Annotated in this window: 105 protein-coding genes and 6 pseudogenes; 30 read left to right on the top strand and 81 right to left on the bottom strand. The window is 40.7% G+C overall.

Translation table 11 applies throughout. From position 1 onward, the window contains the following. The first annotated feature begins 794 nt into the window (after positions 1-794). Positions 795-956 (top strand): hypothetical protein, encoded by a 162-nt coding sequence (locus tag VQ048_RS08735; protein WP_327611306.1) that lies wholly within the window; start codon positions 795-797, stop codon positions 954-956. Between the two features lie 55 nt (positions 957-1,011). On the opposite strand, the gene VQ048_RS08730 is transcribed toward VQ048_RS08735, so the two are convergent. From VQ048_RS08730 to VQ048_RS08720, 3 genes are all read right to left on the bottom strand, one after another. Beyond that, positions 1,012-1,866, bottom strand: a complete 855-nt coding sequence (locus tag VQ048_RS08730) for a tyrosine-type recombinase/integrase (protein ID WP_327611305.1) — start codon at positions 1,864-1,866, stop codon at positions 1,012-1,014. Beyond that, positions 1,863-2,756 (bottom strand): tyrosine-type recombinase/integrase, encoded by an 894-nt coding sequence (locus VQ048_RS08725; RefSeq protein ID WP_327611304.1) that lies wholly within the window; start codon positions 2,754-2,756, stop codon positions 1,863-1,865. Before VQ048_RS08725 ends, VQ048_RS08730 begins: the two co-directional genes overlap by 4 nt. 158 nt (positions 2,757-2,914) lie before the next feature. Beyond that, the gene (locus VQ048_RS08720; protein WP_327611303.1) at positions 2,915-5,272 is read right to left on the bottom strand and encodes an MTBMA_p00010-related P-loop-containing protein; all 2,358 of its coding nucleotides are present in this window, start codon (positions 5,270-5,272) and stop codon (positions 2,915-2,917) included. A 155-nt stretch (positions 5,273-5,427) separates the two neighbouring features. Here VQ048_RS08720 and VQ048_RS08715 point away from each other — a divergent pair, with 155 nt between their 5' ends. Together VQ048_RS08715 and VQ048_RS08710 are read left to right on the top strand one after the other, a co-directional pair. Next, positions 5,428-5,763, top strand: a complete 336-nt coding sequence (locus tag VQ048_RS08715) for a helix-turn-helix domain-containing protein (RefSeq protein WP_327611302.1) — start codon at positions 5,428-5,430, stop codon at positions 5,761-5,763. Further along, complete coding sequence (locus tag VQ048_RS08710) at positions 5,760-6,203, top strand: hypothetical protein (protein WP_327611301.1); 444 nt, start codon at positions 5,760-5,762, stop codon at positions 6,201-6,203. Before VQ048_RS08715 ends, VQ048_RS08710 begins: the two co-directional genes overlap by 4 nt. A 31-nt stretch (positions 6,204-6,234) precedes the next feature. Here VQ048_RS08710 and VQ048_RS08705 read toward each other — a convergent pair whose 3' ends face one another. From VQ048_RS08705 to VQ048_RS08660, 10 genes are all read right to left on the bottom strand, one after another. Next, entirely contained in the window at positions 6,235-6,648 is a 414-nt protein-coding gene (locus VQ048_RS08705; RefSeq protein WP_327611300.1) for a hypothetical protein, read from the bottom strand. Further along, positions 6,626-15,736 (bottom strand): toxin TcdB middle/N-terminal domain-containing protein, encoded by a 9,111-nt coding sequence (locus VQ048_RS08700; protein WP_327611299.1) that lies wholly within the window; start codon positions 15,734-15,736, stop codon positions 6,626-6,628. The genes VQ048_RS08705 and VQ048_RS08700 overlap by 23 nt, the downstream gene beginning before the upstream one ends. Then, positions 15,736-17,685 carry a T9SS type A sorting domain-containing protein gene (locus VQ048_RS08695; RefSeq protein ID WP_327611298.1) on the bottom strand — a complete coding sequence of 650 codons (1,950 nt, stop codon included), beginning with the start codon at positions 17,683-17,685 and terminating at the stop codon, positions 15,736-15,738. The genes VQ048_RS08700 and VQ048_RS08695 overlap by 1 nt, the downstream gene beginning before the upstream one ends. A 12-nt stretch (positions 17,686-17,697) precedes the next feature. Next, a complete protein-coding gene (locus VQ048_RS08690) occupies positions 17,698-18,432 on the bottom strand; it encodes an outer membrane beta-barrel protein (RefSeq protein ID WP_327611297.1) in 735 nt (244 codons plus the stop codon). Positions 18,433-18,456: 24 nt separating this feature from the next. After that, complete coding sequence (locus VQ048_RS08685) at positions 18,457-19,128, bottom strand: outer membrane beta-barrel protein (protein WP_327611294.1); 672 nt, start codon at positions 19,126-19,128, stop codon at positions 18,457-18,459. A 162-nt stretch (positions 19,129-19,290) separates the two neighbouring features. Then, the gene (locus VQ048_RS08680; RefSeq protein WP_327611293.1) at positions 19,291-20,358 is read right to left on the bottom strand and encodes a phytase; all 1,068 of its coding nucleotides are present in this window, start codon (positions 20,356-20,358) and stop codon (positions 19,291-19,293) included. A 79-nt stretch (positions 20,359-20,437) separates the two neighbouring features. Further along, on the bottom strand, positions 20,438-23,251 hold the full coding sequence (locus VQ048_RS08675) for a TonB-dependent receptor (RefSeq protein ID WP_327611292.1): 2,814 nt from the start codon (positions 23,249-23,251) through the stop codon (positions 20,438-20,440). 110 nt (positions 23,252-23,361) lie between these two features. Continuing rightward, complete coding sequence (locus tag VQ048_RS08670; protein WP_327611291.1) at positions 23,362-24,156, bottom strand: alpha/beta fold hydrolase; 795 nt, start codon at positions 24,154-24,156, stop codon at positions 23,362-23,364. A gap of 27 nt (positions 24,157-24,183) precedes the next feature. Beyond that, on the bottom strand, positions 24,184-24,903 hold the full coding sequence (locus tag VQ048_RS08665; protein ID WP_327611290.1) for a pyridoxine 5'-phosphate synthase: 720 nt from the start codon (positions 24,901-24,903) through the stop codon (positions 24,184-24,186). 46 nt (positions 24,904-24,949) lie between these two features. Then, positions 24,950-26,206: a mechanosensitive ion channel family protein gene (locus VQ048_RS08660; RefSeq protein WP_327611289.1), complete on the bottom strand. Its 1,257-nt coding sequence runs from the start codon at positions 26,204-26,206 to the stop codon at positions 24,950-24,952. Between the two features lie 77 nt (positions 26,207-26,283). On the opposite strand from VQ048_RS08660, the gene VQ048_RS08655 reads away from it, so the two are divergent. Further along, positions 26,284-26,784: a DUF456 domain-containing protein gene (locus tag VQ048_RS08655; RefSeq protein ID WP_327611288.1), complete on the top strand. Its 501-nt coding sequence runs from the start codon at positions 26,284-26,286 to the stop codon at positions 26,782-26,784. A gap of 33 nt (positions 26,785-26,817) precedes the next feature. Then, a complete protein-coding gene (locus VQ048_RS08650) occupies positions 26,818-27,354 on the top strand; it encodes a hypothetical protein (RefSeq protein ID WP_327611287.1) in 537 nt (178 codons plus the stop codon). On the opposite strand, the gene VQ048_RS08645 is transcribed toward VQ048_RS08650, so the two are convergent. From VQ048_RS08645 to hemB, 4 genes are all read right to left on the bottom strand, one after another. Next, entirely contained in the window at positions 27,308-27,964 is a 657-nt protein-coding gene (locus VQ048_RS08645; RefSeq protein WP_327611286.1) for a uracil-DNA glycosylase, read from the bottom strand. The two genes, VQ048_RS08650 and VQ048_RS08645, sit on opposite strands and share 47 nt — an antisense overlap. Positions 27,965-28,052: 88 nt before the next feature. After that, positions 28,053-28,802 (bottom strand): NYN domain-containing protein, encoded by a 750-nt coding sequence (locus VQ048_RS08640; RefSeq protein WP_327611285.1) that lies wholly within the window; start codon positions 28,800-28,802, stop codon positions 28,053-28,055. A gap of 89 nt (positions 28,803-28,891) precedes the next feature. Further along, positions 28,892-31,495 (bottom strand): alanine--tRNA ligase, encoded by a 2,604-nt coding sequence (alaS, locus tag VQ048_RS08635; protein ID WP_327611284.1) that lies wholly within the window; start codon positions 31,493-31,495, stop codon positions 28,892-28,894. Between the two features lie 68 nt (positions 31,496-31,563). Beyond that, complete coding sequence (hemB, locus tag VQ048_RS08630; RefSeq protein WP_327611283.1) at positions 31,564-32,556, bottom strand: porphobilinogen synthase; 993 nt, start codon at positions 32,554-32,556, stop codon at positions 31,564-31,566. 132 nt (positions 32,557-32,688) lie between these two features. On the opposite strand from hemB, the gene VQ048_RS08625 reads away from it, so the two are divergent. Continuing rightward, a complete protein-coding gene (locus VQ048_RS08625; RefSeq protein WP_327611282.1) occupies positions 32,689-33,039 on the top strand; it encodes a T9SS type A sorting domain-containing protein in 351 nt (116 codons plus the stop codon). A 48-nt stretch (positions 33,040-33,087) separates the two neighbouring features. On the opposite strand, the gene deoC is transcribed toward VQ048_RS08625, so the two are convergent. The 3 genes from deoC to VQ048_RS08610 all read right to left on the bottom strand — a co-directional run bounded on the left by deoC (position 33,088) and on the right by VQ048_RS08610 (position 35,308). After that, on the bottom strand, positions 33,088-33,831 hold the full coding sequence (gene deoC, locus VQ048_RS08620) for a deoxyribose-phosphate aldolase (protein ID WP_327611281.1): 744 nt from the start codon (positions 33,829-33,831) through the stop codon (positions 33,088-33,090). 82 nt (positions 33,832-33,913) lie between these two features. Next, on the bottom strand, positions 33,914-34,384 hold the full coding sequence (locus tag VQ048_RS08615; protein ID WP_327611280.1) for an Lrp/AsnC ligand binding domain-containing protein: 471 nt from the start codon (positions 34,382-34,384) through the stop codon (positions 33,914-33,916). A 9-nt stretch (positions 34,385-34,393) separates the two neighbouring features. After that, entirely contained in the window at positions 34,394-35,308 is a 915-nt protein-coding gene (locus tag VQ048_RS08610) for an endonuclease/exonuclease/phosphatase family protein (protein WP_327611279.1), read from the bottom strand. Between the two features lie 161 nt (positions 35,309-35,469). On the opposite strand from VQ048_RS08610, the gene VQ048_RS08605 reads away from it, so the two are divergent. Then, positions 35,470-37,641 carry a chitobiase/beta-hexosaminidase C-terminal domain-containing protein gene (locus tag VQ048_RS08605; protein WP_327611278.1) on the top strand — a complete coding sequence of 724 codons (2,172 nt, stop codon included), beginning with the start codon at positions 35,470-35,472 and terminating at the stop codon, positions 37,639-37,641. Between the two features lie 62 nt (positions 37,642-37,703). Here VQ048_RS08605 and trmD read toward each other — a convergent pair whose 3' ends face one another. Continuing rightward, positions 37,704-38,381, bottom strand: a complete 678-nt coding sequence (gene trmD / locus VQ048_RS08600) for a tRNA (guanosine(37)-N1)-methyltransferase TrmD (RefSeq protein ID WP_327611277.1) — start codon at positions 38,379-38,381, stop codon at positions 37,704-37,706. Next, entirely contained in the window at positions 38,378-39,640 is a 1,263-nt protein-coding gene (locus VQ048_RS08595; protein ID WP_327611276.1) for an NAD(P)/FAD-dependent oxidoreductase, read from the bottom strand. The genes trmD and VQ048_RS08595 overlap by 4 nt, the downstream gene beginning before the upstream one ends. 194 nt (positions 39,641-39,834) lie before the next feature. Between VQ048_RS08595 and rpmI the strand changes: the two genes are divergently transcribed. The 6 genes from rpmI to VQ048_RS08565 all read left to right on the top strand — a co-directional run bounded on the left by rpmI (position 39,835) and on the right by VQ048_RS08565 (position 45,478). Next, positions 39,835-40,032: a 50S ribosomal protein L35 gene (gene rpmI, locus VQ048_RS08590; protein ID WP_327611275.1), complete on the top strand. Its 198-nt coding sequence runs from the start codon at positions 39,835-39,837 to the stop codon at positions 40,030-40,032. A gap of 120 nt (positions 40,033-40,152) precedes the next feature. After that, complete coding sequence (gene rplT / locus VQ048_RS08585) at positions 40,153-40,497, top strand: 50S ribosomal protein L20 (RefSeq protein ID WP_327611274.1); 345 nt, start codon at positions 40,153-40,155, stop codon at positions 40,495-40,497. A 204-nt stretch (positions 40,498-40,701) separates the two neighbouring features. Beyond that, a complete protein-coding gene (locus VQ048_RS08580) occupies positions 40,702-41,073 on the top strand; it encodes a hypothetical protein (RefSeq protein ID WP_327611273.1) in 372 nt (123 codons plus the stop codon). A 202-nt stretch (positions 41,074-41,275) separates the two neighbouring features. Beyond that, positions 41,276-43,321, top strand: coding sequence for a TonB-dependent receptor (locus VQ048_RS08575; protein ID WP_327611272.1), 2,046 nt, complete (start codon positions 41,276-41,278; stop codon positions 43,319-43,321). Positions 43,322-43,340: 19 nt separating this feature from the next. Beyond that, a complete protein-coding gene (locus VQ048_RS08570) occupies positions 43,341-44,231 on the top strand; it encodes a hypothetical protein (RefSeq protein WP_327611271.1) in 891 nt (296 codons plus the stop codon). A gap of 605 nt (positions 44,232-44,836) precedes the next feature. Then, positions 44,837-45,478, top strand: coding sequence for a DNA-3-methyladenine glycosylase family protein (locus VQ048_RS08565; RefSeq protein ID WP_327611270.1), 642 nt, complete (start codon positions 44,837-44,839; stop codon positions 45,476-45,478). A gap of 406 nt (positions 45,479-45,884) precedes the next feature. Here VQ048_RS08565 and VQ048_RS08560 read toward each other — a convergent pair whose 3' ends face one another. The 12 genes from VQ048_RS08560 to VQ048_RS08505 all read right to left on the bottom strand — a co-directional run bounded on the left by VQ048_RS08560 (position 45,885) and on the right by VQ048_RS08505 (position 56,575). Then, a complete protein-coding gene (locus tag VQ048_RS08560) occupies positions 45,885-46,376 on the bottom strand; it encodes a hypothetical protein (RefSeq protein ID WP_153935224.1) in 492 nt (163 codons plus the stop codon). Positions 46,377-46,614: 238 nt separating this feature from the next. Then, positions 46,615-47,325: a hypothetical protein gene (locus VQ048_RS08555; protein ID WP_327611269.1), complete on the bottom strand. Its 711-nt coding sequence runs from the start codon at positions 47,323-47,325 to the stop codon at positions 46,615-46,617. Positions 47,326-47,405: 80 nt separating this feature from the next. After that, the gene (gene lysS, locus VQ048_RS08550) at positions 47,406-49,103 is read right to left on the bottom strand and encodes a lysine--tRNA ligase (RefSeq protein ID WP_327611268.1); all 1,698 of its coding nucleotides are present in this window, start codon (positions 49,101-49,103) and stop codon (positions 47,406-47,408) included. Positions 49,104-49,254: 151 nt separating this feature from the next. Further along, positions 49,255-49,563 carry an ATP-dependent Clp protease adaptor ClpS gene (locus VQ048_RS08545; protein ID WP_327611267.1) on the bottom strand — a complete coding sequence of 103 codons (309 nt, stop codon included), beginning with the start codon at positions 49,561-49,563 and terminating at the stop codon, positions 49,255-49,257. A 19-nt stretch (positions 49,564-49,582) separates the two neighbouring features. After that, the gene (locus VQ048_RS08540; protein ID WP_327611266.1) at positions 49,583-50,947 is read right to left on the bottom strand and encodes a hemolysin family protein; all 1,365 of its coding nucleotides are present in this window, start codon (positions 50,945-50,947) and stop codon (positions 49,583-49,585) included. Between the two features lie 188 nt (positions 50,948-51,135). Continuing rightward, complete coding sequence (atpG, locus tag VQ048_RS08535; RefSeq protein WP_327611265.1) at positions 51,136-51,999, bottom strand: ATP synthase F1 subunit gamma; 864 nt, start codon at positions 51,997-51,999, stop codon at positions 51,136-51,138. A gap of 82 nt (positions 52,000-52,081) precedes the next feature. Continuing rightward, a complete protein-coding gene (gene atpA, locus VQ048_RS08530; RefSeq protein ID WP_327611264.1) occupies positions 52,082-53,656 on the bottom strand; it encodes a F0F1 ATP synthase subunit alpha in 1,575 nt (524 codons plus the stop codon). Positions 53,657-53,676: 20 nt separating this feature from the next. Then, on the bottom strand, positions 53,677-54,216 hold the full coding sequence (atpH, locus tag VQ048_RS08525; protein WP_327611316.1) for an ATP synthase F1 subunit delta: 540 nt from the start codon (positions 54,214-54,216) through the stop codon (positions 53,677-53,679). A 2-nt stretch (positions 54,217-54,218) separates the two neighbouring features. Continuing rightward, a complete protein-coding gene (locus tag VQ048_RS08520; RefSeq protein ID WP_327611263.1) occupies positions 54,219-54,713 on the bottom strand; it encodes a F0F1 ATP synthase subunit B in 495 nt (164 codons plus the stop codon). 89 nt (positions 54,714-54,802) lie between these two features. Next, positions 54,803-55,012, bottom strand: coding sequence for an ATP synthase F0 subunit C (gene atpE / locus VQ048_RS08515; RefSeq protein WP_002664302.1), 210 nt, complete (start codon positions 55,010-55,012; stop codon positions 54,803-54,805). 60 nt (positions 55,013-55,072) lie between these two features. Next, positions 55,073-56,140: a F0F1 ATP synthase subunit A gene (gene atpB / locus VQ048_RS08510; RefSeq protein ID WP_327611262.1), complete on the bottom strand. Its 1,068-nt coding sequence runs from the start codon at positions 56,138-56,140 to the stop codon at positions 55,073-55,075. A gap of 60 nt (positions 56,141-56,200) precedes the next feature. After that, positions 56,201-56,575, bottom strand: coding sequence for a hypothetical protein (locus VQ048_RS08505; RefSeq protein ID WP_327611261.1), 375 nt, complete (start codon positions 56,573-56,575; stop codon positions 56,201-56,203). A 95-nt stretch (positions 56,576-56,670) separates the two neighbouring features. On the opposite strand from VQ048_RS08505, the gene ffh reads away from it, so the two are divergent. Next, a complete protein-coding gene (gene ffh, locus VQ048_RS08500) occupies positions 56,671-58,041 on the top strand; it encodes a signal recognition particle protein (RefSeq protein WP_327611260.1) in 1,371 nt (456 codons plus the stop codon). A 139-nt stretch (positions 58,042-58,180) separates the two neighbouring features. Continuing rightward, a complete protein-coding gene (locus tag VQ048_RS08495) occupies positions 58,181-59,950 on the top strand; it encodes an aminopeptidase P family protein (RefSeq protein WP_327611315.1) in 1,770 nt (589 codons plus the stop codon). A gap of 117 nt (positions 59,951-60,067) precedes the next feature. Here VQ048_RS08495 and rplS read toward each other — a convergent pair whose 3' ends face one another. The 6 genes from rplS to VQ048_RS08465 form a co-directional block, all read right to left on the bottom strand. After that, entirely contained in the window at positions 60,068-60,421 is a 354-nt protein-coding gene (gene rplS / locus VQ048_RS08490) for a 50S ribosomal protein L19 (RefSeq protein ID WP_327611259.1), read from the bottom strand. Between the two features lie 155 nt (positions 60,422-60,576). Next, a complete protein-coding gene (locus VQ048_RS08485) occupies positions 60,577-62,211 on the bottom strand; it encodes a GMC oxidoreductase (RefSeq protein ID WP_327611258.1) in 1,635 nt (544 codons plus the stop codon). Positions 62,212-62,345: 134 nt separating this feature from the next. Next, the gene (locus tag VQ048_RS08480; protein ID WP_327611257.1) at positions 62,346-62,999 is read right to left on the bottom strand and encodes a rhomboid family intramembrane serine protease; all 654 of its coding nucleotides are present in this window, start codon (positions 62,997-62,999) and stop codon (positions 62,346-62,348) included. Positions 63,000-63,041: 42 nt separating this feature from the next. Continuing rightward, the gene (locus VQ048_RS08475; protein ID WP_327611256.1) at positions 63,042-65,609 is read right to left on the bottom strand and encodes a DNA gyrase/topoisomerase IV subunit A; all 2,568 of its coding nucleotides are present in this window, start codon (positions 65,607-65,609) and stop codon (positions 63,042-63,044) included. Then, the gene (locus VQ048_RS08470; protein ID WP_327611255.1) at positions 65,609-66,100 is read right to left on the bottom strand and encodes a hypothetical protein; all 492 of its coding nucleotides are present in this window, start codon (positions 66,098-66,100) and stop codon (positions 65,609-65,611) included. The genes VQ048_RS08475 and VQ048_RS08470 overlap by 1 nt, the downstream gene beginning before the upstream one ends. Before the next feature lie 10 nt (positions 66,101-66,110). After that, on the bottom strand, positions 66,111-67,994 hold the full coding sequence (locus VQ048_RS08465; RefSeq protein WP_327611254.1) for a DNA topoisomerase IV subunit B: 1,884 nt from the start codon (positions 67,992-67,994) through the stop codon (positions 66,111-66,113). Positions 67,995-68,248: 254 nt separating this feature from the next. On the opposite strand from VQ048_RS08465, the gene pheA reads away from it, so the two are divergent. Continuing rightward, positions 68,249-69,094: a prephenate dehydratase gene (gene pheA / locus VQ048_RS08460; protein ID WP_327611314.1), complete on the top strand. Its 846-nt coding sequence runs from the start codon at positions 68,249-68,251 to the stop codon at positions 69,092-69,094. 39 nt (positions 69,095-69,133) lie between these two features. Here pheA and rpoN read toward each other — a convergent pair whose 3' ends face one another. From rpoN to VQ048_RS08445, 3 genes are all read right to left on the bottom strand, one after another. Beyond that, on the bottom strand, positions 69,134-70,615 hold the full coding sequence (gene rpoN / locus VQ048_RS08455) for an RNA polymerase factor sigma-54 (protein ID WP_327611253.1): 1,482 nt from the start codon (positions 70,613-70,615) through the stop codon (positions 69,134-69,136). 60 nt (positions 70,616-70,675) lie between these two features. After that, a complete protein-coding gene (gene asnS, locus VQ048_RS08450; protein ID WP_327611252.1) occupies positions 70,676-72,124 on the bottom strand; it encodes an asparagine--tRNA ligase in 1,449 nt (482 codons plus the stop codon). 68 nt (positions 72,125-72,192) lie between these two features. After that, positions 72,193-72,534, bottom strand: a complete 342-nt coding sequence (locus VQ048_RS08445; protein ID WP_327611313.1) for a hypothetical protein — start codon at positions 72,532-72,534, stop codon at positions 72,193-72,195. Positions 72,535-72,580: 46 nt separating this feature from the next. Here VQ048_RS08445 and VQ048_RS08440 point away from each other — a divergent pair. The 3 genes and pseudogenes from VQ048_RS08440 to VQ048_RS08430 form a co-directional block, all read left to right on the top strand. Next, positions 72,581-72,706: pseudogene (locus tag VQ048_RS08440) on the top strand (DUF5522 domain-containing protein); the annotation flags it as partial. 63 nt (positions 72,707-72,769) lie between these two features. Beyond that, positions 72,770-73,297 carry a DUF4136 domain-containing protein gene (locus VQ048_RS08435; protein ID WP_327611312.1) on the top strand — a complete coding sequence of 176 codons (528 nt, stop codon included), beginning with the start codon at positions 72,770-72,772 and terminating at the stop codon, positions 73,295-73,297. 142 nt (positions 73,298-73,439) lie between these two features. Continuing rightward, the gene (locus VQ048_RS08430; protein ID WP_327611251.1) at positions 73,440-73,754 is read left to right on the top strand and encodes an HPF/RaiA family ribosome-associated protein; all 315 of its coding nucleotides are present in this window, start codon (positions 73,440-73,442) and stop codon (positions 73,752-73,754) included. An 86-nt stretch (positions 73,755-73,840) separates the two neighbouring features. On the opposite strand, the gene pafA is transcribed toward VQ048_RS08430, so the two are convergent. The 3 genes from pafA to VQ048_RS08415 form a co-directional block, all read right to left on the bottom strand. Beyond that, a complete protein-coding gene (gene pafA, locus VQ048_RS08425) occupies positions 73,841-75,502 on the bottom strand; it encodes an alkaline phosphatase PafA (protein ID WP_327611250.1) in 1,662 nt (553 codons plus the stop codon). Positions 75,503-75,638: 136 nt separating this feature from the next. Then, complete coding sequence (locus tag VQ048_RS08420; protein WP_327611249.1) at positions 75,639-76,565, bottom strand: malate dehydrogenase; 927 nt, start codon at positions 76,563-76,565, stop codon at positions 75,639-75,641. 130 nt (positions 76,566-76,695) lie between these two features. Further along, the gene (locus VQ048_RS08415) at positions 76,696-77,712 is read right to left on the bottom strand and encodes a nucleoid-associated protein (RefSeq protein WP_327611248.1); all 1,017 of its coding nucleotides are present in this window, start codon (positions 77,710-77,712) and stop codon (positions 76,696-76,698) included. Between the two features lie 221 nt (positions 77,713-77,933). On the opposite strand from VQ048_RS08415, the gene pruA reads away from it, so the two are divergent. Together pruA and VQ048_RS08405 are read left to right on the top strand one after the other, a co-directional pair. Then, the gene (gene pruA / locus VQ048_RS08410; RefSeq protein WP_327611247.1) at positions 77,934-79,559 is read left to right on the top strand and encodes an L-glutamate gamma-semialdehyde dehydrogenase; all 1,626 of its coding nucleotides are present in this window, start codon (positions 77,934-77,936) and stop codon (positions 79,557-79,559) included. A 128-nt stretch (positions 79,560-79,687) separates the two neighbouring features. Beyond that, positions 79,688-80,515 carry a hypothetical protein gene (locus tag VQ048_RS08405; RefSeq protein ID WP_327611246.1) on the top strand — a complete coding sequence of 276 codons (828 nt, stop codon included), beginning with the start codon at positions 79,688-79,690 and terminating at the stop codon, positions 80,513-80,515. 94 nt (positions 80,516-80,609) lie between these two features. On the opposite strand, the gene VQ048_RS08400 is transcribed toward VQ048_RS08405, so the two are convergent. From VQ048_RS08400 to VQ048_RS08385, 4 genes are all read right to left on the bottom strand, one after another. Next, positions 80,610-81,023 carry a hypothetical protein gene (locus VQ048_RS08400; RefSeq protein WP_327611245.1) on the bottom strand — a complete coding sequence of 138 codons (414 nt, stop codon included), beginning with the start codon at positions 81,021-81,023 and terminating at the stop codon, positions 80,610-80,612. A gap of 222 nt (positions 81,024-81,245) precedes the next feature. After that, a complete protein-coding gene (locus VQ048_RS08395) occupies positions 81,246-82,154 on the bottom strand; it encodes a hypothetical protein (RefSeq protein ID WP_327611244.1) in 909 nt (302 codons plus the stop codon). A gap of 185 nt (positions 82,155-82,339) precedes the next feature. Then, a complete protein-coding gene (locus VQ048_RS08390) occupies positions 82,340-82,528 on the bottom strand; it encodes a hypothetical protein (RefSeq protein ID WP_327611243.1) in 189 nt (62 codons plus the stop codon). 38 nt (positions 82,529-82,566) lie between these two features. Next, the gene (locus VQ048_RS08385; RefSeq protein WP_327611242.1) at positions 82,567-83,034 is read right to left on the bottom strand and encodes an RDD family protein; all 468 of its coding nucleotides are present in this window, start codon (positions 83,032-83,034) and stop codon (positions 82,567-82,569) included. A 266-nt stretch (positions 83,035-83,300) separates the two neighbouring features. On the opposite strand from VQ048_RS08385, the gene VQ048_RS08380 reads away from it, so the two are divergent. The 7 genes and pseudogenes from VQ048_RS08380 (at position 83,301) to VQ048_RS08350 (ending at position 86,941) form a co-directional block, all read left to right on the top strand. Next, positions 83,301-83,561: a hypothetical protein gene (locus VQ048_RS08380; protein ID WP_327611241.1), complete on the top strand. Its 261-nt coding sequence runs from the start codon at positions 83,301-83,303 to the stop codon at positions 83,559-83,561. A 157-nt stretch (positions 83,562-83,718) separates the two neighbouring features. Next, positions 83,719-83,946, top strand: a complete 228-nt coding sequence (locus VQ048_RS08375; RefSeq protein ID WP_327611240.1) for a hypothetical protein — start codon at positions 83,719-83,721, stop codon at positions 83,944-83,946. A 50-nt stretch (positions 83,947-83,996) separates the two neighbouring features. Continuing rightward, positions 83,997-84,590, top strand: coding sequence for a hypothetical protein (locus tag VQ048_RS08370; protein ID WP_327611239.1), 594 nt, complete (start codon positions 83,997-83,999; stop codon positions 84,588-84,590). Positions 84,591-84,660: 70 nt separating this feature from the next. Further along, complete coding sequence (locus tag VQ048_RS08365) at positions 84,661-85,014, top strand: DUF1573 domain-containing protein (RefSeq protein ID WP_327611238.1); 354 nt, start codon at positions 84,661-84,663, stop codon at positions 85,012-85,014. After that, positions 84,959-85,306: a hypothetical protein gene (locus VQ048_RS08360; RefSeq protein WP_327611237.1), complete on the top strand. Its 348-nt coding sequence runs from the start codon at positions 84,959-84,961 to the stop codon at positions 85,304-85,306. The genes VQ048_RS08365 and VQ048_RS08360 overlap by 56 nt, the downstream gene beginning before the upstream one ends. A gap of 72 nt (positions 85,307-85,378) precedes the next feature. Further along, a pseudogene (locus VQ048_RS08355) lies at positions 85,379-86,185 on the top strand (GLPGLI family protein). Positions 86,186-86,383: 198 nt separating this feature from the next. Beyond that, a complete protein-coding gene (locus VQ048_RS08350) occupies positions 86,384-86,941 on the top strand; it encodes a GLPGLI family protein (protein ID WP_327611311.1) in 558 nt (185 codons plus the stop codon). 164 nt (positions 86,942-87,105) lie between these two features. Here VQ048_RS08350 and VQ048_RS08345 read toward each other — a convergent pair whose 3' ends face one another. The 11 genes and pseudogenes from VQ048_RS08345 to VQ048_RS08300 form a co-directional block, all read right to left on the bottom strand. Beyond that, positions 87,106-87,267, bottom strand: coding sequence for a hypothetical protein (locus VQ048_RS08345; RefSeq protein WP_327611236.1), 162 nt, complete (start codon positions 87,265-87,267; stop codon positions 87,106-87,108). 625 nt (positions 87,268-87,892) lie between these two features. Next, positions 87,893-88,462 carry a hypothetical protein gene (locus VQ048_RS08340; protein ID WP_327611235.1) on the bottom strand — a complete coding sequence of 190 codons (570 nt, stop codon included), beginning with the start codon at positions 88,460-88,462 and terminating at the stop codon, positions 87,893-87,895. A gap of 227 nt (positions 88,463-88,689) precedes the next feature. Next, positions 88,690-89,547, bottom strand: a complete 858-nt coding sequence (locus tag VQ048_RS08335; RefSeq protein ID WP_327611234.1) for a DUF4846 domain-containing protein — start codon at positions 89,545-89,547, stop codon at positions 88,690-88,692. 383 nt (positions 89,548-89,930) lie between these two features. Continuing rightward, positions 89,931-90,137, bottom strand: a complete 207-nt coding sequence (locus VQ048_RS08330) for a WG repeat-containing protein (protein ID WP_327611233.1) — start codon at positions 90,135-90,137, stop codon at positions 89,931-89,933. A gap of 14 nt (positions 90,138-90,151) precedes the next feature. Beyond that, positions 90,152-90,460, bottom strand: a complete 309-nt coding sequence (locus VQ048_RS08325; RefSeq protein WP_327611232.1) for a hypothetical protein — start codon at positions 90,458-90,460, stop codon at positions 90,152-90,154. Between the two features lie 255 nt (positions 90,461-90,715). After that, positions 90,716-91,159: a hypothetical protein gene (locus VQ048_RS08320; protein ID WP_327611231.1), complete on the bottom strand. Its 444-nt coding sequence runs from the start codon at positions 91,157-91,159 to the stop codon at positions 90,716-90,718. 174 nt (positions 91,160-91,333) lie between these two features. Beyond that, positions 91,334-92,209, bottom strand: coding sequence for a hypothetical protein (locus VQ048_RS08315; protein WP_327611230.1), 876 nt, complete (start codon positions 92,207-92,209; stop codon positions 91,334-91,336). A gap of 473 nt (positions 92,210-92,682) precedes the next feature. Further along, a complete protein-coding gene (locus VQ048_RS08310; RefSeq protein ID WP_013447233.1) occupies positions 92,683-93,558 on the bottom strand; it encodes an Abi family protein in 876 nt (291 codons plus the stop codon). Positions 93,559-93,710: 152 nt separating this feature from the next. Further along, positions 93,711-93,965 (bottom strand): hypothetical protein, encoded by a 255-nt coding sequence (locus VQ048_RS08305; RefSeq protein WP_327611228.1) that lies wholly within the window; start codon positions 93,963-93,965, stop codon positions 93,711-93,713. 21 nt (positions 93,966-93,986) lie between these two features. Next, positions 93,987-94,103, bottom strand: a pseudogene (locus VQ048_RS12950) (DUF3800 domain-containing protein); the annotation flags it as partial. 68 nt (positions 94,104-94,171) lie between these two features. Continuing rightward, on the bottom strand, positions 94,172-94,504 hold the full coding sequence (locus tag VQ048_RS08300; RefSeq protein WP_327611227.1) for a hypothetical protein: 333 nt from the start codon (positions 94,502-94,504) through the stop codon (positions 94,172-94,174). A gap of 143 nt (positions 94,505-94,647) precedes the next feature. Here VQ048_RS08300 and VQ048_RS08295 point away from each other — a divergent pair. Continuing rightward, positions 94,648-95,566 (top strand): annotated as a pseudogene (locus VQ048_RS08295) (IS1595 family transposase). Continuing rightward, a complete protein-coding gene (locus tag VQ048_RS08290) occupies positions 95,563-96,579 on the top strand; it encodes a P63C domain-containing protein (protein WP_327611226.1) in 1,017 nt (338 codons plus the stop codon). Before VQ048_RS08295 ends, VQ048_RS08290 begins: the two are co-directional and overlap by 4 nt. A gap of 204 nt (positions 96,580-96,783) precedes the next feature. Here VQ048_RS08290 and VQ048_RS08285 read toward each other — a convergent pair whose 3' ends face one another. The 20 genes and pseudogenes from VQ048_RS08285 to VQ048_RS08190 all read right to left on the bottom strand — a co-directional run. Further along, positions 96,784-97,452: a WG repeat-containing protein gene (locus VQ048_RS08285; protein WP_327611225.1), complete on the bottom strand. Its 669-nt coding sequence runs from the start codon at positions 97,450-97,452 to the stop codon at positions 96,784-96,786. An 86-nt stretch (positions 97,453-97,538) separates the two neighbouring features. Next, positions 97,539-97,763, bottom strand: a complete 225-nt coding sequence (locus VQ048_RS08280; protein WP_327611224.1) for a hypothetical protein — start codon at positions 97,761-97,763, stop codon at positions 97,539-97,541. A gap of 101 nt (positions 97,764-97,864) precedes the next feature. Beyond that, complete coding sequence (locus VQ048_RS08275; protein ID WP_327611223.1) at positions 97,865-98,338, bottom strand: hypothetical protein; 474 nt, start codon at positions 98,336-98,338, stop codon at positions 97,865-97,867. A gap of 113 nt (positions 98,339-98,451) precedes the next feature. After that, positions 98,452-98,850 (bottom strand): hypothetical protein, encoded by a 399-nt coding sequence (locus VQ048_RS08270; RefSeq protein WP_327611222.1) that lies wholly within the window; start codon positions 98,848-98,850, stop codon positions 98,452-98,454. Positions 98,851-98,944: 94 nt separating this feature from the next. Next, positions 98,945-99,295 carry a hypothetical protein gene (locus VQ048_RS08265; RefSeq protein WP_327611221.1) on the bottom strand — a complete coding sequence of 117 codons (351 nt, stop codon included), beginning with the start codon at positions 99,293-99,295 and terminating at the stop codon, positions 98,945-98,947. 11 nt (positions 99,296-99,306) lie between these two features. Next, positions 99,307-99,855, bottom strand: coding sequence for a hypothetical protein (locus VQ048_RS08260; protein ID WP_327611220.1), 549 nt, complete (start codon positions 99,853-99,855; stop codon positions 99,307-99,309). Between the two features lie 42 nt (positions 99,856-99,897). Continuing rightward, entirely contained in the window at positions 99,898-101,688 is a 1,791-nt protein-coding gene (locus VQ048_RS08255; RefSeq protein ID WP_327611219.1) for a hypothetical protein, read from the bottom strand. Positions 101,689-101,891: 203 nt separating this feature from the next. Further along, positions 101,892-103,001 (bottom strand): tetratricopeptide repeat protein, encoded by a 1,110-nt coding sequence (locus VQ048_RS08250; protein ID WP_327611218.1) that lies wholly within the window; start codon positions 102,999-103,001, stop codon positions 101,892-101,894. A gap of 271 nt (positions 103,002-103,272) precedes the next feature. Next, a complete protein-coding gene (locus VQ048_RS08245) occupies positions 103,273-103,737 on the bottom strand; it encodes a PEGA domain-containing protein (RefSeq protein ID WP_327611217.1) in 465 nt (154 codons plus the stop codon). A gap of 17 nt (positions 103,738-103,754) precedes the next feature. Continuing rightward, complete coding sequence (locus VQ048_RS08240) at positions 103,755-104,141, bottom strand: hypothetical protein (RefSeq protein WP_327611216.1); 387 nt, start codon at positions 104,139-104,141, stop codon at positions 103,755-103,757. A gap of 141 nt (positions 104,142-104,282) precedes the next feature. Then, complete coding sequence (locus VQ048_RS08235; protein ID WP_327611215.1) at positions 104,283-104,885, bottom strand: hypothetical protein; 603 nt, start codon at positions 104,883-104,885, stop codon at positions 104,283-104,285. Positions 104,886-105,132: 247 nt separating this feature from the next. Next, on the bottom strand, positions 105,133-105,729 hold the full coding sequence (locus VQ048_RS08230) for a hypothetical protein (RefSeq protein ID WP_327611214.1): 597 nt from the start codon (positions 105,727-105,729) through the stop codon (positions 105,133-105,135). A gap of 824 nt (positions 105,730-106,553) precedes the next feature. After that, complete coding sequence (locus tag VQ048_RS08225; protein WP_327611213.1) at positions 106,554-107,315, bottom strand: tetratricopeptide repeat protein; 762 nt, start codon at positions 107,313-107,315, stop codon at positions 106,554-106,556. 26 nt (positions 107,316-107,341) lie between these two features. Next, positions 107,342-108,246: pseudogene (locus VQ048_RS08220) on the bottom strand (IS1595 family transposase). A gap of 523 nt (positions 108,247-108,769) precedes the next feature. Further along, positions 108,770-110,749 (bottom strand): GmrSD restriction endonuclease domain-containing protein, encoded by a 1,980-nt coding sequence (locus VQ048_RS08215; protein WP_327611212.1) that lies wholly within the window; start codon positions 110,747-110,749, stop codon positions 108,770-108,772. Further along, on the bottom strand, positions 110,742-112,076 hold the full coding sequence (locus VQ048_RS08210) for a DUF262 domain-containing protein (protein ID WP_327611211.1): 1,335 nt from the start codon (positions 112,074-112,076) through the stop codon (positions 110,742-110,744). Before VQ048_RS08210 ends, VQ048_RS08215 begins: the two co-directional genes overlap by 8 nt. 194 nt (positions 112,077-112,270) lie before the next feature. Beyond that, positions 112,271-112,864, bottom strand: a complete 594-nt coding sequence (locus VQ048_RS08205) for a hypothetical protein (protein ID WP_327611210.1) — start codon at positions 112,862-112,864, stop codon at positions 112,271-112,273. 220 nt (positions 112,865-113,084) lie between these two features. After that, positions 113,085-113,519: a hypothetical protein gene (locus tag VQ048_RS08200; RefSeq protein WP_327611209.1), complete on the bottom strand. Its 435-nt coding sequence runs from the start codon at positions 113,517-113,519 to the stop codon at positions 113,085-113,087. A 237-nt stretch (positions 113,520-113,756) separates the two neighbouring features. Further along, the gene (locus VQ048_RS08195) at positions 113,757-114,374 is read right to left on the bottom strand and encodes a hypothetical protein (RefSeq protein ID WP_327611208.1); all 618 of its coding nucleotides are present in this window, start codon (positions 114,372-114,374) and stop codon (positions 113,757-113,759) included. A gap of 328 nt (positions 114,375-114,702) precedes the next feature. Further along, positions 114,703-114,806 (bottom strand): annotated as a pseudogene (locus VQ048_RS08190) (IS30 family transposase); the annotation flags it as partial.

Below are 114,806 nucleotides of genomic sequence, written 5' to 3'. Positions count from 1 at the left end.
GTCCATTGGTTTTCTTCCATCAGGATCAATAAATCTTATCGGATTATTATTAACATAAGTATAAGGCGAAGTAAACGGATATTTCTCTGCTAAAGGGTCTACATTCAACCACAACTACTCAACTTTTTCCTTGCGCGAGTTTGGACTATTTCAAAAAACTTCTGCTTTTCAGCCTCGCATCGGAACTTTTCCGAACTTGATTATCAAGGCTTTGTCAAAGATATTTTTTTTCTTTCAATTGAAAAAAATAAACTTCCGATTCCAAAAATCTGTTTTTAAAAACTGTCGTTGTCACTGTTGTTGTAAATGTTAAAATGTGGGTAAAATAGCGGTGGCAAAAGCTTCGGCTTTATCCACATTTTAATATTTTCGTGTTTCGATAACTAAATTTTCTACCGAAGAACGTTCAGAGCGATGGCGCATTTTTTCCTTTGAACGGGCGGGAAGCGTTGGCAAAAAAGTCTTTTTCTGTGGCTGGAAGATTCGGGGAAGCGATGGCTAAAAGCGGTGGATTGTGCGGGCTTTGCCCAAACAAAAGGAAAGCATTTTACATAATCCCAAATTATAGGCGAAGATGGTGCTGGTTTGTGCGGAACGGAACGAAGTGGAGCGGAGAACAACGGTTTGCGTGGGCAGTTTGCGTATAATTTTGATTATGTAACTTGCTGTGGCATTTAAAACTCGGCAAAGTTTCGGGAGAGCGTCGGGGAAAATGTCTTTTTTATTCGGAGGGCGGGACATTTAACCAAAATGCAGGCGTTGGAGTTTTTAGGTTTTTATCCTATATTTGCTTTATGGATTTTTGGGCAACCGTCGGTATCGTTTCTTCTGTTTTAGGCATTCTTTCTTTCCTAAAAATTGATGCGTTGTCTATAGTTGATTTTTTAAAAAATAAAATATCAGCCCTTATGTTTAAATATAAAAAAAATCTTTTTTTAAACATCCAAAACGTTTAAACGGTTTTTAAAGGGGTTTTAAACGCCATTTAAAAACCGTCTCTTAAATTTCTCGTCATTTTCTCGGGTGGAACTGGTTTACGGCGTTCTGCAAAATCTCTAAATCGGTTTGTTTGTATTCTTCTGTGCTGGAACTTCTTCGGTGTCCGATAAATATCTGAACCACCCTTAAATCGTTTCCGGATTTCAATAAATTTAAGGTTACGGATTGACGGATTTTTAATGGCTGGATTCTTTCTTCTTTTGGTTTGCCCTCGTTGATTAGTCGGCTTATTCCGTGGGGATTTAAAGGAGTTCCAAACTTGGACAACACAAAGTGTTCACTTTCTTTTTTCGTGTGATTTAAAAGGATTTTTCTTTCTTCTGAATAGTTTTGAAAAAGTAAAATCTGATTGGCTTTTAACGGCAATTTTCTTGCGTTGGTTTTTCCGCCTTTTGCAATGTAGATTTCTGCGGTTTCCAGATTGATGTCTTTCAATTTCAGCTCTGTAATTTCCTTCACTAAAAGTGCTTGATTTATCAGTAAACTAATGATAACTTGATTTCTTGTCTTTACTTTCTTGTCCTTCGGATTGTGGTTTTCCAAAAGGTCCTCCAGTTCCTGTTTGCTATAGAGTTTTTCCGTTGCGATACTTCTGTTTACCTTGTCCTTCAGATTTAATCTTAAACAGGGGTGGTCTTTTCTCTGGTCGGTTTCCTGTAAATATCTGTAGTAGATTTTGATTGCAAAAAGATTGTTTCGGAGTGTTTTCGGATTGAGATTTTGTTTCCGTAGATATTCAATATACTGCAAAATTTCCTTTGGCGTGGCGGTTTTCTCTTTTCCGTTCTGATAGTCTGTAAATCTTTTGATAAGTGTCTTTAATCCCTTGGTTTTATAGTTTTCTTGTAGATATTGTTCCAGTTTCATTGTCCATATTCCTTTAAATTTTTGAGTTGATTTTTATTGATGTGTGTATATATTTCTGTGGTTTCCAATTGGCTGTGTCCTAAAAAGTCTCTGACCTTTTCCAGTTCCATTCCGTTTTCTAAAAGGTGTGTTGCGATGGAGTGTCGTAAACTGTGGATTGATATTTTTTTAATCCGTTCATCAGAGAGTTTTATTTGTTTCAGTAATTTTTTTAATGTGCTGTTATATGTCCATTCCTGCATTCTGTCGCCTTTTGAGTTTGATATTACGTGATTTTCTTTTTTAATTGGATGCCGAACTTCGGCTTCAATTGAAAGAAAAAATTCTATTTCTTTTTTTACTTTTTCGGTAAATGGAATAATTCTTCTTTTGCTGTTTTTGCCTTTCGGGACAATCAATAAATTTTCCTTCAGATATAGATCTTCTTTGTTCACTGCCACCAGTTCCGCAACCCTTAATCCGCAACCATAGGCAAGATTTAATATTACTTTTTCTTTGAGTTCTGCGGTTTCGTAAAGTTGTTTTATCTCCGATTGTGTGAGGATTTCTCTTACAAAATCGTTTTCGTAATTCTTCGGATATGGGATATTGATTTGCAGAAGTTCGGGGAGTTTTCCCAGTTCGAAGAGCATTTCGTAAAAACATTCTATTGCTCTGATAAAATGTAGGATAGAGTTGGGTTTTAAGGTTCTTCCTTTCTTGATTTTGTTGGGTCTCCGCCTTAAAAATTCATAGTATTTTAAAACATCTCTTTCCTTAATCTCTTTATAATTCTTGCCTGCAAATTCTAAAAATTCTCTGACATCGTTATATCTCTTTCTTGCCGTTTCCCCTACATATCCCTTTATCAGCAGGTAATTGTAGTAATCCCTTAAAGTTTCTTCCATCATATTTTTTACTTGTATGATTGATTTGCTTTTGCAATATTTTAAATTTCGGGTCGCTAACTTTTTTATTATTGGCAAACTATTGATGATAAATGATTTAAGTAATCATAAACATATCTTCTAGCGAACCTTTGGCGGTTCAGTGGCGAACCAATGGTGGTTCATACCTTTTCATTTACCAATTCTACCAATGTTTTATTTCTCGGCTTTGACGGTGCGGATTGTGTAATTTTCAGTTCGTTGATTTGGTTCTGCAGAAAGTCCTTTATTTCCGCTCTTAACTTCTGATGATTGTCCCAAAAACCGATCTTATACTTTATTCCCTTGTTCGCGTAACCTCCTATCTGTTTGATGTATTCTAACTCTAAAAGAGAGTTGATGTATCTTTGCAGTTGCGTTTTGCTCAAGTTAAATTCCTGCCTGATTTCTCTCTGCAAAAATTCTTCCCTGTCATTTTTTACAAACTTTTTCAGCCGTTCAAAAAACTGCCTTAAACTTCCGTCTAATTCATCTACTTTCAAAACAATGCTTTCAAATAGGATTTCCGTTGCCTGTTCTATATCCTCAATTTCTGTAATTAACTGGTTGTCTTTTGTAAGTTTTCTTTGGTATTGGTTTAGGAATGTTACCTGCTTTATTACGGCTTGATACATTTCGTTTAACCGCCTTATTTTATGCACCTTTTCGGGAAGGTTTAACTTGGTTGCGTAAGGATTGATGACTTCGTAATATTTTAGGTTTCTGACTAATTTTTGGATAAAGTGGATTGCCTTTTGCTGTTCGTCGGGATTGATTTCTCCTGCATTTCTTTTGTTCTGATATTGGATAATTCTTTGGGTTTGTTCCTTGCTTTCATCTACTGCGATTAAAAAACTACGGCTCATATTGTCCTCGTAGGTTTCGCCCTTGGTGGTTGCCGATAAACTGGAGAACTGTCCTTTCACGATTTTGTGGGAGGATTTGTTGTTTCCCTTTTTGTCCTTGATGGTTACGGAACTCCTCAAAACTTGGTTGCTGATAAATTCACGGAGTGCATACAAAGCATCTTCCTTTAGTCCGTCCAGATCCTCGATGATGATGATCTTTTGGAATAAATCAAATTCTCCCCAATTATAAAGGGAACTCTCCGTTATTCTTGTAAATCTTAACACGTCTTCCTGTGGCATTAAATCCGCAATCCTGTTGATGATATGGGTTTTCCCACTTCCGCTTGAACCCTGTACGAGTGCGTGTAAAGGATTTTTATTGAGGTAACTGATTGTGATTAGAAAAAGCAGAAGCCTCGAGTTTTCCTCGCCGATGATTCCGGATTTCTCAATTAAGTAGTTTAGGGTTTTCAGCAGATTTTTCTGCCCTAAAAATTCTGTAATTCCTTTTGGTTCTGATTTTTCTTCTCTCGCAGGTTGTGCAGATTGTGCAGATTTTTCTTCGGTTACTGTAATTTTTTCTTTTTCATTTGAAAATAAAAAGTTCCGCTTCTCCAAAAGTTCCAAAAATATTTCTTCATCGTGCAATTGCAGCGTTTCATTCACATCATTATTGGGAAGTTCCACACTTGATATTTTGATGTTCGGTAATTCTTCCTGCAGAACTTTTCCGTATTTCAAAACGGCTTCCTTTCCCGCATCGTCATTGTCAAAACAAAATATGATTTCCTCCAGTTTTTCTAAACTTTTGATTGAGTTTAAAATCTCCTCATTCAATCCGTTCGTTCCAAAGCAACTGATTAAACTGTAATTTTCCTTTATTTTTGGTATTTGTAAAAGACTTGCACAATCAATTATCGCCTCCATTAAAATCAGTTTTTTAGTATTCTTATCAGGATAATTTGGGTAAATTCCTTTTCGGTCCTTTAAGTAAAAATGCTTGGCGTTTTCATCGTTGAGAGTGGAACGGAAGTATAGTCCTGCAACTTCATTTTCTCTATTTCTCAATGCAAAACAGATGCTCCATTTTCCAAAAACTCCATACGCTTTCTCTCCAGTTCTTCCGATAATTCCTTTGTCCAATAATAATCCATATTCCAAACATTGGTTGATAAGATTTTCGTCCTTCCTCGTTCCGTGGTGGAACTGTCCAGAGTTGTAGCCGACTTCTAATTTTGTAAAGTCCAAACTTCTTTTTTGCAGGTAATCCTTTGCGGGTTTTGAGTTGTTGATAGCATTTCTAAAATACTGGAACATATTCCCCAAAAACTGCTCCCTGCTTAAATCTTTTTGGTAGCGGTCTTTTTTATTGGGTTCTTGGTTTCCTAAAATCTCTACCGCCTTTTTTATCGCCTCGTGTTTTGTAGAGTTTTCCTTCAGCATTATAAAGTCTATCACGTCCATACTTTTGCCGTAGGTTCTACAGTTGGAACTAAAGCAATACGCCGTCTGTGTTTTGTAATAGATCTGCAAGCTCGGGGTTTTGTCCTCGTGGAACGGGCAGCAGATCCTGTTCGTCTTGTCCGTTTTTAGACCGTAGTAATGTAGAACTGTGGCGATGGTTAGGTTTTGTTTTATCTCCTGGATTTCCATAGACTATAATTTTTGAAAATATTTTATCTGACAAATACCTCACAAATCTAACTCATTTGACTTTTATATACAAGCGTTATTATATTTTTATCTAACCTATAAGTTGTTTATATTTGTCTATCCTTTAGTTTATAACTCATAAAAACGACTTATTTATGGCTTTTGCAGACAGATTGGCTTTTGCCAGAAAACAGAAAAAAATAAAGCAGAGCGACCTAGGCAAGACCATCGGAACCTCCGGCGATATCATCGGGAAGTATGAGAGAGGAGAAAATGTGCCGTCCATAGAGGTGGCCACAAAAATTGCGGATGCTCTTGGTGTTACCTTAGATTATCTCGTAAAAGATGGAGAATATGAACAGATTGACAATGACACATTGAAAAAACTAAAGGCGATACAGGAACTCGACAATGATACCAAAAACCATATCTTCGCCACCATAGACGCCTTTATTAAGGCCGCTAAACTTAAAAATATCGCTGCATTATGAAAAATATTTTAATTATTCTCTCGTTTTTGGCAAGCTCTCTTTCCTTTGCTCAAATTGCTCCGCCACCACCACAAGTCGAAATTTCCACAGATAAGAAAATTTTGGTGGATGAACTAATTAGGGTTACAAACTTTGAAAATTATGTGTATAACTATTGTAAAAGTATAATTATAGAGTATTCGAAGCAAAATAATTGGGACGATAAAAAGACCCAACAGATTTTAGAAAATAGCAATTTTAAATACTTCAACCAAATGCTTTATTATACTTTTAAAGATGATTCTAAAGAAGATATAAAAAGCCTCATTTCAACCTTTAAAAAAGTAAACCAGCGACGAGAGCCTGACCAATATATAATCCCGAACGACTTTCAAATCCAAAAGGATTTGGTTCAGTTTACCATTAGGGTAATGCAGGGACAGTTTCTTTTAGATAAATAACAAAACAGGCACTTTTAAAGTGCCTGTTTTGTTATTGCTTTTTAATCCAGCTAGGAATTTCAGTCCAGCCATTTGGTGGAATGGAAACGCTATCAGGAATAGGATAATTAATATAAAGCCGGTATGTTAAAAATAAATTATTTACAATTTGATTTTTGTTCATTGCAATAATATATTTCTTTCCTATTCGGTTTTTGTAAAAATCATAATTGTCATCTAAAATATAAACCCTTCCTTGCTTTTCCTTTCCACTTATGTAATACTTAAAAATTAACCAATCAGAACCACTTTTACCAATAATATCTATTCTGGTTAATTCACAAGATCTATAAATCGGATTTTTCAAAGTTTGTTGCCTGAAAAATTGACCTGTAAAGAAATATACAATAACTAATAAGCTAATAAGCATTAGTATAATCCACTCATTTTTTTTGCTTCTCGTCATATGCGTTATTTAATGCTTGTTCTACAATATTATAATTTGTTTCAATCATATAAGTAGCAGCATTTTTAGAAGCCTTATTTTCTATTGTGTTCAAAGCAGGCGAAAATCTATTTCCTAGTCCGCCAGAAAGTAAACTTGTAGCTGCATTAATTCCTATTTTACTGTAATCTTTAGAATGGTTTAAAAAATACTGATTATTCTCATTAGGAAAAAGAGTTAAATCAAAAGCTCCTCCTATTCCACCAGAAACCCCAGGAATAGTAAACATATCTGCTCCTAAATCTATAAAGTCTAAATTTTTATTAATGGCAAATTGTCCTGTCGTACTTACAGCTCCTTTTATTAAGAAACCCTCCATTGAAAACAAAACCGGTGCAGCTTCCAATAACATAGGAAAAGCAACAACCCCAGCCATAAATTTACCAAAATCATCAACTGGTTTCATATCCACATAATGATCAGGAGCTTTAAATACCTCTCCATTTACAGTATAATTTCCATTTTCACCTAAAACTACAGTCTGAGAAACACCTATATCTCTACCATTTCTTGATAATGTAGTGCTATAAGTACTTTTAGCATCTCCTCTGCCATTTGCATAATCAAAAAATCCTGCATCCATTGCTTGTTTTCTAGATTTTATATTACTATGATATTCCCAATTACTATGTATCCCTCTTCTAATCCAATCCATTGGTTTTCTTCCATCAGGATCAATAAATCTTATCGGATTATTATTAACATAAGTATAAGGCGAAGTAAACGGATATTTCTCTGCTAAAGGGTCTACATTCAACCACAAACTTACTCTCGGGTCATAGTACCTTGCTCCATAATAATATAACCCTGTCTCGCTATCCAACTCCTTACCGTTAAACAAATAAGGCATTCGTCGGCTTACCTTGTGTTCGTCAAACAATACCTCACCAAATGCCATATACTCCGTATGTTGATTGATGTTCCCGTCTTTGTCTGTAATGTAACTACTGCTACCTAAGTGGTCAGGGTGATAGAAATACAAGTTTTTCTCCTCCACACCGTTATCCTTAAATCCAAAACCACCCTCTACCGTTTCTGGTTTCACGGGGTCGCCATATTGCACTGGCGGACCCGGCACATCACCTGGCTCATTAAACTTCGGCGGGCGTGGCCAGCCCTCTGGCGGCTCTTGGTCTTGGGATATATCACTCCAGTCAATCGACGGATATTCTACACCTGTAAAGTCAGGTGTGCCGTATATGCCGTGTTGCGTTGGCGGACCTGGCGGAATGTTTAATCCTTTGATGTATTGGTCTATGGCTTCCTGCACTTTTGCGGATTGTTTCACATAATCAATTCCTCCTGCATTTATACCAGACGGTTGATGAAATGTTCCCTCTCCCAATTTTGACACAATACGGCTCGTGCCTTCAAAGTAATGCTTGGTAAACTTACCCTTATTAACCACAAAATAAGGGTTGATGTATGCCGTATAATTCTCCGCGTGAACGATGACGGCGGAACTCACCCCGTTAATCACCGTTTTTTGGCTCTCTGCACTACTTTTTACGGCTCTTTCGCCCGTATGGTCGTAAGTATATAAATGTAACTTACCGTTATCATTTAATCCCTGCAAACGGTTTTCTTCGTCCCATACCATTACCCTAAAGTCCTTAAAGCCCTCGTAAGAGATAGGATTGCCGTTGCCGTCGTATTCGTAAGCTCTTGGCTTTGGTGTCGTAGAATCTTTAAGTTCGCTTAGGGCGTGTGGGTGGGACTTATTACCATAAACATAATCCAGCACATAGCCTTTATCTTTACCATTTTGCTTGTGGATTAAAGATTTTTGAACAATACCGTTGAGCTTATTGTACTGCATTTGGAGCTGGTACTCCGCAGAAGTCGCCTCGCCTGTGTAAGTTCCTGTGGCACTTATCAGACGGTTAAGCTCGTCGTATTGGTATTGATAGCTACTTGCTCCACCCAAAGCGTAATTCACGATTGGGACTTGGTTCTCCACCTGCAAGATATTCCCCACTAAATCGTAAGTATAGCGGTTGTCTTGGAAGGTTCGTTTGGTGTTTTGGGTGTTGAGTGTTGCCAAACGCCTCATTGTAGGGTCGTAAGTGTAGCGGGTTTCAGTACCGTTGCCGTACTGGCGATACACTTTCTGCTCGAACTCGTCGTACCCTTGTTGTTTAAGGTAGGGGTATTCGTAGTTGCCCTTTTTCCCCGTGAGGGTGGTGAGTTGCCCTGCCCGATTGTAGCCAAAGTCCAAGACTTCGCCATCGGGGTAGGTCATCGTTTGGATACGGTTAAAGCTGTCGTACCCGTATTCGGTGATGTAGGTGTGCACCTCCGTCGGCGTGATGCGTAGCGAGCGGATTTCTTTTTCAACCTCGCCCATACTGCCGTAGAAATACTCGGTACCGCCGCTGGCGTCCTCCACCAACCACAAGCGTCCCCGACGGCGAGGGCTCTCGCTCTGCTTACCGTAATGGTAACGGACATTGTTCTCCGGGTGCTTAGGGTAGCGGATTTCCTGCAAGCGGTTGTGGTCGTAGTGGTATTCTATCGCCGCATCGGGCATCTGCTCCCGAATTTGGGCGGTCTGACGGCGTATGAGGTTGCCCGCCGCATCGTACGCCAATGTGGTGATGCCCGCATCGGGGTGCGTAAGTTGGGTGCGACGCCCCAAAAGGTCGTACTCGCTTAGGGTCTGGTGTCCCTCGGCATCGGTTACTTTTAGGAGTTCGCCTTGGGCGTTGTAGTGGTAGGTGGTTTCTATCCCCGTAGGCTGCACTTGTTTCAGCGTTCTACCCAAAACATCGGTGGCACTATGGGACACCCTGCCCAACGCATCGGTTACGGTGGTTTTAAGGATTTTGGTGCCTGCCGTTTCCGACACCTCGTAAGCCGTGGCTACCGTGCTGCCATCGGGCAGGGTCTGCAATACCGGGCGGTCTTTCTCGTCGTAAGTCGTAGTGGTAGGCGTTACCGTAGAAACTTGGGTGCTGAACGCTTCGCTTGGCGTTTCGGTGGTGGGATAATAGCTCTCTACCACCCGACCCAAAGCATCGTACACTTGTTTGCCCGATACAATGAGGCGCTCGGCATCAGCTTGGTTTTTCCCTTGGAACAGTGCCGCCGTTTTCTTGACTTGCAGCGTACGCCCTAAGCCATCGGTATAGGTATAAGTAATAATATCTTTGCCGTGCTCGGCATCGTAGTTTCTCGTTTTGGCGTAAGGCACTTTGGCTTCCGGATAATAGTCGTAAGCCACCGTATAAGGCACGCCCGCCGCTGCTTCTTTAGGCGCCAAAATATGCGTGGTACGCCCCTTAGCGTCTATGGTATAGTGCAGCTGCTCCCCGTTGCGGTCGGTAACTTCCAACGGAGCGTTAAAGCGATAATCGTACGCCGTGCGGGTTTCGTAGCCGAAATGGTCGGTAATTTTCGTCAGGTGGCTGTGCGTTTCCTCGTCGTATTCATAGCGAAGGCTGGAACGCTCCCCTTTATGGTTTTCCGCTCCTGTGATTTGGGCAAGGTTGCCGTACGCATCGTAAGACAAGTCGGTACGGGCGTAACGGTCTGCCGTAAAATAGTTGCGGATTTGGGTGGTTTCTGCCGTTTGCGGGTTAATGTCCGCCTCGCGTTTCCTTACCAAACCGTTGGCATCGTGCACCGTGATGCTCTTGGCAATGCCCCCAAAGTAAGGCGTTTCGCTCTCATAATAAGTAATTTCCGCTTTGAGTGCCGAGTCGGGATTGCCCGTGCCAAAGTCTTGGTAAGTGGTGATGTTCCCCTTAGCATCGTAGCTTTGGGCGATTTTGTGCTCCAAATACCCCGCTCCCTCGTATTGGCGTTCGGTGGTTTCCGTAGGGGCAATAAAGACCGAAATGGCATCGCTTTCAGGCAGTGCCAAACGATCCGCCTCCCAATCGGTATTGGTACGGGCGTTTTTAATCTGATACTGCACGGTGCTTTCGGTAAGTTTCCGCCCTTGGGCGTCTAAGGTATAGCTGTTTTTCGCCAACGATTTGCGGAAGTAGTCGCGGTTGTAGTAGTGTTGAACCGAGGTTCTCAATACTTTGCCGTCCTTAGGGTCCAGCTGTTCCTGCTTTACTTCGGCAAACCCATAAAACTCCCGCTCGCGGCGGTCGTAGTACGGGTCTTTATAGGTGAAACGGCTGATGGTGTAGTCCTCGCCATCGCCCTGATGTCCGTCAAAAGTGGTTACCTTGCTTAGCACCCACTTGCTGTTAGGGTTTTCGTAAGTAGGGGCAACCCACTCGTAATCTACCTCAAAGGTGCTGCCCGTAGCATTCTTAACGCTCTTAAGCCTATTGGTACGGCGTATATTAGAGGTCGCCACACGGAGGTCGTCCTCGCCATCGGATAAGATGTAGTCTAAGTTGCCATCGCCGTCCACATCCATAAACGCCGCCTCCATTCGGCTGGTACTCTTACCTGCAAAGCCCCCTGCCGTAAAGCCAAATTTGATGAACTTAAATTTGAAATACACCGAATACTTGGCACTGCCCCCGTAGCTAATCGCTCGGTTTACGGCAATAGGGTTGCCCGCTACTTTAGGAATAACCAAAGGCGTTGTGTCCCAAGTATTACCTAAATTCTGATACACCAGCGTATTGTTATCGCCATACACCACACGGTCTGCCAAGCCGTCGCCATTCATATCTAAAAACTGGGTGCGGCTCTGTGTAACGGAGTTGGTATAATTAAGCCCACCCGTAAACGAGCCCCCATAAGCGGAATAGCCCAAGCCTGCACTGAAGTCTTGCGAGTCACCCGTGAGCAATCCGCCAAAGCCTTTCCATTGTTCTTGCGGTAAAAAGCCATAGCCCGTGTTATAACTGATATAACCATCTTTAGTGACCCTATCCGCCAAGCCGTCGCCGTTGAGGTCGGTATAGGTATATTCGGAATAATCGTTTGATGAAGCTACGCTCCCACTTACCGAAACGCTGTTTTTCGCCTTGTCGGCATCGTCGGTAGAACGGGTAATGGTAAGCCTCTGCTGGTCGTTCCTCGTGATTTTAAAGGTCATAGAGGATTTAGGCTCGCCGTGGTGGAACGAGCCACTGAACGAGCCGCCATTAGTCTCCACCTTGGAACGGCTGAAACTACCGCCTAAGCCTATTGTTCGGGCTTCTAAGCCTCCTCTCGGCTCGGTAAACTGGACATGTCCTCCACGCACAAAGTCTGGGAAACGGTCGCCGTTAAAGTCGCTCATCGTCTGCATTACTTCTGAAACGCCTTCGGAGTATGAACCGCCCACAATAGCTGCTCCTCCCGAAAAGGCATTGCTTCGGGTTTCGCTCACCATAATGAGCGCCCCACCGCTCCCCCCAGAAAGCTGCGGCAACGAGGTGTCTAAGTGTTTCTCCAAATCGTTCTCCCCCAACCGCGACGGCGAGAAGTAACGCTCAGAAACATAAATATCTTCCTCTAACCCCTGATAGCGTTTCTGCGGATAGCTGACTAATCCTCTAAAAAAGTAGGCTTTAGAAACTTCCATTCCCGGCTCCTCCTGTTCCGGGTTTCTATTATCTGGGTTAGTATCTGGTACATGATCTTTGTCGTCCGAGTAGTTCCCCGTAAAGTCCACTAACCTCAACTCATCTATTTTCTCCCCCGCTAATGTTCCGTTAAGGATAAAACCGCCCCACCCTCTAAAGTTCTTTCCAAACAATACATTCTTATTGCCCTCGTGGTAAGGTGTATAGACCGTATAGGCATTATGTAGTTGTGTCGTCGTGATGATTTCATATTTCTCATCGGGTTGCCTTGGGTCATCCTCTGGAATTTTAATCGAGTCTTTGATTTGAAGCGTTACAGGCCTATTCTTATCCACCAAATTTCTGTATAGCTCTTTGTTAGAGACCTTAATCTCCACAAACAAAGGCTCGTCTTTGCTGATGCTATCCAACACCACCGGCTCCGTTACAGGAAGTGCCGAAGTTAAACGAGATACATTAAAACGACCCCTCGCCGCGACCTTACCCGACTGCTTCGCCGTGATTTCAAGAGTTCCTACTTCTGAAGAACTAAAATTAGCATCTAATAATAGTCTTAGTTTCCCCTTTTGTTGAGGCATTACGAGTTGAGGGGCATGGTGTACATCTAACTTCTCGTTGATTAGAAAGTCCACATTCAGCGGTTGGGTTTCTTCCTCATTTTGTTCATTAGTAAAGCGAACTTCCGGCGTAAAAGTGAGCTGTTTCCAGTTGATTTCCGTTGGCGATTCTACGGTAATGCTGATGCCCTCCTCGGCGTTGAAATTGCCCAAATTGATGGTGCTTAAATCTAAATCTACCGCTTCTGCCGCTTGGAATGTACGCTCGTACAATAACACTGGGCGAATATTGAATCCGTACTTATAAATCTTTACCTTGACTAAATCCGTTGTAACGCCCTTAGTCAATTTCCCTCCAAACTTCGGTTGGGCGGAGGTGCTGAAAATATACCCCTGTGCCGAAGGGTGCAAAGCGTCCGCCTCCGAACTGTAATACTTTAAGCTCAAACCGTTATAATCCTTCTCATTATCGCCTATGGTCTTATACTCAATATTCTGTGTCCAAAGGGTTTGGTCGAAGTTACCGTCGTATTTAGAGCTCACCCTAAAGTGAAGCAATTCGCCCTGCTTAACCTCCAACGTGTCCTCTCTGTGCTTTAGAGTGTAGTCCTCGGCATCAATGTCTTGTTTCCAATAAAGACTATCCCTATGCTGAAAGTAAAGCCTCACACCGTCGGCTTTCTCCGTGCCGTCGTTTTTCTTATAATTCAAACGGGCCTCGGAAAGGTCTTGCTGCAACTGGTAGGCGTGCTTTACCACTATATTCCCCGAATGCGGAGCCCGCCAAGTTCTAACGACATCGTGCAGAGGATTGTACCGCTCCAACTCCTCCTTGGTATGCCCCGTGCTGCCCTGTAAGTCCAATTTATTGTTGCTCGCCACTATGGGAGCTGGCGTTCCGCTACTGGTGGCGTAGAAGGTAGGTACCCCGTTCACCAATCGGTTGTAATACACCCGCCCACCATCGGCAAAATCGACCAAGCCATCGCCATTAAAATCCATAAAATAAGAGAAAGTCCTGCTGGTTGTACTCTGGCGGTCGTAGCCAATCGTTGCCCGAGAAACTTGCAAATCGGCTCCAAAACTAAACGATGAGGATTCACTAATCCCCATATGAGGGAGGTTAATCTCTTTCAGTTCGTCCGAAAACTTAGTTAAGCCTTGAGAGGATAAGTTTTTACGGTAATAAACTTTATCTTTTTTAGTGTAAACCTTATCCGGAAGATTGTCGCCGTCCAAATCCTGCAAAAAGACCCTGTTTTCCGTTTTACCAGAGCTGTAACCTCCACTTACCCCAACCGTATTGATTTTGTAAGCGCCCGCCGAAGGTCCTACTCCTATACGGAAACTTCCCCCCTTACTATTGGAGCTGGAAGTCCCCGCCAAAGTAGGGTGCCCCGAAAAGCCCTTAATCCCCAAGAAGGTGTAGTCTATCCCGTCTTTAGGAACTTCCCATTTCTTAAACTCGCCAAAAGGAACATACTTGCCCGAACTATCCCGAACATCATCGTAATAGTCCAACGTGTTGGTATAAAACAGTTTGCCCTCGGCATCGTACACCTTAATTTCACTAAGTAACGACTTTCTAAACGCCCCCTCTTTATACACCAACTCATAGGAACGAACCATCGCCGTCCCATACTTTACTTCTATTTTTCGGAGCAGTCGGTTGTATTCTTGCTTAAAGCCTAACCTTGCCGAAATCTGGAGGTCTTTGCGTTGAGGTTCGCCCAAGTCTTTATCCGTTATAAAGTGTACCGAATAAGCCCCCTTAGCGCCGTCTTTCCCTGTATAATAAATGGCTTTGGGGTAAAGTACGCCCTGTTCCTTGGTGTATTCGTAAGTTACGGTGTTCCCACGCAAATCCTTCTGCTCCCTTAATGCCCAATAGCCTACATTGCCTTGTGCGTCTGACAATCTACTGCCTTCACTATCTCCATAATAAAATGCAACGCCTCCTCTGGAACGCACTTCCCAAGTGTACTCGTTAGGTGACGCCCCCTTCCTATGTATTTTTTGGAATGCCCCCTCTCTCCTCGGATAGAAGATTTTATCCGCACTTCGGTTCTCCCATTCGGCTCTGTGGGCATTCGGTAGTAATTCTTCACCCGATAACAGATAGGTTTCGGTTTCCTTTTGGGCATCGTACCTCGGTGCTCCGAATTTGGTGTCCACCGTAAGCGAAGGCAAAGCTAAGTTCCACCCTGTTCCTAACCAAGAATTGCCCCCCTCATTAGAGTATTGCAACTGCAATGACGGTTGCATACCTGCCCTGCCTTTAGGCAATTCTATCCCAAACGAAGTGCTACCACTCCCGTCTGGACTTGGCGTAGGTACACTCAATGGTTGAATACCCACCATCGGCGAAGCGGCTTTGAGCCCACTAATGCTCGTAGGAGTAAAACCTGAAGTGTCCGGCGATTCCGGCAATTTTATAACCCCTGCTATAAAATCGGAGAGGTAGAAAGTCTTCGCCTTAACCGCCGAAGCACCTATCATCAAACTGTCTTTCGGCAATTTCTGCCACGCCGATTTTTTGGTATCAAAGTAAAATAAATCTATATCTTCCTCCGTATAACCCGACGGAAGTTTGGCTTTATCATAACTTATCTTGATTTCAACGGGTTTCTTTAGTTTGGTCTTCTTCGGCAACAAACGATAGCCTGCCGTCCCCCCCGTTACATTAACCAAATCGGAGCTTAAGCGTGGGAGATGGTTTTCACTCAACCCCAACACGGAAACCTTAACCTCACGCGAAACACTCCCCTCCGAAAAATAAGCCGAAAAGCCTTGATAATTCAGCTTTAACGATTTACTCGGCGATAACCTCGCTTCGGAAGTCGTCTCAGGAGAAAGGACAGCCGATTTCTCTTTAATAATAGGAGGAGAAGAAATTTCAGTTTTTAACCCCGAGGTTTCCCAAGACAAAAGCCCCGGAAATACCTTAACCATGGCTCCCCCCGAAATGCTTAGTAATACGAAATATAAGATGTATTTGTAAACTTGCTTCATTACTTGACCATTAATTTATGCGTGGTTTGCCCTAACGATGTTTTAACTTGTATGAGATAAACCCCAGAAGATAGAATAGTGCCACGGTATTCGTACTGGGATAGATTATAAAAGTGGTCAGCACCTACCAACTGCCCCGCCATAGTGTAAATTTCTAAACGACCGCTGGTCTGCTTCGGAAATGAAGCCAATACTTTAAAGGTGCCATCGGTACTCGGATTAGGAAACAGCACCACCTTGGTTTCCAAATCGCCTTGCTTAGAGGTTACCCTGAACTTGGAAGCCGAACGGCACCCCTGCGCATTTTGCAACCTCAACTCGTAATCCCCCGCTTTATTTACCAATAATGAAGGATTGGTAGCGATTAAAGCTCCATCTAAATACCATTCGTAACGGTAATCCCCTTTAGGCAAATCCTTCTCCGGAGACAATACCAAAGGCTTGCCCAACAGATATTCCTCATTGAGTTTAGGCATCGGCATATCCTCGTCCGAGAGGTAAAATTCTTGTTGGTACTGTCGGTTTTGGGCATCGGTTACTAAATATTGGTAAGTCCCCGATGACAAGTGTAATTTTCTACGGGTAGTGGCGTCTTGTTCCGTCCATTGCTCCTGCCAAGCATTAGCCTCTTTAGCTTTCAACTGAATGCGGTACGGTGCTTTACCGCCCACCATATTAAATTCCACTCCACCTGAATACGGCTGTCCACACTTGCCTAAAGCCAACCCCAAATGAGCAAACATCTCAGGGGCTTCCCATAAGGTATAAACCACCGACGGCTTTTCGTATTGCTCCCATTGGCTGAATACCACTTGCTGCGAATGATTAACCTCCCCCAACTTAACATAAGCCGAATGTTCTGGGTTAAAGTTTCCTTGCCCTTCTTTATCCACCACCAGCCAATAGTATTTAGGTTGAGATTGCTCTTTACTTTCGTCCTGCGTTTCCTTCTCCAAATTTTGCAGTGAAAGCTGGGTGTGCAACTTAGCTTCTTTGGTCGCCGTGTAATCTAATCGCCATTTTCTACCTATCCCATTAGGTTGCCCTTCCGCCTGTTTTTTAAATCGTAAACCGCCACCGTTATCACTCCAAAATACAAAATAATCGTTCGGGATTTCCGACGGTTCTAACGGTTGTAATGCCATTGCGACTAACTTCTCGCTATTGGAATTTTGGCTTTTCGGCTGTAACAAATTACCCTTATCGTCTCGCCCCAAAGCAGTGATGTTCTGATTAAAGTTTTTGTGCTCTTTATAATCCCAAATTACCTTGCCTTGGCTGTTATAGTAATTCTTATACTCCAACTGATTTAATGAAACGCCGTATTTTACCGCTAAATAAGAGGCTACCTGTTGCATTTCTACCAAAGAAAGCACCCTGTCATAAAAAATAACCTCCGCAATGGCTCCTGAAAACACCTCCGCTGGAAGCCCTGCTACCCCCTTACCCAAATCCCAATGGTACATTTGCCCCTCTTCTTCCAAAGGTTTGTAATGCTGATAATAATGGATTTTTACTTTCGCTTCAGCTTGGGACGATGGATAGGCTCTGTATTTTTTCAGTCCTAAATCGGCTAAGCGTTGATTGGTCGCCGTAATTTTGGGCGTTTGTTTTTCTGACAAGTGCCAAAGAAATTCCTCCGACTCGTTGCTTTTCTGATGATAAACAATGAATAACGAAACAGCTTCGGCTTGCTCCTTAGTTAAATCAAATCCCGATTGAACGAAACCCGAATAGGCACTCGACAAGTTCCAATTGATGTTCTCAGCTTGATGCTTAGATTGTTTCGCCCAAACTTTGCCTGTCTTCACCTCTTCCAACAAGAGTTCGTCTTGGGTCGTTTTAGTCTTTAGCCATAATAAAGGTTGTTCTACCCCAGCAGGGTAAACCTCCTGTCCAAAACTTAGACTAAAACAACCTAACCCCAAAGCCAGTAAAATAGATTTCATTAAATCTGGATTTTAGAAGTTGTTAAAACTATCAAAGTTAAATCGGTAACTGATTTGCAAGGAAATGGCGTTCACCCGATTGTTGGTATTTTTAAAACGATGTCCATTTTCTTGGGTTTCCAAAGCATCGGACAAACCTAACTGATACCTCACTCCTATGCCTAAACCATTTTCAAACTCATAGCCCAACGCAAAGGCAGTATGGAAATAGTCTTTTCCCTCAAACGATTGTTTCAATGTGGATTGTACCACCGCATCAGGTTCAAAGTAACCCCCCGTTTTAGTGGACATCTCACTGCCGTTAGAGGTGTAAACCAAGGCGTCTTTATCCAAATTTAAGGTAAGGTAAGGTCCTGCTCCTATATACAGCTTATCCGTAAGGTAATACTTAAACAAAAAACCTGCATTAAGGTTATTATAACCAAAAGCAATAGTGTAGTTCAGCCCCTTAACATCGGTATAAGTAAAGTCAGTTTTTTGTCTTGTGTAAAAGAGTTCTGGCTGAATACTGATGCGTTCCGTAGGGTATTTCCAATTTAAAAACAACCCTGCCATTAAGCTCGTACCTGCCTTTTCCTGCGTTTGATACCCCTGATAAATCCCCTCTGGAATAATGGCAGACTCTATATTTCCCATTTTAGAATAAATACCTCCTACAAATGCTCCGTAGGTGATTTCTCTCGCTAAGTTTTGTGCATTTGCAAACGCTATCCCCAAAAACAAAGCCACTAACCCTATTTTTTTCATCTTTTTTCTTGATTAAATTTAGTGTTACCAATTACTGAAGTTATACCCCAAAGAAAGCGTCATCACAGAGTTTCGGTTCGTATTCTCCAAAAACTGGAAAGAGGTACTTCGGTTAGAAATCATATCCCCAACACCTAAATAATACCTCGCTTCAAAATGAAAGGCTTGGCTCAACTCATACCCCACAGAAAAACTCAAATTAAAATCGTCTTTCCCTACAATACCGTCTCTGTAAAATTGTCTGTAATTGGTATCGTATCGCCCACCGTTTTCGTTAGAGGTATATTCTAAAGCTGATGGCGTTAGACTTTTGGCATAAAACCCACCTACTCCAAAATTTACCCCTTCATAAGGATATACTTTTAGCGAAGCACCAAATACCAAATAAGAATAATTGAAATCCAAGGTATATTCTTGCCCTGTCGTCTGATTACGATATACCACTCTATCGCCTGCCTTTCGGTATAAAAGTTCAGGCTGTATGGCTACCCTGGAATGGGGTAATTTGTAATTTACAAATAAACCTCCTTCAGCTCCGTAGGCTCCTTTGCTATCAATACTAAATAATGTTTTATTGTGGTCTCGCCCTACAATCATCTCTGGAAGATTGGTAATGGTAGAGTGTAACCCACCTACTTTGATACCGTAGGTAAGGTTATCCATATACTGGGACTGAAATAGGCCTGGTAGAGCCATAAAAATTGCAAAAAAATATTTCATAAATCAAAAAAAGTTCTTTCACAAATATAATATTTTATTCTTTTTAATAAAATTTAACTTTTTATTCCATAAAATCTCAGGTCTAATCTTTATTCACGATAACAAAAGCTGTCCCTTTGGACAGCTTTTTATTTTTTCTTATTCTGGTGATACGGTTTCGAGTTGTTTTTTTATTTCGGCTTCCAGCTTGCGCCAATCGTAATAGTGAAACACGCGTCCCTCACTCATGGCTACAAAAAAACCTTTCGGAAAACGGGTTCCAAAAGCACGATTGGAGACCTCCGATCCGTCACTGAATTTCGTCGAAAGCGGAAGTTCGGCGATACGACTGTGGCGATGAGGTTCGCCCCGATCGCCCTCACGACGGTAGACGTTAAATGTGTTTGCCTGTTGGTTACTGACCAAGATATACCCTTTACCCTCTTCGGATTTATAGATCGAAATTCCTTCCATATCCTCCCGGAAATCATTACTACCGAAAACCGCCAGTTCGGCATTTCCTTTTGCCGGATCGGCGTGGTACTTGCGAATGCCAAATTGCTCGTCGGAATAGTAAACATACCCCTGCTCGTTATCTACCGCAATGGCTTCGATTTCCTTTTTACCGCTGTACGCTCCAAATTGACGCACCAATTCGCCCACCAGACGTCCGTCTTTTTCCACCAACGCATACTGCCAAAGGTAAGTCCCCGAAGGACCGCTTTTTCGTCCCACTACCGCATAAACAATGCCGCTTTCTTGGGATGTATAGAGCGCAATGCCCATTGGTGAGCGCTCTTGTTCGCCTTCAAACACGGGAATCACTCCGATTTCTTCCATGGAAGGCATACGGTAAACCCGAAGTTGGTTTGCTTGGCGTTCGGTGGTTACCGCTATATCCACCCGTTTTCCTCCAAAAGGAATTCCGTAAGCCACATCCACGTTATTGGGACGTCGGAGCCCCTCGATGCGCTTAACGATTTTCCCCTCGAGGTCAAAGACAAAAAGTCCCCCATCGGTAGCCTTATCCGTCCCCACCACCAAAGAGCCAGAGGCCTGCGTCGGGTGATGCCAAATTGCAGGATCATCGGTATCGTGTTTTACTTTTTCGGTTATCACGTCAGGGACAATCCGCCGACCACGGTACGGGTCTTTATAATGTTCCACCACCGAGCAACTCGTAATCAAAGTGGCCAGCAAAGGCAATAATACCAAATTCTTTTTCATAATAGTCGTAGATTAAAAACCATCAAAAACATAACCGAAAATACACGGGTATCTTCGGTTATGCCAATCAAGCTGAATGTTAAAAGTCAAATTTTAAACCGAAGGAAAAACGCGCCCTATAATACTCCATCTGCATCGTTCTGGAAGCCTCCCCCTGATAATACCTCAAAGGTTGGTTGGTCAGGTTATTGGCTTCGACGAAAACCCTCATCCATTGTTTAATGGCATAAGAGGCATTGAAATCCACAAAGGTTTGCTTATCATAATAACGATCCTCAAAATCATTGCCACCCAACTCATCCAAATAAGCCGCCGCATGATTAAGGGAAAGACGAGTCAAGAACTTTTTGTTCTCCCAAGACAACGACGCGTTAAACATATGCGGCGCCGTCCCCGGAAGCATCAAGCCCATTCTTCTTTCGCCTTCATCGCTATAAATACCTTTGGCTTCCGATTTGGTAAAGGTGTAATTCAGATATATGCCGAAATTGCGGGCAAATCCCGGAAGGAAATCCAACTGACGCTGAAAAGCCGTCTCGAAACCATACACATCCACCGATTCCCCGTTACGTCCGGTAGTCAATGTATAAACTCCGGAAGGATCAAGCGTATTGACCGTATCGGGAAAATCCTGTGCAAACTTAGCATAGTTGTAATTGGCATCACGGTAGGTATAGATGAAATTGTTCAGCTTCTTGTAAAAACCGCCCAAGGAGAATAGCCCCACATTCTTGAAATAATACTCGCCCATCACATCGTAATTGTAGGCATAAGTGACTTTAAGATTAGGGTTTCCGGCCAAAATGGTATCATCCCCCGGAATTACGCTGATAAAAGGCGAAAGCCTGTAATAATTCGGTCTGGCCAAAGCCGTTGAAAAAGCTGCACGAAGCACCATATTGCTCACCGGCGTATACTTTAACGCAAAGCTCGGCAAAATATTAGTATAAGTATTCTTTACCGTCCGAGAGCCCTCATAGCTATCCTCGTCCTTAATGAGGTTTCCGGTGTATTCGGTTTGTGTATTCTCTATCCTTGCTCCCAAAATGAAAGACAATCGGTCGCTGAGGTTTTGATCGAACCGAACGAATCCCGCATAGATGTTTTCTTTCGCCTGATAATTCAAAGCCAAAAATTCCTCAGGAAGCTGGGTTTTGGTAAATAATGCAGCATTATTCAAATCCAAACCGCCCAAATAATCCTTGGAAGCATAGTGCCCTGGGATGTATTTGGAATCGGGATTCCACCCTTTACCACTCCAAAATACCGTTTGGGCATCCGCCATGGTTCCCATAACCCCCTGAGCTGCCGTAGGTTTGTAATCGTAATAATCGTTTTCGCGTTCTTTGGATTTTAGACGAACTTTCCCTCCCAATCTTATCCGTCCCTTCTGCCCGTCTACCAAAGAGAAAGGAAAACGCAAATTCACACGCCCCGTCATCTCGTCCTCCCAGGTTTTCCTCTGCTGCTCGACAATTTCCCTTAATGAATAATCGCTGAGAGATTCTTCCGCCAAAGGACTAATAAACGGTAATTCCGTATTGGAAAAGTCCCCGCCAAGCAGTACGCCTGCCCGACCTGCTCCACGGTTGCGGTAATCAATATAGCGTTCATTCGGACGCTGCTCTTCCGCTCTGGAGTAAGACATTCCCCAGTTCAAATCCACCTTGGTTCCCAAGATATGATCTCCTCCCAAAGAGTAGTTTTGAACAATTTGACGCTCCAACCGTCCTCCTTTGTTGAGCGGGTCGTTTACTCCCCCTTTGGTTTGACGGCGAATCTCGGAGCGGAACGTCCCATCGTCGTTGCGAGTAATCCCACGGTAACGCACCCTATAACGATTTTCCCAATCGTCCCGCCAATTATAAAGCGTATGAAGAGTCAGAGCATTTTTATCGTTGATCTTAAAATCGAAATTCGCACCGACACTCTTTCTTTCCCTTTTCACGTCGTATTTACGAATATCCATCTGCTTCATGTACAAGCCCTTATCGTCCTGAGCCCAAACGCCTTCCACATTATCAGAACCATAATCGTTGTTGTTATAAGATCCGTTAAGCACAACCCCGAGTTTCCCTCCCGCAAAGCGGTTACCGTACATAAAAGCATTGGTAAAAGCAAACCGATCCCTTATACCGTTGTACCCCGAGCCCGTCGTCAAGGAAAGTCTTTCTTTATTAGGCGCCGTACGGGTCTTTAGCTCCACAGAACCTCCAATGGCGTCCCCGTCCATATCGGAAGTAAGCGTTTTGTTGACCTCAATCATCTGAATCATATCCGCAGGAATAAGGTCCATCTGAACATTACGGTTATCCCCCTCGGCCGAAGGAATACGGTTACCGTTAAGCGTTACCGAATTCAGCTCGGGAGCCAAACCTCTGACAATAATATTTCTGGCCTCTCCCTGGTCGTTCTGCATCGTAATTCCCGGGATACGCTTCATGGCATCTCCAATATTGGAATCGGGAAATTTCCCCACCTGATCGGAGGAAACCACATTGGTAATATTCGGATTGTTTTTCTGCTGATTCAGTGCTCTGGCCTGACTCTGGCGACCAAACCCCACGACCGCTACCGTTTCGATAGTTTTCACTTTGGTATCAAAAACAACAGACTGGCTGGTAGAACGATTTTCAACAATGGTCACAGGGTATTGTCTCCGGCCGTAACCGATATAATCCACCGTCAATGTATACTTCCCCGAAGGAACGTTCAAAAATACAAAGTGGCCGTTTTCGTCTGCCGTCGTGTAAATATTCCCCGGCGAGAGGGTTAACTTCGCTCCAGGCATGGCAATTTTAGAATCATCGCTAATGCTTCCCGTCAACGTTCCCGTCTGGGCAAAAACAAACGCCGAAGCACAAAACAAAACCGTACATAAAACTCTTTTCATTGTCACTTAAAATTTATTCCGCCGCAAAAGTATCGGATACGGCACAAAAAAACTTTAAGTCAGCTTTAAGGCTTTGTTAAGAAAACATTAACCCTATCCCCTCTAAAGCCTCAGCCCAAGCGGGTTTCCAAAAGGAAATCCTGCACCGCTTTATTAAAAGCCGTAGGATTTTCTGCATGAACCCAATGCCCCGTCCCCGGAATCGTTACCAGCCTGTAATCCGGAAACTGCTGACGAATCAAAAACTCGTCCTGAGGCAAGATATAGTTCGACTTTTCCCCGGCTATAAAGAGGGTTTCCCCCGCAAACACCCCAAATTTAATGGCATTTCCCACAAACTCCGAATATTTGGAGCTCAGCACCTCCAAATTAAACCGCCAAGCCAATTTTTTAGCTTCCGTCCAATAAAGGTTTTTGGTGATAAACTGGATGGTCGGAAGATCCGGAATGTAACGCTTAAGCACCTCCTCAACCTCGCCCCGCCCCGAAACGCTCTCAAAATCCACACTTTGCAAAGCCTTAATAATCCCCTGATGGTGCGGCGGGTAGGCTTTAGGAGCAATATCAGCCACCACAAGCCGACCAACTTTCGCAGGGTATTTCACCGCAAACTGCATCACGGCCTTTCCGCCCAACGAATGCCCCAAAAGATTAACCCGCTCCAAGCCGTAATGCTCCATGTACCGAAGAATATCATCCGCCATCGCGTCATGACTCATCTCTTCGGAATGAAAACTCTTCCCATGATTGCGCAAATCAATAAGGTGGACGGGAAAATACTCGCCCAAGAGTTTACCAAAACTGCCCCAATTATCCAGCATACCAAAAAGCCCGTGAAAAACCAAAAGCGGCGTCCCCGGACAATCCTGCCCGTAAAACTTAGAATGTAATATCGAATGCATCATCGTCTTATAAAAAATTAATCCTATGATTTACCACCGAGCCAAACGCTTAAGGTAAGCCTGAATGGTATTCTCCAATCCCAAGTACAAAGCCTCCGAAATCAGCGCATGCCCGATGGAAACCTCTAAAAGGTTAGGGATATGATCCGAAAAATATTTCAGGTTATCCAAACTCAAATCATGCCCTGCATTAATCCCCAATCCACACCGCGTGGCCTCCAAAGCCGTAAGATAATACGCCTCCAAAGCCTTCTCCGGATTGGAAGGGTATTGCTTCGCATAGGCCTCCGTGTACAATTCGATGCGATCGGTGCCCGTTTCCGCCGCAAAAGCAACCATCTGCGGATCCGGATCCAAAAATACGGACGTACGAATCCCCGCCGCCTTGAACTCCGCGATAACCTCTTTCAAAAACGTCTGATGCCTGCGGCAGTCCCACCCCGCATTGGACGTAATGGCGTCATCCGCATCGGGCACTAACGTAACCTGCTCGGGTTTAACCTCAAGCACCATATCCACAAAAGGACGGTGAGGATTTCCCTCAATATTGAATTCCGTTTCCACCAAAGGCTTTAGGTCGTAAACGTCTTTTCGGGTGATATGCCTTTCGTCCGGTCTCGGGTGGATCGTAATGCCTTGCGCCCCAAAACGCTGGGCGTCCACCGCCACTTGGGTTACACTGGGAACATCGCCGCCACGCGCATTTCGCAACGTCGCAATCTTATTGATATTTACACTTAATTTTGTCATGATAAACCGAGAATCCCCTTCTCTTCGTCTAAATTATAAGGTTATTTTACACTTTATTAACTTGCATGATTTCCAAATCAAATTCCTTGGAAGCCACCAAAAGATGATCGAATATATCCGATTGGATTTGTTCGTAATTCGCCCAACTGGAATCGTTGGTAAAACAATAAACCTCCAAAGGCATCCCCTGAGGTGTATTCTCCAACTGACGCACCATCAATGCGCCGTCTTGATCCACGCGGCTGTTGTTTTTCAGATAATTCAGAGCATAAATCCTAAACACCCCTATATTGGTGAGCTGCGTCCCGTTAATCGTAAGATCGGAATTGACTATCTGCTCCCGCTCTTTTTGAATCACTTGTTTCTTTTCGTTCAGATAATCGTGGATGAGGTTGATTTTTTCCAACTTATCGAACAGTTCGGCGTCCAAAAACTTAAACGACTTAATATTAAAATAAATGGAGCGCTTAATCCGACGCGTATTGGACTCCGACATCACCTGAAGGTTTTTAATTTCGGTGGAAAGTAAATCGTAAGTCGGAATGGTCGAAATCGTTTTATCAAAATTCTGTATCTTCGTGGTAATCAAATTAATCTCAATAATCGTCCCTTCCAGGTTGTATTTGGAAATCCCAATCCAGTCGCCCACCTTCAAACTGCGGGAGGTAGCCACATGAATCCCCGTCATAAATCCCAAAATCGTATCCCTAAACACCAAAACCAAAACCGCCGTAATCGCTCCGAGGCTTCCCAAAATCGTCGTTCCGCTAATGCCAAAAATCACGCAAAGCACAATCACCGAAAAAATAAACACCCCAAACGTCCTTAGCGATTGAGAAACCGCATTGAGCGCCACTATACGGTAAAAATCCTGCTTATACTGGTAGTAGTTTTTAACCGCCGTCAGAAAACGAAGCGTTAAGCCCCCAAGCACAATCACAAACCCCAAATCAATAAGCCGTTCAAAGAAGCTAAACGTTTCCGGATGACGGTATTGAAAAAACGGACGGATGGCAAACGCTCCAAAAGCCAACGCCATAAAATGCGCTACAGAATGCGTAATCTTCGAAGTATGGACGGCTTTGGGAAAAGGATATTTCTGTTCATTGGAAAAGAAACGAAACACCAAACCTATCAAAAGTTTCAGAACCGTGTCCAAAGCCAAAAGAAGGGAAGCCAACAAAAAGAACTTCACCAATACCTGAACCAACCAGCCATCCGAAACATTCTGCAAAATAAACGAATGAATCTGATCGCTGATGCTCTTGAGAAAATCCTGAGTCTGCTGCAATTCTTCCTCCATAACCCGACAAAAATAAGAAAATCCACTTGGACCTATTGCAGAATTGTTTACTTTTAACCAATTTTTAATAATTGCCAATGGATTTTTCTCCGATGATTTCCCTAATCAGCCTGATCCTTTTAGTCATAGGCCTCGCAGGCACTTTTCTGCCCGCACTCCCCGGCCTTATTTTGAGCCTGAGCGGTCTCCTGCTCTACCAATTTGCCGGCGGAGGTTCGATTTCGCCACTATTGATAGGCCTATTCGTTATTTTAACCCTGATTTCCATGGCTCTCGGTTACCTCATCCCCGCCCGAACCAATAAAAAATACGGCGGAACAAAATGGGGAAGTTGGGGCTCGGTTATAGGAACCTTAGCCGGATTAATATTCATTCCCATCCCATTCGGCTTCCTTATCGGAATGTTTTTAGGCGTATTCCTTGGCGAACTCCTCCACGCTCCCAGCGACCACCGAAAAGCGCTCAATTCGGTAAAAGGCTCCTTCATCGGCTTCTTGTACAGTACAAGTTTCAGTTTTTTGATCGGTTTGGCAATGCTTTTGATCGTATTATCCGACGCTTGGAAATCTTTTTTTTAATCTTTTAAAATTCTTAAAATACCGTTTAGCATCATGGGTTCAAAACTAATCTTCCCCCTAATCTTTCTTGCCGCTTGGTCCTGCCAATCCCAGAAAAAAAAGGACGTTCTTTCTCAAAAACAGCTTACCACCTACACCGCCAGTACCGCCGTGAACCAGACCTACCCCCAAAGCCCGGCCGAAGCCGGCCTCATCCGCCTAAAAGAAGGCCAAACCCATTACGACGAAAAGACTCGAATGAATCTCACTTTCCTCAAAACCCTAAGCGACAACCGCTGCCCAATGAATGCCAGATGCATCCAAGCCGGCCAAGCCATCGTCGAAATCGAGGTAATGACCCCCACTTCCCGGCCAAGAATCCTGAAGCTAGCCACCTCCGATTCGGAAAAAGAGCAAGTCGCCCGTTCCGCATCCTTTGCAGGCCATCGCCTCACCCTTCATCAACTCTACCCGGCAAACTCCACCGATGTAGGCTACGAAAAATTAAAAGGCCGATACATCATCGATCTAAAAGTAGAAAAAATTACCAGCGAATCCCCGTCTTCCCCACCGACTCCAAATAGGCATTAATTTTGGAAAAAGGACGGCTTCCGAAAAAACCGCGATGAACCGAAAAAGGCGAAGGATGCGCCGACTGAAGCACCTGATGTTTGGTCGGATCGATCAAAACGGCCTTTTTCTGCGCATAAGCCCCCCAAAGCACAAAAACCAAATTCGTTTTCTGTTCGGATAACGAACGAATCACAAAATCCGTAAAACGCTCCCAACCCAAATGCTTATGCGAATTAGGCGAATGCGCCCTCACCGTAAGCGTCGCATTGAGTAAAAGCACCCCCTGCCTTGCCCACGCATCCAGCTCGTTGGTTATGGGTTTTACTCCCAAATCCTCCTCCAATTCCTTAAAAATATTTTTAAGAGAGGGCGGCGCCGGCACTCGGTCGGAAACCGAAAAACACAACCCGTTAGCCTGAAAATCCCCGTGGTAAGGATCCTGACCAATAATCACCACCTTAACCTCCTCAAACGGAGTAAGTTCCAAAGCTCTAAAAATCTGATCTTTCGGAGGAAAACATTTCCCCGAAGCGTATTCCTGCTTAACCCTCCCCCAAAGCGTCTTAAAATAATCGGACTGTTTAATCGGCGCTAAAACCTCCGCCCATGTCCGTTGTGTCTGTTCCATAACCGATGCATCTAAATTCCTTGATTTGCATTTCCCCAGTAAAAACCCTGACTCCAAACGGCTCTTCCCGTTAAAATGACTCTTTGACTCAGCCGTTTTCCTTTCGTTTCACCAAAGGATGGTTCAAACCGTTGACTTTGTTATTGACAATTTCATAACGGGACAAACTAGCGATCAACGCCGATAACGTTCTAAACCCGTACGTTCGCGTATCAAAACTGGGTTCAATCTTCCTAAGCGCATTCCCCATCGAAGAAACATGCGCATGATCCTCCTCATTGGCCGAAATATCGAAAGCCTTCTCAATCTTAGCCAACACCTTTTTATCAATCTTAGCCACCCTCGCCTCTTTCGGACGAGATTGCGGCTCCTTATCCTTCACCGGCTCTTCATCCTCAACGGACAAATTCTCGGTGAACGTAAAAATCTCACACGAATTCACAAAAGAAATTGGCGTCATTTTCTTCCCAATCCCCATCACAAACATCCCTTCTTCCCGTATCCTTTTGGCCAGCCCCGTAAAGTCGCTGTCGCTGGAAACAATGCAAAACCCATCCACCGTCTTTTGATGAAGAATATCCATTGCATCGATAATCAAGGCACTATCGGTAGAGTTTTTCCCCGAAGTGTACGAAAATTTCTGTATCGGATTCAACGAATTCTCGTTCAAAACCTCCTTCCAAGACCGCATCGTAGGCAGTGTCCAGTCTCCATAAATCCGACGGATAGTCGCCTTACCGTACTTGGAAACCTCCTCAATAATCTCTTTAACCAAAGAAGATTGGGCATTATCCCCGTCAATCAAGAGGGCAATATTAGATTTAGCATCGTTTATCATTTGTCTTTCTTTTTAATTAACCAAACCGCCTTAAAGGCACACTTGAAAAAAAGACCTCTGCTTTTCAGAGAGGCCTTAAATTTATATTTTTAGAGTAAGCGGGCTTTTTGAACCGCCGAATCAATGCCGTCCAAATTCTTACCTCCCGCCGTGGCAAATCCCGGATTTCCGCCGCCACCGCCTTGGATTTCCTTCGCCAAATCCTTCACAAGATTTCCCGCATGGTATTTCCCCTCCAAATCCTCGGAAACCCCAACCGTAATCATCGGTTTCCCGTTGGCATCGGAAACAATCACCGTTACGGAAGACGGAATCTCTTTCTTGAGTTGGAAAACCATATCCTTTACCGATCCGGCATCCAAAGAAGTCCGCTTCACCAAAAGACGTTTATCTCCGCTTTCGACAAAATCATTCTTCCATTCTTGAATTTCTCCCATGGCTTTTTCCTTCTTCAAAGCCTCCACTTCCGATCTCAGAGTCTGATTCTCCTCCAGCATTTTTTCCACGGCTTTAATCGGATCCTTCGCCTTCAAAAGAACAGACAGCTCGGCCATTTGCCTTTCGAGCGATTTAAAATACGCTTCCGCCTTATCTCTCGTAATCGCCTCAATCCTACGGATGCCCGCCGCCGTGGAACTCTCCGAAACAATTTTGAAATAGCCAATCTCTCCCGTATGCTTCACGTGCGTCCCCCCGCAGAGTTCCTTGGAAGAACCAAACTGAATCATCCGTACCGTATCGCCATATTTTTCACCGAAAAGAGCCATCGCCCCTTTAGCCATTGCTTCTTTTATCGGGAGGCTCCGATACTCTTCCAAAGGAAGATTAGCCTTAATTTTAAGATTTACTTTCTCCTCCACCCGAGCAATTTCCTCCTCGGTCATTTTAGAAAAATGAGAAAAATCGAAACGCAAATAATCCGCCCCCACATAAGACCCCTTCTGCTCAACATGAGTCCCCAAAACTTCACGCAAAGCCTCGTGCAACAAATGGGTTGCCGAATGGTTCGCCTGCGTGCAGAATCGTTCGTTTTTGTAAACCTCCGCCCTCAACGTTCCCTTAAGGTCTCCCGGCAACGACGAAGTCACATGAATAATCTGATTATTTTCCTTTTTCGTATCAATAACCGCCACGCTTGTCCCATCCGAAGAAAACAGTTCGCCCTTATCGCCAACCTGACCTCCTCCTTCCGCATAAAAAGGCGTAGAGTCAAGCACTAATTGATAAAACGTTCCGTCTTTTTGGCTTTCAACCTTTCTGTATTTCAATACATGAACCGGAGACTCCAACACGTCATACCCCACAAAGCCCGGTTCGGAATCTTCCCGAACGTTCACCCAGTCCCCCGCTTTCACTTGCGCAGCCGAACGCGAACGCTCCTTCTGTTTCCGAAGGTTTGCCTCAAACCCCTCTTCGTCCAAAGAAAAGCCTCTCTCCGCAGCAATGAGCGCCGTAAGATCAATCGGAAAACCATACGTATCATAAAGTTCAAAAGCCTTATCTCCTGAAAGACGCTTATCCGAAGCCCCATCCATCATCCCGTTAAGAATCTGAAGCCCCTGTTCTATCGTTCTGAGAAAAGAAATTTCTTCCTCCCGAATCACCTCGGTTACCAACTTCTCCTGCTTGACGATTTCCGGAAAGAATTCCCCCATCTGCGTCCTCAGCACCGAAACCAATTCAAAAAGAAAAGGCTCTTTCCGATCCAAAAACCGGTAAGCGTACGATATCCCACGTCTCAAAATACGACGGATGACATACCCCGCTCCACCATTCGACGGCAATTGGCCGTCCGCAATAGCAAACGAAACCGCACGGATATGATCCACCACCACGCGGATCGCAATGTCTTTTTCGTCATCCAACCTGCCCTCATACCGTTTTCCCGACAAAGCCTCCACCTTGGCAATCAAAGGCGTAAACACATCAGTGTCGTAATTTGATTTCTTCCCCTGAAGAGCCATGCAAAGACGTTCAAACCCCATCCCCGTATCCACATGTTTTGAAGGCAGCTTCTCCAAAGAACCGTCCGCCTTACGGTTGAACTCCATGAAAACGAGATTCCATATCTCCACCACCTGAGGATGATCGTTATTAACCAACTCAATACCGGGAACCTTTGCCTTTTCTTCCTCGCTACGCAAATCCACATGAATTTCCGAGCAAGGACCACAAGGACCACTCTCCCCCATCTCCCAAAAATTATCCTTTTTGTTCCCGTTGAGAATACGATCCTCGGCAATATGCGCTCTCCAAAACTCATAAGCTTCATTATCCCTCTGCAAATTCTCGGAAGCATCCCCCTCGAATATCGTCACATAAAGATTCTCCTTAGGAATCTTATAAACCTCCGTCAACAATTCCCACGCCCAAGCAATCGCTTCTTTCTTGAAATAGTCGCCAAAAGACCAATTCCCCAACATCTCGAACATCGTATGGTGATACGTATCCCGCCCCACATCGTCCAAATCGTTATGCTTGCCCGAAACCCGAAGACATTTCTGAGTATCGGCAATCCGACGGGATTTCGGCTCCTTATACCCGAGAAAATAATCCTTAAACTGAGTCATCCCCGAATTGGAAAACATCAGCGTAGGATCGTCCTTCAGTACAATAGGAGCGGAAGGAACAATAAGATGCTCTTTGCTCTTAAAAAAATCCAAAAACTGCTGGCGTATCTGTTGTGAAGTCATTTAATTGAATATTGTTTTGTAAAAACGCAAATTTAATAATTTTATCCTACCGATTAAAGCCGCCCCCACTATTCGTTAAGCAAGACCGCCGCTTCCTTGGCTGCATAAGTAAAAATAAGGTCCGCACCCGCCCGTTTTATACAGGTTAAACTTTCCAAAATAGCCTTATCGTTATCCAACCAACCGTTCTGAACCGCCGCCTTGAGCATCGCATACTCCCCACTCACGTTATAAACCGCTATAGGCTGCTCAATTTCGCGCCGAATCTTAGCCACGATATCCAAATAAGGCAATCCCGGCTTAATCATGATAATATCCGCGCCTTCGGCCACATCCTTATAAACCTCATCCAAAGCCTCCCTGGAATTGTGAAAATCCATCTGATACGTCTTCTTATCCTTAGGAACATCCATTGCATCCTTCGGGGCACTATCCAACGCACTCCGAAAAGGACCATAAAACGAACTCGCATACTTCGCCGCATAACTAAGAATCCCCACATTAACATGACCACTCTCCTCCAAAGCCTCCCGAATAGCCAATACTCGACCATCCATCATGTCGCTGGGAGCCACAATGTCCGCACCAGCATCAGCCAAAGACACCGCCATCATCGCCAAAGCCTCATTGGTCGCATCGTTATCAACCTCACCTTTGGTAATGATTCCGTCGTGCCCATAAATCGAATAGGGATCCAAAGCCACGTCCGGCATAAGAACCATTTCCGGCACCGCCGCCTTGATCTCGCGAATCGTACGCTGCATCAGCCCGTCCTTATTCCAAGCCTCTTTACCCGTATTATCTTTTAAATCATCCGGAACCTTCATATAAAGATTAACCGCCTTTACGCCCAAAGAATAAAGCGCCTTACACTCTTCCACCGCCAAATCCACACTCCTGCGGAAAATCCCCGGCATTGAAGCAATAGGCTGCTGCTCCCCCTTGCCCTCCATCACAAACATCGGCATAACCAAATCGTTCACGGTGAGAGTCGTCTCCTGAACCAAAGCCCGAACCCCCGCTTTCATACGGAGTCTTCTGTTTCTTGAATATAAAATCATCAGATATCTTTATTTTATCGTTAAACCAGTATGGTATTATTTTTGGAGGCAAATTTAATGAATAATGTATTGTGCATTACTTGTATTTATTATAAATTTGTAACATTCAGTCAATCTGATAATTCAACGCGAATGAGGAAATTTTTATTTTTTATTGTTCTGTCCGGTCTTATCGCAGCGTTATCCCCAAGCTACGCCCAGACCCTAAAAGACCCCAACACGCCCGCCCAAAAGGCCGACGACGGGCTCTTGGTGGTTTACCCCAATCCGGCAAAAGATTACCTCGCCGTACGTTCAAAAGACAACGCTTTGAAAATAAAAACCGTCACGTTCTACTCCATCTTAGGCGTTGAAGTGGCCACCTACAATCTCAACCAAAATTCCGCAGAATTACGCTTGGACCGACTAAAACCCGGAAAATACCTCATGCGCTCACTGATGAGTGATAATTCGCAAAAAATAACCCAAATCATAAAACAATAAATCCCGAAATTATCGGGATTTATTGTTTTTTCAAATATTCTAATAAAATTAATAAGACGAGTCCACCGCCGCAGTTCCTCCCAAAAGAGCCAACGCCGAAGAAGTCCCAATCCTAAGAACCCCCATCTCAATCATGCGACGAGCATCCTCAGGCGTACGAACGCCTCCAGCCGCCTTAACCGGAAGTTTTCCTGCATGCTCCAACATAATCGCAATCCCTTCAAACGTAGCACCGTTAGGCTTTCCGCCTTCGGTTTTATAGAATCCCGTCGAAGACTTTACAAAAACCTTCTCCTCCTGCCCCGAAAAAGACGATGAAACCCACAGGGCAATCTTAGCCGTCAAATCCGCTATCTGAGCGTCCGACAAGGCCGCAATCTCAATGATCCACTTGGCAATTTTGCCTTTTTCCAAACAAAGCCCCGTGCAAGCCTCCACTTCCGACTTAACCAAAGCCTCGTTCCCCTCCAAATAAGCCGGATAATTAATCACAAAATCCAATTCGTCCGCCCCGTCGGCTATCGCCTTCTGAGCCTCAGCCAATTTATCCTCCAGCGAAGCCGTCCCTCCATGAAACCCGATTACGGTGCCTACCTTAACCTCAGGCTGCTTATCCGACAAATACGACTTAATCTCTCCCACAAAATCAGGACGAATCATCACCGCAAAAATACCATGAGCCAATGCCTCGTCTGCAAGAGCATAAACCACCTCACGGGTTTGTTCCTGAGTCAAACCAGCTTGCTCGGGCGTTTTCAAATAAGTCGAATCCAAATAACGGTTTACTTCCATAACATATTTCTTAAAAATTTACTTTCAAAAACAAAGCCATTAACAAACAAAACACTGGTAATAAAAGATTTAAACTTAAAAATCAAACCCGCAATTGCCTGTTAATACTCTGCTCCAAAGATATGAAAGTTTCCGTTCTTGTCACCCCTTTTAATTTCTGTATTTTATTGAGAATTTTCATCAAGTGATCGTTATCCCTGCACAGCACCTTCAGAAAAATAGTATAATTCCCCGTCGTATAATGCGCCTCCACAACCTCATTCACCGCATCAAGAGCCTTAATAGCTTCCTGATAATGACTCGGCTGATCCAAAAACACCCCAATATACGAAACCACTTTATACCCTATTTTGCGGGGATTAAGAAAAGAAATCGAATTTTCGATCACTCCAGCCTGCTCCAACTTTTTGATACGCTGATGCACCGCCGTCGTCGAAATCCCCACATGCTTGGAAATATAAGCCAATGACGTCTTGGCATTATCCATCAGCATATAAATAATTTTTTTATCGATACTGTCCAATTGATAATCCGTTATCGTACTATTTTTCATATCGTTATTCTATTTCGTTTTCAAAAAACCAAAATCAACCCACACGGGAAAATGATCGCTGTAGCCTCCCAAATACCTCGTCCCTGCATAAGTACGGAACGGACGCCCTCGATATTCCCTGCCTCCGTCCGTCATTTCTACGCATTTAAAGACTCCAGATCTAATCTTTCCAAAACAAGAAGACCAAGCTCGAGAAAACAAAATCTGATCGTACAAAAGCCCTTTCTTCCCATGAAAAGTCGAAAAAAAATACTGCCCGTACAAAGCCTCAAAAGGATTGGATAAGCCTAGGTCGTTTTGAAACTCAGTTATTTTTTTCAATAAAGGCGAAGTCGGATTTTCATTAAAATCCCCCATCACAAGCACCGGCTCACCGTCTTTCACCAAAGCCGCCACACGCTGAGCTAAAACAGCCATAACCCGCTCTCGCTTAATCCGATTGATTTCCTCATCCCTCTTTGAAGGCAAGTGAATCACAAAAACATGCCAAAGTTTCTCTTCATACCTTATCTTTCCGTACAACAAATCCCGAGTCCCCGAAACTTCCCCATTTGGAAATGCCTCTCCAAACAAAACCCCAATACTCTCCGAAAAAACCACATCCACCTTCGTTTTATCGTAAAGCAGAGCCACATCCATACCCCGCTCATCGTTTCCCCGATAATGCACAAAGCCGTAACGCCCCTCCAGCGAAGGCATCGCCACCAAGTCCCGTAAAGGCACCTCTCCCTGAACCTCGCACAAGCCAACCAATAAAGGCCACTCTTTAAGATCGTGCCCAATGCGACCAATCACTTCCGCAATCTTTTCGAGCTTCGCATGGTAACGCTTCGGCGTCCACTTTCCAAACGCCGAAGGAAAATATAAATTTTCCACATTATAAAACATGACCACGCCCCGACTATACCCTGATTTCAATCTCATTTGCGTCCCTTTACATTCAAAAAAAACACCCCTCCCGAAAGCTTCCCGACAAAAGCCTGAAAAAACGGAAAAAATACACTGACAAAAAACACACTTTTCCGTTTAAAAACCAAGAGAATATGTTGTATATTTACTGGCTTTTTTAATAAAATTACAATCTTATGAAAAAATATTTCCTCCCCGTGATTGCCGTAGCTCTGTTTTCAGCCACGGCTTCCGCCCAAGAATATTTGGACGATATCATGTTCCAGTCTTTCGGATGGGACGAATATACACAACCCAGAGTAGTGACGGAAGAAGGCCTTTACGAATACTACAACACTCGTACAGGACTACTGAAAGCCAATGGTTTCGATATGATTTGGCTTCCTCCACCAAGTGCGTCCACCGGAGGCGTAGGGTACTTCCCGACCGAACTTTTCAACTTCAAATCCACCAGCTGGGGAACCGAAGCCCAATTGAAAAAAATGCTCGAACACATGAACGCCTTGGGCCTAAATCCCATTGCCGATGTCGTAGCCAACCACCGAAGCGGAACCACCGGTTGGACCGATTTCACCAACCCGACCTGGGGCTGTGATGCCATCGTCATCAATGATGAAGCAACCCAAGCCTACGATGCCGGCAATCCCGACGTCAGCTGCCGTCCAAGCGGAGCCCCTGACACCGGAGAATCCTTCGACGGTTCCAGAGACATTGACCACACCAACCCTAACGTAAGAAAAGATTACAAAGAATTCCTTTCCCGATTGAAAAACCTAGGATTTAAAGGCTGGCGATGGGATGTTGCCAAAGGATTTTCGCCTTCCTATTTCGGCGAGTACATCGGCGACAGCCAACCTTACTACTCCGTGGGAGAATACTGGAGCGGAAACCGTACCGAACTCAAAAACTGGATTGACCAAACCTACAATGGAGGCGCCAACGTTTCGGGAACTTTCGACTTTTCACTCTACTACACTCTTTCTGCCATCATTCAGGAAAATCCGACCAATAATTACAGCACGCTCAACGCTTCGGGCAACATGGCCGGACTCGCCGGGGAATACGGTTACGCCGATAAAGCAGTAACCTTTGTGGACAATCACGACACCTTTGTGCACAATTCCGGTTTCAGAAGAAACAACATCATGATGGCCTACGCCTACATCCTTACCCATCCGGGAATCCCTTGCGTATTCGCCCCTCACTATTACGGTGGCACCTATTCCAAAGACGGAGTTAGCGTAAATTACGGCGAAGGTTATGCCGAAGCCATCAATAAACTAACCGCCATCAGAAAGAAAACAGGCGTTAACGCTTTCAGCCAAGTCGTCATAGACCAAGCCCGTGCCGGCCTTTACGGCGCCTACATCAAAAAAAATTCAACCGATACCGATCCCGTGATAGCTGTAAAAATAGGCCCTTACAGTTGGACTCCTGCCGGATCAGGATGGACGATCGCCACCAGCGGAACCAACTATACAGTATGGACAAAAACACCGGTTAACACCCCGCCAAGCTTAAGCATCATCCCGGTAAAAAACAACTATTCCGTCTCGGAATCCGCTTCCGTGACATTGAACGCCACCGACGACAGCGGCCTAACCCCAACCATACGCTACACTTTGGACGGCACGGAACCTACTGAAAGCTCTCCCGTTTATTCGGCTCCGATAGCCATTCGTTCCAATGCCACTTTGAAAGCCGCCGCTTTCGACAACGAAGGCTTAAGCTCCGGGACATTGGTAAAAAACTTCAACTTCACCAATGCCATAAACATAAGATTTAACCCCACCGGAAGCGGATGGTCACAACCCTATATCCACTACTGGGGCGCCCAGCCAAGCGGAACAATCGCCGATGCCCAATGGAGTAACCCCGTAGCAATGACCCCCGACACGCAAAATCCCGGATGGTTCATCTATTCCTTCCCAGGAGCCTCTTCCATCAATTTCCTCTTCAGAAACGGAAGCAGCTCAGGCATCGTGGGCGAAACCCAAACCAAAGATCTCACCAACGTGACCCAAGACAGCTGGTACACCTGGGATGCTTCCAGCAGTTCTTTCGTCTCGCTTTCCACCCAAGATGTTGCCGCATCCGGAACCAATGCACTCACCCTGCGAGTCGTTCAGAATCCCGCAACCAACGGGGAAATCACTTTGAAATACACCAACGCCCAAAAGGGAAGCCTCTCCGTTTTCAATACCGCAGGCCAACGGGTAGGAATATTCCGTCTAAAGGCCGATTCCGGACAAGAAACCATCAAAACCCAAGGTTTGCCGGCAGGACTTTATATCCTGACCCTGCAATCCGAATCAGGAAGCGTTTCGACCAAGGTGATTCTAAAATAAATCCCAAAACAAAAAATCCATCCGATTACGGATGGATTTTTTTATTCTTCTTCTAAAAAAAATTATTCGCCCAACAAGTCCGGACGACGCTCCCGGGTAATACGAACAGCTTCCTCATGACGCCACTCCTCAATTTTGGCAAAGTTACCGCTGAGAAGAACCTCTGGCACCCTAAGCCCCTTGTATTCTTCAGGACGCGTATAAATGGGCGGCGAAAGCAAATCATCCTGAAAGCTGTCCGTCAGCGCACTCTGCTCGTCATTAAGCACCCCCGGCAAAAGCCGTATAATGGAATCCGCCAAAACACAAGCCGCCAATTCGCCCCCCGTAAGCACATAATCCCCAATGGAAATTTCTTTGGTCACATGAAGATCCCGCACCCGCTGATCAATCCCTTTATAATGCCCGCAAATAAAAATAAGGTTCTCCCTTATGGAAAGCATATTGGCAATTTTTTGGTTCAACGTCTCCCCATCGGGCGTCAAATAGATCACTTCGTCGTATACCCGTTGGGACTTCAACTCTGAAAGGCATTTATCCAAAGGCTCCACCATCATGACCATCCCTGCTCCTCCACCATAAATTTCATCATCCACCTGACGGTGTTTCCCCACGCTCCAATCCCGAAGCTGATGAAAATACACCTCGGCCAACCCCTTCTGCATCGCCCGCTTCAAAATAGACGTCCTGAACGGACTCTCCATTAACTCCGGTAATACACTGATAATATCTATTCTCATTGTTCGGTAATATTCTTTTTTGTTGGTAAAATAATTAGTCGCAACGAAGAATCCCTATTGAAATAACTCCACATCCAGTTGAAGAAAATTGCCAGCTTGTTGCGCACGCTCAAAATCAGCATCAAATGAAGAAACATCCAAAAATACCAGGCAAAAACCCCTTGAAACTTCCACTTAGGCAAATCCACAACCGCACGGTTTTTTCCAATGGTCGCCATGCTCCCCAAATCCTTATATTCGTATGGATGCCATTGCTCCTTCGTTTTTTTCAACAAATTCCGCCCTAAATTCTTCCCTTGGTTAATCGCAACGTTTGCCACCTGAGGATGCCCCTGAGGGTAACTCGGAGTTTCCATATAAGCAATATCTCCTATCGCATAAATATTGTCATACCCCTGAACCAAATTATAACGATCCGTCTTGTAACGGTTACGCACCATGATTTCCGGATTCAACCCCTCAATCACGTTGCCCGTTACACCAGCCGCCCAAATGACATTATTGGACGGAATCGCCTTGCCACTCGCCAAATGAACCACCCCGTCGCTGTAGTCCGTAACCCGCTCACCATTCATAAAACAGACCCCCAAATCCTTCAAATATTTTTCCGATTGGTTCTGAGCCTCCTCACTCATTACACTCAACGGCTTTTCCGTGGCACTGACCAAAATAATCTTTAAGGCATCAAAATTCATCCGGGGATAATCTCTGGGCAGAATATCCTTTTTCATCTCTGCAAAAGCCCCAGCCAACTCCACCCCCGTAGGCCCACTTCCCACAATGACAATATTCCAATTGCCATCGTCGGTTCTGGCTTTCTCAATAATCATCTTCTCAAAAGTCAGCAGGATATGATTCCGAATCGAAATTGCCTCCTGAGTGTTTTTCATCCCATAAGCCGACTGCTCCATTTTAACATTGCCAAAAAAATTGGTCTTACATCCCGTAGCAATAACCAGCTTATCGTAAGAAAACTCTCCATCCCTGGTAAGAACCTTATTCTGTTCTGGCAAAACACGCTCCACCTCTGTCATGCGAAACTGCGTATTGCGCGAACGCTGAAAGATTTTCCTGAAGGGAAACGAAATGTTAGATGGTTCGATCCTCCCGCACGCCACCTGATAAAACAGCGGCTGAAACATATGATGATTCATCCTATCAATGACTATCACCTTCTTATTCTTATTATTCAGCGTTTTGGCCAACTGCAGTCCCGCAAAACCACCCCCGATAATCACTATTTTTTCCCTTGGTTTCATAAGACGCAAAAGTACGGATTTTTTAAATTCCCGATCCCTCCGTCGCCCTCATCGCTCAAGAAGCCTTACCTCCCCTATTTTTAAGTATTTTTTTAGAAATTGTTTAATTTTTTTTCGTAGATTTGCAGCCCGGTTGTGCGGCATAGACCAAACAAGCGGAAATTATTGATAACAAAAACAAAAAAAGCAAAACAATGCCAAAGTTAAAAACGAAATCAGGTGCTAAGAAGCGTTTTGCTCTTACCGGAACCGGAAAGATCAAAAGAAAAAATGCTTATAAAAGCCACATTCTGACCAAGAAAGAAACGAAACAGAAAAGAAACCTTACTCAGACTTCTTACGTTTCTAAGGCTGACGAAAAAAGCGTTCTTCGCCAATTAGCGTTAAAGTAGTTTTTATAAATCATTCGGTTTATAAGAATTAACCCAATTCAAAACAAGTTTAACCCTGAAACGGTGCCCCAAAGTGCAATCTCGTATTGCCGCCCTTTTCAAAAAAACAACATTTAAATTATGCCAAGATCAGTAAATGCGGTGGCTTCCAGAGCACGCAGAAAAAAAGTAATGAAGCAGGCTAAAGGTTTTTTCGGTAGAAGAAAAAACGTTTGGACGGTAGCTAAAAACGCGGTAGAAAAAGCAATGCTTTACGCTTACCGTGGTAGAAAAGAGAAGAAAAGAAATTTCAGAGCTCTTTGGATTACCAGAATCAATGCCGGAGCCAGAGAACACGGAATGTCCTACTCTCAGTTCATGGGAGCTCTTAAGAAAAACAACATCGAGCTAAACAGAAAAGTTCTTGCAGACCTTGCAATGAACCATCCTGAGGCTTTCAAAGCTGTTGTCGATCAAGTAAAATAAATTAACTTTTTTGTTATCAATAATCAAAATCCCGAAATTATTCGGGATTTTGTCATATGGATATTTCCGATTGACTCGGCTCGCCCCTCTCCGTACCCAAACCTAATTACCTCCCCCCCCCGAAAAAAATCGAAGCCACAAACACTCCCTTTCACGATAAACAAAAACCGATAAAAACAAATTATCAGATAAAATTTCTTACCTTTGCCCAACGGGATGCTCGGACAACATTTTTTCATAAAGCTGACTTTTGTCTTTGTATTATCTTTCAAGATTTTATTCTTGGGGGGGGCCACTTCTGCGGAAGTAATTCTTCACGGTATAGAAAAACAATCAACAGAAAGTCAGGAACGTGAGGACTGCCGGAAAGGAATATGCAAACATGGCGCACACTTCGGAAGCCAGAAGCAACATCAGTCTTTTTTTTCTGCTTCTTTTTTCCTTCTGCCGGAACTGTCCCGTTGGATTTCCTTTGGTCGGGTTTCCATGGAGAATCCTCATGCAGGAAACACCAACACCAAAGCAAATAGATTATCCCCTTCCCTTTCCGATAGAGCCCCTCCCCGTTTGTCCTAATGCCACTTGCTTGTCTCTATCCATCAATAAGTTCCCCCGAGGAATTCTTTAAGTTATAGATTAAAGTTTTTTGCTATTTCCGTAAAAAAACAGCAGTTCTGTGGCATTTCCCCTCATTCTCGCAGCCGGCAATAGAAGAATATACGGACGCAGACAAGATTGACGGAATCTTTTAAACCTCTTTATCACAGAACTTTCAAAAATGAACTTTGCAAGAATACAAGGTGGCATTCTGCTTGGGATTTTCCCCATATGGAACTATGCCCAAAATATCGGAGAAAAAACAATTGATACCGTTGCCATCATCTCTTCGACATCAAAACCAACTCTCATTCAAAGAGAATTAATCCATGAATATTCGGGAAGCAATCTCGATATCCTTAAAAACATTCCGGGAGTAAACCTCATCCAATCCGGAGCAAACACCTCCAAACCCGTCATAGACGGACTTTCCGGAACCCGAATTCTAACACTCCACCACGGGCTGCCTCTAATCAACCAAAACTGGGCCGACCACCATGCCCCCGAACTCGATGCCACAGTCTATCCGCACATTGAAATAATTAAAGGGGCCCGAAGCGTACGTTATGGTGCAGGAGCCTTGGGAGGCGTTGTCCTTTTAAACTCCAAACCCCTTGACTTCAACGGAAAACTGAACGGTTCTGCTAACCTATCCGGACACTCCAACGATGGAAAATCCATCACGGGAATCACGCTTAGAAGCGCCATGAAAAACAAATGGGCCTGGCAAGTCCAACAAACCTACCACCAAGCCGGCGATTACAAAACCGGCAATTACTACGTTAACAATACCGGTTACCGGCAATTAAATTCCCTGATTCTGCTGGGCTACAAAAACAAACGATTTTCAGGGGATCTAACCCTCAACCGTTTTTTTTCGCAAACGGGCGTTTTCTTCGGTTCACTCACCGGAAACATCGAAGAATTTCAAGAAAGAACTAATATAGACCGTCCCGAAAGGACTACCGTATTTTCGTACGACGTAAGCCCTCCCAAGCAAGAAGCAAGCCATCTCACAGGAAAATTCCATGCGAAGTACAACTTCCATGAAAATAACTCGCTTTCCTTTGACTACGGCTACCAGCAGAACCACCGCAAAGAGTTTGACGTCCGCCGGCTGGACCGAAGCCGCATTCCCACCCAACATACCCATCTCTCCTCCCACTTCCTTGAAGCCCTATGGGACAAAAAATACACAAAAAAATTCAACGGCAGTATCGGATTCCAATACCAACAGCAAGAAAACCGGAATATTCCCGGAACCGGAGTGGTGCCTACCATTCCGAATTACACCCTCCTAAACCAGGCCTTTTTCATGACTTCGGAGTACAAATCCAACCAATGGAAAGCGGAAATCGGGGTACGGTATGACCTTCGAAGCACAAACGCCATAGGGTATAACTTCTTAGGGAATCGCTACGGAGGAAAAAGAAAATACTCCAACTTATCCTACAACGCGTTGCTCGAAAAACAAATAGCACCAAAATGGAAGTACACAATAGACGCAGGATGGGCCTGGAGACCCCCCGAACCCTATGAAATATACGTAAACGGTAAACAGCACGGCATTCCTATTTTTTATGTTGGAGAGGAAAATCTTCAACCTGAACGGGCATTGAAAATTGTTCAGAAAATCAACTATTCAAAGGAAAAATTTAAACTCCGTTTGTCTGCTTTTGTACAGCCTATTAAAGGCTACATCTACAGTGTTCCCAACGGAAACTACAAATACCTCTTTTCCGGTCCTGCCGTCATTTTTCAAATGGTGCAAACCGATGCCTTTTTTGCCGGCGGCGACTTGGCCCTCAACTATAAAATCACGCCTTCGCTGGCGTACAGCTCGGACCTTGCTTGGATTGACGCCAGGGATTCAAAGAGCAACGGCTACCTTCCGATGATTCCTCCCCTAACCTTTCACCAAAAATGGAAATGGAAATTTTTTTCCCAACACGCTCTCCCCGTCTACTTCACGGCAGAACACCGATACACCTCAAAACAAAAAAAATACAACCCTGAACAGGATCTTGCCCCTCCTCCCGAAAGCTACCATTTATTTGATTTGGGAATTGCTTCGGAGTTTCATTATTCCAAAGCAAAAACCTGTTTGGTAACTATAGCCGTCCATAACCTGTTCAACAAAGAATACAAAAATTACACGGATCATTTCAGGTATTTTGTTCATGCCAAAGGAATGGACATTCAATTGAAAACAATCATTAATTTCTAACCATTTAATTTTTTATGTCATGAAAAAAAATTTTTCATTACGTTACGCGCTCATGGCGCTGGTACTACTCACAGGATTTTGGAGTCTGCAGTCCTGCAACCGGGACAGCGATCTCCCGGCTCCTCCCGTCAACGAAACAACGGACAAAGGCCACGAAGAGTGGGCTAAAGTTACGTTCAAGTTTACCAAGGGCCACCTTCACGGCAGTAGCTTTCACGGAGATCCGATAAATCCGAAAACCAAATACTTCACTTCCGTGCAAGAAATTTCCTACCAAATTGATGACAAGGGCAATGTGGTTGCCGACACCGACCAACCCATCCGTTTCATCCAAGGAATGGAATACGGCTTGGAAATCACCTACTACAACAAAAAAGGGGAGATCGTAAATCAGGAATTCGTTTCGGAAGCCATGGCGCCTCTGCACCAGCATTTCTTTTTGGTTAAAAACGCAAAGTCGCTGGATGCAAAGCCGGTAACAAAAACCACCACCGATATACTGGACTACACTTACAGGGACACCGTGCCTTGGGATAAGATGATCCGTTATGGCGGCGAATTGAGAGATCCCAAAGATCCGATAGGGCTTAAAGGGTATTTTTCCGTAAAAGAAAAATATGTCACTTTTGATCTCAATGTAATTTTGGTTCACGTCATTAAAGGAACCAAATTGGACGACAGCGGAAACCCTTACCCGTTCCACAATCCGAGCAGGAGAATTTTGGGAGTACAGGATCTCAATCTGAACATTCCCGTAAAAGTTTATGCCGCCCATCCCGAAGGAGACTATGGCATAGACGACCTGATTAAAGACATAGCCAAAGAATTCGGCATCAGCTACGAGGAAGCCGAAAAAGATTGGGATGAATCTTTTGAGGCGCCCCACGACAGCAGCAAATATTGGCTGTAACCGGCGGAAAGTCCGTTGAGTTCATTGTCTAAAAAACACCCCTGTTTTACCAACAGGGGTGTTTTGCCATTAAAACCGATGTTTTCAGGAAGCTCTTTGGCGAGCGAAAAATCACATTCTTTCTAAATTCGGAATGGGGATAGGGAAAGCAAAGCGATGACTTAAATCGGCTTCCCAAGGTTGAACGAATTGGAAGCAAGAGGGGTAAAATCCGTTCCTCCGATTTTATTGAGGCCTAAAATATAGGATTAGGCGTTTTTTCATTATTATTTCCGTATAATTACAAAATCATCACTGCCTTTACTCGATAATCAGGGCTAATGTCGACCGATCCCGTCAGATTGACAAAGCCGGCAGGGACATCATAAATAAAAGTACTCTTTTCATATCTTATATCTGAATTAAAAATCGTAGCGATAAAGATACCCAAAAAAACTCCACAATCTCATTCTAACCTTTCAGAAGACCTTTTTGATGCTTTGGCGGGTCGTTTTGATGTTCGGGAAGATAAAAATAGGTGAAGATTTTAACCCCAATTAAATAGGGTAAAGCGATGGATTCTACGGATTTTTTTGTTTCTTTTGTACAATAAAACAATCCCTATTATGCTCGTCTTTCAATACGGAACTCAAGAAATCAATTACCTTAAATCAAAAGATAAAAAATTAGCCGAAGCCATAGAACGCATTGGGATGATTGAACGCCCTATAATCCCCGATTTATTCAAAGCCTTGATGAAAAAGATAGTGGGGCAACAAATCTCTACCAAAACCCAAGAAAGTATTTGGCAAAAGATGAAAGACTTGCTCACCACCGTAGATGCCCCTACCATAGCCGCTTTTCCAGCCGAAGAATTGCAAAGAGTGGGACTGTCTTTTCGGAAAGTGTCCTATATGCAGGGAATTGCCCAAAAGGTGGCTTGTAAAGAACTGATTTTGGAAGAACTACACACGATGAGCGATGCCCAAGTCTGCCAAAAACTTTGCGAACTGAAAGGCATTGGCGTTTGGACTGCCGAAATGCTGATGATTTTCTCTATGCAACGCCCCGATGTTCTAAGCTATGGCGACCTTGCCATTCATCGTGGACTCAGAATGCTGCACCGTCACCGAGAAATCACCCCAAAACTCTTTGAAAAATACCGCCGAAGATATAGCCCGTATGGCTCAGTGGCGAGTTTGTATTTGTGGGAAATTGCAGGAGGCGCTATTCCAGAAATGATGGATTATGCCATAAAGAAATCATAAAAAACCACACCTCTTCCGTTGATACAAGCATTGGGACGACTATTTTAACCCTTTGGAACCTTATTTTAATCATCCGATGAATGATTTTAACGCTCGGGAATATCATTTTAAAGGTTCGGAAGACCTTTTTGATGCTCCGGAGGACCTTTTTGATATGGTTTTTGACCTTCGGGGTAGTATTTTAGACCTTTGAGGAGCTATTTTGAACCTCCGAGGTGGGATTTTGGACCCGAGGGGTGGGATTTTGATTTAAAAAGGTCTTCCGACGCCTCTTAGAAGTCCTATTTTTTAAGATTTTAAGTCTATTTTTCTGTTTTAAGAAGAATTGGGACGGATTTTTAGAATCCCCCAACCCCTTAACGCCACTGTAAAGAAGCACTAAGGGGTTTCCGGGGGAAGATTGGGATTATTCGCCCTCTTTAGGGGGCTCTACTGTCGTGTTTCTGTTCCGGCGTTTGAAGAATTGTTTTAATTCCTTATGCTTATCCTCGAAGCCCACCGCTTTAGACCCCACACGGAACGAGGTGTAAGCGTAATCCGCCAAAGCGTCCTGATAGTTATCGTAATCGTGAAGCGTCTTGGCGTTGTTGGCACGGGTAGAAAGGCTGTTCAGCCGGTTGATAATGCCTTCCAAAAAGTTCCGGCTCTTAAAGTCTTTGGCAAACTCGTCCCAATCCACATCCTGCGAACGCAAGGCTGGTTCGGACAGGGCGTATTCATTCACTTTCCCCACAAAGAGTTTGTTTTGCTCATTCACCCGCCCATAGCGGTTTCTCTCCTCCGGGGTCAGGTTCACTTGAAGGCTTGCCATTGCCGTTTCCAAAGCCGTTAGTGCCTGTTTTATGGCTTCCATTTGTGGCTCTGTCAGATGCGTGTTGTTTAAATCCGTAATGCTCATACCATTAAAATTGAAGGGGTTAGCCCTCCGAAGATACAAAAAAAATCTGTTTAAAGTTTTTTTAAACAGATTTGATTTAATAAAGGTTATCGCTACGCACATCATCTCGGGGCTTTGCGTTCGCGTTCGGGCGGGAAATTGAGTCACAAAAGTTGATATTATTACTAATGGTCAATTGAAAAACCGCCGTTGAATTTTTCACTTCAGCCGCTTGACGCAAAACCCATGTTAGCAGAAGTTATAATTTTTTTAACTGATAATCTCCTGTTTTGGACTTAAATAACAAAAAACCGTCTTTTTCTTCTACATCAAACCTATATATGTCCGTAATCATCAATTCTAAACCGAGAATTGGATTGTATTGTTTTACTCTTGAAAATTCTAAAATTTTCTCATTCGGAAAATACTTCCAGTTAGAAATTTCATTTGTCATTAATTTATTATTAATTGTTTCTAAAGTTGATTCAACAAACAGAGAATTAATCTCCGTATTTCTTTTTTCTCCATTAACTGTAAATTCATATTTTCCTTCAAATTTTTTATTTTCAGGTAAAGAAAACGGCTCTTTCCGGATTCCACATTCAAAACGTTTAATCACATCATTTTCTATATTGATATCAGAAGTCCTGTCATTAAAATGCTTTAAAATTCCTTTCAAATCATACCTGTGAACACAATTTTCTTTTCTGTCAGGTGTATCATAATTCCACAAAGAATTTGAAAAAAACAGATATTTACTTTTTTTGTGTTTTTTTAAATCAAGCTCCAACTTATATTTGTATTTATTGAGCGTGATAAAATTTTCTTTCGAAAATTCCATTTTATCAATACTATAATAGATTGTGTCGGAAGTAAAATCGGAATCTACATAGCCACTAAATATTAGTTTTTGAGAAAATGAAGCGTTAAAAAGTAGAATTAGAAATAGAATTAGAAATTTTATTTTCATAATATATTTTGAATTTGATTTTAAGTATATTTTCTACTAACTCAAAGACAAAACCACAGTTTCGCCTTGTGCAACGGCAGTTAGAGTTTTTTCATCCACAGTTCATCATTGATTTTTTCCACCTTAACGCATTGGTTTTTAGAAAGGCTTTTGGTGGCCTTATCCCATTTTTTACCGGAGAGTCCGGACTGGTCTTTCACGGTTGCCAAAGGCACTTCATCGTGATATTGGCTGAGAATGGAAAGTATTTTCTGCTCGTCCTCGGTCAGTTCCACTTTAGGCTGAGCCTTTTCCGGACGCATTTGAGGGAAGAACAGCACCTCCTGAATAGACGCATTATTCGTCAAGAACATCACCAACCTGTCCATACCGATACCCAAACCAGCCGTAGGCGGCATACCGTATTCTAAGGCTCTTAGGAAATCTTGGTCAATAAACATCGCCTCGTCATCGCCCTTTTCTGAAAGTTTAAGCTGCTCCTCAAAACGTTCTCTTTGGTCGATAGGGTCGTTAAGCTCAGAGTAAGCATTGGCAATTTCTTTTCCGCAAACCATCAACTCAAATCTTTCGGTTAAGCCCTCTTTGCTTCGGTGTTTTTTGGTTAGCGGCGACATTTCGATAGGGTAATCGGTAATGAAAGTCGGCTGAATGAAGTTACCTTCACACTTCTCTCCGAAAATTTCATCAATGAGTTTCCCTTTCCCCATCGTGTCATCTACTTCAATACCGATGGATTTAGCAAAGGTCCTAAGCTCCTCTTCGGTTTTTCCTGTAATATCAAACCCTGTAAATTTCTGAATGGCTTCCGTCATGGAAATTCTTGGGTAAGGGGCTTTCCAGTTGATGGTATGTTCGCCAAACTGAGATTCAGGCTTCCCATTCACCGCAGTAGCACAATGCTCCAACAGTCTTTCGGTGAAATCCATCATCCAGTTGTAATCCTTGTACGCCACATAAATCTCCATGGCTGTAAACTCAGGGTTGTGGGTTCGGTCCATTCCTTCGTTACGGAAGTTTTTGGAGAATTCATACACGCCATCAAACCCACCAACGATAAGCCTTTTAAGATAAAGCTCATTGGCAATCCTCATATAAAGCGGAATATCCAAAGCATTATGATGCGTAATGAACGGCCTTGCCGAAGCTCCCCCCGGAATGGCTTGTAAAATAGGTGTTTCCACCTCAAAATAGCCTGCGTCATTAAAGAACCCCCGCATTGCGTTGAACAATTTGGTTCTCTTCACAAAAATTTCCTTCACCTGCGGATTTACCGTAAGGTCTACATAACGCTGTCTGTAACGCAATTCAGGGTCGTTAAAGGCATCGTGTACCACGCCGTTTTCATCGGTTTTAGCCTGAGGCAAAGGACGAAGCGTTTTGGTTAAAAGGGTAAAGTTTTTAACCATCACCGTCATTTCGCCCACTTGAGTTTTGAATAATTCGCCTTCCACGCCTATAATATCGCCAATATCAAGCAAATGTTTATAGACTTCGTTATAAAGCGTTTTGTCTTCGTCAGGACAAATTTCATCTCTATTAAAATACACTTGGATTCGGCCCTCGCTATCTTGCAATTCGGCAAAAGAAGCTTTCCCCTGGATTCTTCTGGACATTAGTCTGCCGGCGATTTTTACCTTGCCTCCTTCCTGAAAATTTTCTTTTATAGATTGTGTGGTATGGGTAATGGGATACTCCTCCGCCGGGAAGGCATTGATCCCCATAGCGGTGAGTTTATTCAGCTTTTCGCGACGAATGATTTCCTGTTCCGATAAAGACATTGTTTCAATTTTTAGGTTGCAAAAATAAGGAATTTATGTTAATTCCGCGAGAACCCCTTCCGGCTTTATCCCCAAGCCGAAAATAAAAAACAGCCCCTCTCTATCCGAAAAAGACTGCTCTATTAAATTTTAATGGCTTTCTTTTAGCCTTTTATTGAATTTCGCTGGTCAATCCTCTCGAAATCAACCGTTCATGCATAGGTTTCAAAACCTCCATCGCCCCCGTTTTCACCGTACATTTTCCTTTGTAATGCACTAAAATGGTACACTGTTCGGCCTGTTCCAAGGTGTGTCCACAAATTTCCATCAAGGATGCTATCACAAAATCAAACGTATTAACATCATCGTTCCAAAGCACCAATTTGTTGGACGCATCGGTCTCCTCCAAAAGCAACACCTCCTGATCGTACTCCCGCTGAGGCGAATCATATCCCAATATCCTGAATTTATCTCGTTCCATAATCCTGTCCTTTCGCTAATCAGTTTCCTGTGAATTCATCCGCTAACTCGCTAATAACATCGTTAGGTTTCACGTACTCCAGCTCCACCACTTCCACACTTTTATTGTTCATCTTAAGAATCTTAAAATGATAGCCATTGAGATCAAACTCCTGATTTTCCTCCGGAATATCCTCCAATTCGTGTAAAACAAAACCGGCAAGGGTATTGTACTCCCCTTCCTCCGACAACGCAAAAGGCTTAGGCAAAAATTTATTAATCTCGTCCAACGGCTGGGTGGCCTGAACCCAATAGACGTTTTCGCCCACTTTGTCGACAATGTTATCCTCGTCGTCTTCCTCATCCTGAATTTCTCCCACGAGCTCCTCCAAAATATCCTCCAAGGTAATGATTCCTTCCGTTCCCCCGAATTCGTCAATAACAATCGCCAAATGCTGTTTCTTAAGCTGAAACACCTTCATCAAATCCGAAATTTTCTTACTTCCCACCACAAAGAATGCTTCCCGCATCAATCCGCGCAAATCGTCATGGCTCAAATCCCCTTTCCGACGAATGTATTCGCGAATAATTTCCTTGGTGTAAAAAATTCCAATTACATTATCAATCGAATCTTCATAAACCGGTATACGGGAATAACCGCTGTCCATAATTTGATTGATAATCTCCTCCACAGGTTCCTCGATATCAATGGAAAGAATATTTTGGCGAGGCACCATAATCTGCTTGGCCGAATGGTCGGTGAAGTCGAAGGCATTTTTTATAATCTCATAATTTTCCTCCTGAATTTCCCCCGAATCCGCAGACTGCTTTACCAATAACTGAAGTTCCTCCGTCGAGTGAATTTCATGATCCGAAGCCGGATGAATCTTAATTAACCGCAAAAATGCATTAGACAAAGAATTCATCAACCAAATGAAAGGACGAAACACATTATAAAAAAGCCGAAGCGGCGTGGCGATAACCAAAGTGGTCGCTTCCGATTTTCGGATGGCAATCGACTTGGGAACCAACTCGCCAAACACAATATGCATAATGGTAATAAGCAAGAAACTAAAAACCAAAGCAATCGTGGTAATGGTCGCTTCCGCAACAGGCCAATTGAAATAATGGAAAATTGATGCTATCCCATGGTGAAGCGCACTTTCGCCCACCCAGCCCAAGGCCAGCGAAGCCAAGGTAATCCCCAACTGGGTTGCCGAAAGATAAGCATCTAAGTTTTTAATGATATGCTCCGCCTGCTTGGCCATGGCGTGCCCTTCCGCAGCCTTAAGCTGAATTTGAGAATAACGAACTTTAACGATAGAAAACTCTGCGGCCACGAAAAAGCCATTGAGCAAAACAAGAAATAAAGCAATTAAAAGTTTGACTAAACTGTCGGGATCCATTTATTTTTTTATAATCAATCTCCTGCAAAGATAGGGATTTTTTTTTGACACACCCCGAAGCTTTTTTAATAGCCTCACAGCGTCTTAAACATGGTATTCATCCGCGTCCTCCTTTTCCACTCTAAACCCTCGGGAAAAATAAAATCCCTCCAACAAAGGAGGGATCGTATTTTTATTTAAACAATTTTTTAACTGCTCTTCAAAGCCTCGGCTCCGGAAACAATCTCAAGGATTTCGTTGGTAATGGCCGCCTGACGAGCTTTGTTATAGTAAATAACCAATTCGTTCTTCAAAGCCTGCGCATTATCGGTTGCTTTATGCATCGCCGTCATCCTCGCTCCATGCTCGGAAGCTACGGAATCTAAAATCGCCTTGTAAAGCTGCGTTTTAATGGATTTCGGGATAAGATTATCCAAAATCACATGGCGATTCGGCTCGAAAATATAATCGGTCTCGCCCTGCACTTGCTCCGCTTCAGGCATGGCAATCGGCAGAAGTCTCTCGGTTTGCACCTTTTGGGTTGCCGCATTGATGAATTTATTATAGACCAAATAAACTTCATCGAAAGTGCCCTTTCTAAACTCCTCCATTACCGCTTCCGCAATATTAGACACCGCTTCAAAATTCAAACGATCCAATACGGGACTCTGATTATCATAAACCCTACGGTTCCTTTTGACCGCATCGAAGACTTTTTTCCCGATGGTTAAAACCTCGGCCTCTTTACCGTTCAACTTCTCGAACTGGTGATTCAGTTCCTTAACGATAGATGAGTTGAATGCACCGGCCAAACCCTTATTGGAAGTAATCGGAATGAAAAGAATCCTCTTCCCTTCCCGCTGCTGCGCATACACCGAAACCTGATCAGGATCCGAACTGGAACTCACGTTCTCAATAATCTCCTGCAACTTCTCGGAATAAGGTCTTAGCATGACAATGGCATCCTGTGCTTTTTTAAGTTTCGAAGCCGAAACCATTTTCATCGCACTGGTAATCTGCATTGTAGAAGAAATGGACGAGATTCTTCCTCTAATTTCTTTTAAGTTAGCCATTCGTTATATGGTTCAAATTATGTTTTTAAAGGCTAAGGTTCAGCCCTTTTCAGAGTGAACCCTGCCCGCTTTTTTCTCTTAATTAGTATTTTGAAGCAATGTCTTCCGCCGCTTGTTTCAATACGCCAGTAATCTCACCGTCGATTTTACCCGCTTTAATTGCAGCCATTGTATCCGGATGCTTGCTCTTCAAGAAATCCACATACTCGGTCATAAACGCCTTTACTTTTGCCACCGGAACATCCTTCAACAAATTCTCAGTTCCAGCGTAAATCATCGCCACCTGGCTTTCCACCGGAAGTGGAGAGTTCACCGGTTGCTTAAGCACTTCCACGTTTTTCTCCCCTTTGGAAATTACCGCCTGAGTCGCCGCATCAAGATCCGAACCGAATTTAGCAAACGCTTCCAATTCCTTATATTGAGCCTGATCCAACTTAAGGGTTCCGGAAACCTTCTTCATAGATTTAATCTGAGCGTTACCACCTACCCGCGATACGGAAATCCCCACGTTAATCGCCGGACGAACCCCAGAGTTAAACAAATCAGACTCCAAGAAAATCTGTCCGTCGGTAATGGAAATCACGTTGGTCGGAATATATGCCGAAACGTCTCCCGCCTGAGTCTCGATAATTGGAAGAGCCGTTAATGATCCGCCTCCTTTTACCATTGGTTTCAAGGACTCTGGCAAATCATTCATCTGTTTTGCAATTTCATCGTCTTTAATGACTTTGGCCGCTCTTTCCAACAATCTGGAGTGAAGATAGAATACGTCCCCAGGGTAAGCCTCACGTCCCGGTGGTCTTCTAAGAAGAAGCGAAAGCTCACGGTAAGCAACCGCCTGCTTAGACAAATCATCGTAAATAATCAGCGCAGGACGTCCTGTATCTCTGAAGTACTCTCCAATCGCCGCTCCAGCCATCGGTGCATACACCTGCATTGGCGAAGGATCGGAGGCATTAGCCGCTACCACGACGGTATAAGCCATCGCCCCGCGGTCTTCCAAAGTCTTCACAATCTGAGCCACCGTAGAACCTTTCTGCCCTACAGCAACATAAATACAGAACACGGGTTCTCCGGCATCATAAAATTCTTTTTGGTTGATAATCGTATCAATCGCTACCGTCGTCTTACCGGTCTGACGGTCTCCGATAATCAACTCCCTCTGCCCTCTTCCGATAGGAATCATGGAATCAATCGCTACAATCCCCGTCTGAAGCGGCTCATTCACCGGCTGTCTGAAGATTACCCCCGGCGCTTTTCTTTCCAAAGGCATTTCGTAAAGATCCCCCGAAATAGGTCCCTTTCCATCAATCGGATTTCCAAGAGTATCGACAACACGCCCTAACATCCCTTCCCCTACACGGATGGAAGAAATACGATTGGTTCGCTTTACTGTATCTCCTTCTTTAACCAACTTAGACTCTCCAAGTAAGGCAACCCCTACGTTATCTTCTTCAAGGTTAAGTACGATGCCCTCTACTCCTGACTCAAACTTCACAAGCTCCCCGTATTGTACATTCTCTAAACCGTATACACGGGCAATACCATCCCCTATTTGAAGTACAGTTCCTACTTCCTCAACGTTGGACTGGGTATCAAAATTCGCTAATTGTTGTTTCAAAATTGCTGAAACTTCAGCCGGATTTATTTCTGCCATTTTATGGTTGTTTTAATTCTTTAATTTAACTGAAATTCTTTCTTTATTTGGTTCAGTTTGGATTTCACTGAAGCGTCAATCTGCTGGTCACCCACTCTGAGAATGTATCCGCCCAAAATATCCGGATTAATCCGTGTCGTCAAATCAAACTTCGCTCCCGAAGCCAAAAGACCGGAAGTCTTCAGGATTTGATCGATATTGCTTTGGGACAATGCCACCGCCGAAGTAAGCGTTACGCGTTTCACTCCGCTCAAGTCGTCCACTTTATTGATAAACTCCTGCGCAATCCCTCTCAAATGCCCTTCTCTCCCCTGACGGATCACTAAACGAATCATATTGAGCGTAGAAGGAGAAAAAGCCTTAAAAATCTCTCCTGCCACCGTCATTTTTTTCTTGGAATCAATCACCGGGGTTTCAAAAAAACGATTAAGCTCTCTGGATTCATCCATGATTTTCACCACTTCTTTCATCTCGGCAAAAACCGTGGAAGTCTGTCCCGATTCCTGGGCAAAATCAAGAAAGCCCTGCGCATATCTTTTAGCTACCTTTGACGTACGCATCATTAGTTAAGGTTTTGTTTGTTCAGATAGTTTTCAACCAAAGTGTTTTGAGCCTCGCTGTTATCCAACTTTTGCTTCAAAATATTTTCAGCAATATTCACAGAAAGCAAACCAATTTGGGATTTGATGTCGTTCATCGCAGCCGTCTTCTCGGCCTCAATGGATACTCTAGCCGCCTCAATAATTTTATCTCCCTCGGCTTTTGCCACCTCCTTAGCTTCTCCAACGATACGATCCTTAATCTCTCTGGCCTCTTTAAGTATAGCATCCCTTTCTGCTTTTGCTTCACGAATGATTTTCTCGTTATCCGCTTTCAATTCTTCCATCTCTTTTCTAGCCAACTTAGCCTGATTAAGCGCATCCACTATGGAATTCTCTCGCTCGCTTACCGCAGACAAAATAGGCTTCCAAGCAAATTTAGAAAGAAACAACAAAAGAATAACGAAAACAACAGCCGTCCAAGCTATATTTCCTATTGAAGGAGTTAATAAATCCATGTTATAGTAGGTATTTAATTTTTTTAATTACTGACTTTTAAAGAAAATGAATTCCGCAGACCAACCGTCTGCAGAATTCAAAAACTTTCTTATCCGTTACCTAGTAGAGCTACTACGATACCGAATAGACCTGCACCCTCGATAAGGGCAGCGGCGATAATCATTGCAGTCTGGATTTTACCGGATTGCTCTGGTTGCCTTGCAATACCATCCATTGCAGAACCACCAATTTTACCGATTCCCAATCCTACGCCTAGAACTGCTAGACCAGCTCCGATTGCTGCGATACTACCTGTCATAATATAAAAATTTAAAAAAGTTGTTTTATTAATAAAAATGATTTCGTTCTATTTCTAAAATTAGTGATCATGATGAGGCTCTTCCACAGCCGAACCAATGAATAAAGCCGTGAGCATCGTAAAAATATAAGCCTGCAATGCCGCCACCAAAACTTCCAAAACATAGATGAACAAAGACAATCCCAAGGAAACAGGCGTAATCATATAAGTTTTCATAATGAAAATAAGGGAAATCAATGCCATGATAATGATGTGCCCCGCGGTCATATTGGCAAAAAGACGAATCATCAAGGCAAAAGGCTTAGTGATAATCCCTAGCAATTCCACAGGAACCAAAATCAAATAAACCAAAATCTTCCCTCCCCATGGCATATTGTTTCCTAGCGGATCAAACATATGGCTCCAGTAAGTCTTACGTCCGCTGAAGTTCACCACAATCATGGTAAACAAAGCCAAAACGAAAGTAAAAGCAATATTTCCGGTCGTATTAGCTGCTCCCGGGAAAAGTCCCAAAATATTAAGCACCCAAATAAACAAGAACAAAGTCACTAAATAAGGTACGTATTTCTTATATCTCAAAGAGCCAATATTCTGAAGGGCAATATCATCCCGTACAAAAACCACAATAGGCTCAATAAATTTCGCCACACCGGAAGGCACATTGGACTTTTTGTAAGAGGCCGCCGTCGCAAATCCCAAAACCAACAAAATCAAAGCCGCCAAAATCATTTGGGCTACCACTTTGGTAATGGAAAAATCCAAAGGCGCTTCATTGGTTGGATGACCGTCATGTTCATGAATCGTTCCACTCGCATCCGTCTTGTACACTTTATTATGGAATAGCTTATAGTAATTACCATCCACTTCTGCTACTTCATTCTCGTCGTGCCCAAACTTTGAAGAACTAAACACCTTAAGTCCTCCGTCCCAAAGAATAACAGGAAGCGAAAACCCCACGGAATGATGCCCTTCTCCCCAAAGATGCCAACTGTGGGAATCCTGGATGTGATGCATGATAAACGGTACCGGATTGTATTTTTCTCCCGCCTCCGCAGGCGCCGTATTGGCAGCAAAAGCAAAACCGCCAATAAAAACCCATAGAATGAAAAACAGTTTACGTAAAGCCATCTTTAACTTCGTTAATCTTAATTTTTGCAAAAGTAATAAATTTTTCCTTTCCCGTAAACGTTATTTATCTTTCTTTACATGATATTTATCTTGTCTTCGGATACAGGCCACAATATAAGAGGCTTCCAAAATTAAATACCCCCAAAAAATGACAAAAAACAACACTAAATCTCGTTTAAGCTCCGCTTCAAAAACCGCCAAATAACCAATACCAAACATCTTGAAAAGCACCGTCCCCAAAAAAAAGAAACCAATTATCCCGCCTTTTCCCAAATAACGCAGCAAAAAAACCGTCCCCACCACTACTGCACTCATAATCGCAACCAATGCATTGACTCGTTGGGAACTCCCTAGCGCATAAACCACAACCACCGAAGAAAGTACCATCAAAAAAAACACCCCTGTGTAAACGAAATCCACTTTGTATTTACCCATCCTATTACGTTAAAAAAGTGCCACAAAGATGAATAAATTTCAATTATAATAAAAATCCCCTATTTTTGCACCTCGAATACATTATAATTGTTACCATGTTCAACAGTTTACAGGATAAATTAGACAAAGCGTTACACAACCTCCAAGGGCGCGGAAAAATCACCGAAATCAACGTAGCCGAAACGGTGAAAGAAATTCGTCGAGCCTTAGTGGATGCCGACGTTAACTACAAAGTAGCCAAGGATTTAACCAAACGAGTACAAGACAAAGCCTTGGGGCAAAACGTGCTCACCAGCCTTACTCCGGGGCAATTGATGACCAAAATCGTCCATGACGAACTCGTAGAGCTCATGGGAGGCACGCAGGAAGGCATCAACCTCTCCGGCAAACCCAGCATCATTCTTATTGCTGGATTGCAAGGGTCTGGAAAAACCACCTTTTCGGGAAAACTCGCCAACTATCTTAAGCAAAAGCGAAACAAAAAACCTCTACTGGTGGCCTGCGACGTCTACCGCCCTGCAGCAATCGATCAATTAAAAGTGCTCGGAAGCCAAATCGGAGTGGAAGTCTATACGGAAGAGGGCGCTCTGAATCCTTCATCCATTGCTGAAAATGCGGTAAAATATGCCCAACAAAATCACTACGACGTGGTCATCGTGGATACCGCCGGACGTTTGGCCATTGACGAGCAAATGATGAACGAAATAAAATCCGTTCATTACTTCATCAAACCACAGGAGACTCTTTTCGTTGTGGATTCCATGACGGGACAGGATGCTGTGAACACCGCCAAAGCCTTTAATGAAGCTCTTAATTTTGACGGGGTAGTTCTCACCAAATTGGACGGGGACACCCGGGGTGGAGCCGCCTTAACCATCCGATCCGTGGTGGAAAAACCAATTAAATTTATCTCAACGGGCGAAAAAATGGAGGCTCTGGATTTATTCTATCCCGAGAGAATGGCCGACCGAATCTTGGGAATGGGAGACGTGGTTTCCTTAGTAGAAAGAGCCCAAGAACAATTCGATGAAGAAGAAGCAAAAAAACTTCATAAAAAAATCGCCAAAAACGAATTTGGTTTCGACGATTTTCTAAAACAAATCCACCAAATCAAAAAAATGGGGAACATGAAGGACCTTATGGGGATGATTCCGGGAGTGGGAAAAGCCATCAAAGACGTAGATATTTCCGATGATGCCTTCAAGCATATCGAAGCCATTATCTACTCCATGACCCCGGAGGAACGACGCAAACCCTCGATTATTGACATGAGCCGTAAAAAACGGATTGCCCGTGGCTCAGGAAGAAAATTGGAGGAAGTCAACCAGCTGATGAAGCAATTCGACCAGATGGGAAAAATGATGAAAATGATGCAAGGCCCCCAAGGAAAGCAACTCATGCAGATGATGAGCAAGATGGGGGGCGGCGGTCTTCCCGGTATGGGCGGCGGACTTTTCAGCCGTTAATCCTCTTCGCTAAAAAGACCAAGAAAACTCCCGATAAGGCATCGGGAGTTTTTTCTTTTTCAATGAAAAAAGGAATGTTCCGATTCCGCATTTGGCTTTTTTTCGTAAATTTAACACTCTAAAAATCGAAATTTGTATGATGACATCAAAAGAGAAAGTGGCTGCCCTAAGGGAAGAAATGAGAGCTAATCATATCGACGCCTTCGTGGTTTTTTCCGCCGATCCGCACATGAGCGAATACCTGCCCTCCGAATGGAAAGAAAGAAGTTGGCTAACCGGTTTTACGGGATCGGCCGGTTTTGCTGTAGTCACCTTGGAACAAGCCGGACTTTGGACGGACGGACGTTATTTTATTCAGGCACCAAAAGAATTAAAAGGCTCCGATTTCGAACTGATGAAAATGGGCGTAGACGGTGTCCCCGACTATATTTCTTGGATGCTTTCTCAAATCCAGCCCGGAGGAACCGTTGCCGTCAATGCCATTGCAACCGCCAACAGCAACTGGGAAGAAATGCGCATCCGCCTGAGCGAGAAAAACATCAAACTGGTCGATTTACCTCTACTTAAAAACCTTTGGACTGAACGAGGAAAATCCGAAGTCAAAAATCCGATCTTCGTACATCCTCTCGAAAGAGCAGGCCAGTCCGTACAAGACAAACTAAAAGCCATTCGCGAAAAAATGGCCGCACAACAAGCCTCCCTTCATGTGATTTCCAGCCTTGATGACGTGGCTTGGACCCTAAACCTACGAGGCAGTGACGTCGAATGCAACCCTGTATTCTTAGGCTATATTGTGATTTCTACCGAAGAAGCCGTCCTTTTCGTCGATCAGGAAAAATTGAATGCCGAAGCGCAGCAACACCTAAAAGAAGCCGGCGTATTAGTAAAAGATTACGATACCTTTTTCGATTACCTAAAAGCCCAAAAGAACGAACGGGTTCTTCTGTCTCCTAACAGCAACCAGTCCGTCTTTTTTGCCTTAGAAGACAACACCATCCTCCACGGCGCCGTTCCAGGAAACCTGATGAAAGCCGTTAAAAACGAAACCGAACTCGAAGGTTTTCGCAAAGTAATGGTTCGCGACGGAGTGGCAATGGTAAAATTTCTATACTGGCTGAAACACAATGTCGGAAAAATCCCAATGACGGAATATTCGATCGGTCTCGAACTTGAAAAATTCCGAAGAGAGGGCGAAAACTTCGTAGGCGTAAGCTTTGGAAGCATCGTAGGCTACAACGGCAACGATGCCATCCCGCACTACTCGGCGGACAAAGAGAACAGCGAACCTGTAACCAATAAAGGCAGCATCCTTGTCGATTCCGGAGGGCAATACTTAGAAGGCACCACCGACATTACCCGTACCTTCCCCGTAGGAGAAGTCTCCGAACAATACCGTCACGACTCCACCAAAGTGCTTCAGGGGATGATTCGGTTGTCGATGGTAAAATTCCCCAAAGGCACCAAAGGCGTTCATCTTGACGCCATCGCTCGCCTCCCTCTATGGATGGAAGGCAAAGAATTCAACCATGGAGTCGGGCATGGGGTAGGCAGTTTTATGAACGTCCACGAAGGGCCTCAAAACATCCGAAAAGACCTAAACCCGCAAGATTTGATTCCGGGAATGGTGCTTTCCAACGAGCCCGGCCTCTATCTCGAAAATCAATACGGCATCCGACACGAAAACCTCGTAGCCGTCAAACCTTATAAAACCACCGATTTCGCAGAGTTTTACGAATTTGAAACTTTAACGATTTGCCCGTTTTTCAGGGAAGCCATCGTAAAAGAAATCCTCTCCGAAGAAGAAATCCAATGGCTCAATCAATACCACCAATGGGTAAAAGAAAAACTTGAACCACACTTGGAAGGGGAAGTTAAAGAATGGTTCCTGCAGTTGGTGCAGCCTCTCTAATCTCAAAAAAGGAAGGATTAATCCTTCCTTTTTTTCATCTTTTGCTTTAGCGTTTTTAAGCCTACAAAAAAAAGCATCCAAAATAATTCGGATGCTTTTTTATTTTGAAATCTTATCTTACTTCTTGAAAGGAGCATCTTTGATTCTCGCTTTCTTACCTCTAAGATCTCTGAAGTAGTAGATTCTTGCTCTTCTTACTTTACCTCTTCTATCCACCTCAATCTTCTGAAGCGCAGGCATATTGATTGGGAAAACCCTCTCAACCCCTACATCACCGCTCATTTTTCTGATGGTAAACGTCTTGGTTGCCCCTGTTCCTCTCAACTGAATCACGGTTCCTTTGAAGAACTGCGTTCTAGTTTTGTTACCTTCCTTAATTTCGTAGTACACAGTAATTGTGTCTCCGGCTTTGAATTCAGGGAATTCTTTTTTTGCAATGTACTTGTCTTGTACGTACTTTACTAAATCCATTAGTTAAAAAATAAAAAACATTAAAGCTAAACAACATTCACGGCTCTCGTCAGAGGTTGATTAACAGGCCGCAAAAATAAAACTTTTTTTCATTCGGACAAAACACCAACGCAAAAAATAAACTTTATTTTCTGATTTTTTTATCGTTCGGTACCCTATCCCTGAACGTAATCGTTTGCTAGAATATGATCAAGACAATACTCCGCCAAAGCCGTAATCGTAACGTAAGGATTAACCCCCAAACTCCCCGGAATCAGAGAGCCATCCGTCACATACAAATGCCGGTAGCCGCAAACCCTACCATAAAGATCCGTCGCCTTGCCCAAAACACAACCGCCCAACGGATGGTAGCAAATCGTCTCGTCCACCCCTCCTTTGGGCAACAAAACCGTATTATTGACATATTTATTATTAAACCATCCGGTCGAACCGTAAAGATTCATCTTCGATAAAAAATATTTCGCATTCGCCCGCATAGACAACGTATGCGACGTCCCCCACTCCAAACCGATGGCATCGTTCTTTACATCATACAACACCTGCCCCAACTTCTCCACCTTACTGACCACCAAATACAACGCCGTATAAGACCCCAAAACCGGCATCGGCGCAATCTCCGCAAAAAAAGGATACTCGGTGTCCGTAAAATTATCCAACCCGCGAACCGGCATCGTCGCCTGATGATTCCCCCGACTCTGATGACCAAGCACAAAAGCCGTATAGCGACTAGCCATCGTATTGCCATTATTCCCCCAATACTTGCCAACCTCTTCATTCAGATTCGAAAGCCCTCCCAACGCCTTGGAACGCAACAAAAGCTCCGTAGTCCCCAAACTACCCGCTCCCAAATAAAGATTTTCGCAAGTAAAACGCTTCTGAGCCACCGTTCTATTAAGCGTATCAATCTGCTTGACCGAAAGAGAAAAACCTCCGTCCTTCAAAGAAGTAATCTGCTCCACTTTATGTTGGGGAATAATAGTCACATTCCCCGTAGCCAAAGCCCGCTTCAGATAAGTTTTAGTTAAATCCCTCTTTCCGTGGTTATTCCCATAAATCACCTCCACATTGGTGGCCGAACGCGGAGCCCGCCCCGCAATTTCTTCCCTCATGTAATCGAAATCGTACAAATTAGGCACTTCCACCGGCGTAAAGCCTGCCGCCACCCCTTCTTCCACACCCAATCGGGCAAAAGTATACCACTCGCTCTGGTACACATCCTCGGGCACCATCCCCCGTCCCAAAGCAGCATTCGCCAAAGGAAAATAGTTAACATAAAGTTCTTCCAACGGAATATCAACCCCCACTTTCCGAAAAACCTCTTTCAGATACCCTTTGCGAGGCGTTACCGTCATTCCGCCATTAACCAAGGAACCTCCTCCCACGCCCTTGCCCAAGTAAACCTTGAGGTGTTCAAAATCCCGCCGTTCCAAAATCCCAGTAAAACGACTGAAATGATTAAGATTTCCTAACCCAATCGGCGCCTGGGAGGAATGATTCATCCAGGTGGATTCTTTCCCGGGCGAAGTCATTTTATAAAAACTAAAATCCGGATTCGCCAACTTATAACCTTCCCAATCCAACCCCATTTCAATCATAAGAACCCGATGCCCCGCCTTTGCCAAACGCTCCGCCGCCACCGCATTACCATACCCCGTCCCAACCAATATATTAGGAAAATGCCCTCCGTCCTTATAAACCGGAGCCAGCAGCTGTTGCCCGATCACAGAGCGTCCCAGCACAAGGCCAAACGTCGTGAGACCAAGCTTCGTCAAAAAAGTTCTTCTATCCATGAGTTTATTTTATTGAGGTATCCTTACTCCTTAAAGTCGGAAAGAATTCGCAAAAAAGAAAGAAAAAACCGTGCCTAAACCCACAAAAAAAAGCATTTTTCCACATTCTCAGCCCCCAAAACAGAACCAAGTGCTTACAACCGCTTCCTCACAAAAATTTCATACCCAAGATAAAACAAAGGCAAAGCCATAATCAGCAAATAAGCAGCATTACCATACACCACCAAAGGCAGCAGCCCCACAGCATACAACAATCCAAACAACGCTCCACCAAGGTGAGCCGCATGACCAATATGGTCATAGGGTTTAGGGTTAAGCATCATGTACACCGAATAACCGAAATACAACGCACCAAAAATATACCCCTTAATCGGAATGGGAATAAAAAACAAAAACAACTCCAAATGAGGAAAAACGGCAATTGCCGCAAACAAAACTCCAGAAACCCCACCGCTGGCACCAATTGCCGAATACCAGCCTTGATGCTTGTACAAATACAAAGAAAACAAATTACCCGCCACAATAGATCCAAAATACACCAAAAAAAAGCCCACAGCCCCAAATGCCCGAACCACAATAGGCCCGAAATAAAAAAGTGTAAGCATATTAAAAATCAGGTGCATCCAGTCGGCATGAAGAAACCCCGAAGAAATCAACCGCACATACTCCTTCTTATGCAAAATAGCATTGACGTTAAATTTATATCGCTCAAACAGGCTTCCATTCTGAAACCCCATAAAACTAGCAACCGCCGTCGCTGCAATAATCACGAGTAAAACCAAATCCATAAAATTCCTTTAGTAATCAATAATTCGCTTTTTCCTAAAAAACTATTCATCGCCAAAAAGCGATCCAATCGTTCCCCCATCTTCCTCTTCCGACAAGTCGTCCTCCGAAGAAAAAACTTCTTCTTCCTCTTCTTCCGGCTCCGGTAAAGTCAAATTAATCGTTTTAATTTTATTTTTAGTCAACTGGTTTCCTAACGCCTTAATCCCCTTCACAGCAATAAATTCATCCACATCCACCACTTCCGGCTCCCTCTCCTTGCCACTTTCTTTGGCAAAAACCAATTCTGCCGTAGATCCAGACGCCGTAGTCACCAACTCAATAAACGATTTAGGATGTTCCGAAGGCATGAACGTCTGAACATTACCCGTGGAATCGAACAAGAATCGCTTAATGTAATAAATCTGTTTCTCCCCATCGTAATAAATACAAGCCGCAGGCTGATCCGGCTTCCATTTTTCCAAAATCAAGTACTCGTCATCAAAACGATTGCTCAAATCAAAACCAACCAATCGGGCTTCCCCATTTTTGTTCACGGTAAGAATCTTATCGTCCCCCTTGAAGCTCCCCAAAAAAGTACCTCGGGCATCCACATTCAGGCGGCGAACCGTTTCATCAAACCATATTTTGCGGGGAGCCAACGTCGAAACCCCTTCCTCCTTCAAATCAATCTTTTTAACGGCATATTTCGTTACCAAATTCCCGCGGGAATTACGCCCCTTTATCGCCAGTTCGGAGAAATCTATCTCGATTTTGTTTTTGCGTATCCGTGCATTAGGCTTCAACAAAACGGTAACCGTCTCGGCCTCCCCATTAGGATTCGCCGAAAAATAAAGCACTTCCGAACCCTTTTTGTCGGACGCCAAAGGGTAATCCGTATTCCGCGTAATGGCCGTTACCGGAAAGCGCTTCATGTAATATGGCCCATCCTTCCCTTCCCGATAAATCATATTGTAAACCGTACGGGCATCCCCTTTCTTCCAAATACCAACATGAAGAATATTTTTGCCGATAAACGTCTTGGGTTCCACCTTGACCACCTTCATCGTCCCGTCTTTCTGGAACGTAATGATATCGTCAATATCCGAACAATCAAAAAGGTATTCGTCCTTCTTCATCGAAGTCCCAATGAAGCCCTCTTCTCTATTGACATAAAACTTCTCGTTTGCCACCGCCACTTTCGTCGCATCAATGGTGTCAAAAACCCGAATTTCGGTCTTCCGCTCTTTCCCCTTCCCGTATTTTTTCTGAATCGTGGAAAAATAATCGACCGCATAATCAATCAAATGCTCCAAATGGTGCTTGCAAGCCGCTATTTTCCCTTCCAAAGCCAAAATCGTCTCCTTAAATTTATCCAAATCGAAACGCGAAATTCGCTTAATCCGAATCTCCGTCAAACGAACAATGTCCTCCTCCGTCACTTCCCGCAAAAGATGCCCCGTATGAGGCTTCAGCCCCTCCCTAATGGTCACCAAAACCTCTTCCCAGGTTTTAACCTCCTCAATAGCGTGGTAAATTCTATTCTCAATGAAGATCCGTTCCAAAGAAGCAAAGTGCCAGTTCTCCTGCAATTCGTGCAACTCAATCTCCAACTCTTTCTTCAGTAAAGCCACCGTGTGATCGGTATTCATCTTCAAAATTTCCGACACCGAAAGAAACATCGGCTTATCCCCCACAATCACACAGGCATTGGGCGAAATGGAAACCTGACAATCCGTAAACGCATACAATGCATCAATCGTCTTATCCGGCGAAACATCATTATGCAAGTGAATAAGAATTTCCACCTGATCCGAAGTATTGTCCTCAATTTTCTTGATCTTTATCTTGCCCTTTTCGTTCGCCTTGATAATCGAATCTATCAAGTCCCCCGTCGTCTTAGAATAAGGCAGTTCGGTAATGCAAAGCTGGTGTTTATCCTTCTGAATAATCCGCGCCCTAGCCCGAACCTTTCCTCCGCGCTCCCCGTCGTTATATTCCGAAACGTCCAGCATCCCCGCCGTAAGAAAATCCGGAAATACCTGAAAAGACTTCCCTCTCAAATACTGAATCGAAGCCTGAATGAGTTCATTAAAATTGTGCGGAAGAATCTTCGTAGACAATCCCACCCCGATACCTTCCACCCCTTGCGCCAAAAGCAAAGGAAATTTAACCGGTAAATCAATCGGTTCGTTATTTCGCCCGTCATAAGACTTTGCCCATTCCGTCGTCTTAGGATTAAAAACCACTTCCAAGGCAAAAGGCGTCAACCGAGCCTCTATATACCTCGCCGCCGCCGCCGAGTCGCCGGTATAGATATTCCCCCAGTTCCCCTGCGTATCAATCAAAAGCTCCTTCTGACCAATCTGAACCATCGCATCGGTAATCGAAGCATCCCCATGAGGATGGTACTTCATCGTATTCCCCACAATGTTGGCCACCTTATTATAACGTCCGTCTTCCAACTCCCGCATGGAGTGCATGATCCTCCGCTGAACAGGCTTGAAACCGTCATAAACCGACGGAATAGCCCGATCCAGGATCACATAAGACGCATAATCCAAAAACCAATCGCGGTACAATCCGGATACTTTCTTTAAACTCTCTCCTCCGTTATGATATTCTTCTGTCATTAGGCTTGGTCCGTAGACGTATTTTGTTCTCTATTTTCTTTTACTATTTTGCTAAGCGAATATTTCAAATCGCCCAATTCCTTGACGGAAAGGTAAGATACATCGTATTTCAGTCGCACCCCATGAGCCTTTCGGCTAGAAAGCACAACATACAAGTGCCGAAAAAACACCCCGTCCACAACGGTATAATCCGCCAGTTTATACTTCGGAAATTCATCGCTGAGAGGACGCCACAAAGAAGGCCGAACGCTCCTGTTCTTAAAATTAAGAGCCTCTCCATCGCTGTCGTATTCAAAAATTTGACGACCGCGAAAATAAAAAATACTCCAAAGCAAAAACGGCACCGCAAGCAGCAGGTAACGACTCCATCCCGAAATCACCTCCCGAAACTCATTCAGCACAAACAAAGCCACCCCTGACGCCAAAACCATCAAAAGGACGGTATTGATAAAACCGTACGTTCCCGATTTACTGCGATTACTTAACCTCATCCCAAAAGACCTATGATTCTACCGATTCCAAACGTTCTTTTTTGTCGATTTCAGGATCTTCCACCACCAAATTCTCCAAAATAAAACTCTGACGATCCGGCGTATTTTTCCCCATATAAAATTCCAAAAGCTGATCAATCGTCTGATCCTTGCCAATCACCACCGGCTCCAAACGAATATCCTTACCGATAAAATGTTTGAATTCGTCCGGCGAAATCTCCCCAAGCCCTTTAAATCGGGTAATTTCAGGATTTTTCCCCAGTTCATTTAAGGCTTTTATCCTTTCGGCATCCGTATAGCAATAACGCGTCTCTTTCTTATTCCGAACTCTAAACAAAGGCGTCTGAAGAATATAAAGATGCCCATGCTTAATAAGATCCGGAAAAAACTGCAAAAAGAAAGTAATCATCAAAAGACGGATATGCATCCCATCCACATCGGCATCCGTAGCAATAATCACCTGGTTATAACGCAAATCCTCCAAAGAATCTTCGATATTGAGCGCCGCCTGAAGAAGGTTAAACTCCTCATTCTCATACACCACCCGCTTAGTCAAACCATAAGAGTTGAGCGGTTTCCCCCGCAAAGAAAATACCGCCTGGGTCTCCACATCCCTCGATTTGGTAATCGACCCCGAAGCCGAATCCCCCTCCGTGATGAAAATTTGGGATTCTGCCTTGCGCTCCGCTTTCTGATCGTTGTAATGCTGGCGGCAATCCCGAAGTTTTTTATTATGCAAAGACACCTTCTTGGCCCTCTCCCGAGCTAGCTTTTGAATACCAGAAAGCTCCTTCCGTTCCCTTTCCGAAACCAGAATTTTTTTCTGTACCGCTTCGGCTGTTTCAGGATTCTTGTGAAGAAAATTATCCAGTTCCTTTTTCAAGAAATTGGTCATAAAAGTCCGGATGGTCTCCTTCCCCGGCTCCATTTCGTTCGATCCGAGCTTGGTCTTGGTCTGGGATTCAAAAACCGGCTCAATAACCTTTACCGAAACCGCTGCAATAATGGATTTCCGAATATCCGCTGCCTCGTAATTCTTATTAAGGAACTCCCGAATGGTTTTCACATATGCTTCCTTAAACGCGTTCAGGTGCGTCCCTCCCTGGGTGGTATTCTGACCATTGACAAACGAAAAATACGTTTCGGACTGAGATTTATCGGAATGCGTAATGGCCACCTCCACGTCCTCGTCCTTCAAATGAATAATCGGATATAAAATTTCCCCTTCAATTTCTTCCTGCAGAAGATCCTTAAGCCCGTTCTCCGAATAATACGTCTCGCCGTTAAAAGTAATTTTCAACCCCGGATTGAGATACACGTAATTGCGAAGCATCCGCGAAATATACTCCTTCCGGAATCTGAAATTAGGAAAAATCTCCACATCCGGAATAAACGTAATTTCCGTACCGTTACGCTCATCAGTTTCGGTTTCCTCATGGTTTTCGCTAATTAACCCCTTGGAAAATTCCGCCATTTTCACGCGACCTTCCCTAACCGATTTCACTTTAAAATAGCTGGAAAGGGCATTCACCGCTTTGGTTCCCACCCCATTAAGCCCCACCGTTTTTACGAAAGCCTTGGAGTCGTACTTCCCTCCGGTATTCATCTTGGAAACCGCATCCACCACCTTCCCCAAAGGAATCCCACGCCCGTAATCCCGAATCGCAACCTTCCCTTCGTCCAGCTTAATCTCGATGCGCTTTCCGGCCTTCATGGCAAACTCGTCAATAGAGTTATCTATAATCTCCTTCAGAAGAATATAAATCCCGTCATCCGCCGAAGAACCATCCCCCAACTTACCAATATACATCCCCGGCCGTTGGCGAATATGCTCCTGCCAATCAAGCGTCCGTATGTTATCCTCCGTGTATTGAACCGTTTTGTTTTCGCTCATATCAACCTTAAATTCGTCCCAAAAAGAGACAACTCACAAATATAAGCATTTGCCGTATTTTAAAGCTTATTTTGTGGAAAATTCGGTTCAAAAACCCAAAAGCCTCATCAAAAAATCACCGCTAAAACCCACCCCGCCCTCCTTAACGATTGAGGGATTTTTCATACTTTTGATAAAATTTACGCATGAAGCAAAACGAAATAAACCAACCATTCCGAGAGAGTTCCTCCACGAGTACTCCCGAAAATGCCCTGATGAAAATCGCCTACCTCGGCCCAGACGGATCCTTCACCTCCCTCGCCACCAAAGAAATCTTCCCCAATGAATGCTTACTCCCTTGCCGGACGATAAGCGAGTGCTTTACCGCCGTAAGCGAAGCCAAAGCCGAAAAAGCCGTCATTCCTTTGGAAAACTCCATCGAAGGCACCGTAACCATGACCTTGGACGAACTTTACAACCACGAAGACCTCTTCATCAAATGCGAACTCGTCATGCCCATCGCCCACCATCTTATGGTGCACCCCCAACACGATACCTTTGAAAAAATATATTCCCATCCCCAAGCATTAGCCCAGACCTTTCGCTTTCGGGAAAAACACTACCCCCTTGTTCCAACACAGGAATTCAGCTCCACATCCGCCTCCGCCCAAAGGGTCGCACAGCACCCCGACGAGCCTTGGGCTGCCATTGCCAACGCCCACGCCGCAAAACTTTACGGTCTGAAAATCCTGCACGAAAACATTCAGGATATGGAACAAAACCACACCAAATTCATCGTTATCGGAAAGAAAAAAAACCGACTGACCCTCCCGTTAAAAAACACCGGCGAAAAAACCTCCCTGCTCGTAACCCTTCCCGACGACCGCTCGGGAGGACTACACCAAGTGCTTTCCGTTTTTGCCTGGCGAAAAATGAATTTGTCGAAAATTGAAAGCCGAACCCTAAAAACAGGCCTCGGAAATTATTTTTTCTTCATCAACGTAGCCACCCCATGGCATCCCGTGCTTTCCGAAAACGCCCTGCAGGAACTAAGAGCCCTAGGAGCTTCCGTGAAGTTTCTAGGCCACTACGACGAATACCTCATCACCTCTCCCCTCTAAAAACAAAACCGGATTCCGTTAATCGGAATCCGGTCGTTTCTATAATTCCTTACGGAGCCTCGCCACAGGAATATTGAGCTGCTCCCGGTATTTCGCAATCGTTCGGCGCGCAATGTTATACCCTTTTTCCTTCAGAATCCCTACCAACGCATCATCGGTATAAGGTTTCTTTTTATTCTCCTTGCCAATGGCTTCCTGAAGATACGTTTTAATCTCGCGAGTAGAAACCTCCTCGCCATCGTCATTGGTAAGCGAATCCGAAAACAAGTCTTTCAAATAAACAATGCCATTAGGCGTATCGGCATACTTGCTTTTAACCACCCTCGAAATCGTGGAAATATCAAAACCCGTAATATCCGCCACATCCTTTAAAATCATAGGTTTCAACGACTTGTCATCTCCGGTAAGAAAATAATCCTTCTGCAACTTCACAATCGCCGTAATCGTCTGAAGCAAAGTGTTTTGCCGCTGGTTAATCGCATCAATATACCACTTGGCCGCATCGAGCTTCTGCTTAATGAAAAGCGCCGCCTGTTTATGCTCCTGAGAATTTTTGTCATGCGAATACGTAGAAAGAATTTCTTTATACTCCTCCGAAACACGAAGTGTAGGCGCATTTTTGCTGTTAAGCTGAGGAATAACATCGAATTTCCCTTTCTGAGTTTCCTTAACCGTAATAACAAAATCCGGAATAATCTCCTGATTAATCGTAATGGTCTGGGTATCAAAATTTCCTCCCACCCTAGGAGATAATTTGGCAACTTCATCCAAAGCCGCTTTAAGATCTTCTTCTTCCACATCGTACTTCTGCATGATCTTATTGTAATGCTTATTGGTAAGCGCATCAAACTGATTCCTAAGAATATCCGCCGCCAAACTAACAGCCTTATCCGCCGAAATCTTCTTTTCAATCTGAAGCAATAAACACTCCTGAAGATCGCGCGCCCCTACCCCGGCAGGATCCAACTTCTGAACGTAGTTCTCCAAAACCCCTTCCACTTTTTCCTTGGTGGTATAAATCCCTTGGGAAAAAGCCATATCGTCCACAATGGATTTGATCTCACGCCTCAAATAACCGTCCGTATCCAAATTACCAATAAGGTATTCTGCAATCTTCAGGTCTTCTTCCTCCATATTCACCATACGGATCTGCTCGATTAAATAATCGTAAAGCGTCTGCCCCTCCGTAAGCAAGCCCTCGTTATCGAACTCCTCATCGTCCGGCGAATAATTACTGCTTGCCGTTTTATAAGAAGGTTCATCATCGAAAAGGTACTCCTCCACATCAAAATCGGTCTCAATACTCTCCGAGCCTTCATCCTCGTATTCGTTTCCTAAATCTTCGTAGGACTCGTCCGCTTTAGAATCCTCCGAAACCCTCTCCAAAGCAGGATTTTCTTCCAATTCACGCTCCAACTCCTCCTCAAACTCCAATGTATGCAACTGGATGAGTTTCATCAACTGAATTTGCTGCGGAGCCAGTTTTTGACCAAGTTTGAGTTGTAAGTTTTGTTTCAACATATTTTTTTGAGGGTATTTAAGGGTATTAGTCGGCTGTTTTTTTAATTGCTCTCTCTTTTATTAAAACTCGGCATTTTTGGGGGTTCTCGGGAACGGAATCACATCGCGGATATTGGTCATCCCCGTTACAAAAAGAACCAAACGCTCCAACCCCAAACCAAAGCCCGCATGAGGCACAGAACCAAACTTACGGGTGTCAAGATACCACCACAACTCCTTTTGATCCACATGCATCTCGTCCATTTTTTGCTTCAAAACCTCCAAACGTTCTTCCCTTTGGGAACCGCCAATAATCTCCCCAATCCCTGGAAACAGCACATCCATAGCCGCCACAGTTTTCCCATCTTCATTCAAACGCATATAGAAAGCCTTGATTTCCTTAGGATAATCAAACAAAACCACCGGTGTTTCAAAGTGTTTTTCCACCAAGTAACGCTCGTGTTCGCTCTGCAAATCCGTTCCCCAATGCTCCACCGGAAACTGGAATTTCCCCTTTTTATTCTCCTTGGAGTTCATCAAAATCTCAATGGCTTCGCTGTAAGAAACCCGCTTGAAGCGCTTTTTAACGACATTCTCCAACTTCTCAATCAACCCTTCTTTAGCCCGGTCTTTTTCCGGTTTCTGCTTCTGTTCCTCCGCAAAACGCTTATCCAAAAAGGCCAAATCGTCCTTACAGTGATCCAAAACATACTGAATGACGTACTTAAGAAAATCTTCCGCCAAATCAATATTATCCTCCAGATTATTAAAAGCCACCTCCGGCTCCACCATCCAAAATTCCGCAAGATGCCGCGTCGTATTACTATTCTCCGCACGGAACGTCGGCCCGAACGTATAAACACGCCCTAACCCCATCGCTGCCGTCTCGGCTTCCAACTGCCCCGAAACCGTAAGGCTGGTTTTCTTTCCAAAAAAATCCTGAGAAAAATCTACCGCACCATCCTCGGTTCGAGGAACCGCCTGAAGATCAAAATTCGTCACACCAAACATTTCGCCCGCCCCCTCGGCATCCGCTCCTGTTATAATAGGCGTATTGATATAAAAAAATTGGTTTTGGTTAAAAAACTGATGAATCGCAAAACTCACCGCACTACGCACCCGAAAAACCGCCCCAAAAAGATTGGTCCGAAAACGCAAATGCGCCTGCTCCCTGAGTTTTTCAAGCGTGTGTTTTTTGGGTTGCAAAATGGTACTCTGCATCTCCTCGAAGAAATGATCGCCCAAAATCTCGATTTTCTTCGCCACAATTTCCACCGACTGCCCCGCCCCCTGACTCTCCACCACTTCCCCAACCACCTTGAGGGAAGAGGCCGTATGAATAGCTTTAACCAAAGCCTCATCAAACTTCTCAAAATCCACAACAACCTGCAAGTTATTAATCGTCGAACCGTCGTTAAGCGCAATAAACCGATTCGAACGAAAAGCCCGAACCCATCCCTGCACGGTAATATCATGATGAAGAATCTTCTTGTAATCTCCTAAAATGTCTTTTACTGTTCTCTTTTCCATTACTAAACATCTGTAAGGTGCAAATGTAAACAAAAATGGCGTAATTTTTGTTTCCTACACCATGGTTTTTAATCGTATTTCCGCCGAAGGTAATGCAAAAAGCGCCAAGATTTCCTGGTACGGAGGTAATCCATCGACGCTTCGTTAGCATAGGCCTCCCGCTCGAAACCAATCGAGAGATAGGCTTCATGCGTATTCCCCAAACGGAAATACCAATAACAAAATTCAATGACGTACCACAAATAAAAAAATACCAACAAAAGCTCCAACTGCTGACGCAAGTGGATTTTCTCATGGTTGAGAAGCACCCGATCCGAACGATCCGAAGCCTTCCCCAAAAGAATAAAAGGGAAAAGCGTAATTCCACGGATTTTCGTATTTTTGAGGAGCCTTCGGCACGTGATAATAATCATAAGGACAAAATTAAACATTATTCCTTAGCTGAAAATTTAACCTATGGAACATTCTGCCATCAAAATAAACGAAGACTTTTACTACAATGAAGCCGGGTATAAAGTCTTCACCGAAAAATACCATCTGAAACGCGGCTACTGCTGCAAAAGCGGATGCAAACACTGCCCCTATGGCTATGATAAAAAAACAGACCGATTCGTAAAACAACCTCAACAAAAAAATAGTAGCGTTATGAAAAAATACCTTTTTATCCTTCTTGCCGGCACTCTGGCTTTAGGCTCATGCAGCCCTTTCCAAGTGCGTTCCGACTATGCGCAAACCGCCAACTTCAACCAATACAAAACGTACAAGCTCCGCATTGACGATCTCAAACTCAACGACATCGACAAAGACCGCGTGCTTAACGAACTCTCCCGCCAACTGCAATCCAAAGGGTTAACCGTAGGAGAAAATCCGGACCTTATCGTCAACGTGAAGGCCAGTCATAAGAAAATCACCGACATCCAATCCACAAACCCTTACGGCGGCATGTGGGGATGGGGAGGCCCTTGGGGGTGGGGATTCGGCATGAACCGGACCTGGACCAACAACTACAATAGCGGTTCTTTAATCATCGATCTTATCGATGGTAAAACCCAAAAATTGGTTTGGCAAGGCATCGGAGACGGCATCTCTGTCGACTCGCCAAGAGCCAAACAAAAACAAATCCCCCAAATCGTTAGCGAAATCATGGCGAATTATCCGCCTCAAAGAAAATAACCGATTTCAACCCATCAACTTTTCCGCTCCCGATCCTTCCGGAGCGGATTTTTTTTAACCTTTTTTATGAGTCTTTTAAGATTTTTAAACAGAAGCATGGTCGGATTTTTGATGGATTATTACCAACCAAAAATCAATTACTATGGATATTATCATCAATACAGACAACCAAGTCGAATTCACTCAAAAAGACAAGGATTTTTACAGAGAAGAATTGCAAAACAACCTGAAAAGGTTCGAAGAATACCTAACCCGCTATGAAGTTTTCTTCTCTGACGAAAGCAGCAACAAAGATACGCCCGGAGATCAAAAATGCGTAATCGAAGCCCGAATAAAAGGCCGAAACCCCGAACGGGTATCGCATAACGCCTCCGAAAGAAAAGCCGCTTTTGACGGAGCCGTAAGCAAAATGAGAACCGTTCTAGACCGCGTGGTAGCACAAATGCGCCCTTACTAACTTTTAACCCATTTCACATCTATATATAAAAACCGACGGATGCATAAAGCATCCGTCGGTTTTTTTTCATCCGTTAAAAGCATCAATTAACGCTCCCCCTCCCGAGGCAAAACCTCTACAATCGGCTGCCCGATGTTTCCACTAGGGTTTTCTATTTTCAAAATCTGAGCCACCGTAGGAGCAATATCCGTCATATGGTAAGGCTTCGCACTCTCGCCCGACTTCACTCCTTTCCCCATAAATATCAAAGGAATATGAGCATCATAGGAATTCCAAACCCCGTGCGTCGTTCCCTTTTTAGCATAATCCGGAAGAAGCCCGTCGTGAGACACCACCTGAATATCACCACTACGCTGCCAATTATAGCCGTTAATAATTCTGGACTTAATCGGCTCGGGAATCGGTGCAGAACCTACATTTTTCAGATCCACCGCATAAAGCACCCGAGGATCCTTATTAAGATAGCCAATAAGATAATCCTTCACCGCCTTCTCGTCCAAACTATTCTCCCTGATAAGGTCGTAATTAAGATAAATCTGATAGTTATCAATCGCCAAAATCAACCGGTCATTATCAAATTTCGCTTTCAGTTCCGCCTCTAAGTTCTTCTGCAAACCATCGCCGAAAAAGCCCGTCACCATCTTATTCGCCTGCATATACCCTTCCGCATTAGCCGCCCCATGATCCGCCGTCAAAAACACCAAATAATTGCCTTTGCCCACCTGACGATCCAACTTAGCAAAAAAGCCCTCCAAATCCTTATCCAAACGAAGATAAGTATCCTGAATCTCCACAGAATTCGGACCAAAAGCATGCCCCACATAGTCGGTAGACGCAATATTAATCGCCAGAAAATCAGTATCGGTATTGCGCCCAAGGTTATATCCGTCAATTGCCGCCTCCGCCATCTTAAGCGTCAACGTATTCCCGAAAGGCGTCGTACGGATCAACCCCTTTTTAGCTTCATAATCCGCCGCTAAATTCTTGTAAGGAAACGTAGGCGTCTTGGCACTACCCAAAAGACTCTCCCAAGGCACGTCATCCGCCGTACTCTCCGTATATTCTTTAAGAGGTTTCAAAGTTTCCCATCCTTTAGCCACCAGCTTCTTCCCCCAATTTTCTTCATTAAACTTCTTCAACCACTGCGGCAACTCTTCCATATAATAAGTACTGGTTATAAAATGCCCCGAACCTTCATCAAACCAAAACGCCCCCGTAGGATTATGCCCCGCAGGCAGAATGGACGCCCGATCCTTAAGGGACACCCCAACCACTCGCGAACGAAAATTGGTCGCCATCCTCAACTGATCGGTAATCGTTGTACTCCAAAGGTTTCTCGGCGAGTGAGCCCCGATTTTCTCCGAAGTCGCCCCTACGCCTTTCACCGAAGTATCGGTCGTACAGTAAACGTCTTTCCCCGTCATGCGATCCGTCCAATTATTCCCCGCAATGCCATGAATCGAAGGCACCGATCCCGTATAAACCGCCGTATGCCCTAAAGCCGTCACCGTAGGCACATAATCAATCATGACGTTATTGAGGTTATACCCCTCGTTCAACAGACGTTTAAAACCACCCTGACCGTAATGATTCTCGTAACGGTAAAGAAAATCCCACCGCATCTGATCCACCACAATCCCCACAACCAAAGCCGGACGATCCGGATGAATATTCTTATGACGCTGCTGAGCCGAAACCGAAACCGAAGCCAACAAAGCCAAGCCTAAAAACTGAATTTTTCTAAACATTATTCTCTTTTTTTACAAATTTACTACAAATCCCCGTTCGTCCCCCCGAATGTAAACAATTATTAACCTAAAAAAGACTCCGGATACCTCCGAAGTCTTAGTCTATCATTCAAGCGTCAAGCTGAAAACAGCCAAATTAAAATTTCAAATCGCCGTTAACCTCCCTTACCGCATTAGCGGCCGCTTCAAATTTCGCTTTCTCTTCAGCCGTAAGTTCAATCTCAACGATTTTCTCCACCCCGTTTCTTCCGATGATCGCCGGAACCCCAAGGCAAATGTCCTTCTGCCCGTACTCTCCGTCAAGCATCAAAGAACAAGGAATCATCTTCTTCTGATCGCAAGCAATCGCCTGAACAATCACCGATACCGCAGCCCCTGGAGCATACCAAGCCGATGTCCCCAAAAGCTTAGTCAACGTCGCCCCGCCCACTTTGGTCTCTTCAATAACATAATTCTGCTTCTCCTCGCTTAGAAAAGCCGTTACCGGAACTCCATTTCTCGTCGCCTTGCTCAAGAGCGGAAGCATCCCCGTATCCGAGTGCGCCGCAATCACCATCCCATCCACATCGGAAATCGGAGCCTCCAAAGCCTCAGCCAAACGGTACTTAAAACGTGCGCTATCCAATGCGCCTCCCATTCCTATAATCCGGTTTTTAGGAAGCCCAGACGCCTTATGAACCAAATAAGCCATCGTATCCATCGGATTGGATACCACCACGATAATCACATTAGGGGAATGCTTCACCAAGTTTTCGGTCACTTCCTTCACAATACCCGCATTGATGCCGATTAACTCCTCCCGAGTCATCCCCGGTTTTCTCGGAATCCCCGAGGTAATCACCGCCACATCCGAACCAGCCGTCTTGCTGTAATCCCCCGTCGTCCCCGTAATTTTGGTATCGAAGCCGTTAAGGGAAGCCGTCTGCATCAAATCCATAGCCTTACCCTCGGCAAAGCCTTCCTTGATGTCAACCAAAACCACCTCCGAACAGAAGTTTTTCATTGCGATGTACTCCGCACAAGACGCCCCTACGGCTCCTGCACCTACCACTGTAACTTTCATATCGTTTTTTTTAATTGTTTAAATAAATCAAACCTAAATATCGGTCTCCAAATTTACTAATTATCCCTCTTTTTTCAAAGCAAATCCAAGAGAGATTCTTTTTTCCATAAAGCCCCCCCTCAAAAGCCCCCTACTTTTCTTCCTCAAAATAAAGACGGTAGTATTTCCCCTTCTCGTCCTGACCCGTTTCGATCATCCGACGGTCGCCATGCACGTAAATATGAAAATTTTTATCCAGCTTAATCACCGATTTAAAATGCCGCTGCTGCTTCTTGACCGCCGCCTCGTTAATCGGAAACTCCTCCGAAATCGAAACCTGCATATCTTGCTCGTAATCGGTCTTGAAGTTAAGAAAACTCTCTATCACACTCTGATCTTCCAACACCTCATTGGTGAATTCCTGAAAATCAAACTGCTCCTTTTCCTTGAAAAAATTAAGCGATCGGTTCAGAAAATCCGCCTGATCCGCCTTGGAAACCTCAAACTCCGTAGGAAGCTGCTTGGTGATGTAATCCTTATAGACCGCCAGCGTCTCCTGCGTGTGAAAGTAATCGTCATTGCGCTGCCGAACCTTCAAAAAATCTTCAAACCAATAGTACAAATCACCGTTCTTATTATTGTCCACCACAGAAAGCACATACCCGTCCTCCCGGCTGTTATTGTAGATAATCGCCCCCTTGTCCAACTTGCCCAATCCGATACCGTAATCTTTCTCCAGCTCGTAATCGTCGTCTTCCCGAGGGTGAATCTTCAAAAAAGATTCCCGACGTTCGGTCTTGAAAAGCCCAATCGAATCAATCTTACCGCCTTCCGTCTCTTCCCCTTCAAAATAAACCACAAACAACTCCCCGCCCTGAACCCTCGGATTTTCCGCCACCGAGTAAAGGTGTTTGGCAATATTCTCGCTCTCGAACACAAAACGATCCTTATCCTCGAAAATCTCCGTCACCGAACTGTACACAGGATTATTCACCAAATAAGAATCACTGTAAAACTGAAAATGCTCCTCCGACTTAAACGCCGAAAGAAAAAAAGACTCCAGCATCTCCTTCATTTCCTCTTCCAAACGAAGCTCGTGCTGGGAAAGAAAAAGATTCTCGTTGTGGACCTTATTGCCCACCTTGTGCACTATAATTTTTGAAAACATTTTATATTTTTTTCCGGGCGCTAAGATAGGCTTTTGACAAAATACCCCCCAAAACAAATCTCCGAATCCCGCTTTAAAAACCAGCCGCCAAACCACCTAACTTCCTAGTTTAAAACCTTATAAATTTCAGAAAACCCCTCCAGGCCCGGCCATTTTCTATTCTGCGAATAAAAACGTATTTTTGTGGGAGTTAGTTTTTACACAATAAAATTACAATATCTATGTCAAAAGCCATTTCGCAGGTTCCTTTCGCCGTAAACGAGCCTGTAAGATCTTACGAACCGGGATCGCCAGAGGTTAAATCCCTAATCGACACCTACAAGAAAATGTGGAAAGAGCAAGTTGAAATCCCAATGGTCATCGGAGGAAAAAACATCACCACCGATGAGAAGGTAAATCTTTACTCGCCACAGGATCATCAACACAACCTTGGTTTCTACCACAAAGGAACCATGCAGCACGTGGAAGACGCCATTAATGCCGCCCTGCAAGCCAAAGCCAAATGGAACGCTTTGGGATGGGAGCAAAGAGCCGCCATCTTCCTTAAAGCCGCCGACCTGATCGCAGGCCCGTACCGCGACAAACTAAATGCCGCCACGATGATCGCCCAGTCCAAAAACGTTCATCAAGCGGAAATTGATTCGGCTTGCGAATTCATCGATTTCTTGAGATTCAACGTCGAATTCATGACAGAAATGTACGCCGAACAACCCGTTTCCGACAACGGCATTTGGAACCGCTCCGAATACCGCCCATTGGAAGGTTTTTGTTTCGCCGTAACCCCGTTTAATTTTACCGCCATCTCCGGAAACCTTCCTTCCTGCATGGCCATGCTAGGGAACGTCGTGGTATGGAAACCTTCCGACAAGCAAATCTACTCCGCCCACGTCATCATGGAAGTCTTCAAAGAAGCCGGACTACCCGACGGAGTCATCAACATGGTATTCAGCGACGGTAAAGCCACCGCAGAAAAAATTCTCTCCCACCCTGATTTTGCAGGATTGCACTTCACCGGTTCTACCGCCGTTTTCCAAAATATGTGGAAAATGATCGGAGACAACATCCACAACTACAAATCCTACCCAAGAATCGTAGGCGAAACCGGAGGAAAAGATTTTGTAATGGTGCATCCGTCCGCCAACGCCCAAGCCGTAGCAACCGCCTTAGTGAGAGGAGCCTTTGAATACCAAGGGCAAAAATGTTCTGCCGCTTCCAGAGCCTACGTTCCAAAATCCCTTTGGAGCGAGGTGAAAAAAGTTATGGAAACCCAATTAAACTCCATTAAAATAGGTTCACCGGAGGATCCGTCCAATTTCGTTAATGCCGTTATCGACCAAAATTCTTTCGAAAAGTGTAAAGGCTACATCGAAAGAGCCCAAGCCTCCAATGAAGCCAACGTTATTTTTGGCGGTACCTGCGACGGCCAAAAAGGATGGTTCGTACATCCTACCGTCATCGAAACCTCCAATCCTAAATACGAAAGCATGTGCGAGGAAATCTTCGGCCCTGTACTAACCGTGTACGTCTACGAAGACCAAGCCTGGGAGGAAACATTAAAACTGGTAGACGAAACTTCACCCTACTCCCTCACCGGATCCATCTTCGCCCAAGACCGTTACGCGATTGACCAAGCCTACAAAGCCTTGGAAAACGCCGCCGGAAACTTTTACATCAACGACAAACCAACCGGAGCCGTCGTTGGCCAACAGCCTTTCGGAGGAGGAAGAGCATCCGGAACCAACGACAAAGCCGGTTCTAAAATGAACCTTCTTCGTTGGGTGTCTGTACGCTCCATTAAAGAAACCTTTGTTTCTCCAAAAGACTACAAATACCCTTATTTGGGCTAATTCCATCACAAAGACTCCGCAAAACCTCTGCGGAGTCTTTTAAAATAAAGTAACATCGTGCAGCGTTGTTATTTTAATAAACCGTAAAAATACATTTACTCTTTAAAAAATTAAAGTTTTAAACAATCATGAAAAAATATCTATTATTTCCCGTGTTAGCCGTTGCTCTTACCGCTTGCGACCGAAACAACGACATCGTGTCTCCAACAGAAAACATCCCCATTCTCCCCGTTAAAATTGCCTATAGCCAAGGAAACCTTAACGATACCGCCATCATGACCTACGATGGAAACAAGTTGAAAGAAATCCGCAGGGAGGAAGGCAGTACCGTCTTAACCTTTGAATACACCGGCAACCTCATCTCCAAAATCACCGAAAAAGGCGAGGATAAACTAACCGTTACCTCCTTCGAGTACACCAACGGGAAATTAGCCAAAGTATCTTCAAAAGGAAACGAAAACGACGGAGAGTACCTCACAGAGTACAATACCCTTTACAACTATAATGGCGACGGTACCATCACCGCCAACCAAACCGAAACAACCTCTTCCAACGGTTACACCAACACCAAAAACATAACCTTCCGCTACACCCTAACAAACGGACAAACCACCCAGTGCACCAAAACCATAGTCTCCGAGTACAATACTTTTTACGAAACCAACACCTTCACTTACGACACTCAAAATAGCATTTTCAAAAATGTAGCCGGCTTCAATGAAATCTCTTTTGCCCTGCTGGAAGAATTAGGAGACAGCTTTTCATCAACGGCCAACAATTTCGCCAGCATTGTTTCCACCAGCTCAAGCGGAAGCACCTATGAATCCAAATACGAGTACACCTACAATGCCAGCGGCTATCCGACCAAGCTTGACCTCACCTTCACTTATAGCTACCTCGGATCCCCTTCGGGTACCCCCACTACCAGTACCCATACCATCACCTACAACAAATAAAAGTGGAACATACAAAAACCGCCCGGCATCTTCGTTTGCCGGGCGGTTTTTTGTTTCCCCCTTACATTTCAATAATATCCCTTCCCGAAAATTTTCAGTCCTCCCGATACTTTCCCCGAATCGCCCGCATAAGCGTTGTAACTCCTTTGTATAAAAAGAAGAAAAAACCTATAACCGAAAAGATTAAATACCGCAGATTACCCACCGCTCCATTCCAAATGGCAATTATAAATCCCAACAAAGCCAATGTCATAAGAAAATAAGCCGACGCATATAAATATCCCGTAGCGTTTTCCTGCCGAAACTCCCCTCCAAAAGCCTCAAAAACACGATCCAAAATCTCATCCGCCATTTCCGGAGCCACCTTCCGCACATCCGAAGTCAAATTCTCACGAATAAATTCCCTTTTCGTCCCTGACTTGACCGCTTGGTAAACATAATCGAAGTTTTTCTCTGAAACCCCTTTCCGAAGCATCTCCGCTTTCAAGGAGGTCATTTTCTTGTTCATATCATCACTTTTTACTTATTCTTTATTTTTAGTAAACAGCCCTCAAATTACACCCAACCCTTCAAATCATTTGAAAAACCAACTAAAACCGATCGTTCTCCAACCCCTTAACCCCATAGCCACCGTTTCCCACTGAAAATAAAACTCTAACCCTCCGCTCGATTCGTTTTCTTTAAGCACCATCGGTCAATAAAATGCCCTAAAACCAAACCCATCCGAATATTATTTCAATTTCATCTTTTGTACAGACTCGGACTCCGCCTTAACGCGAACTTTAAAATCCGCTTTGCGAACCGTCAGCTCAAACGTATAATTCGACGTGTGGCTCCTCGTAAAATGATTAACAATGTCGTACTCCAACACCCCCGAGCCGTGCCCATTATTGGACTCCAACGTAAGATCAGGAAGATCGGAATTCAAAATAAAATCGGTCTTAATATCAAAAAACGCAATGGTTCCCTTAACCGACTTCAACGTATACTTGATATTGATGACAAACGACAGCGTCCCCATCCCACCCAACGGAATAGCCATAGGAACGTTTTGCTCGAAGGCCTCCCCAATCTTCAGCGGCTGGTCCGGGAAATTAATCTTCTGAGTCAGCTCTTCAATATAGGTTTTAAGAAATTGTTTAGTCGCCTCATCCAAACGACTGTTCTGAATCGAGTCCACTCGCATCTCGTTTCCGTTTTCAAGCGAACCATAAAACCGCATCCCCTCCAATGCATCCCGTACACGATCCTCTCTCACCTCTCCAATGGACTGGCTTTTTTCCACTTTCTTGTAAGTCGTCACAAAAGGAAGGCTATTCCCCTCCTGACTTTTGGTCTCCATTTCCGACAAAGCCAAAATCGAAGACTCCCCCACCATCGGAAGCTCTACCCCCTTGCTCTTCAAAGCTTTCATAAAGGCCTCATCCCCCTCAAAATCCATATAAAACTTCGAACGAACCCCAAATTCGACCTCGTACGTTGTATTCGGAAGATACCGAGTCTTAAACACGATTGCCTCCTGAGCCCCCAGCCCCAAAGACATTATCATAAAAACCCAAATAAATACTTTATGCTTCATCGCTATAATAAGGTTTAGCCGTCTTAATCCACCCAAAAACGGCAGACGATTTTCTCCCACAAGATAAGAATTTTACTAACACCCAAACAAATCTAACCGCCCATCCGCACAAGCCCCAAAACAGCAGCCTCTAAAACCTTTGAAACAAAGAAAAATAAAGCACTTAGCTTCGCAATCCCCCCCCTAAAAAAGAGCCTCCAACAGAAGCAGATTCTGACAAGACCGGCCCGCCCTAAGCCCCGTTTTTAATTCTCAATCCAAAAGCTCGCAATAAAAAAGCCCAAACCAATCCACATAAGTGAAAATCCAACAATGAGAGCCAATGTATTGAATACCGGCCCCGGTAAAACCGTCCAAGCTAAACCATTGCATACGAACCCCACCACAAAACTCAATAAGGAAAAAGTAAATCCTTTAGTTTTAGTCAGTCTCATTCTCCGATAATTAAAGAAGCCTTCAGTAAGCCCCGATTTTATTGGATCAACCTATGGTCAATTTCCCGAATGACATACGTTTTGGCAAATTTATCATGCCACGTCAAACATTTATCATTGCCCAAAGCCGATAAATACCCGATATTGAAAGCCATAGCCGATAAAATCTTCATGGCGTTTCGAGAGAGGGCTTGTTTGAATGTTAACCGCTGAAAATTATGGTCAACGACTTTTATTTTCGTAACAATCTTACCCGGCGTTCCCTGAAATTTAGAAGACTCAAAAAGACTTCTGTAAAAGAGACCCGCCAATGGAATCCCTACGAAATAGGAAAAAACAAGAAGCAAAAAAGAAGAAAAAGACAACTCAGAAGAATCTGTATTTAATAAACCTATAACCTTCGGAATAATGAAAAGCATGATAAGCACTAAAAACAGCCCATCAATCAATAATGCTCCTAATCTAATCCCAAAATTCGCAAATTCATAACTCTTCTTTACTTCCATAATGCAACTTTTTTCATAACACAATCCCATTTAATTAAAAGGATTCCCATCTTATCGTGAAATAAAACCATCATCTTTTCTATCCGCTAAATTACAAAATAATAGTAGAATAAATAATAAGTCGATGAAACACCGGTATAACAGCAACTTTTTCCCATTAAAAAAGGATTATAAACAAAATTTAACCTGTAAAAATTTGCCTGTAAAAAAATATTTCTATATTGGCAAAGTCAAAATTAACGTTTAATCCTTTAATAATTTTAACTATGAAAAAAATTGTTTTAGTAGCCTTGGTTATGGCATTTGGTTTTGCATCAGCAACCCCCAAATCTACATTGGATTTTACAAAAAAGAAATTGGAAATTGAAGAGCAGTCTACCAAGGTAGATAATCGTATGGAAAAGCAAGCTAAATCTGATGGCATTTTAGACACTTGCTATGGTAGGGTTTGTAAAACTGTTTCTATCGAAGGAGCTGTACGATATTTTGGAAACAAGCCGTTCTTACTTCGCGTTTTAAAAGTATAGCAGAGGAAGTTTTAAAGAACTGTTAGTAATTATTTTATTGTGTAAAATTTGGAGGAAACGACAACCAAAAACGTAACATCAAAAAAACAATTAATCTTTAGCCAAGAAAAAGTTCTCAACTCGGTTAAATAAAACTGAGAACACGTTTTTTATTATTATGAAAAAGAGAATTTTAATAGCAATATTTGGACTACTTTCACTAGGTACAATTATGTCATTTGAAAGTACAGTTGACAACTCAACTTCTACATCTGAAACAACTTCTGGTAGAAAATTTTGGGGTTGGAGTGATTGGAATTGTTCTGGTAATGAATATCTTACTTGTTGTACAAGAACTCATTATATTTTATGGATGGAAAACGCTTATGATGTTCAATGCCATTAAATATAGAATAGGGGGGCTTATGCCTCTCTATTTTTAAATATTATTTCATTATGAAATCAAAATTATTTTTTTTAATAGTATTATTGTTGAGTGTGGAATTACTTTCACAATCAAATAATGATACAATAAGAACAGTTAATATCCCAGAGGTGATAATAACTAAGAATAAAACAACAAAGACGGAAAAAAAACTTAAAATTAAATGGCTACTAAAAAAAGATGAAGAATTATTAACGTATATAAAAAATGAAATGGAAACAAATCAAGATATTAGAGAAATCATTTTTAGAGTAGCAAATATATCGAAAAAAAAGAGTTCAATAAAATTCGTAATTTACTCTTCAAAAGATAATTTAGCAGATAAAGAGATTTACTCTAAAGAAATTGTATTAAATCCAAAAGAAGAAGCAAATAAAATTTCATTCATAAACAAAAATAAACTGATGAAAAAGGATGGCATTTTTATTGGGTTTAGATTTTCAGAAAGAATTGATAATAAAGGTGTTTACGTATATACAGAAACATCAAAAAATCAACCAATGACATACATTAGAAAAGAGCAAAAATGCACACTATTTTTTAATGAAAATAGTTTTTTACCAGAAAAATATAGAAAAATCAACATATATCTCAAAATAAAATGAAAATAATGAAATATTTTTTAGCATTTAGTTTCTTTGTTCCTTGTAATAAATCAGAAAAACCCATAATCATTTGACTGAAGATAATGAGTTAAAAAAATATGAAAATTTTAACAAGCAAGAATTGAGTAAAATTGATTTGGAGGCTTTTTATGATTTAGACACTATTAAGACAAACATTCTTAAACAAAACATTCCAGTAAAAAATATTGGTGAAAAAGTTATTAAAAACATATATATTAAAACGACTTGTGATTGTACCACAACAAATAATTATAAAAAAGTATTACAACCCAATGAAACCGACACATTAAAAATTGTAATTAATATTTCAAAAGAAAAAGGATATTTCTCAAAAAAAGTAATAGTCTATGGCACATTTTATCCATATAAAAGGGTTATTGAAATTATTGGTTACAGAAAATAAAAAAACATCGTGCAACATCGGTTTCGCAAAAGAGGGGGTGAAGTTCCCTTGCGTTGAACTTTTTGCAATATTTAGTCGCAAAAAACCATTTTCTTTTACAAATTTTTGTATTTTAGCAAAAGAAAAATGGTTTTTGCTTAGTTTTGTGTTTATAGAAAGTTTCGTCTTTCTTATCCCAGCCTTCGCGAAGCCGTTTTCCGATAATGGAGATCGTATAGAAATAAAACGTTGCTCCGATTGGGTAGAAATAGATTGCCCTGACGACCAAGAAGCAGCAGCGCCAATGGTATAAAAACAAAGACAAGTAGAACTACTTGCCTTTATTAATTTATTCAATGTCATTCACTATATTAATCACTATATTATGAGAGTAATCGTCGTCTATTTCATATTTTTTGTTTCCGCTTTATCATTTGGACAAACCAAAAGGTTTTACTACGAAGCTGCATTTAAACCCTATACAGACTATAATGTTAAAGAAAGTGTGGTACTGGACATTAATAAGGACTATAATTATTTTTATAGTGCTAAATATCTTTTGGCAGATTCTTTAAATAACAAGAATAGAACAACGAATTCCGTAAGGCCCAAATTTAATGATATTGTAAAATGGATAAAAAAAGATGATATTTTTGAGTTTGTAGGGAATCTTTCTCCCAATTACTATTTCTATAAATCGAAAGTATCATTGGAATGGAAATTAGAGGAGGATAAAAAAAAGATAGGAGATTACACTGTCCTGAAAGCAACCACCCAATACGGTGGTAGGAGTTGGGTTGCATAGTTTACTTCGGAAATTCCTCTCCCTTATGGTCCTTATGTTTTTAATGGGCTACCAGGAATGATTTTAGAAGTTTATGACACGGAAGCTCACTACCACTTCACATTCTACAAGAATATTAACCTTTCCGAAGAAGAAGACGCAGAAAAAATAGTAAAAAAATATTTAAACCTACATCATTTTAATATTGAAAAAAAAGATTGGAAGAGAATCTTACTTAACTACTATCTTGATCCTATTCCCGAGTATAAAAGGGGTGATGCCAAGAGAGTTAAAAATGATGGACGGGAATATACTCCACATGAGTATAGAGAACTAGAAAAAAGAATACAAGCAAGGTTGAGAAAGTCCAATCCTATAGATTTAGATGATAAACCAGATTATAAATAACGCTTAAAGTTTTTTTATGAATTTGAGAAGTATAAAAACGATAATTTATTTAATATTTCTAGCTTTTTGTAACATTATCAATACCCAAAAGGCAAAAACCAATCTCCTTAACAAAGGGGGGAAATCTGTCTTGTATTATGACCCCAACCATTCGTTATACATAAAAGAAAGCAAGAAATATGAAACGACTATAAAAAAATAGGGAGTTCAGTTGTATATCCTACAAATACCATAGATAGTATTGCTAACAAACCAAGATTTATCTATTTCAATAATAAAACGAGATTATTTTACAGCAATATCATCAATGATGATATAGAAACTATTTTATTTGATAATTCAACGGTTCGCTGGACACTTACTTCTGAAAAAAAGAAAATTCTGAATTTTAAATGTCAAAAGGCCATAGGCGAATACCATGGTAAAGAATATATTGTTTGGTATACCGAACAATTACCCAATCCTTACGGTCCTTTTAAAATAAATGGGCTTAAGGGTGTGATTCTTGAGGTGTCTACCGCCGATAATCAAATGCATTTAATCGCAGAAAAAGTATCTGACACGACTGATGAAAACAAAATTGATTTTTTCATTTCAAAATATGACCTTTCAAAGTCCATTTCAAAAGAAGACTATCAAAATATATTAGACCAAAGATTAAAGGAGTTTGAAGATAAAATAAACGTCGCACCCCCTGAAGGAAAAAAAATCAGATTTAACAAAAACTGTATTGATTGTAATAAAAGTAATTCCTAACAACAAAAAACAAGCACTTTGGCTTGTTTTTTTGTTACTCAATCCAAATACTTCTTTATTTTTACGAAATCCATCCGCCTTTTGTTTTAGGACGAATGATTTACCAACAAACAGTCTGCCTTTTTATTTAAGGCAGACTGTTTTTCCTTTCAGAAAGATGGTTTTTAATGTTTTTTATTTACTTTTTTCGTAAGGTCCGCACCGCGTGCCCCCCCCCACCTCTCCCCGACACCTGCCATCTTTTTCAACACCATCGCAAACGGGAAAACAGTATTTTTTGAATCATTTTCAATTTCATAAACAAAAACCATCCATCCTTCTATCACTCCGATCCGTTTTTGTATTTTTCAACAACAATTTACATTCCTCTTTGACATTCTTCTATTGCTACGAGCTTTTTTTGTATTTTTCAACAACAATTCACATTCCTCTTTGACATTCTTCTATTGCTACGAGCCGTTTTTAACGGCTTGGGTTAGTGAAATTAACGATTTTCTGAAAAGGCTGAGAAGATTTGTTTTTTAACTTCTTAGGAGAGCCCACCCGCTCCCCGCTCTTGCTAAGAGTGAATGCAACCAAACGCTATAAGTTTAGCAGACCTATATGGAGGGCTTGGGTATGCCGCCCTCTTTTTCTTTACTTATTTTTTCAGATCCATCCGCTCCATTATGGAGCTAAATTCCCCAAACTCCGGCAGTGTGAAACCGCTTTCCTCTTGTCTAAATTTAACAACGGAGGTGTCGAAGGTCTGCCATACTTAAAGAAACGACTCCCCCCAATACAGTTCATTTTTCCTTCCCCATGCCACGCCGTCCAATCCAATTCCTCGTATGATTAGCGTTTTCATTTAGGTCAAATAAAGTAAGCCAATCTTAATTGCGAATGCCCGATGGCGTACAAACACTGAGTTCACGCTTCAGCCTCCCCTCCCTCTATTTACAGACTGTTTCCTTATTTTCGCAATAGCTTTTCAAGCCTTTCATAATCGCCTTCTTGCCCAAAGTTTTCGATGTTTGCAGTCGTTCCTTTAATTTGGTGAGCCATACAGTCGAAACAAATTTTGGCCGTCCCCACAATTTTGTGATCCTTTTTAAATACCAAGATATCACGGTAAACGTAAATACAATCTGTTGACCAATGTTCTGTTGTCGTTTTTTCTACAAAAATGCTATCGATACTTTCAAATTTTGATTGGTCAATAAGCGTTTTCTTATAACCAACTTGGGGCAGCTTTTTTATAAAGTCCAAATCCGAAATGTTTTGGGGAATATCCCCCAAAATAATCCCTACCCTAAATGAATCAAGTTCTGATTTAGAATGATTGTCATACAAATCGCCTATTTTTGATTCGGCAAAGTCGTTTGTGTAATAGTCGATTGCGTCATACGTAAAAAACTTTTTTCCAGTGATTTTTTTGAGCAATCCGGACCCCTCAAGCGCCTTCACTTCACTTTCAGTTGTCGAGTTACAACTCCAAAAAGTCATACAGAAAATGAACTGCAGTATTAAAATTGGTCTCATTGGCTTATGTCATGTTATTAAGATAACCGTATACTAATTCCCACGCAATACCATGCACTATCCCATAAGGTAACCTGCATTTTCGTATTGTTTTAATTTTTAAGTTTATTAATTTTCTTTTACGGTTAAGAAGTTTCAGAATACTCTTTTGGTTTACGTTTTTTATTTAACTTCTAATTTTAAATGCGTGCCCCCCCAGTTGTAAGCAGTTTTTATTTTTTCATTTATTACCACGTTTTTAATTGTCCAACATCAAATGCCCATTCTGGCGTGTATAATTTACCAACAATATTTGAACTATACCAAGGGCTAAGTTTATCATCAGAGTTGTTTTTAAGAATTTGTATTTCTTGTGCAGGCATATAACTTTGGGCAAGCAAGAAAACTTTTTCTCCTTTCTTGTTTTCTGCAACATCTACAATAATTACTGCGTGCCCAGGCGAACCACCCAAAATAAAAACATCTCCAATAGCCATATCTTTGATATTTTTCGAGTGTAAAGATTTTGATAGTGAAAGGGTCCCTGCATAAGTGAAAACAAATTCCATATAGTCTCTAAAATCCTTGTAAGTGTTTGATGATTCTGCGGTCTTGCTCCAAACTGTTTTATTGCCATTTATAATTACCCTATTTCCTTTTGTCCATTCAGTATAGTCCATTTTAAATCCGTTTGTCAGCGTAAAGGAAATTTGGTCGTATGCTTTGATTGAATATAAATACTCACCTCGCAACCGCATAATAGCGTCCGCACATTGTTGTAAATCTCGATTAGAAATTTCCATATCAACAACAGCATCATAAACATTCTTATACTTTATGTCACCATTATAATATTTCACTTTTGTTCCTGCTGGTTTCAATGGAAGATTACGCAAGTAATTCGCAAAAGAATTTTCTTTAACGGGTTTGCGTTGAAATCCATTGGGCGGATTAAACCTCGTTTGTAAAGTCTTTCCCGTTTTGTCAATACTACTTTTGTTGCTAACAGTTGTTGTCGTTTCTGATGTAGTTTTCTTGTCAATTTCTTGTCCGCAACTGCTTAATGTTATGCAAATTAAAAGTAAATATATTAAAATCTGTTTCATCTGTATCATTTTAAAATTTTACCTACAACGGAAAAAGTATTTACGCGGAGCAGCCTAAATTGAACTATTGGTTCAATTTAGACTAACCAAAGCAGATGCTTTTTCAAGGACACTAAGTTAAACAAAATTGTGGAGGAGAAAAGTATAGGTGACCAAATCTTTCGGCTTCTCCAATGTAAACCGAATCTTTATGCTCTTGATTTTTTCCAAACAAAAGATAAATTCCTGTATTAAAAACATCCGAACGATCCTTACAATCCTTAATTTATTTCTGGGAATTTTATAAGCCTTACCCGTCCAGTTTGAAAGTTCGCAAGTCATTTTCCGACACAAAGCCACCAACGGCAGACACGCCCTTCCCCAAGAGTTCACTGCAAAATGTTTTATTTTACCACATTCCCCTTCTTATCAATTTCAAACCAAGTATTCATTTTCCATCTTTCGTGTTCATCCTCCCCTTCCGAACAATCATTGGACACTTTTGCCATGCCTTCATAAAAACTACTCGCACAATCGTATGAGGGCTTAATCACAATTTCCCCTTTACTATTTGCAAAACCATATTTACCATTTTCGGTAATTAAAATCATGCCGTCGGATTCTCCTACCGGTGTGCCTTCTCCACTCCAAACCGCATTAAACAGCTTTTTTCCTTCTTGTTAATTCCAATCAGCTTCCCTTCCGCCGTAAGTACAATGGCATAATTTCGTACGGTATCGGTAAAGCATCTTGTATATTTATCTAAGGGGACCACCGTATCTCCTTTAGCATCGATATAGCCCGAAGTATATGCGAATACATCCGAGTGCCTTGAAACTTGCTCATCATTTTGAATCAAATACCAATCTGTATTCGTTTTTTTACAACCGATGCAAAGCCAAAATACAAACTGGAAAACAATAATTTTATTCATTTTTCACTATTGGGAATAATCATCATTAGTGTTTCAGGGCTTTACGTTCGGGCGAGCTTCCGAAGCCGAAACGTTCAGCCAATATACAAATTTTAATAGAAGTACAAAACTTGAGTTTTGCGCTGCGGACCGCCTGACGCCTCCTCCCTTATTAGCTGTAGTACTTTTATTTTTCCCATTTACTATACTCAATAACATCTCTAAATAAATCAATTTTCAAATCAATTTCTATCTCTTTATTTTCAATTTTAGTTGTTATTTTTCGTGTATAATATTCTGGATATTTGACGTTAAAAAATATTCTGGAGGATATGCTTTGTCATATGCTATGTTACTTTCATTTTCATCTTTTAATTCTTTGTAATTTTTCGATTGTACAATTTGGTCAATTAATCTTAATTTATCTTCGTTAGAAATTTCAATTGTCGTAATTTGACTCTTCCCTAAAAAATTGTCGCTTCCAACACTACCAAGAATTTCAAAGTCATCATTTAGTTGAAAGTTTAGAATATTTAAATCTTTTTTCACATTATTTTTAAAAAAGTAAACCTTGTAATAAATATCAAAAAAAGGATAGCTCAACAATAGAATAAGTATTATTGATATTATTTTTCCAATGGTATATTTTTTTAGGTCTTTACGCCATTGGGTCATATCTATTGCTGCTCCAAAAAATAATCCTCCGTTATTGGTATTCATTGTAAGTTATTAGTTTACTTACAAATTTACTTTAAGTAGAGGATGGTTAAAATAGCAAAATCAGTGTGTTATGCAGAAAAATTAAGTTTTTGATTTTAAAAGCGTGTTTTAAAGTATAGGCATAAAAAAACACTCCTATTTTTAGGAGTGCTTGAGTAGATAGTTTATTACTGTTTATTTAGCCAACACTTTTTTTACTTCAGGCATAGCAAAGAACTCTTGAAAGTAAGTTTTCTCATTATCATTTATAGGGCAATAAAAATCGTTTCCTCTTCTTTTAACTCTAATTGCTAATACTTCGTTTTTCGTTAGTTTGTCTATTTGTTCTTTAGTTAATTTAAAAAATGATATTTTTTCATCTTGACTTATATCTGAATTAGAATTTAACCTTAGTAATTCTTTAGCTTTAAAAAACTCTTTATCAAAGTAATAAAAAACTAATGTTGTACCATACCCGCCTTCTCTTGTACTGTTGTTTGAAGATAATTGTATCTCATTATTACTTGTAATTGAAGGGGTTATTTTTACGAAATCGGAGTCTTCGTTTTTTGCGACAAATTCCCTATCTAAGATATATGAACCATATATGTGTATTAATTCACTTTTAGGCAATCTTATTTTAGATGATAATTCTCGGTCAATTTCTCCATTTACTAAATAAAAAACATCTTCGTTTTTTCTATCTAATTCACTTCCAAACATATTTTTTACAGAATAAAACAACGATGTTTTAACTTCAAAAACTTCTTCTATTGGAGTTTTAGTGTCGTAATATTCTAAATCTTTGACTGATGAGAACTTAATTGTAATTTTATTAGGGGTATATGAAGTAGATTCACCTGTATTTTTTTTTGTTTCATTTGATATTTCATTTGCTAATTTTATGAAGGTGTTTTCATCAACTTTGTTCTCAATACAATTACAGTTATATTTAACCGTAACATCTTCCTCTTTTCCGTTTTTTAATGTTATTTCGCCTTTGTTTTCAAATTGTTTTTTACAAGATACTATTAGAATACTCCCTAAGAGTAGAATAAATGCTTTTCTCATAATATAATTACTTTTCACAAAAATACACTAATCATTTTAGATAGAGAAATTAGTTTTTGGTGGGCTTTTCATCAATCTATCCAATCTTTTTATCGTTGTGAATTGCTTTCAAAATTTGCTATCTCTGTGATACTTCGCAACTCATCTAAATAGTTCATTGTTTTTTTCTTTGTTGTGAATTGCTTTCAAAATTTGCTATCTTTGTGATACTTCGCAACCTCAAAAACAAACCCATTGATAAACAATGGGTTTTGTGTTTTTGTGAGGCGGAAATTGCTTTTTATTAGTTGTTATGATATTTTTATGTAATAAGCCTATCTATTGAGAATAAAAAAACCTCAGAATAAATCTGAGGTATACTTATTTTTTTTGAGTGCAGCACTAAAGCATTAAATAATAATGAATAGTGGGACACTTTTGATAATGCAAATTTACAAAATTATTTTATATACACAAGATAGTTTTATTAAAAATCAAATCCTATACTTAATTTTGTTCTGAATAATATCATATACATCGGTATCTTTATTACGATACTCATCAAATAATTTATCCAATTCTTCTGAAAGTTGCTTTGACCTATTTTCAGAAATTTGTTCCAAAATAAATATAATAATCTTTATACAAGAATCTAAACAATGTCTGTCGCTATCATTAAATTCATAAAATGGCAATTTTGGAATGCCATATGCATATCGTAAATCAAACATAACTCCACCGTGTGCACAATAATTTCTAACAAACACAATGGTATCAATAAGTTTAGTAAACTTATCAAAATTATTTACTTTGTATAATTTTGAAATTCTCTCCTTTATATCATTATTTAGGAGAGACTTGTATATTTTTAAATTTGTTCCAAAAGTAAAATATTCTAATGTTTTCCAAGCTGGAGCATATTTATCATTGAGATTATTTTTATGATGTTTCGCTATTACTTTATTTTTAGCTATAAAATCATCATTGTAGAAATAATCAAATTTTTCAATAAAATCTTTTGAAATTACCTTTGGGTGAATAAACCAAGTGGGTGTTGATTTATACTTATTTGAACAGTAGTAAACAAGTTTCGTTCTGAAGTTGATTTCAATTCTATTGATATATTTTATAAGCAGATGCCTTAAGTCTACATCTAAATAATAAAGATTTAAAATTGTGGAAAACTTAATATTCTCTCTAAGTTTATGAGTTTTTGTATTAGTTTCAAAAGGGTGCCAGTAAAATCCCAAACGATAATAACCTATATCCAACAAGATTTCTTTAACCTTATCCTTGTCTATGTCAAAAATCATTCCCCTTTTTTCTAATTTATCTATTTGTTCATCTATTGACGTTGCTATGCTTCCCATTATTATTAAGTTTTTCATTCTATGCACAAAAATAACTAAAAAATTTGCACAGTAAAAAAATAGTCGTATATTTGCAATGAAATAGCTTTTGATGCTTTGAAGCCCTATGTGTTACATAGGAGGACAGTAGAAGTATTGGGGGCTATTTTATTTTAAGTATAGTTTGATATAAACAACCAGTGTCGGTATGGGTGTGAGAATCTATTTAATGCATCACCATCAATACCAGTACTAATACCGATATTAAAGTTTGGTCGTATTTCTCTAATTAAAGAATTAATGTGTTTGTACAATTTTTCTTTAGCTATGGTTCGCTTCCCTCTACGGCTTTGCCCTTGCAGTTTTTCTTTATGCATATCGTTTAATCTAAACGACATAGAACCTAATACAATATCTAAACATTGCATGAGCATATGTTTTTTAGAATCCACTTCGTAAATAGAATCTTTCTTTATAAAAATGTTACTATCAATAAATTCAGGAAGATATTGAAGTCCGTAAATGTATTTTTTAAACCTATCGTTTTTCTCTTTACTATCAGGTATTTTATCAAAAAATAATTCTACATCAATAGGAATATCTGAATGAATTTCTTTAAATCCAAAAGCATGTTTTATAATAAGTGATATTCATTCTCATGATGCTCTTTAGAAAGACTTTTAGGCGATAGCCTATTATCTGTAAACATAATCCTTATTTTTATTATATTATCTTTTACAAGATTAAATAATACAGATATTATTTCCATATAACTATTTAGAGTAAAGTTGTTTACACTACTCCACTTGAGTTCAGCACCTTCAAGATTTAAATCCTGTAGTTTGCTTTTGAGTAGATTATTAACCCATTCAAAATCTTTTTTATCAATAAGTAAGCCTCCGTAAAAATTGGAGTAAAATTTCCCTCTCTTTAGAGACTCATCACAAAACAAATAAAACCCAGCCATTTAAATAAATTTGAGAACCAGCAAATATAGAAATAGATTACTTTCAAAAAAAATAAAAAAGGCGACTATATATAAATTTACACTAAAATAATTTTTATTTGTGTAATTAACTTCTTACATTTGTGGTATCAAATTTAAGAGTGATGATTAACACAAACTTTAAATCAATTTTAGACTTAATAAAAGCATTTCCAGATGAGCAAACTTGCATAAATCATTTAGAAACTTTGCGTTGGAACGGCAATGTAGTTTCACCATTTGACGAGGGTTCTAAAGTCTATAAATGTAAAGATAATAAATATCGCTGTAAAAACACAGGCAAATACTTCAACGTTAAAACCAATACCATTTTTGATAACACTAAATTAGGGTTGCAGAAATGGTTTCTTGCTATTTATATCGTTACTTCTCACAAAAAAGGTATCTCTTCACTTCAATTAAGCCGTGATTTAGATATTACGCAGAAGTCCGCTTGGTTTATGCTTCAAAGAATTAGAAAATGTTTCGGTATCGAAAATAATAATGAGTTAGATAATGAGGTTGAAGCGGACGAAACATATATTGGTGGTAAAAACAAAAACCGACATTCTGATAAAAAGATTGAAGGTTCACAAGGAAGAAGTGCAAAAGATAAAACGCCAGTTGTTGGAATGGTTGAACGTGAAGGTAAGCTAAACGCTAAAGCCGTTGAGAATGTTCAACACGCAACGTTGAGCCGTGAAATTATTTCTAATGTAAAGGAATCTGCAAAACTTTATACTGACGAATGGCTTGGCTACAAAGGCTTGGAAAGAATATATAACCATAGCATTGTAAAGCACAATCAATCTGAATATGTTGAAGGCAGAATCCACACAAACACTATTGAAGGTTTTTGGTCTCTACTAAAACGTGGTATTGTTGGTATTTATCACTTCACTTCTAAAAAGCATTTACAGAAAATATGTAGATGAATTTGTATTTAGATATAATACAAGAAATCAAACAACCGAAAACAGATTTAATCTTCTGCTTTCAAACATTAGTGATAATAAATTAACATACAAAATATTAATACAATGAGTAAAAAACTATTAAAAGCTACCCATCAAGGCGAGTTAGACTTAAATGGATTTAAAATTTCGTCAGCGGTATTAGAGGATGGAACAAGAGTGTTAGTTAATAGAAGTTTAGCATTAGCTTTTGGTATTAAAGGGTCTGGTAACTATTGGGCTAAAAAGAAAGAGCAGAAAGGCGCTTTACTTCCCGAATATCTTTCAGCCAAATATTTAGAGTCGTATATATCGTCAGAACTTATGTCAAAACTTTCAGAACCAATACCTTACGTTAATAAACAAGGTGTGGAAACAGAAGGTGTTCCTGCTGAACTTTTGTCAGATATATGCGATGTTTATGTAAAAGCTGGTGAAAAAGGCGCTTTTAAAAATAATTCTGAAATTGCCGAAAATGCTTATAAAATATTACTTGCATTTTCTAAAGTAGGTATTATAGCGTTAGTTGATGAAGTTACAGGTTATCAGCATGAAAGAGAAAATGACGAGCTTCAAAAAATATTACATAAGTATATTGCTCCAGAGTTGTTGCCATGGCAAAAGCGATTTCCAGATGTTTATTACAAAGAATTATTTAGACTTAACGGCTGGGATTATACAGTAAAAGGAATACAAAAGCGCCCAGGAGTAATTGGAAAATGGACAAACACTTTAATTTATTCGCAACTTCCACAAGGTGTTTTGGTAGAATTAAAAAAAATAACCCCAAAAAGCGCTGATGGAAACTACACCGCACGATTTCATCAAAATTTAACATTGGATATTGGAGAACCAAATTTAACACAACAGATAAATCAAATTGTAACATTGTTTCAGCTTTCGGATAATATGAAACACATGTGGCAACAGTTCGAAAAGTTAAAAATTAGACAAAGTGGTCAATTAGAATTGCCATTTACTTTTGATGAAGAAGGGCATACAATTGAACCGTTAGATGAAACTAAACTATCTTGTTTCGATAAAAAACTAAAAAAAGGATTAGACTTCAACCCAAAAGATACAGGCGAAGAAAGCGAAAAATAAAATTAAAAAATCCCTTATGAAAGTAGGGGATTAATTTTTTGATAGTTTTGTGTAAACTTGTATGTAGTTACCTTTTTTTATTATAGAAATTGTTAGCCAAAACAAACAACATATTATTAGGACAATTAAAACAATGCATATTAAAACTGGGCTACTTAATCCTACCATAACGTTTTTTTAGTATTACAGCTAACTACTGTATATTCACCTGCCATACACTTTTATTATCCGCCCTTCTTTATTCAATAAAAAATGTTTTCCATCCTTGGTCCACGCCTCCCTCTTATTTTTTTTCAATGCCGTTACCTCTCTAAACTCCTGCCCATACCGGTTTAGATATCCCGACTCTACAACTTCTCCACCCCAAGTCCAATACCGGTCAATCAAACCTTTGGAACCACTTTCTTTAATCACTTGAGAACGGCTTCTCCCATCTTCATAGATCGGTTCACCACCGATTGAATACTCGGAAAGCCCCTCAGAAAAAGGCGTTGCAAAATCGTATTTTGCTTTTATAATTTTTTGACCATCCAAATCAGCAAACCCTATCTTTCCGTTTTCTACGTATCTGAACAGCCCTTCTTCAACATAATCTGGTCCGTTGTCATAAATATACAGCTCTAATATTAGACTGTCATTTTTATCTATTCCAATAAACTCTAAGTCAGCGGTCAACACAATAGCCATTCGACATAACGTATCCGAACCGTCTCGATATTTGGCTTTAATAACGATATTTCCGTCCAACGACTTATAACCTACCAACGCATTACCAGACGTTGAGTCCGTGTAAGCCACCAAACAAGCCTCGTCTTTTTGCCCAAAAACAAAATTCAAAAACAACAATAGCGTTAATGTCAATACCGTCTTCATAGTACCGTGGTTAATTTTCTGTTCGCAAGGCACGAGATACAAAATTCCTCCCGACCTCAACCGGTATTCCCTCGTCAACAATTTTTTTAATATTTTTTCAAACTCTCCAGCTCCTCTCCCTGAAAAAAATCCCGCTCTAACTTTGCCCAATGAAGAAGACTTTGATCCAAATTCCTGCGTAATATTTCAGATTCAAGCACTAAAACTGCCTCGTCGCGCAAGCTCTTACTCTCCTTCTTGGCAAGACGGATAATCTTTTCGTGGGTAAACCCTTTATAGGCTTCCATTAATTCTTCTCTTGTAAGCCTCATTGCAATATTATGCAAGTCCCATTTTCCTATCGTTTCGCAAAAGACAAACGAAATTAAACCCAAACAAAAGCTTTGTTGACAACAATATCATTTCTCCATTATTAGGATTTCCGTACTCCAAGCTTCTCCCAAAATCCCACTTTTTCTATTTTCCTTAAAAAGGGTTTCGATACTTTCTTTTGTTTTAATTTTTTTTTCAAATCATTATTTTCAAACTCTATGGATTTAAATGCATTAGCCTGGTCATGAATTTCGGAGTCCGACCATGTCCCAATACCAAAATCCATTTTTACAGTGTCCTTACTTTTCAAATTATAGCAAATCGTATCTTTATTTCGCCCTTCAATGTTATATAAAGCATGGATTTCATTTTTTGAATCTATCTCAAATTTAACTTTTAAATCGGATTCTCCATTATTAATGATTTTTATGGTATGCGATGGATCACAACTCAAATTAGATAGAACAATACCTAAAATTCCGAAGGTTTTAAGTTGTCGTTTTTTCATTTTACAGCACAGCTTATGAAAAAAAGCAATCCAAATTTGCCAATTGCCGCCTAAAATATTTTCCATTTCTCGATTTTAAGGTAAATATCAGACATTTCTTTCCTTTAACTTAAATCCGTTTTGTCCCAATATCCCGCAGCCCAATTGCCACAAAGCGTTGTCAGATGCAGTATTTCTTTTTACTCAGCCCCCTCCTTTGATTTTTGCATTAAACCAAATCCACTCAAAACCAGTACCAACATGAGCGTTAAAACCCAAAACCAATAAGCGGCTCCCAAAGTCATTATTTCGCCTTGCCTGCCATTTTCAGAAATCAGCACTTGCTCCCAACCCGCAAAGCTGATAGCCAGCCCAAAGGAAATTAATGCAAATAAAAAACGCCACTTCGGTTTTTTCTTAAAAAAGAAAAAAGCAAATAACGCTAATGGATTAGCCAGCCATACCAAAAACTCCAAAATCCCTCCTCCCCAAAAAGACAAAAAACCAAGAACAAACAATTCCAGTCCATTGTATTTTTTAACACCATCATAGTCCTGCACAACCAATCCATTGAAAAATAGAGAAGCAACAAAAAACACAACGATTAAAACCCGATATTTAGCCCTTCCAAACCCTATTTTATCTTTCACTTCAATTGTTTTTCCCATTTTTCGCAATGCCAAAGCCAGAACGTTACCCGTTATCCTCTTTAAATTTGATTAATCCTTCCATTTCTGATAAAACATCCGGGGCTTTGAGGTATTCTGGGGTACCAAACTTCAATTCCAAATTGAATTTCTTTGAAAGACCATTTAACGTTTCCATATTGGCTTTTATTTCCCCTTCAAACCAATTACTCCATGCCATCCAAATTAAATCATCCCTTTTTTTAAAGTAATACAAATCAAAATCAACGCCCTTGTCAACCATTTCATCGTTATATTCGGCCAGCAGTTCCCATCGGTCTTTCTTCAAGAAAGACACTATTAAGTAAAATGTTTTGGTGTCGATTCCAGTGGCAATAGGGTAATTTGTATCGGTCATTTCGAGGATTCTTAAAGCTCTTTCTCTACTTTCTTCAAGAGGTCAATCAGCTCCTTTAATTCTTCCCGACTGTAACCGTAAATGTTATTTTCCCTTGATGGCAGGGTTATATAATTCTCCCAGCCTTTACTAACCGCATTATAAACCCCTCCAAATTCAATATTATTCGACGTCCGAAATTTATACTTCGTCTCAACCTCTGCCCTATTGTTTTCCTTTTGGTATAGGATCGACAACGACTCGATTAATTTTGAAAGTTCGGTCTTATCTATGGTCAAAGTCCGTTGAGAAAAAGCATCGTAGGTCTTGTATTCCGTCATAATACCCAACACCCCCTCTGTTGAACTGTCAGACGTATCTTTCGAAACAATTTTCTGGATAGTCAGATGCTTGAATTTCCCCATGCCAAAAACTTGCTTTTCAATCAAAACGCCTTTACGCGAATGAACCCGAACCTCGCCGACAACCGAGGACGCTCCTCTGGCAGGCACTCGCGGTAAACTTTGAGCCATTACAACAGAAGCTAAAACCACTAAAGAAGTAGCCAATAATTTCTTCATAGATTATTTAGATTTTTCAGGCAATTTTTCAGCGAAAAAGTTCTATTTATAAGTGTTCAGCCTATATAAAACTTCATTCAGTAACGACTGGTAGTTGTTGTATTCTTCGTCAGACAAAACTCTTTTTTCACTAATATAATCCAAAACCTTTATTGAATTTTTGAACTCAAAATAAATTTCATCTTTGTATGTAGGAATGTTTTCAGCCTTGGTTTCGATGTATTCATCCAATTCTCTTTCCTTTTCTTTTCTTTGGCTTTCGTAGTAGTCGTCATAAGCAAATTTCCTTAGTTGAACTATCGAATTTATTTCAACCACATCCTTAAACACACTTGTTAATTTAGGGTTTTTATTTTCAAAAAAAACATTTACCGCCAAATCCATATGGGGAATAAATTGAAAGAAATCATTTAATTTATAGTTAGCAGAAACATACTCCCGCGCTTTCATCAACTTATAGTTTCGCTCATCCGAAAATTTATATAGTTTTTTCGTTTCGTATTCCTGATTCAGCTTTTCTGCAAATGCAATGAAGGCTTCGAGCTCTTTTCTTGATTTTGACGGAAGCTCTTTGGAATTATTTTTAATATTCATCATGTACCAAAGTATCTCGTCCATCAAAAAGTTTTGATACTTCAAAAACAATTTATCCTCATCTTTTAATACCATCAACTGGTATTTAAGATTGTTTAAATTAAGAATAGGATGGTAATTCCACGTATTGTACGGTCTTAGTTTATTAATTTTCGGATAAGTCGTGTCGGTAGAGCCAGAATTAGCAGCATTAAACAAGTTTTTATTGACTTCGGGAATAGGAACATTGTCCGGAAGAGCGGCATAGCTAAATTCCTTTATTTGCTTGTTATTCTCCGAAAAAATCTTTTTTTGTTTTGTGTAGAAATAAAGCGCCTCACTTTTTTCATCCAACCTTTTGAGTTCGTTTGCAACATCATCTGCATTAAATTCATCTATAATATAAAATGCCGTTAATATATTTTCCAAAATGGCCGCTTTATATTTCTTTTTTATTTTTTCACTTCCCTCCGGTATTTTCGCCGCTTCATTTTTCCAAAGCTCTATCGCACCAAGAATTTCCGTTTTATTGATTGGATTGATGCTATTTTTTAACTTAGAATAAGCATTGTCAAAATCAGGAGAAGTAAAATCATCCCCAGACTTCAGGTAATTGAAAACCAATCTGTTTTTAACGTTGTTTTCGGTCATACAATCCCTGATGGTTTGATAAGCCTTAATCGTCAGTCTTTCAATCTGCTTTTTTTCAATTTCATTAACGACTTCCGGCCTAAATTCTCCGTTTAGAATATATTTCCCCACATCCGCGTTAGATACGGTTTCGTTTAACAGCGTAACAACTCCAAGTGAAGAAAGGCCAACCTCTTCGCTTTTCCAGTTGTTTTGCGAACTGTTTGATAATTCGATGTCCTCTTGATAAAAAACACCCTTATCTCTTTCCATAAGGTACAAAACGGCCTTAATATTAGATTTAAAATACAGCTCATTCAACGTCGTTCCCAACTTTCCGATTTTAGCCGTAGCCGGTTGGTAAGAATAATCCAAAACCGCAATATACTTCGGTGTACTTGTGTTGTTTAGGATGTATCTAGGCACACTCACGTAAGTGTTGAGCAGATTATTGTTTTTTAGTTCTTCAGCAGAGGTGGTTCTCACCAAAGTAATATCGATAGGATTTTCTGTTTTCAGTAATTTGGGCTGAACAACCTTAGTCAGCTCCAACGTTTCCGATTTGATTTTCTGAGCATTACCATAGACGAATACCCCCAGTGTCAGAATGGATAAAAGAAATTTTCTCATTTATTTAAATGTTTATAAAGCGACGTTATATTTCAAATTTTGCAATGTTTTTTTAAGAGTTTCGACCGATCAAAACCGATGCTTTTCCCCTACCGCTAATTTACGCAAAAAAAGTAATCTGTGAACGCTAAAGCGTGTAAACAAGATTCCCCTCCCCCCAAAAAAAATCCTAACGTCTGCGCACTCTTGTTTATCCTCCGTTTTTATTTTAGATATTTTTCGAAAAGTTTTATTGAGGCCGATTTTACATCTTCGTATTTATACCCCTCTCTAAATCCAATTCCCGGATTAAAATGAACAGAACCCCGATTTGCACAAAGCACGTACTCGGATCCTTTTAGAGTTACGGAAGTGGGCGAAAACTCGGTTTGCACCCTCAATAAAGTTGTTCCATTCTTGTCTTTTACATAAAACAGATGTTTGTTATAAATATTACCTTTATTTCCATTTTCGTAACGTTCAAAAACTAAAACGTTATTATTTTCCCATTCAAATTGCTCGATGCAAAACATATCTTCCAAATTTGTACCTATTAGCTTACCTTGTCTATGTGCCTCATAAAGATTTTTTTTCAAAGGTTCAGCCTTATCATAATCCCTATTGTGATAGTATATTTTAATCAGTTTAGAATAGGAATGATAATCATTTGGAGCGATTTGAATAATTTCTTTAAAAATTGGCTCCGCCTTTGCGTAATTTTTTTTCAAAGACTCCAATAACCCAATATTGAAAAGTGAATTCGCATAATATTCGGAGGTGGGATTTATATTATTCTTTGCTTGACAGAATGCTTCTAATGCTTTTTCGGTGTCTTTTGAATCCGAATACATCTGGCCCAACATATAAAATGTTCGTTCAGGACAATCAGGAAGTTTTGTTGCTTTTAAATAAGACTCCGCCGCTTTTATATAATCTCCTTTTTGATGGTAAGCATCGCCAAGACCACTCAACGATTCCACATCATTTGGATTTAATTTTATAGCTTTTTGAAAATGGACGATGGCTTCATCAAACTCCCCCATATAATTTAATGTAGAGGCTTTTATAAAAAAGGGAGCCGGATTCTGATTATCCTTTTTGATTGATAAATCCATAAACTTTAAACATTCTTTGTCGTTCTCCAACATATAGAACGCTTGGCCGATATAATACAAAGATTGAGCAGATAAGTTTTCGTAATTCTTCGAATATTCCTCTACAATTTTTTTATATTGGTTTTGTTCCGTTAAAGTTTTCAGTTCTGAGTTTAAATCTTGAGCGTTTATAGAAGTCGCACAAAGCGCAATTAATAGAGCTGCAAATAAAGGTTTCATTTGGTATAAAATTTCAGATAATGCCTGAGGGTTGCCAATCAACTAAAACACCATCAAAGATAGACAATAGTTTCAAGTAAATCCATCTTGCTTTTATATTTTCTCTCGTTTCCACGCTGTAACTTTTATTCCGTCGAAAACCTAAACGTTTAACCTTACACTATTCTAAGCAACAACCCTCCATTATTTTTCTAAATTTATAAAAAAGGGAGAAACTTTCAGTTTCTCCCTTAACTCTCCATTTCGTCAATACGATGTTGACAGAAGTTTTTTAAAGCTTTTCTAATTGTCCAACTTTTTTCCAATTTTCATCAACTTCCAACGAAACAGCAATATAAACTCCATTTTTTGATGTATTAAATGCCATTCCTTGTTCAAGCTTTGCGTCCAGTTCTTTTGGAGTAAGACTATAAATCGCTCCTGTAACGGGGTCAACAATTAACCCAATAATCCCTCCAAAAACGATATTACCAAGATACCAAGCATTAAATTTTTTTGTTATTCTGGTTTCATACGATTTATATCCATCTAATTTTATCATAACTTGATACTCCCGTTTTCTTTCCAGCTTAGTTTCGTATGGCGTTTTTCCAACTTCCACCTCATCAATAAACACAGTAGCTTCACTTGGCGTACTTGCAAATTTTACGGTTTGTCGGCTCCCCGAAACGATTGTTGCACAACTTGTAGTCGTAAATACTACGGCTAAGCCCAAAATAAAGGATAATTTTCTCATATTTTTTCTTTATAGTTTTATTTAACTTGTAACTGATATTGTTGTAAAGCACTAACATCCCCTTCATATTTGTAAAAATCAACTTCAATTCTATGACAAGTACTCCAAAAATTCGGGTTTTTAGCTTCTGTTACTTTTACAATATTCGCTCCATTTTCACGAGCTATCTGTCTGGCTCTTATAAGATTTGAATTAAAATTACAGTCCGTTGAAAATCCAGAATCGCCAAATTTTGCGTTTCCAATTCTTTTAGCCGTTTCAGGAACCTTATGATTTAAATCTAAGAAAGCTACTTTATCATTTATAGTTAATGCCGTTTCCTTGTTTGAAATATCTGTTTTTACCGTTGAAGCACAGCTCGCTAAAATTAGAGCTACACTTAAATTAAAAAAGATGTTTTTCATTTTTGGTATTCATTCTTTTAAATTTATCCCGAGCAAATGCTTTTTCAATGGGACTAAATTATTAAAAAAAGTCGAATTGAAAAGCATATGCGGATAAATTTCCTGTTTTTCAACTCAACACCGCTCCGCGAACGTCGCACATCAACAGCTTTGCAAAATCCCCTTACAGAAGCTTCGCTCCCAAAGGGGACTTCGCAAAGCCGCCGGAACGTTAGCCGTAGTTATTAGCTTTTTATAAAGATCGTTTAAAATTGGATGTATTTTATTGTTAAAGTATAAATTGGGGTTTTCTAGGTGTTCAAGTTTGCTAATGACTTTGTATAGATTTGATTGTAATATTTCTAAATCTATATTTTTTCTTTTCTTGTTAATGCTTAAATCTTTTTTTATTCTATCATAACCACTTAAAAATATATGACAGACTTTATTTCTTCTGTATTCAATATATTGTAATTCCTCTTCAGAAAATTGATTTTGTATATTTTCAATTTGAGTAATCAACGTGCTATACCAGTTAGCATTTTGTGTTTCGTTTTTTGCGTGGCAATTCTTGAGTATCTTTTGCGAATATGCTAATCCATCATTGAGAAGCTCATATATTTTTACATAAAAACTATCTTGATATATTAAGTCATACTCTTTTTGTAATGAATCGTTAAGATAAAATAAGATCTTAAGCCAATTTTCAAAATCTTCAAAGTCTTTAAAAGTTTGAAGATTAAATGTAAATATTCTATTTTTCATTTAAAAAAGAGTGTTGTAATATGACTACAGCTAACGGAAAAAGCATTTGTGAAAGGTGGTCGAATTTGAATCACTCGTTCAATTTCAACCAACCAAAGCAGAGGCTTTTTGGCTTCGCCGAATCTTCGATTTCAATGAAACTAAATTATTAAAAAAAGTTGAATTGAAAAGCATAGGCGGATAAATTTCCTGTTTTTCGACTCAACACCGCTCCCCGCCTTGCGCAAATATGATGTTAGCCGTAGTATTAATATACGCAACAAGAGGAGATTCCTCCACACCCGTAGCAATACGGTTTATTTAGTTGTTTTCGCACAATTTTAAATTTTTCCTTTAATTTAAGGTTTTCATCGATGATTGTAACTAATATTTGTGCCTTTCTACGCAAAACATTCTGCTCAACATTATCCTTTTTAGTATTCTCCGGATAAACTTCTTCGAATTCAAGCTTTTTAGTATTTTTTGAATTATTTATTTTAAATACTAAAACGTCAGGATCTAAAAAGTTTATAGATTTACAGTCTGCGTCGTTTCTGCAGTCTTCGATAGTTTCAATACCTGCATTTTGCAATTTCTTCATTGTATTTTCTACAATACTAGGATTTAAGTCTATTTTAATGACTATTTCTTTATGCTTTCTGATTAAAATGCCTAAAAACTTTTGATGGGGTTTATAGAATTCAGCGTTGATATATCCTCGGTAAGTGTCATTTTCATCTTTAATTAAATGTATTTCTTGTGGGGATCCGATCATCAAAATTTTATATTCAACAAAATTTGAATTTTGGCTTAATAGAAATTGAGATAGAGTAATGACAAAAAGTAAACTATAAAATATCTTCATTTCAGGAGATTTTAAAAACATTGCGGCTAACGGAAAAAGTATTTGCAAAGGGCGAACCAAATTGAACCTAAAGTTCAATTTGGACCAACCTAAGCAGAGGCTTTTTGGCTTCGCCGAATCTTCGATTTCAATGAAACTAAATTATTAAAAAAAGTCGAATTGAAAAGCATTTGCGGATAAATTTCCTGCTTTTCGACTCAACACCGCTCCCCGCTTTGCACAAACACGATATTATCTGCCGTTTTTTTATTTTATTCTCTTAATTGTTTATTTTGAAAAATTCTTAGCATCATTTTTGAAAACTCAAAAACGATTATTGAATTTTTTCGTAATAATGACTTAGCTTATAATTTAACCCTATTCTATGCTTCTGAAAAAGTTTATTTGTCATTATTGTTTTGCATTCCGCTTTGCCATATTCATAATTACAATTTAAGTGCAAATTATTATTTTCAAATTTGTAAGTTTCCTTTACCGTAAAATTTACTTTCAAAAGTTCCATTATAAATAGATTGTTAGAGTATCATGCTTATGAGGTGCTTCTACACAACAATGTTTATTAGTAAAAATTCCTATTTGCATATTTCCCAATAATTTCATCCTTTTTCAATTGAAAATTCATGTTTAGAGACATAACGATTCCTACAAAAACGAAACCTAAAATTAGCAGTATTTTTTTCATAAAATTACAGATAACGGTTGAGTATTTGCGAAAAGTGTGTTCCACCACAAAAGTACAAGATAATGACTAAATTTCATTTAAGCACAAAATCTCAAAAATACACTTCAGTCGCCATTTACCAAAGCAGTGTTAGCCTGCCGTATCATTTGTTTATATCTTGTTTCATTCTGTCAGCATAATCTCTAATCATCTTATTTTTTACGTCAAGCGTAGTGAGTTCTTCATACCATTTATTGAAATTCTCTATGTCTTTTTTAAAGTAAAAATATTGTAAAATATTGTAACAATTTTCAGCATCATATTGTTTATCTGTTATTGTTTTTTTAGCCGAATTATACTGTTGAACAGCCTTCTCTATTTTATCGATTTTTGTTAAAGTATAGATGTACTCTTTGCTTACATAAGCATTTGATGAGTTTGAATTTATCTCCTCTTCTAAAATATTTTCTGCTTTGTCGTATTGCTTTAGACAGTTATAGGAAAAAGCAAGTTCCACCACAAGTCCGCTATATTTTGGATTCATTTTTTCTGCTTTTTCAAGAAAGGTTAAAGCCTTTGCACATTCACCCCAGGCGTTATACATATACCCCCATTTATAAAGTCTTTCAATTGTATTTTCATTCGTTTTATAATATTTTAGCCAGCGTGGAGTAGCTTCAATTTTAAGTTCGTTAAATTTATTTTCTGGAATAAAAGCAACCAAAACACTATTGGGTTGAAGTCTAACTTTCATATTTGTACTGTTAAGTTTTGTAGGAATAAATTCTCCGGTTGGCAAAATTTTAAAAGTTCCTTCATAATTTAATGTCAGACCAGCATCCGATTCAATATAAACAAATCCAAAATGAAAAGAATCGTCTTCATTTTTTTGAAATGCGCCCCATTTATCTTCGCTTTCAACCAAACGTTTATTAAATTTTATAGAGTTATTTACTTAATTACTACAATTTGATGCCATCCTAACCATTCATGTTTCACCATTCTTTTTATTAGGTTGTCAAAAATTGTTTCTTTATGAATAGAACGATTAAGTCTGTAAAAATATTCATCTAAATATTTCTGTAAGTGAAATTTACTTACATGAGTCTGTATTGTTCTTAATCCCGATTTAACTTGCTGTATTATTGTATGGATTTGTTTAAAATTTGATAAGGGTTCGCTTTTCTCCTGTGTGATATTGGTATATTCTTTAGCTATTTTGGCATATGCAGTCCATTTATCTGTCTTTACCTTAGCCTCTTTGCTGATATGGTCATCAAATATAGGTTTTATAGATTTTGCAGAATAATCTTCAATTACTTTGGCGTATCCTCTTTTAATTTTTCCTTTATCCGTAAGCTCAACGGCACATACAACTTTGGCTTTTTTGTGTCGTAACTTCTCCCCTGCTTCCCCGTTTCTTTGCCTCCTACTACAAATTCATCTACTTGAACCTCTCCTTTCATTGGATGTTGTTTGGATGACTTCATAGCTGTTTTAACTTTCTGTGTAAAGAGCCAAGCTGTTTTTTGCGTAATCCCATAGCGTTTAGCAAGCTGAATAGTTGATATACTCTTAGTGGTACAACTCATCTCAAAGACTATACAAAATGCCTTTTGAATACCAAATTTCACTTTATGAAATAAAGTATGAGCAGTAGGACTTTCTATGCTATGACAACTTGTACATTCTCTATCAAATGGGCGTTTTGCTTTGCAGTAATTTCTATGTCCACATTTCCTGCATTTAAAACCATTTGACCATTTTATTTCTGACAAAACTGATAAGCACGATTCATCGTCAGGGTATTGCTTTATGAACTCTAAAATATTCTCCCCCTTAAATATGTGTTCCATAATACTTGTATTTACTGCAAAGACACGTATTTTTTATGTAAATAACTCTAAAATTTTAAATCAGTTTGTGCATTAAGCTTTGTCGTTATTGAAACTATAAGTAGAATTAGATATTTCATTTGAATGTACGTTTTAAAAATTAAAAATATGGCAGCTAACATTCCGCTCGCTTGGTATTACCGAAGGTGGGGCTGCTTAGCGTCTGACTTCAACTAAATGCCATGCTTCGAAAGTAAACAAAATTTCCGGAAAAGCAAATCGATTCCGCTTGCGGCAATACCTTGTTACAGGCTGGAGTTTTTGTTACCATCAAGTTGCCTTTCATATTGTCAGCTTAATAGACTCTTTAATATTCGTTGGTTGCTGCCATTCATTAAGTTTTGTCTACAACGCTTGCGGATAAGACTACCGGATTTGGATCTTTTCTCTATCTAACTCGGTGTACTTTGATGAGAGACGAAGTGTTTGAAAACCCAGTTAAATCAGCATGTTTTATGACCTGTTATTGGCAACAGCCATTTATTTATTCTGTCAGTATTTCAATCATTTTTTCACTGTGTTCTTTTATTTCATTATGATTGTTTGAGCCATTTGTGTCCCAATGTTCATATTCCATCATAATGCGTTGTTTTATACTGTCAATTGTTGGACTTCCTGTATAATAATCTTTCTTTGCTGTTGGCATTAAATTACTTAAACGTGAATTTTTACTACTGCTAATCAGACATAAATTTCCGAAGTTGTCTAACCAAACAGCATCTTGTCCTTTTAGAATTAAGTTTTCGTCAATAGGGTGTTGAGGATAATAATGCTCTACTGAACTTCTAAATGTGTATTCAAAATCTTTTATACGGTTGTCTGTAAATACTTGTTCATCTTTGATTTTGAAATAGTTTTTATCGGCTCTGTAATCTTGCCACAACAAATAATCCAGATAGTTGAAAATAAAATTTTCTACGACTGTCCCTTGATTGAGTTTATTTGTATCAATTTCAGAATTTCTTTGTTTGCCTTCGTTGGTATAGATTATTTCAAAAAATTCTTTTGGTTTTTTTGCTAAATACCTGTCGTTCAAGAATGCCTTTGCAAGATTTTCAAGGTATGTTTTGTAATCGCCCGCCAAATTAGAACCCGAATATTCTAAAACAAATTTCAATGAAGCATTCAACCAATGCTTGTAAACCAAAGTTGGATTTGAAACGTGAAACATTGAAAGCAACATTAGAATTTCTCTGTTTATACCATCATTAGTTTCTGCATTGTCTGCGTCAAAAGTGTTAACATAACTTACTTTGTTTCCTGCATACCATTGCAGCCGTTTCAAACTCCAATGGTCACTGCCTTTTGCAAATTCTCTTTTTATAATGTATTTGTCAAACAAAAATTTTCCCTTTAAGAGATTATATCCAAGTTCTTTTACAAATTCTTTATTCTTGCTTTTGTCTTCTGTATCCGGTTTTAAAAACGGCTCAAACAATTCTAATAGACGTTTATCGTCTAATGGAATATCGGATTTTGTTTGTATTCTTAAAATGTGAAGCAGGAAGTTCGAAAAATTGATAATTGTATTAAATCTATCCGGGCTTTCGTCAGTATCGCTTGAATTGTAAGTAATTGGTTTTACTGTTTTTAAAAGAAGTTGGCTAATAGTGAGAGCTTCTTCTGAAGCTTGATTATCTTTTGGGATTTGTAATTTTTGATAAACATCGTCTTTACCAACCAAATTGTTCCAATTATTTTTTCCAAATAGTTCATCTCTTTGAGCGACCGAAAAACCGTACTGAACATATTTTTCCATATTTGAAGTTGCTTCCCAAATCAAATTGAAAGCATATTTCAAATTATCATCTTCCAGAATTTCAAGCATTTTTGCTTTTAAAATTTCGTGTTTTTCCAATTGCTCGCCACGACTATTCATTATCTCAAAATAATGGTTCAAATCGGTGTCATCTGGGACTAAAACACGTAAGACAGTAACCTTTTCAAAGAAATAGTTGCAAAAATCTTCTATAGTTAAATTATTGTCTGATAATATTTTAGCTAATGATTTTTTAGCATCTTTATAACCTTGCCGAATAGCAACATTACATTCTTTATTGCCTAAACTTTCATTGTTGAAAAGATACGAAAGCGTGTTTGAGGCAACTTTACGGCAATCAAAAGACAAATTCAATTTATTATACCATGATAAATCAATCGCTGAATATTCATTTTTGATTACGTTCAACAATATGGTTATTGTTGTCAAACGTTGTTGTCCGTCTATAGTTTCATAGGTTACGCTTCCTTCTAATTTTCTTTCGTAAACAATTAAAGAACCAATGTAGTATTTAGGTTTATTCCCTGATACTTTGCTTTTGTGAATGTAATCTACAATGTCCTGAATAAGTTGTGTTATTTGAGGTTCTCCCCATTCGTAATTTCTTTGGTAGATTGGAATCACATAATCATCTGAACCCAATAATGTTTTTATATTGTAGTACTTCGGTTGTTTATCACTCATAATATTTCAAACGCTTGAATTGTTCAATAATTAGTTCTGTCTTGCTTGATTTGTTTTCTTTTAAAGTTTCAAGGCGTAAGTTTAATATGTCATTAGGTTTAATCGTTTCTTTGATTTTTTTAAATAGCTGTATCTGAGAATGCCCTTGATTGAGAGCATAATTATCAACCGAATCAAGTCCAACTGCTTGTAACTTCAAACGCAATATATATGCCCAAACAAAAATTTTATCAATAGCTTTTGATAAATCTTTATCCCCGAATTTGTCTATGTAATAAATCAAGCCACAATAAAACAAGTTACGAATATATTTGTCTCCTGTGCGAAAACTGCCCTCATAAGTTTTGATTGTTTTTAAAACAGGGTATTTTTCACTTGTTTCTTGCGATTTTATGTCATCAATCATCAATTGATAATACTCAATCATTTCAAAAAATCGCTTCCCATTTATGATGGTTCCGTCTATTTGAAACGGAAAAGTCATTTCTTTTTTGTCAATATTTCTGTGATAGGAGCGGTTGTAATTTTCAACATAAAAGTGAGCAATGCGAAGCATAGCTGCAAAAGGATAATTCTCTTCAATGTTTGGACTTACTCCTTTAAAAACATCAACTTCATTTTTTGAAAAATACCGTGCCGAGTGTCCATTACTCCAATTTCTAATTCTGAATAAATACTGTGAAAATAATTTTGATAGTTTTGCTGTGTCCAAACTTTCCCATTTCTCAACTGTTTTTTTGCGTTCTTCTTCTGTTGAAAAATTATTCATTTCTCGCAAGTGGAATGCTTTTAACAAGTCGTGTGGTTCAAGGTCCTTACCTCTTGAATTTTGAGAGTCAAAGAACTGGAATGCCTCTGAAATATCATTCAAAACAATTTCTACCAAAGTGCATTTTTCCAAGAAAAACCATATTGCCTTTTCGTCAAAATCTGCAATTCGTCTTTCAATTTGTTTGTAGTTATTTTGGATATTTGCTTTTGAAATAGCATTGGCAAAAGATAAATTCAAAAGTTTTGGGTCAAAACTCTTTAATGCTTTTTCTTCTTCTGTCGTCTTATTTTGTTTTTGAGTTATTGCGTATGCAATCAATGTTAATGTAATTGTCCGTTGCTGTCCGTCAACAATGTCAGAAATATTGTCGTGACTGTGAACGACGAGTGTTCCCAACCGATACTCCGATTTTTCTTTGTGTATTAGAATGTCGTCAATAAGTTGATTGACATTTTTTGTTGTCCATTTGTAAGGACGTTGATAGCTCGGAATTTGTAGAGAGTCATTTGTAAGCAACTCTCTTACTCTAATTATTTTCGGCTGATTTTGTTTCATTATGTTTTAAAGTCGAATATCAGATTGTTCGGCGTGGGATTGGATTGTTCATAACGTCCCGGCGACTACAAGAAGTTGGCGATTTCAGAGAAGTAAACTGTCTACTAGCACTGAACTTTATACGAAGTACAAAGCTCCATTTGTCCATTGAACTGCCAGTTTCTTGTAGATGCTGTTAACGGTAGTATGTTGTTCTATTCTGTCAGCCATTTGAACCATGTTTTTTGATCAATTAGCGGAATATTATTCTGTTCACAAACATTCATTGTGTGTCCCGTTCCACCTGACATTGGGTTAACTAAATCGTCATAGAAAATACCAAAAGTGGCTGGCCTTATTTCGCCTGTCCCAATTGCTTTTATAGTATCTCTAATTATATAAGCTGCTTTTATTGTATAACGATTCTTGTCACCTGAAACAAATTTGTCAATGAGTTTTTCAGTTTTCTTATTGCTTTTAGACTGATACACCACTTCGGGCTCAGCAGCAATATTGATGTCGTCCAAAGAAATTGTTTCGTATGCTTTATTCGTTTTTTGTCTATGTCCAGAATACGGAGTAATTACTTGTAATCTTTTAGGGTCGACTGCCGTAACTCCTTCAGAAAACAATTGATCTGAACCTTCTGCATTTCCACTTCTAAATATCATGCTTGTTGTATTAGATGCTAACAAACGTCCAAGTGCTGTCAACTTTTCTTTGTCTGCCTCTAATACATTTCTTTTACCTTCAAGAAGAACAATAGAATTAGGTTTATCAAACTGTTTTATAAATTCTCTTAATGTCATTGTCATGTTATTTACAATTGCCGCTAACGGAAAAAGTATTTGCAAAGGGCGAACCAAATTGAACCTAAAGTTCAATTTGGACCAACCTAAGCAGAGGCTTTTTCAATGAAACTAAATTATTAAAAAAAGTCGAATTGAAAAGCATTTGCGGATAAATTTCCTGCTTTTCGACTCAACACCGCTCCCCGCTTTGCACAAATACGATATTATCTGCCGTTTTTTAATCGATATCCTGTATTTTTAATTTAGCGGTTCCTAGAATCAAGTTTGTTAATTCATATAACTTCTCCTCTTTTTGAGGAATTCCGATATAATAAAAACGCCTAAGAGAGTCTTTTTTCTTAAAATTTATTTTAATTGAAGGGGAATCTATCCAATTTATTTTGGTACTGTCTTTTTCTGAAATTTGCGAAAATAAATTCAAAATTTCATTGTATTTTTCAGTGGTAATTTTTCTACTGTCAAGGTATTCATTATGTCGAAAAATCTCTACTTTAACATTTTTCTTATATTTTCTATAAGTTGGAACTAATCTAATATTTGTTTTACTCCCGATTACGATTGCATTCGAGGTTTCAAATTCCAAGTATTCATTTTTTTGAATAGAACAAGAAGAAAAGAACAGAAAAATTATTGTTAAGAATACTATTTTCATTGTGATTTTTTTTGTCGAGATATACTGTTTAACCTTGCAGACAACGGAAGAGGGCTTTACGAGGTGCGGACTACCACAACCGAAAATAGAGAGGGCAACCAATCTCTAGCCTTTTTTTATTTTTTAAAATTACAAAAAAACTAAAAAATGGAAAAGTTTTGCGGGTATTTTCTAAAAATCCTCTGAGATTTCCCTTAAACTCCACATCTTGCAAAACCCGTGTTAGCGGCAGTCTTTTTATTTTTCATCTTTTGGAAAACATTGAGGACCGATTGCTCCACCAACATATTCTAAAACTAAATGCCTATCTACATACCGATATTGACAATCAAAATTGCGTCCGTCAAATTCAATTTGATTTATTGGGTTTTTATAAACATTAAAAAAATACATTCCCATTCCACTTCTTGCAAATCCAACTTGAGTGGGTTCGCCATTTTTTATTTGAATACAATTAGCATCGTCAAGTTTACTTTTCAATGTTTTTAAAATTTCATTATCCCAATTGATTGTTTTAATTATACTATCGGTTCGGTTAGATTCTATTTTTAAATCCCAATCCAAAAAATTGTTTTTTCTCTTTGTGGAGTCTATATAATAAATTCCAAATCTTCTAATTTCTTTATTATTTTCAAACTCAATTTCAACAATTTTATCTTTTGGAACTATACGATTATAGTAAGTAATAACTTCTGAAATTTTATCTTTATTATTAGTATATTCTTCTTTCAAATCTGAAACTGAATAAGACTTATCAAAACCACCAAATGCACTCATTAGAGTTATCATGAAAGCAAAATATAATACGATTACAATGCCTAGTATAATCAAAATTATTTTAATTGATTTTTTCATTTCTTCTTTATTGACAATGGTTTGATAAGATTACTGATGACGGAAAAAGTATTTGCGAAAGGCGGGCTAAATTGAATGGATAGTTCAATTCAGCACAACCGAAGCGAATGCTTTTTCCGTATTGCTAATTTAGGAAAAAAAGTAATACGGAAAAGCAGAAGCGACTAAATATTACCAAACTTTCAATCCTACACTTACCCCCGCCTTTTGCAAATACTATGTTAGCAGAAGTTATTTTTCGTATTCTTTTAATAGTTCAAGTATGCTTTCTTTATCAATATTCATTTTGTCAATTCTTTCTGATAATTCAGGTTTTGATATGCTGAATTCAACTTGCAAATGCAACAGAATTCTGATTAATAATTTGTTTAAATTTTTCGTTTGGCGTGAGGTATCCAAGTCTTTTACGAGGTCGATTATTGAGTTTATTTT

The sequence above is a fragment of the Bergeyella anatis genome, assembly GCF_036016955.1.
Lineage (GTDB): Bacteria > Bacteroidota > Bacteroidia > Flavobacteriales > Weeksellaceae > JAYWXI01.
The sequence above is the reverse complement of the archived record's forward strand: the minus strand, read 5'-3'. Positions and strand labels throughout refer to the sequence as shown.

Bases quoted from the DNA above. Each gene is read 5' to 3' on its own strand.
- VQ048_RS08735 (WP_327611306.1), top strand. From the start codon at position 795: ATGGATTTTTGGGCAACCGTCGGTATCGTTTCTTCTGTTTTAGGCATT.
- VQ048_RS08730 (WP_327611305.1), bottom strand. From the start codon at position 1,866: ATGAAACTGGAACAATATCTACAAGAAAACTATAAAACCAAGGGATTA.
- VQ048_RS08725 (WP_327611304.1), bottom strand. From the start codon at position 2,756: ATGATGGAAGAAACTTTAAGGGATTACTACAATTACCTGCTGATAAAG.
- VQ048_RS08720 (WP_327611303.1), bottom strand. From the start codon at position 5,272: ATGGAAATCCAGGAGATAAAACAAAACCTAACCATCGCCACAGTTCTA.
- VQ048_RS08715 (WP_327611302.1), top strand. From the start codon at position 5,428: ATGGCTTTTGCAGACAGATTGGCTTTTGCCAGAAAACAGAAAAAAATA.
- VQ048_RS08710 (WP_327611301.1), top strand. From the start codon at position 5,760: ATGAAAAATATTTTAATTATTCTCTCGTTTTTGGCAAGCTCTCTTTCC.
- VQ048_RS08705 (WP_327611300.1), bottom strand. From the start codon at position 6,648: ATGACGAGAAGCAAAAAAAATGAGTGGATTATACTAATGCTTATTAGC.
- VQ048_RS08700 (WP_327611299.1), bottom strand. From the start codon at position 15,736: ATGAAGCAAGTTTACAAATACATCTTATATTTCGTATTACTAAGCATT.
- VQ048_RS08695 (WP_327611298.1), bottom strand. From the start codon at position 17,685: ATGAAATCTATTTTACTGGCTTTGGGGTTAGGTTGTTTTAGTCTAAGT.
- VQ048_RS08690 (WP_327611297.1), bottom strand. From the start codon at position 18,432: ATGAAAAAAATAGGGTTAGTGGCTTTGTTTTTGGGGATAGCGTTTGCA.
- VQ048_RS08685 (WP_327611294.1), bottom strand. From the start codon at position 19,128: ATGGCTCTACCAGGCCTATTTCAGTCCCAGTATATGGATAACCTTACC.
- VQ048_RS08680 (WP_327611293.1), bottom strand. From the start codon at position 20,358: ATGAAAAAGAATTTGGTATTATTGCCTTTGCTGGCCACTTTGATTACG.
- VQ048_RS08675 (WP_327611292.1), bottom strand. From the start codon at position 23,251: ATGAAAAGAGTTTTATGTACGGTTTTGTTTTGTGCTTCGGCGTTTGTT.
- VQ048_RS08670 (WP_327611291.1), bottom strand. From the start codon at position 24,156: ATGATGCATTCGATATTACATTCTAAGTTTTACGGGCAGGATTGTCCG.
- VQ048_RS08665 (WP_327611290.1), bottom strand. From the start codon at position 24,903: ATGACAAAATTAAGTGTAAATATCAATAAGATTGCGACGTTGCGAAAT.
- VQ048_RS08660 (WP_327611289.1), bottom strand. From the start codon at position 26,206: ATGGAGGAAGAATTGCAGCAGACTCAGGATTTTCTCAAGAGCATCAGC.
- VQ048_RS08655 (WP_327611288.1), top strand. From the start codon at position 26,284: ATGGATTTTTCTCCGATGATTTCCCTAATCAGCCTGATCCTTTTAGTC.
- VQ048_RS08650 (WP_327611287.1), top strand. From the start codon at position 26,818: ATGGGTTCAAAACTAATCTTCCCCCTAATCTTTCTTGCCGCTTGGTCC.
- VQ048_RS08645 (WP_327611286.1), bottom strand. From the start codon at position 27,964: ATGGAACAGACACAACGGACATGGGCGGAGGTTTTAGCGCCGATTAAA.
- VQ048_RS08640 (WP_327611285.1), bottom strand. From the start codon at position 28,802: ATGATAAACGATGCTAAATCTAATATTGCCCTCTTGATTGACGGGGAT.
- alaS (WP_327611284.1), bottom strand. From the start codon at position 31,495: ATGACTTCACAACAGATACGCCAGCAGTTTTTGGATTTTTTTAAGAGC.
- hemB (WP_327611283.1), bottom strand. From the start codon at position 32,556: ATGATTTTATATTCAAGAAACAGAAGACTCCGTATGAAAGCGGGGGTT.
- VQ048_RS08625 (WP_327611282.1), top strand. From the start codon at position 32,689: ATGAGGAAATTTTTATTTTTTATTGTTCTGTCCGGTCTTATCGCAGCG.
- deoC (WP_327611281.1), bottom strand. From the start codon at position 33,831: ATGGAAGTAAACCGTTATTTGGATTCGACTTATTTGAAAACGCCCGAG.
- VQ048_RS08615 (WP_327611280.1), bottom strand. From the start codon at position 34,384: ATGAAAAATAGTACGATAACGGATTATCAATTGGACAGTATCGATAAA.
- VQ048_RS08610 (WP_327611279.1), bottom strand. From the start codon at position 35,308: ATGAGATTGAAATCAGGGTATAGTCGGGGCGTGGTCATGTTTTATAAT.
- VQ048_RS08605 (WP_327611278.1), top strand. From the start codon at position 35,470: ATGAAAAAATATTTCCTCCCCGTGATTGCCGTAGCTCTGTTTTCAGCC.
- trmD (WP_327611277.1), bottom strand. From the start codon at position 38,381: ATGAGAATAGATATTATCAGTGTATTACCGGAGTTAATGGAGAGTCCG.
- VQ048_RS08595 (WP_327611276.1), bottom strand. From the start codon at position 39,640: ATGAAACCAAGGGAAAAAATAGTGATTATCGGGGGTGGTTTTGCGGGA.
- rpmI (WP_327611275.1), top strand. From the start codon at position 39,835: ATGCCAAAGTTAAAAACGAAATCAGGTGCTAAGAAGCGTTTTGCTCTT.
- rplT (WP_327611274.1), top strand. From the start codon at position 40,153: ATGCCAAGATCAGTAAATGCGGTGGCTTCCAGAGCACGCAGAAAAAAA.
- VQ048_RS08575 (WP_327611272.1), top strand. From the start codon at position 41,276: ATGAACTTTGCAAGAATACAAGGTGGCATTCTGCTTGGGATTTTCCCC.
- VQ048_RS08570 (WP_327611271.1), top strand. From the start codon at position 43,341: ATGAAAAAAAATTTTTCATTACGTTACGCGCTCATGGCGCTGGTACTA.
- VQ048_RS08565 (WP_327611270.1), top strand. From the start codon at position 44,837: ATGCTCGTCTTTCAATACGGAACTCAAGAAATCAATTACCTTAAATCA.
- VQ048_RS08560 (WP_153935224.1), bottom strand. From the start codon at position 46,376: ATGAGCATTACGGATTTAAACAACACGCATCTGACAGAGCCACAAATG.
- VQ048_RS08555 (WP_327611269.1), bottom strand. From the start codon at position 47,325: ATGAAAATAAAATTTCTAATTCTATTTCTAATTCTACTTTTTAACGCT.
- lysS (WP_327611268.1), bottom strand. From the start codon at position 49,103: ATGTCTTTATCGGAACAGGAAATCATTCGTCGCGAAAAGCTGAATAAA.
- VQ048_RS08545 (WP_327611267.1), bottom strand. From the start codon at position 49,563: ATGGAACGAGATAAATTCAGGATATTGGGATATGATTCGCCTCAGCGG.
- VQ048_RS08540 (WP_327611266.1), bottom strand. From the start codon at position 50,947: ATGGATCCCGACAGTTTAGTCAAACTTTTAATTGCTTTATTTCTTGTT.
- atpG (WP_327611265.1), bottom strand. From the start codon at position 51,999: ATGGCTAACTTAAAAGAAATTAGAGGAAGAATCTCGTCCATTTCTTCT.
- atpA (WP_327611264.1), bottom strand. From the start codon at position 53,656: ATGGCAGAAATAAATCCGGCTGAAGTTTCAGCAATTTTGAAACAACAA.
- atpH (WP_327611316.1), bottom strand. From the start codon at position 54,216: ATGCGTACGTCAAAGGTAGCTAAAAGATATGCGCAGGGCTTTCTTGAT.
- VQ048_RS08520 (WP_327611263.1), bottom strand. From the start codon at position 54,713: ATGGATTTATTAACTCCTTCAATAGGAAATATAGCTTGGACGGCTGTT.
- atpE (WP_002664302.1), bottom strand. From the start codon at position 55,012: ATGACAGGTAGTATCGCAGCAATCGGAGCTGGTCTAGCAGTTCTAGGC.
- atpB (WP_327611262.1), bottom strand. From the start codon at position 56,140: ATGGCTTTACGTAAACTGTTTTTCATTCTATGGGTTTTTATTGGCGGT.
- VQ048_RS08505 (WP_327611261.1), bottom strand. From the start codon at position 56,575: ATGGGTAAATACAAAGTGGATTTCGTTTACACAGGGGTGTTTTTTTTG.
- ffh (WP_327611260.1), top strand. From the start codon at position 56,671: ATGTTCAACAGTTTACAGGATAAATTAGACAAAGCGTTACACAACCTC.
- VQ048_RS08495 (WP_327611315.1), top strand. From the start codon at position 58,181: ATGACATCAAAAGAGAAAGTGGCTGCCCTAAGGGAAGAAATGAGAGCT.
- rplS (WP_327611259.1), bottom strand. From the start codon at position 60,421: ATGGATTTAGTAAAGTACGTACAAGACAAGTACATTGCAAAAAAAGAA.
- VQ048_RS08485 (WP_327611258.1), bottom strand. From the start codon at position 62,211: ATGGATAGAAGAACTTTTTTGACGAAGCTTGGTCTCACGACGTTTGGC.
- VQ048_RS08480 (WP_327611257.1), bottom strand. From the start codon at position 62,999: ATGGATTTGGTTTTACTCGTGATTATTGCAGCGACGGCGGTTGCTAGT.
- VQ048_RS08475 (WP_327611256.1), bottom strand. From the start codon at position 65,609: ATGACAGAAGAATATCATAACGGAGGAGAGAGTTTAAAGAAAGTATCC.
- VQ048_RS08470 (WP_327611255.1), bottom strand. From the start codon at position 66,100: ATGAGGTTAAGTAATCGCAGTAAATCGGGAACGTACGGTTTTATCAAT.
- VQ048_RS08465 (WP_327611254.1), bottom strand. From the start codon at position 67,994: ATGAGCGAAAACAAAACGGTTCAATACACGGAGGATAACATACGGACG.
- pheA (WP_327611314.1), top strand. From the start codon at position 68,249: ATGAAAATCGCCTACCTCGGCCCAGACGGATCCTTCACCTCCCTCGCC.
- rpoN (WP_327611253.1), bottom strand. From the start codon at position 70,615: ATGTTGAAACAAAACTTACAACTCAAACTTGGTCAAAAACTGGCTCCG.
- asnS (WP_327611252.1), bottom strand. From the start codon at position 72,124: ATGGAAAAGAGAACAGTAAAAGACATTTTAGGAGATTACAAGAAGATT.
- VQ048_RS08435 (WP_327611312.1), top strand. From the start codon at position 72,770: ATGAAAAAATACCTTTTTATCCTTCTTGCCGGCACTCTGGCTTTAGGC.
- VQ048_RS08430 (WP_327611251.1), top strand. From the start codon at position 73,440: ATGGATATTATCATCAATACAGACAACCAAGTCGAATTCACTCAAAAA.
- pafA (WP_327611250.1), bottom strand. From the start codon at position 75,502: ATGTTTAGAAAAATTCAGTTTTTAGGCTTGGCTTTGTTGGCTTCGGTT.
- VQ048_RS08420 (WP_327611249.1), bottom strand. From the start codon at position 76,565: ATGAAAGTTACAGTGGTAGGTGCAGGAGCCGTAGGGGCGTCTTGTGCG.
- VQ048_RS08415 (WP_327611248.1), bottom strand. From the start codon at position 77,712: ATGTTTTCAAAAATTATAGTGCACAAGGTGGGCAATAAGGTCCACAAC.
- pruA (WP_327611247.1), top strand. From the start codon at position 77,934: ATGTCAAAAGCCATTTCGCAGGTTCCTTTCGCCGTAAACGAGCCTGTA.
- VQ048_RS08405 (WP_327611246.1), top strand. From the start codon at position 79,688: ATGAAAAAATATCTATTATTTCCCGTGTTAGCCGTTGCTCTTACCGCT.
- VQ048_RS08400 (WP_327611245.1), bottom strand. From the start codon at position 81,023: ATGAACAAGAAAATGACCTCCTTGAAAGCGGAGATGCTTCGGAAAGGG.
- VQ048_RS08390 (WP_327611243.1), bottom strand. From the start codon at position 82,528: ATGAGACTGACTAAAACTAAAGGATTTACTTTTTCCTTATTGAGTTTT.
- VQ048_RS08385 (WP_327611242.1), bottom strand. From the start codon at position 83,034: ATGGAAGTAAAGAAGAGTTATGAATTTGCGAATTTTGGGATTAGATTA.
- VQ048_RS08380 (WP_327611241.1), top strand. From the start codon at position 83,301: ATGAAAAAAATTGTTTTAGTAGCCTTGGTTATGGCATTTGGTTTTGCA.
- VQ048_RS08375 (WP_327611240.1), top strand. From the start codon at position 83,719: ATGAAAAAGAGAATTTTAATAGCAATATTTGGACTACTTTCACTAGGT.
- VQ048_RS08370 (WP_327611239.1), top strand. From the start codon at position 83,997: ATGAAATCAAAATTATTTTTTTTAATAGTATTATTGTTGAGTGTGGAA.
- VQ048_RS08360 (WP_327611237.1), top strand. From the start codon at position 84,959: ATGGCACATTTTATCCATATAAAAGGGTTATTGAAATTATTGGTTACA.
- VQ048_RS08340 (WP_327611235.1), bottom strand. From the start codon at position 88,462: ATGAGACCAATTTTAATACTGCAGTTCATTTTCTGTATGACTTTTTGG.
- VQ048_RS08335 (WP_327611234.1), bottom strand. From the start codon at position 89,547: ATGAAACAGATTTTAATATATTTACTTTTAATTTGCATAACATTAAGC.
- VQ048_RS08330 (WP_327611233.1), bottom strand. From the start codon at position 90,137: ATGATTTTAATTACCGAAAATGGTAAATATGGTTTTGCAAATAGTAAA.
- VQ048_RS08325 (WP_327611232.1), bottom strand. From the start codon at position 90,460: ATGAATAAAATTATTGTTTTCCAGTTTGTATTTTGGCTTTGCATCGGT.
- VQ048_RS08320 (WP_327611231.1), bottom strand. From the start codon at position 91,159: ATGAATACCAATAACGGAGGATTATTTTTTGGAGCAGCAATAGATATG.
- VQ048_RS08315 (WP_327611230.1), bottom strand. From the start codon at position 92,209: ATGAGAAAAGCATTTATTCTACTCTTAGGGAGTATTCTAATAGTATCT.
- VQ048_RS08310 (WP_013447233.1), bottom strand. From the start codon at position 93,558: ATGGGAAGCATAGCAACGTCAATAGATGAACAAATAGATAAATTAGAA.
- VQ048_RS08305 (WP_327611228.1), bottom strand. From the start codon at position 93,965: ATGCAATGTTTAGATATTGTATTAGGTTCTATGTCGTTTAGATTAAAC.
- VQ048_RS08300 (WP_327611227.1), bottom strand. From the start codon at position 94,504: ATGGCTGGGTTTTATTTGTTTTGTGATGAGTCTCTAAAGAGAGGGAAA.
- VQ048_RS08290 (WP_327611226.1), top strand. From the start codon at position 95,563: ATGAGTAAAAAACTATTAAAAGCTACCCATCAAGGCGAGTTAGACTTA.
- VQ048_RS08285 (WP_327611225.1), bottom strand. From the start codon at position 97,452: ATGAAGACGGTATTGACATTAACGCTATTGTTGTTTTTGAATTTTGTT.
- VQ048_RS08280 (WP_327611224.1), bottom strand. From the start codon at position 97,763: ATGAGGCTTACAAGAGAAGAATTAATGGAAGCCTATAAAGGGTTTACC.
- VQ048_RS08275 (WP_327611223.1), bottom strand. From the start codon at position 98,338: ATGGAAAATATTTTAGGCGGCAATTGGCAAATTTGGATTGCTTTTTTT.
- VQ048_RS08265 (WP_327611221.1), bottom strand. From the start codon at position 99,295: ATGACCGATACAAATTACCCTATTGCCACTGGAATCGACACCAAAACA.
- VQ048_RS08260 (WP_327611220.1), bottom strand. From the start codon at position 99,855: ATGAAGAAATTATTGGCTACTTCTTTAGTGGTTTTAGCTTCTGTTGTA.
- VQ048_RS08255 (WP_327611219.1), bottom strand. From the start codon at position 101,688: ATGAGAAAATTTCTTTTATCCATTCTGACACTGGGGGTATTCGTCTAT.
- VQ048_RS08250 (WP_327611218.1), bottom strand. From the start codon at position 103,001: ATGAAACCTTTATTTGCAGCTCTATTAATTGCGCTTTGTGCGACTTCT.
- VQ048_RS08245 (WP_327611217.1), bottom strand. From the start codon at position 103,737: ATGAGAAAATTATCCTTTATTTTGGGCTTAGCCGTAGTATTTACGACT.
- VQ048_RS08240 (WP_327611216.1), bottom strand. From the start codon at position 104,141: ATGAAAAACATCTTTTTTAATTTAAGTGTAGCTCTAATTTTAGCGAGC.
- VQ048_RS08235 (WP_327611215.1), bottom strand. From the start codon at position 104,885: ATGAAAAATAGAATATTTACATTTAATCTTCAAACTTTTAAAGACTTT.
- VQ048_RS08230 (WP_327611214.1), bottom strand. From the start codon at position 105,729: ATGAAGATATTTTATAGTTTACTTTTTGTCATTACTCTATCTCAATTT.
- VQ048_RS08215 (WP_327611212.1), bottom strand. From the start codon at position 110,749: ATGAGTGATAAACAACCGAAGTACTACAATATAAAAACATTATTGGGT.
- VQ048_RS08210 (WP_327611211.1), bottom strand. From the start codon at position 112,076: ATGAAACAAAATCAGCCGAAAATAATTAGAGTAAGAGAGTTGCTTACA.
- VQ048_RS08205 (WP_327611210.1), bottom strand. From the start codon at position 112,864: ATGACATTAAGAGAATTTATAAAACAGTTTGATAAACCTAATTCTATT.
- VQ048_RS08200 (WP_327611209.1), bottom strand. From the start codon at position 113,519: ATGAAAATAGTATTCTTAACAATAATTTTTCTGTTCTTTTCTTCTTGT.
- VQ048_RS08195 (WP_327611208.1), bottom strand. From the start codon at position 114,374: ATGAAAAAATCAATTAAAATAATTTTGATTATACTAGGCATTGTAATC.